At 49.6% G+C, this 115,343-nt stretch carries 96 protein-coding genes (1 of these 96 running past the window's edge); 51 read left to right on the forward strand and 45 right to left on the reverse strand.

Going from position 1 to position 115,343, the window contains the following annotated elements:
* Positions 1 to 269: 269 nt before the first annotated feature.
* Positions 270 to 1,889: a sodium/proton antiporter NhaB gene (nhaB, locus tag FMR86_RS06760; protein WP_163350333.1), complete on the reverse strand. Its 1,620-nt coding sequence runs from the start codon at positions 1,887 to 1,889 to the stop codon at positions 270 to 272.
* Between the two features lie 444 nt (positions 1,890 to 2,333).
* Here nhaB and FMR86_RS06765 point away from each other — a divergent pair, with 444 nt between their 5' ends.
* The 3 genes from FMR86_RS06765 to FMR86_RS06775 all read left to right on the forward strand — a co-directional run bounded on the left by FMR86_RS06765 (position 2,334) and on the right by FMR86_RS06775 (position 6,046).
* Positions 2,334 to 2,531 (forward strand): hypothetical protein, encoded by a 198-nt coding sequence (locus FMR86_RS06765; protein WP_163350334.1) that lies wholly within the window; start codon positions 2,334 to 2,336, stop codon positions 2,529 to 2,531.
* 29 nt (positions 2,532 to 2,560) lie between these two features.
* Positions 2,561 to 3,691, forward strand: a complete 1,131-nt coding sequence (locus FMR86_RS06770; RefSeq protein WP_163350335.1) for a hypothetical protein — start codon at positions 2,561 to 2,563, stop codon at positions 3,689 to 3,691.
* A gap of 189 nt (positions 3,692 to 3,880) precedes the next feature.
* A complete protein-coding gene (locus tag FMR86_RS06775) occupies positions 3,881 to 6,046 on the forward strand; it encodes an EAL domain-containing protein (protein ID WP_163350336.1) in 2,166 nt (721 codons plus the stop codon).
* A gap of 93 nt (positions 6,047 to 6,139) precedes the next feature.
* Here the strand turns inward: FMR86_RS06775 and FMR86_RS06780 are convergent, their stop codons facing one another.
* Complete coding sequence (locus FMR86_RS06780; RefSeq protein ID WP_163350337.1) at positions 6,140 to 6,436, reverse strand: YciI family protein; 297 nt, start codon at positions 6,434 to 6,436, stop codon at positions 6,140 to 6,142.
* Between the two features lie 144 nt (positions 6,437 to 6,580).
* On the opposite strand from FMR86_RS06780, the gene FMR86_RS06785 reads away from it, so the two are divergent.
* Together FMR86_RS06785 and FMR86_RS06790 are read left to right on the forward strand one after the other, a co-directional pair.
* Positions 6,581 to 6,910, forward strand: coding sequence for an STAS domain-containing protein (locus FMR86_RS06785; RefSeq protein ID WP_163350338.1), 330 nt, complete (start codon positions 6,581 to 6,583; stop codon positions 6,908 to 6,910).
* Between the two features lie 93 nt (positions 6,911 to 7,003).
* Positions 7,004 to 7,498, forward strand: coding sequence for a YajQ family cyclic di-GMP-binding protein (locus FMR86_RS06790; RefSeq protein ID WP_163350339.1), 495 nt, complete (start codon positions 7,004 to 7,006; stop codon positions 7,496 to 7,498).
* Between the two features lie 158 nt (positions 7,499 to 7,656).
* Here FMR86_RS06790 and FMR86_RS06795 read toward each other — a convergent pair whose 3' ends face one another.
* The gene (locus FMR86_RS06795; RefSeq protein WP_163350340.1) at positions 7,657 to 8,133 is read right to left on the reverse strand and encodes a hypothetical protein; all 477 of its coding nucleotides are present in this window, start codon (positions 8,131 to 8,133) and stop codon (positions 7,657 to 7,659) included.
* Between the two features lie 453 nt (positions 8,134 to 8,586).
* Between FMR86_RS06795 and FMR86_RS06800 the strand changes: the two genes are divergently transcribed.
* From FMR86_RS06800 to FMR86_RS06835, 8 genes are read left to right on the forward strand one after another with little or no spacing between them, the layout of a single operon-like run.
* Positions 8,587 to 9,528 (forward strand): hypothetical protein, encoded by a 942-nt coding sequence (locus tag FMR86_RS06800; protein ID WP_163350341.1) that lies wholly within the window; start codon positions 8,587 to 8,589, stop codon positions 9,526 to 9,528.
* Positions 9,529 to 9,558: 30 nt separating this feature from the next.
* A complete protein-coding gene (locus tag FMR86_RS06805) occupies positions 9,559 to 10,665 on the forward strand; it encodes a hypothetical protein (RefSeq protein ID WP_163350342.1) in 1,107 nt (368 codons plus the stop codon).
* Between the two features lie 14 nt (positions 10,666 to 10,679).
* The gene (locus tag FMR86_RS06810) at positions 10,680 to 11,885 is read left to right on the forward strand and encodes an S-layer homology domain-containing protein (RefSeq protein ID WP_163350343.1); all 1,206 of its coding nucleotides are present in this window, start codon (positions 10,680 to 10,682) and stop codon (positions 11,883 to 11,885) included.
* 14 nt (positions 11,886 to 11,899) lie between these two features.
* Positions 11,900 to 12,889, forward strand: coding sequence for a hypothetical protein (locus tag FMR86_RS06815; protein ID WP_163350344.1), 990 nt, complete (start codon positions 11,900 to 11,902; stop codon positions 12,887 to 12,889).
* 18 nt (positions 12,890 to 12,907) lie between these two features.
* Complete coding sequence (locus FMR86_RS06820; protein ID WP_163350345.1) at positions 12,908 to 15,091, forward strand: AsmA-like C-terminal region-containing protein; 2,184 nt, start codon at positions 12,908 to 12,910, stop codon at positions 15,089 to 15,091.
* 2 nt (positions 15,092 to 15,093) lie between these two features.
* Entirely contained in the window at positions 15,094 to 17,547 is a 2,454-nt protein-coding gene (locus FMR86_RS06825) for a right-handed parallel beta-helix repeat-containing protein (protein WP_163350346.1), read from the forward strand.
* Positions 17,537 to 19,153, forward strand: coding sequence for a SpoIID/LytB domain-containing protein (locus FMR86_RS06830; protein WP_163350347.1), 1,617 nt, complete (start codon positions 17,537 to 17,539; stop codon positions 19,151 to 19,153). Before FMR86_RS06825 ends, FMR86_RS06830 begins: the two co-directional genes overlap by 11 nt.
* Positions 19,154 to 19,191: 38 nt before the next feature.
* Entirely contained in the window at positions 19,192 to 19,953 is a 762-nt protein-coding gene (locus FMR86_RS06835) for a tetratricopeptide repeat protein (RefSeq protein ID WP_163350348.1), read from the forward strand.
* Between the two features lie 187 nt (positions 19,954 to 20,140).
* Here FMR86_RS06835 and FMR86_RS06840 read toward each other — a convergent pair whose 3' ends face one another.
* The 6 genes from FMR86_RS06840 to FMR86_RS06865 form a co-directional block, all read right to left on the reverse strand.
* A complete protein-coding gene (locus tag FMR86_RS06840) occupies positions 20,141 to 22,087 on the reverse strand; it encodes a PEP/pyruvate-binding domain-containing protein (RefSeq protein ID WP_163350349.1) in 1,947 nt (648 codons plus the stop codon).
* A gap of 39 nt (positions 22,088 to 22,126) precedes the next feature.
* On the reverse strand, positions 22,127 to 24,064 hold the full coding sequence (locus FMR86_RS06845) for an ATP-binding protein (RefSeq protein WP_163350350.1): 1,938 nt from the start codon (positions 24,062 to 24,064) through the stop codon (positions 22,127 to 22,129).
* Positions 24,061 to 25,005, reverse strand: coding sequence for a phosphate/phosphite/phosphonate ABC transporter substrate-binding protein (locus tag FMR86_RS06850; RefSeq protein WP_163350351.1), 945 nt, complete (start codon positions 25,003 to 25,005; stop codon positions 24,061 to 24,063). Before FMR86_RS06850 ends, FMR86_RS06845 begins: the two co-directional genes overlap by 4 nt.
* Before the next feature lie 50 nt (positions 25,006 to 25,055).
* Positions 25,056 to 25,682 (reverse strand): hypothetical protein, encoded by a 627-nt coding sequence (locus FMR86_RS06855; protein WP_163350352.1) that lies wholly within the window; start codon positions 25,680 to 25,682, stop codon positions 25,056 to 25,058.
* Between the two features lie 244 nt (positions 25,683 to 25,926).
* A complete protein-coding gene (locus tag FMR86_RS06860; RefSeq protein ID WP_163350353.1) occupies positions 25,927 to 27,087 on the reverse strand; it encodes a sulfite exporter TauE/SafE family protein in 1,161 nt (386 codons plus the stop codon).
* A gap of 113 nt (positions 27,088 to 27,200) precedes the next feature.
* Positions 27,201 to 27,974: a DUF169 domain-containing protein gene (locus tag FMR86_RS06865; protein WP_163350354.1), complete on the reverse strand. Its 774-nt coding sequence runs from the start codon at positions 27,972 to 27,974 to the stop codon at positions 27,201 to 27,203.
* 428 nt (positions 27,975 to 28,402) lie between these two features.
* On the opposite strand from FMR86_RS06865, the gene FMR86_RS06870 reads away from it, so the two are divergent.
* From FMR86_RS06870 to FMR86_RS06900, 7 genes are all read left to right on the forward strand, one after another.
* Positions 28,403 to 28,819 carry a MarR family winged helix-turn-helix transcriptional regulator gene (locus FMR86_RS06870; protein WP_163350355.1) on the forward strand — a complete coding sequence of 139 codons (417 nt, stop codon included), beginning with the start codon at positions 28,403 to 28,405 and terminating at the stop codon, positions 28,817 to 28,819.
* Between the two features lie 10 nt (positions 28,820 to 28,829).
* Entirely contained in the window at positions 28,830 to 29,165 is a 336-nt protein-coding gene (locus FMR86_RS06875) for a YciI family protein (protein ID WP_163350356.1), read from the forward strand.
* 73 nt (positions 29,166 to 29,238) lie between these two features.
* Positions 29,239 to 29,991, forward strand: coding sequence for an N-acyl homoserine lactonase family protein (locus FMR86_RS06880; RefSeq protein ID WP_163350357.1), 753 nt, complete (start codon positions 29,239 to 29,241; stop codon positions 29,989 to 29,991).
* A 387-nt stretch (positions 29,992 to 30,378) separates the two neighbouring features.
* Positions 30,379 to 32,121 (forward strand): carbon starvation protein A, encoded by a 1,743-nt coding sequence (locus FMR86_RS06885; RefSeq protein ID WP_163350358.1) that lies wholly within the window; start codon positions 30,379 to 30,381, stop codon positions 32,119 to 32,121.
* An 83-nt stretch (positions 32,122 to 32,204) separates the two neighbouring features.
* Entirely contained in the window at positions 32,205 to 32,825 is a 621-nt protein-coding gene (locus tag FMR86_RS06890; protein WP_163350359.1) for a hypothetical protein, read from the forward strand.
* 187 nt (positions 32,826 to 33,012) lie between these two features.
* The gene (gene hpnA, locus FMR86_RS06895; protein ID WP_163350360.1) at positions 33,013 to 34,005 is read left to right on the forward strand and encodes a hopanoid-associated sugar epimerase; all 993 of its coding nucleotides are present in this window, start codon (positions 33,013 to 33,015) and stop codon (positions 34,003 to 34,005) included.
* Between the two features lie 97 nt (positions 34,006 to 34,102).
* Positions 34,103 to 35,068, forward strand: coding sequence for an alcohol dehydrogenase catalytic domain-containing protein (locus tag FMR86_RS06900; RefSeq protein WP_163350361.1), 966 nt, complete (start codon positions 34,103 to 34,105; stop codon positions 35,066 to 35,068).
* A gap of 94 nt (positions 35,069 to 35,162) precedes the next feature.
* On the opposite strand, the gene FMR86_RS06905 is transcribed toward FMR86_RS06900, so the two are convergent.
* From FMR86_RS06905 to FMR86_RS06915, 3 genes are all read right to left on the reverse strand, one after another.
* On the reverse strand, positions 35,163 to 37,208 hold the full coding sequence (locus FMR86_RS06905; protein ID WP_163350362.1) for a methyl-accepting chemotaxis protein: 2,046 nt from the start codon (positions 37,206 to 37,208) through the stop codon (positions 35,163 to 35,165).
* 220 nt (positions 37,209 to 37,428) lie between these two features.
* A complete protein-coding gene (locus FMR86_RS06910; protein ID WP_163350363.1) occupies positions 37,429 to 38,235 on the reverse strand; it encodes an ABC transporter substrate-binding protein in 807 nt (268 codons plus the stop codon).
* A gap of 119 nt (positions 38,236 to 38,354) precedes the next feature.
* The gene (locus FMR86_RS06915) at positions 38,355 to 40,061 is read right to left on the reverse strand and encodes a Na+/H+ antiporter NhaC family protein (RefSeq protein WP_163350364.1); all 1,707 of its coding nucleotides are present in this window, start codon (positions 40,059 to 40,061) and stop codon (positions 38,355 to 38,357) included.
* A 325-nt stretch (positions 40,062 to 40,386) separates the two neighbouring features.
* Between FMR86_RS06915 and thiC the strand changes: the two genes are divergently transcribed.
* Positions 40,387 to 41,655, forward strand: a complete 1,269-nt coding sequence (gene thiC, locus FMR86_RS06920) for a phosphomethylpyrimidine synthase ThiC (RefSeq protein ID WP_163350365.1) — start codon at positions 40,387 to 40,389, stop codon at positions 41,653 to 41,655.
* Between the two features lie 144 nt (positions 41,656 to 41,799).
* Positions 41,800 to 42,459 (forward strand): hemolysin III family protein, encoded by a 660-nt coding sequence (locus FMR86_RS06925; protein WP_163350366.1) that lies wholly within the window; start codon positions 41,800 to 41,802, stop codon positions 42,457 to 42,459.
* 85 nt (positions 42,460 to 42,544) lie between these two features.
* Here the strand turns inward: FMR86_RS06925 and thiL are convergent, their stop codons facing one another.
* The 5 genes from thiL to FMR86_RS06950 form a co-directional block, all read right to left on the reverse strand.
* Positions 42,545 to 43,516, reverse strand: a complete 972-nt coding sequence (gene thiL, locus FMR86_RS06930) for a thiamine-phosphate kinase (protein WP_163350367.1) — start codon at positions 43,514 to 43,516, stop codon at positions 42,545 to 42,547.
* Positions 43,513 to 45,636 (reverse strand): ATP-dependent helicase, encoded by a 2,124-nt coding sequence (locus FMR86_RS06935; RefSeq protein WP_163350368.1) that lies wholly within the window; start codon positions 45,634 to 45,636, stop codon positions 43,513 to 43,515. The genes thiL and FMR86_RS06935 overlap by 4 nt, the downstream gene beginning before the upstream one ends.
* 133 nt (positions 45,637 to 45,769) lie before the next feature.
* Positions 45,770 to 47,065, reverse strand: a complete 1,296-nt coding sequence (locus FMR86_RS06940) for an alkaline phosphatase family protein (protein ID WP_163350369.1) — start codon at positions 47,063 to 47,065, stop codon at positions 45,770 to 45,772.
* Between the two features lie 143 nt (positions 47,066 to 47,208).
* Positions 47,209 to 48,093 carry a DUF2156 domain-containing protein gene (locus tag FMR86_RS06945; RefSeq protein WP_163350370.1) on the reverse strand — a complete coding sequence of 295 codons (885 nt, stop codon included), beginning with the start codon at positions 48,091 to 48,093 and terminating at the stop codon, positions 47,209 to 47,211.
* On the reverse strand, positions 48,086 to 49,477 hold the full coding sequence (locus FMR86_RS06950) for an MATE family efflux transporter (protein ID WP_163350371.1): 1,392 nt from the start codon (positions 49,475 to 49,477) through the stop codon (positions 48,086 to 48,088). Before FMR86_RS06950 ends, FMR86_RS06945 begins: the two co-directional genes overlap by 8 nt.
* Before the next feature lie 286 nt (positions 49,478 to 49,763).
* On the opposite strand from FMR86_RS06950, the gene FMR86_RS06955 reads away from it, so the two are divergent.
* Complete coding sequence (locus FMR86_RS06955; RefSeq protein WP_163350372.1) at positions 49,764 to 50,171, forward strand: winged helix-turn-helix domain-containing protein; 408 nt, start codon at positions 49,764 to 49,766, stop codon at positions 50,169 to 50,171.
* 81 nt (positions 50,172 to 50,252) lie between these two features.
* On the opposite strand, the gene FMR86_RS06960 is transcribed toward FMR86_RS06955, so the two are convergent.
* The 8 genes from FMR86_RS06960 to FMR86_RS06995 all read right to left on the reverse strand — a co-directional run bounded on the left by FMR86_RS06960 (position 50,253) and on the right by FMR86_RS06995 (position 59,622).
* Positions 50,253 to 51,095: a hypothetical protein gene (locus FMR86_RS06960; RefSeq protein ID WP_163350373.1), complete on the reverse strand. Its 843-nt coding sequence runs from the start codon at positions 51,093 to 51,095 to the stop codon at positions 50,253 to 50,255.
* Between the two features lie 273 nt (positions 51,096 to 51,368).
* Positions 51,369 to 53,627, reverse strand: a complete 2,259-nt coding sequence (locus tag FMR86_RS06965; RefSeq protein WP_163350374.1) for a carboxyl transferase domain-containing protein — start codon at positions 53,625 to 53,627, stop codon at positions 51,369 to 51,371.
* A gap of 9 nt (positions 53,628 to 53,636) precedes the next feature.
* Positions 53,637 to 55,055 carry a biotin carboxylase N-terminal domain-containing protein gene (locus tag FMR86_RS06970; RefSeq protein WP_163350375.1) on the reverse strand — a complete coding sequence of 473 codons (1,419 nt, stop codon included), beginning with the start codon at positions 55,053 to 55,055 and terminating at the stop codon, positions 53,637 to 53,639.
* Between the two features lie 398 nt (positions 55,056 to 55,453).
* Complete coding sequence (locus FMR86_RS06975) at positions 55,454 to 56,158, reverse strand: tetratricopeptide repeat protein (RefSeq protein ID WP_163350376.1); 705 nt, start codon at positions 56,156 to 56,158, stop codon at positions 55,454 to 55,456.
* A gap of 184 nt (positions 56,159 to 56,342) precedes the next feature.
* Positions 56,343 to 57,614: a Y-family DNA polymerase gene (locus FMR86_RS06980; RefSeq protein ID WP_163350377.1), complete on the reverse strand. Its 1,272-nt coding sequence runs from the start codon at positions 57,612 to 57,614 to the stop codon at positions 56,343 to 56,345.
* A complete protein-coding gene (locus FMR86_RS06985; protein ID WP_163350378.1) occupies positions 57,614 to 58,048 on the reverse strand; it encodes a LexA family transcriptional regulator in 435 nt (144 codons plus the stop codon). The genes FMR86_RS06980 and FMR86_RS06985 overlap by 1 nt, the downstream gene beginning before the upstream one ends.
* Positions 58,049 to 58,144: 96 nt before the next feature.
* Positions 58,145 to 59,068 (reverse strand): exopolyphosphatase, encoded by a 924-nt coding sequence (locus FMR86_RS06990; RefSeq protein ID WP_163350379.1) that lies wholly within the window; start codon positions 59,066 to 59,068, stop codon positions 58,145 to 58,147.
* 131 nt (positions 59,069 to 59,199) lie between these two features.
* Positions 59,200 to 59,622, reverse strand: a complete 423-nt coding sequence (locus FMR86_RS06995; protein WP_163350380.1) for a universal stress protein — start codon at positions 59,620 to 59,622, stop codon at positions 59,200 to 59,202.
* Positions 59,623 to 60,450: 828 nt separating this feature from the next.
* Here FMR86_RS06995 and FMR86_RS07000 point away from each other — a divergent pair.
* The 4 genes from FMR86_RS07000 to FMR86_RS07015 all read left to right on the forward strand — a co-directional run bounded on the left by FMR86_RS07000 (position 60,451) and on the right by FMR86_RS07015 (position 65,731).
* The gene (locus FMR86_RS07000) at positions 60,451 to 61,023 is read left to right on the forward strand and encodes a TetR/AcrR family transcriptional regulator (RefSeq protein WP_163350381.1); all 573 of its coding nucleotides are present in this window, start codon (positions 60,451 to 60,453) and stop codon (positions 61,021 to 61,023) included.
* A gap of 179 nt (positions 61,024 to 61,202) precedes the next feature.
* Positions 61,203 to 63,287, forward strand: a complete 2,085-nt coding sequence (locus tag FMR86_RS07005; protein ID WP_163350382.1) for a transporter substrate-binding domain-containing protein — start codon at positions 61,203 to 61,205, stop codon at positions 63,285 to 63,287.
* An 18-nt stretch (positions 63,288 to 63,305) separates the two neighbouring features.
* Entirely contained in the window at positions 63,306 to 64,205 is a 900-nt protein-coding gene (locus tag FMR86_RS07010) for a TIGR01777 family oxidoreductase (RefSeq protein ID WP_163350383.1), read from the forward strand.
* A gap of 146 nt (positions 64,206 to 64,351) precedes the next feature.
* Positions 64,352 to 65,731: an esterase-like activity of phytase family protein gene (locus tag FMR86_RS07015; protein WP_163350384.1), complete on the forward strand. Its 1,380-nt coding sequence runs from the start codon at positions 64,352 to 64,354 to the stop codon at positions 65,729 to 65,731.
* A gap of 179 nt (positions 65,732 to 65,910) precedes the next feature.
* On the opposite strand, the gene FMR86_RS07020 is transcribed toward FMR86_RS07015, so the two are convergent.
* A complete protein-coding gene (locus tag FMR86_RS07020; RefSeq protein ID WP_163350385.1) occupies positions 65,911 to 66,561 on the reverse strand; it encodes a succinate dehydrogenase/fumarate reductase cytochrome b subunit in 651 nt (216 codons plus the stop codon).
* A gap of 335 nt (positions 66,562 to 66,896) precedes the next feature.
* On the opposite strand from FMR86_RS07020, the gene FMR86_RS07025 reads away from it, so the two are divergent.
* Entirely contained in the window at positions 66,897 to 69,722 is a 2,826-nt protein-coding gene (locus tag FMR86_RS07025) for a pitrilysin family protein (RefSeq protein ID WP_163350386.1), read from the forward strand.
* A gap of 264 nt (positions 69,723 to 69,986) precedes the next feature.
* Here FMR86_RS07025 and FMR86_RS07030 read toward each other — a convergent pair whose 3' ends face one another.
* Positions 69,987 to 70,616, reverse strand: a complete 630-nt coding sequence (locus tag FMR86_RS07030) for a YigZ family protein (RefSeq protein ID WP_163350387.1) — start codon at positions 70,614 to 70,616, stop codon at positions 69,987 to 69,989.
* Between the two features lie 185 nt (positions 70,617 to 70,801).
* Here FMR86_RS07030 and FMR86_RS07035 point away from each other — a divergent pair, with 185 nt between their 5' ends.
* The 3 genes from FMR86_RS07035 (at position 70,802) to FMR86_RS07045 (ending at position 73,644) form a co-directional block, all read left to right on the forward strand.
* Positions 70,802 to 71,146 carry a DVU0772 family protein gene (locus FMR86_RS07035; RefSeq protein ID WP_163350388.1) on the forward strand — a complete coding sequence of 115 codons (345 nt, stop codon included), beginning with the start codon at positions 70,802 to 70,804 and terminating at the stop codon, positions 71,144 to 71,146.
* A 257-nt stretch (positions 71,147 to 71,403) separates the two neighbouring features.
* Positions 71,404 to 72,594 carry a PLP-dependent aminotransferase family protein gene (locus tag FMR86_RS07040; RefSeq protein WP_163350389.1) on the forward strand — a complete coding sequence of 397 codons (1,191 nt, stop codon included), beginning with the start codon at positions 71,404 to 71,406 and terminating at the stop codon, positions 72,592 to 72,594.
* A 201-nt stretch (positions 72,595 to 72,795) separates the two neighbouring features.
* Positions 72,796 to 73,644 (forward strand): ABC transporter six-transmembrane domain-containing protein, encoded by an 849-nt coding sequence (locus FMR86_RS07045; protein ID WP_163350390.1) that lies wholly within the window; start codon positions 72,796 to 72,798, stop codon positions 73,642 to 73,644.
* A gap of 100 nt (positions 73,645 to 73,744) precedes the next feature.
* Here the strand turns inward: FMR86_RS07045 and FMR86_RS07050 are convergent, their stop codons facing one another.
* Both FMR86_RS07050 and FMR86_RS07055 read right to left on the reverse strand, forming a co-directional pair.
* Positions 73,745 to 75,442, reverse strand: coding sequence for a bacteriohemerythrin (locus FMR86_RS07050; RefSeq protein WP_163350391.1), 1,698 nt, complete (start codon positions 75,440 to 75,442; stop codon positions 73,745 to 73,747).
* Positions 75,443 to 75,600: 158 nt separating this feature from the next.
* A complete protein-coding gene (locus FMR86_RS07055; RefSeq protein WP_163350392.1) occupies positions 75,601 to 76,530 on the reverse strand; it encodes a LysR family transcriptional regulator in 930 nt (309 codons plus the stop codon).
* 114 nt (positions 76,531 to 76,644) lie between these two features.
* Here FMR86_RS07055 and FMR86_RS07060 point away from each other — a divergent pair, with 114 nt between their 5' ends.
* Positions 76,645 to 77,082, forward strand: coding sequence for a hypothetical protein (locus tag FMR86_RS07060; RefSeq protein ID WP_163350393.1), 438 nt, complete (start codon positions 76,645 to 76,647; stop codon positions 77,080 to 77,082).
* A gap of 11 nt (positions 77,083 to 77,093) precedes the next feature.
* Here the strand turns inward: FMR86_RS07060 and FMR86_RS07065 are convergent, their stop codons facing one another.
* The 11 genes from FMR86_RS07065 to FMR86_RS07115 form a co-directional block, all read right to left on the reverse strand.
* Positions 77,094 to 77,852: an ABC transporter substrate-binding protein gene (locus FMR86_RS07065; RefSeq protein ID WP_163350394.1), complete on the reverse strand. Its 759-nt coding sequence runs from the start codon at positions 77,850 to 77,852 to the stop codon at positions 77,094 to 77,096.
* A gap of 79 nt (positions 77,853 to 77,931) precedes the next feature.
* Positions 77,932 to 78,843, reverse strand: a complete 912-nt coding sequence (locus tag FMR86_RS07070) for a phosphate acyltransferase (protein ID WP_163350395.1) — start codon at positions 78,841 to 78,843, stop codon at positions 77,932 to 77,934.
* 56 nt (positions 78,844 to 78,899) lie between these two features.
* Positions 78,900 to 79,379 carry an acetolactate synthase small subunit gene (ilvN, locus tag FMR86_RS07075; RefSeq protein WP_163350396.1) on the reverse strand — a complete coding sequence of 160 codons (480 nt, stop codon included), beginning with the start codon at positions 79,377 to 79,379 and terminating at the stop codon, positions 78,900 to 78,902.
* A 98-nt stretch (positions 79,380 to 79,477) separates the two neighbouring features.
* Positions 79,478 to 82,600 carry an EAL domain-containing protein gene (locus FMR86_RS07080; RefSeq protein WP_163350397.1) on the reverse strand — a complete coding sequence of 1,041 codons (3,123 nt, stop codon included), beginning with the start codon at positions 82,598 to 82,600 and terminating at the stop codon, positions 79,478 to 79,480.
* A gap of 88 nt (positions 82,601 to 82,688) precedes the next feature.
* Entirely contained in the window at positions 82,689 to 84,890 is a 2,202-nt protein-coding gene (locus tag FMR86_RS07085) for a transglutaminase domain-containing protein (RefSeq protein WP_163350398.1), read from the reverse strand.
* A gap of 193 nt (positions 84,891 to 85,083) precedes the next feature.
* Entirely contained in the window at positions 85,084 to 85,395 is a 312-nt protein-coding gene (locus tag FMR86_RS07090) for an iron-sulfur cluster biosynthesis family protein (RefSeq protein WP_163350399.1), read from the reverse strand.
* A 153-nt stretch (positions 85,396 to 85,548) separates the two neighbouring features.
* Positions 85,549 to 86,385: an AraC family transcriptional regulator gene (locus tag FMR86_RS07095; RefSeq protein WP_163350400.1), complete on the reverse strand. Its 837-nt coding sequence runs from the start codon at positions 86,383 to 86,385 to the stop codon at positions 85,549 to 85,551.
* Between the two features lie 10 nt (positions 86,386 to 86,395).
* On the reverse strand, positions 86,396 to 86,788 hold the full coding sequence (locus FMR86_RS07100) for a cupin domain-containing protein (protein ID WP_163350401.1): 393 nt from the start codon (positions 86,786 to 86,788) through the stop codon (positions 86,396 to 86,398).
* Between the two features lie 158 nt (positions 86,789 to 86,946).
* The gene (locus FMR86_RS07105) at positions 86,947 to 87,342 is read right to left on the reverse strand and encodes an OsmC family protein (RefSeq protein WP_163350402.1); all 396 of its coding nucleotides are present in this window, start codon (positions 87,340 to 87,342) and stop codon (positions 86,947 to 86,949) included.
* 147 nt (positions 87,343 to 87,489) lie between these two features.
* Positions 87,490 to 87,945 (reverse strand): YkgJ family cysteine cluster protein, encoded by a 456-nt coding sequence (locus FMR86_RS07110; RefSeq protein ID WP_163350403.1) that lies wholly within the window; start codon positions 87,943 to 87,945, stop codon positions 87,490 to 87,492.
* Between the two features lie 39 nt (positions 87,946 to 87,984).
* Positions 87,985 to 88,422 carry a GtrA family protein gene (locus tag FMR86_RS07115; RefSeq protein ID WP_163350404.1) on the reverse strand — a complete coding sequence of 146 codons (438 nt, stop codon included), beginning with the start codon at positions 88,420 to 88,422 and terminating at the stop codon, positions 87,985 to 87,987.
* Between the two features lie 523 nt (positions 88,423 to 88,945).
* On the opposite strand from FMR86_RS07115, the gene FMR86_RS07120 reads away from it, so the two are divergent.
* From FMR86_RS07120 to FMR86_RS07190, 15 genes are all read left to right on the forward strand, one after another.
* Positions 88,946 to 90,265: a diguanylate cyclase domain-containing protein gene (locus FMR86_RS07120; protein ID WP_163350405.1), complete on the forward strand. Its 1,320-nt coding sequence runs from the start codon at positions 88,946 to 88,948 to the stop codon at positions 90,263 to 90,265.
* 570 nt (positions 90,266 to 90,835) lie between these two features.
* Positions 90,836 to 91,213 carry an NADH-quinone oxidoreductase subunit A gene (locus tag FMR86_RS07125; protein WP_163350406.1) on the forward strand — a complete coding sequence of 126 codons (378 nt, stop codon included), beginning with the start codon at positions 90,836 to 90,838 and terminating at the stop codon, positions 91,211 to 91,213.
* Positions 91,192 to 91,731, forward strand: a complete 540-nt coding sequence (locus tag FMR86_RS07130; RefSeq protein ID WP_163350407.1) for an NADH-quinone oxidoreductase subunit B — start codon at positions 91,192 to 91,194, stop codon at positions 91,729 to 91,731. Before FMR86_RS07125 ends, FMR86_RS07130 begins: the two co-directional genes overlap by 22 nt.
* Positions 91,728 to 92,273, forward strand: a complete 546-nt coding sequence (locus FMR86_RS07135) for an NADH-quinone oxidoreductase subunit C (RefSeq protein WP_239057169.1) — start codon at positions 91,728 to 91,730, stop codon at positions 92,271 to 92,273. Before FMR86_RS07130 ends, FMR86_RS07135 begins: the two co-directional genes overlap by 4 nt.
* 81 nt (positions 92,274 to 92,354) lie before the next feature.
* Positions 92,355 to 93,506 carry an NADH-quinone oxidoreductase subunit D gene (locus FMR86_RS07140; protein WP_163350408.1) on the forward strand — a complete coding sequence of 384 codons (1,152 nt, stop codon included), beginning with the start codon at positions 92,355 to 92,357 and terminating at the stop codon, positions 93,504 to 93,506.
* 14 nt (positions 93,507 to 93,520) lie between these two features.
* Positions 93,521 to 94,480, forward strand: coding sequence for an NADH-quinone oxidoreductase subunit NuoH (gene nuoH, locus FMR86_RS07145; protein WP_163350409.1), 960 nt, complete (start codon positions 93,521 to 93,523; stop codon positions 94,478 to 94,480).
* A gap of 12 nt (positions 94,481 to 94,492) precedes the next feature.
* Positions 94,493 to 95,098 (forward strand): 4Fe-4S binding protein, encoded by a 606-nt coding sequence (locus FMR86_RS07150; RefSeq protein WP_163350410.1) that lies wholly within the window; start codon positions 94,493 to 94,495, stop codon positions 95,096 to 95,098.
* Positions 95,095 to 95,622, forward strand: a complete 528-nt coding sequence (locus FMR86_RS07155) for an NADH-quinone oxidoreductase subunit J (RefSeq protein ID WP_163350411.1) — start codon at positions 95,095 to 95,097, stop codon at positions 95,620 to 95,622. The genes FMR86_RS07150 and FMR86_RS07155 overlap by 4 nt, the downstream gene beginning before the upstream one ends.
* Positions 95,619 to 95,927: an NADH-quinone oxidoreductase subunit NuoK gene (gene nuoK / locus FMR86_RS07160; protein WP_015851376.1), complete on the forward strand. Its 309-nt coding sequence runs from the start codon at positions 95,619 to 95,621 to the stop codon at positions 95,925 to 95,927. Before FMR86_RS07155 ends, nuoK begins: the two co-directional genes overlap by 4 nt.
* A 4-nt stretch (positions 95,928 to 95,931) precedes the next feature.
* Positions 95,932 to 97,425, forward strand: a complete 1,494-nt coding sequence (locus FMR86_RS07165; RefSeq protein WP_163350412.1) for a monovalent cation/H+ antiporter subunit D family protein — start codon at positions 95,932 to 95,934, stop codon at positions 97,423 to 97,425.
* Positions 97,426 to 97,436: 11 nt separating this feature from the next.
* A complete protein-coding gene (locus tag FMR86_RS07170) occupies positions 97,437 to 97,721 on the forward strand; it encodes a hypothetical protein (protein WP_203544806.1) in 285 nt (94 codons plus the stop codon).
* Entirely contained in the window at positions 97,711 to 99,483 is a 1,773-nt protein-coding gene (locus FMR86_RS07175; protein ID WP_163350413.1) for a Na(+)/H(+) antiporter subunit D, read from the forward strand. The genes FMR86_RS07170 and FMR86_RS07175 overlap by 11 nt, the downstream gene beginning before the upstream one ends.
* 307 nt (positions 99,484 to 99,790) lie before the next feature.
* On the forward strand, positions 99,791 to 101,326 hold the full coding sequence (locus tag FMR86_RS07180) for a NuoM family protein (protein WP_163350414.1): 1,536 nt from the start codon (positions 99,791 to 99,793) through the stop codon (positions 101,324 to 101,326).
* A 24-nt stretch (positions 101,327 to 101,350) separates the two neighbouring features.
* Positions 101,351 to 102,766 (forward strand): NADH-quinone oxidoreductase subunit N, encoded by a 1,416-nt coding sequence (locus tag FMR86_RS07185; protein WP_373682463.1) that lies wholly within the window; start codon positions 101,351 to 101,353, stop codon positions 102,764 to 102,766.
* Between the two features lie 158 nt (positions 102,767 to 102,924).
* On the forward strand, positions 102,925 to 103,935 hold the full coding sequence (locus FMR86_RS07190; protein ID WP_163350416.1) for a hypothetical protein: 1,011 nt from the start codon (positions 102,925 to 102,927) through the stop codon (positions 103,933 to 103,935).
* Here the strand turns inward: FMR86_RS07190 and FMR86_RS07195 are convergent.
* The 5 genes from FMR86_RS07195 to FMR86_RS07215 form a co-directional block, all read right to left on the reverse strand.
* Positions 103,932 to 104,543 (reverse strand): hypothetical protein, encoded by a 612-nt coding sequence (locus FMR86_RS07195; RefSeq protein WP_163350417.1) that lies wholly within the window; start codon positions 104,541 to 104,543, stop codon positions 103,932 to 103,934. The two genes, FMR86_RS07190 and FMR86_RS07195, sit on opposite strands and share 4 nt — an antisense overlap.
* A gap of 116 nt (positions 104,544 to 104,659) precedes the next feature.
* Positions 104,660 to 106,192, reverse strand: coding sequence for an ATP-binding protein (locus tag FMR86_RS07200; protein ID WP_163350418.1), 1,533 nt, complete (start codon positions 106,190 to 106,192; stop codon positions 104,660 to 104,662).
* 243 nt (positions 106,193 to 106,435) lie between these two features.
* Positions 106,436 to 108,562 (reverse strand): ferrous iron transport protein B, encoded by a 2,127-nt coding sequence (gene feoB, locus FMR86_RS07205; protein ID WP_163350419.1) that lies wholly within the window; start codon positions 108,560 to 108,562, stop codon positions 106,436 to 106,438.
* Positions 108,563 to 108,564: 2 nt separating this feature from the next.
* Complete coding sequence (locus FMR86_RS07210) at positions 108,565 to 108,801, reverse strand: FeoA family protein (RefSeq protein ID WP_163350420.1); 237 nt, start codon at positions 108,799 to 108,801, stop codon at positions 108,565 to 108,567.
* Between the two features lie 130 nt (positions 108,802 to 108,931).
* Positions 108,932 to 109,465, reverse strand: coding sequence for a hypothetical protein (locus FMR86_RS07215; protein ID WP_163350421.1), 534 nt, complete (start codon positions 109,463 to 109,465; stop codon positions 108,932 to 108,934).
* A gap of 345 nt (positions 109,466 to 109,810) precedes the next feature.
* Between FMR86_RS07215 and FMR86_RS07220 the strand changes: the two genes are divergently transcribed.
* The 4 genes from FMR86_RS07220 to FMR86_RS07235 form a co-directional block, all read left to right on the forward strand.
* On the forward strand, positions 109,811 to 111,322 hold the full coding sequence (locus FMR86_RS07220) for an MFS transporter (RefSeq protein WP_203544807.1): 1,512 nt from the start codon (positions 109,811 to 109,813) through the stop codon (positions 111,320 to 111,322).
* A gap of 227 nt (positions 111,323 to 111,549) precedes the next feature.
* Positions 111,550 to 112,113: a type I restriction enzyme HsdR N-terminal domain-containing protein gene (locus tag FMR86_RS07225; RefSeq protein WP_163350422.1), complete on the forward strand. Its 564-nt coding sequence runs from the start codon at positions 111,550 to 111,552 to the stop codon at positions 112,111 to 112,113.
* A gap of 204 nt (positions 112,114 to 112,317) precedes the next feature.
* Entirely contained in the window at positions 112,318 to 114,618 is a 2,301-nt protein-coding gene (locus FMR86_RS07230; RefSeq protein ID WP_163350423.1) for an Orn/Lys/Arg decarboxylase N-terminal domain-containing protein, read from the forward strand.
* A 36-nt stretch (positions 114,619 to 114,654) separates the two neighbouring features.
* Positions 114,655 to 115,343, forward strand: partial view of an amino acid permease gene (locus tag FMR86_RS07235; protein WP_163350424.1) — the 5' end (the start) only. It continues 724 nt past the right edge of the window; the window shows 689 of its 1,413 coding nt (coding positions 1–689); the start codon lies at positions 114,655 to 114,657; its stop codon lies beyond the right edge, outside the window.

A 115,343-nucleotide genomic window follows, 5' to 3' on the forward strand; every position in this document is an offset into this window, starting at 1 on the left:
TTTTCTCCAAAATAAACACAATTTTCCCTTCTGATCCCAAATCTGACTTTGGTCGCACAAACTTGAGCTTTTCAAATTAAATCGAACGGAAGAAAGCATAATAAAACCCCGCTTTCCGAGAAAAGCGGGGTTAGTCAGCAATCTGAGCGGGTAACCTGAAATCAGGTTACCCGCTTTTTTTATTAATAATTCGGCGAAGCCTATTAAAAGGTTTTGGGATTCTTAAACCCTTTTGCAAAAGGGTTTAAGCCGCCGGAGGCATTTTTTTCTTACAAGAACCAGTCAACTGCCAGCAGACCTGCGATGGACATGGTTATGGTGTAGGGCAGTGCCAGCAGAACCATTCTGCCGTAGGAAAGCCTGATGACCGGAGCAAGGGCACTGGTCAGCAGGAACAGGAACGCAGCCTGTCCGTTGGGGGTTGCAACGGAAGGAATGTTGGTTCCGGTGTTGATGGCTACGGCCAGCTTGTCGAACTGGGTCATGGCAGCCTGAACCTGTGCGGCTGCAGCCTGAGGCAGGGTCGCGATTACGTCGGCACGCACACCGTGGGGATCGGTCAGTTTGGCCATGAGTTCCTGGCCGCTCATGCCGATACCGGGGATGGCATTAAGCAGCTGTACGAAATGCATCTTGGTTTCGGATATGTAGACAGTTGCTACGAATACGTTATCAGAGATTGCGGAGAGCACGCCGTTGGCAACGTAATAGGCCATGAGCTGTGCCTGACCCTGCATGCTGAGTACGTATGAGATGATCGGCTTGAACAGTTCCTGAGAGTGGATAACTGCTACAACGGCGAAGAATACGACCAGCAGCGCGGTAAAGGGCAGGGCCTCTTCAAATGCGGGGCCGATGCGGCTCTCTTCGATGACTCCGGTGAAAGCGGTCAAGAGTACGATGATGGAAAGACCGACAATACCGACAGCGGCGAGGTGGAATGCCAGAGCAAGAATCAGCCAGACGCCGATGGCGGCCTGAATGATAAGTCTTACTTTACCGGCCTGTCCCTGTTTTTCTTCCTGACGCATGGCTTCTTCAAAAAGGAAGGAGCGGATGTTGCCGGGCAGGGTGTGTCCGTATCCGCATATTTTGAACTGTTCCACCAGCAGGCAGGTCAGCATGCCGACTACGAATACGGGCATGGTGACGGGTGCTACGTTGACTGCAAAGGGGATAAAATGCCAGCCCATTTCGTGGCCGATGAGCAGGTTCTGAGGCTCACCGACAAGGGTGCAGACGCCGCCGAGCGCGGTACCTACCGCGCCGTGCATCATCAGGTTGCGCAGGAAGCCGCGGAACTCTTTGAGTTCTTCGCGGTTTTTTTCTTTGAGGTGCAGGTCGGAATCAAGGCTGTGGGAGCCTGCGTCTGCGCCGCTGGAAACATATTTATGGTAAACGCTGTAGAAACCGAGAGCTACAGCGATGATAACCGCGGTAACGGTCAGCGCATCAAGGAATGCTGAAAGGAATGCACCTGCAAAACAGAACAGCAGGGAGATGAGCATTTTGGAACGCACATTAACCAGAATGCGGGTGAAGGTGAACTGCAGGAAGTCCTTCATGAAGTGGATACCTGCGACCATGAAAATCAGCAGCAGGATAACTTCAAAGTTGTGGTGCGCTTCGTGGTAAATTACCTCAGGACTGGTCAGTCCGATGAATACCGCTTCTATTGCCAGCAGTCCGCCAGCCGGAAGAGGGTAGCACTTGAGTGCCATGGTCAGGGTGAAGATAAATTCCGCGATTAGGACCCAGCCCGCTACGAAAGGCCCTACGGTTGCCATGATTATGGGGTTGATGATCAGGAAGGCCAGAATAGCCAGTTTGTACCACATCGGGGCATGGCCCAGAAAGGTATTCACAAAAGTTTTCGCTAATGATTGCATAGCTTCTCTCCATTCGCTTAGATCTGTAAAACAATGAATACTGAAGATGGATCCCGGCAATCCCGTGTTTGTGGTGTGGTTTGTCTGGCTCGCGGGAAATGCGTAAAGCGTGAAGCCGGGTGGGGCACTGTCGAAGGGCCGAATTTTGGCGATGGTCCGGGGGCAGTGTCGCAGGTATCAGTATGTGAGGTGGAGGTAATTCCACTATCCTTCGGCGGGTTTTATATGCCTCTGTTGAACAGATGTCCAGTTATGAAGTGTTAAATTATAGTATTATATGATTTTCAGTTTATAAATGGGAATTATTTCACATTCAGTTGATAATGTTTGGTTTATTAATTTTGATAAGTTGGAAAAGTTGCCCTCTTTTTTTATTTAATACATGACACCTGTTTTTATCAGGTGCTATGCTGGCCGCAGAACCATCAAACAACGGGAGGTTATATGGATTTTGAAAGTTTAATAAGCTTGCTGTTGGTCGCGGTTGTTGTCTGGGTTTTGTTCCGGCTTAAGAAGAAAAAGAATCGCGGCAGCAGTCATAATCAACATAACCGCGATGATGACTATTATGATAACGACAGCCGTGATGACGATTCCGGCAGTGAAGATTCCGGTAGTGATGACTCCGGTGGCGATGATTAATCCAAGAGCTGGAATTAAGGTGGTTTCAGGTGAGAACTTATTTTTGCGTGCTTGTTTTTGTGTTTTGTTTTGCCTCTACTGCCCCGGCGTCCTCTCTTGAGGATGTCTGGGGTGAGGTGCATCCTCTTTTGTCCGATGCTGTATCCGAATTGGATCTGCGGGGGAATGTCCCGGATTCATCATGGAATCCGCTGGAAAAGGATAAAGAGAGCGTTGACGGGAAGATCAACGATCTGCTGGATGAATGTATAGAAGTGCTCGGTATTTCCGGTATGTCGGAAACCAAGGATGCCATCCGCAAGTTGCAGGAGGATTCAAAGCATTGCCGGGAGCGGGTAGCGGAGTTGAAAACCGAACGTCTGGCCGCTCCAAAGAAGGTGGAGAATTGGGAGGTCTGGAAAAAGGATGCCGCTTCTATTGATGAAGAGATTAAAGATCTTGAAATCCGTGAAGAAGAGAATGAGAGGCGGGTGGAATCGTTAATCGACAAGCTTCTTGAAGAGATGCGGGCCATTGGCATGAAAGTGGATCGTGAGCAGGTGGAAACGCTGGTTTACAGCGTTACCGGGGATGATGATGTGCGTCTGGTCTCTGTTTTTAACAATGTGAAACTGATCACCGCCGAGTTGCAGCGTCTGACTTCCGAGGCAAATGAAAATATTGAAATGGCCAAGCGGTATTACGGTATGCATACCTTGCTGCTGCGAATCCTGATTAATCTTTATGATACTTACGAACGCAGAATTAACGATGTTTATCTGGTTAAAATTGCAGATATAATCAGTAAACAGGAGGAACTGATCCAGCGGACAATTGAAAAAATAAACAGTGAACCGGCCAAATACCGGGGAATATACAAAACAAATCTCGCGGCACAGGGGCTGACTGTACGTACAGCCAGAAAGTATGCCCAGTATCTCGGCAAGAACCGGAAACGCATAGCTGATGCAAGGTCCGGAATTTATCATGAATATGAAGTGGCCCTGAATACCTATGAAACAGTGCAGGGAGCGCACAATCTCATAATCATGATGCGTGATGCCAATGCCATGCTGGACCGTATTTCGGAATTGCAGACCCCGGATCTAATCGTATTTCAGAATACTGAGATGAAGACCGAATTTCGTAAATTGACCAATAGACTTAATTCACTCGACTAGAGTTTTATAGCCTTGATCTATCATATTTTATGATGGGGGTGTTATTTTAAAAAGAATTTTGATAAGAACCTAAAATAAGTTGATTTTTGTTTTTTATTGTGTCTTTATTTGCATAAATTGATCGCGTTGAAGGTGTTTTGTGAACGAATATTCTGAAATTGGACGCAGAGGCGAAAAAGAACCGTATTTATGTGGTTGGATTCTATAAATTTGAAAATGGACCGGGTCGCTTCACTGACTTTTTTCAGGGTCTTGAAGCGAAGCCAGTTGCAGATATTCCCCCTGATTGTTGTCGGGGCTGTTTTTCTTTGTATCCTTAATCTGCCCCTTCAGAATTTTTCCGTCATCATCTCCGACCCTCTAAGAACGGTTCTGGAGGATATAGTAAACGGCACATACGGTGTTGCTGCATTGGTTCTTTTGTGCAGTATGAGTTATAATTTCGGGGTCATGCACAATAAAAACGGGTCCGGAGAGTATGCCAGTCCGAACCTTTTTGTGGTTATCGCCTTATCCTGCTTTTTTATTCTGCACGGTGATATCAACTTTGCAACTTTCAGTGAAATAGCCTCCTTGGGTAAAGGGATTGCTCAGGCTTTTTTTGTTGCCTCCCTTTCCAGCTATCTACTTCATAAATTTATTGAGCTACGCTTGCGTGTGCCCGTCTCAGGGGCCGGATACGATCTTTTTTCACGGGAGGTTCTGGCTCTTATCCCGGCCTGTGTGGCCGTGATTCTGATTTTTGCCCTGCTCAAGAAATTGATGCTTATGGCAGGGTTCACCAATTTTCATGAATTAAAACAGCATCTGATTCTTCTGGCAGTTAATTTTACAGATTCGGAGTTTTTGAACGGCCTGTTATATACTGTCAGCTCGCAGTTGTTATGGTTTTTCGGGGCTCATGGTCCAAATACCCTGTCTTTTTTTGATAGTGCTCTTTTTGCTAAAAATATGGATTTCAATATGGCGGCCATCCATGCCGGGAGTGTTCCACCGCACATATTGACCAAAGGGTTTCTCGATTGCTTCACCATGGTCGGGGGATCGGGGCTGACCTTAAGCCTGATCATTGCTATTCTGCTGAAAGGAAGTGATTCTGGTGTCAGAAGAATTTCCATGTTTGCTCTGCTGGTTTGTATTTTTAATGTGAATGAGCCTCTGCTTTTCGGTATCCCGCTGATCCTTAATCCCATTTACGCAATTCCGTTTATCCTTACCCCGGTGCTGACTTACTGCATTGCCTACGCTGTGACCTTGGCCGGGCTTGTCCCTGTGATTACCAATGCGGTGCATTGGACAACTCCTGCGCTTTTAAATGTGTACCAGGCTACAGGATCATGGTCAGGTGTGTTGTTGCAGCTTTTTGTTCTTGCTGTCGGTGTGGGAGCATATATGCCGTTTGTGGTTATTTTCGACCGGGTGGTAAAAAAGCAGTATGAGCAGGGTATGAGCGAGGTCCTTACAGCGGCGCGCAGGACTGGGGAGTACAATGGTTACAAATGCCTTGGGCTTCCCGGTTTCGAAGGTTTTGTTGCCCGTTCTTTAGCCCATGATCTTGTCAATGCTATCAGGCATGAAGAGCAGCTTTACATGGTCTATCAGCCTCAGGTGGATGTTGAGGCCGGGAGAATCATCGGTGCCGAAGCCCTTCTGCGCTGGAAACACCCTTCGTACGGGCATATCTCCCCGGAGGTAGTTGTTGCTCTTGCTGAGGATATGAACTGCATTGACCAGTTGAGTTATTTTGTTCTCAGGGAATCATGTTCGCAGCTAAGCGTCTGGCATGAGCGGTTTGGCAAGGATTTTTTTGTTTCAGTCAACTTTACGCCTTCCCTTTTTGCTGATGAGAAGCTTGACGAAAAAGTTATCAGCTGCCTGCGTGCAGCACAGGTCCCGGCAAATTGCCTTGAAATTGAAATTACGGAATCAATCGCCATGACTTCCAGTGACCGTGAGCTTGAAAATCTGAATAGACTTCGCGAGCGGGGCGTATGTATTTCTATTGATGATTTCGGTATGGGCCATACTTCGCTGCGTTATCTGCGAGAGCTTCCCATTGATAAGGTCAAGATTGACCGCTCCCTGACCTTTGGTTCCCTCAATGATGTGAATAAGCATATTGTCTCCAGTATTCTGGAGTTGTGCCGGAACATTAATATGAAAGTCGTTGTCGAGGGAGTGGAAGAGCCTGAGCAGCTGGAACAGTTGCGGGAAATGGGAGGATCTTGTTTTCAGGGATATTATTTCAGCAGGCCGTTGCCCGGAGAAGAGTGCATGTGCTTTATGGGAAATTGGGGCTGCGGGAAATTCGATCAGCTTCAAACATATTCACCAAAAGAACTGGGATGGATATGATTTTGTGAAAACAAAAAAACGGTCCGGAATGGCATTTCGGACCGTTTTTTTTATTGGTACTAATTACTTGCAATCATTGAGTGTGCAGAATTTCTATTCTGGAGTATCTTTTAAAATTTCATAGCCGTCAGCCATCATTGTGGGCGTAAAATGGATGATTTCATATTCGGCAACTCCTTCGCGCTTGAAAGGGTCTTCATTGATGATTTCATCCAGCTTTTCCAGACTAATGTTATTCGCAAGAATAACTCCTCCTGTGCGTGGAATTTTCCGGCCTGATGTAATGAAAATTCCTTCGCTATAGTATTTTTCCAGATATTCTATGTGTTCATCCAGCAAAGAATCAATGTCTTCCAAGGGCTTGATATAATTTAAATTAAGTATGTACATAGTTGTTGCTCTGTATGTTTTGGGATGATAGAAATTATTTTGTTAATTGTCTTGATACTTTTTGTAAGGATGAACTTATAGTGCGTGTGTCGAGAAGTGGCAAGTGGGGAGCGGGGTAAATTTGCAGCTGTTCAGGAGCGAAAAATGATTTTGTCTCAGGAAAGGGTCGGGGACTTTGTCATTCTGCGGGTTGGTGAAAACAGGGTTGATGCAACGAATTCAACAGCATTGCAGGAACAGGTTTCCGGTCTCGTCAGAGATGGGGAGTGCAAGTTTGTAATAGACCTTTCCTCTGTCCTTTTCATGGATTCCGGCGGGCTTGCCGGATTGATTCCGGCTGTGAACGGACTTCCTGCCGGGGGCTGTTTTTTACTGACCGGGCTGCATCCGCGTGTGGAGCAGATTTTCCGGCTTACCAAGCTCGATACCATTTTCGACATATATCCTTCCGTTGACGAGGCCCTGCTTTCCTGACCGACAGGTATGCGGGGCTTGACTATGTCTTGCCGATTGTTAGATTACAGAGCTGATTCATACCGTAATTAAAATTTTTATGGAGGATATACCATGCCGTCTTTTGATATTGTCAGCCAGATTGACGCACAGGAAGTCGATAACGCTGTGAACAATGTACTTAAAGAAGTTGATACCCGTTACGATTTTCGCGGGGTAAATACCGAGATCAACCTTAACAAAAAGACAAACACCATCAGCCTCGTGACCGGTGATGAGATGAAAATCAAGGCCGTTAAGGACATGATGATCACTCATTTTACCAGACGTAAGGTCGATCCCAGATCTCTTGATTTTGGAAAGTTTGAACCCACTTCAAACGGACAGCTCAAACAGGAAGTCAAACTTAAGGAAGGAATCGACAAGGATACCGCCAAGAAGATCGTAAAAATGATCAAGGGCACCAAAATGAAAGTGCAGGCGGCCATTCAGGATGATCAGGTCCGTGTTACCGGCAAAAAGCTGGATGACCTGCAGGCGGTAATGTCGCTGGTCAGGGAAGCCTCTGAACTCGACATGCCGTTCCAGTTCGTAAACATGAAAAAATAGTCAGACAGCCGATAAAGCACCATCTGCTGCGTTGCTGCAAAAAATGCTGAAACTCACGTATTTATATACGCGTCGTTCCAGCATTTTTTTTGCGCCTTGCATCTGGCACTTTCTCGACTGTCTGACGAGATATAATCCGGGGCATGTTCCGGATTTTTTTATTCATATCCGTTTTTCTTACAGTACTCCTCGTAACTGACCACTGTTTCCATTATTTCCCGGCAGGTATGTTCGCCCTGCCTGCGGACCAGCTCCGGGGCGGCGTTGCTGGCAATCAACCGATCCAGCTCCACTTTTTCCGGGTAATCGTCAAGGCACTCTTCCTCCACTGTCAGCTTGTCCGGCTGCACTTCCGCCTTTTCCTGAATGCGGTGGTCAATGGAGCTGCACAGATGGTTCAGGGCCGCGATTACCAGTTCCCTTTCGCCTTCTTCATCCAGTTTACTGAAAAGCAGGTGCAGTCTGTCCAGCGGATTACGCTGATGGTCTTCATGGCGGGGCGATGAGCAGTAGCGGTTGATCTGGCTCTGTCCCCGTGAAAAAATTTTCTGCATACAGGTTGGACCCAGCACATCGCGGGAGCACTGCATCATTTCCCATGTCAGTGTAGCATTATTTGTTTTTTTAGGTTTCATGTTAAAATACTTTTGTTTTCAGCTCGGTTAGGTCAAGTCTTATAGATGCGGTCATGCGGTTTTAGAAAGCGTGGGTTGCACGGGCCTATTTTTCCCCTCGCTTTTCATTTCCGATGGTTTCAATATAAAAACCGTGGATAAATATTGTTAGCATGTGTTATACATAAAACAGTGTGTTTTTCAATCTTGGCCCGCGCAGGCTGCTGGAGCAACGGAGGTCATGAAATGCGAAAAGATAAATATAACATTCAGGAATGTCTTTATTTTTCTAAACTGGTTTGACTCATGTCTGCGATTGTTTTATTATTTCAAGGTTATTCTTTAAATCAGTCGTCTACTTGAGGTGATTTGCCGGAATAAATTCAAATTATGTTGCATAAGTTGTGTAATATAATATAGTTATAAATGAGTGTTAAGTTAAATTAAGTAACCACCTATTTTAAGGAGAGTGACATGAGGAAAACAGTACTGCTTCTCATCGCCATAGTCTGCTTTTTTGTAGCACCTTCCATGGCGCTTGCTACCGATCTGCCCAGGGTTATGATTGTCGGGGAAGATGCCGATCCTGATACCGTCCCCCGTAATTCAAGGGTTTTTAAACGGGTTCTCAACGCCATTTCCAATGAGATGGTCAATCTCGGTTTTGACGTGAAAGATGAAACCGCACTGACCCACATGACCCATGTTCAGGGCCGCACCAGACGTAACGATGCTGAGCTTATCCAGATCGCCAAGGATGCCGGTATCGACGTGCTCTGCATTTTCAGCATTTATCCCAATGCCAAGACCAACCAGAACAGCGTTAGGGTTACCGCCCGCGTAGAAGGCCGCCTCCTTTCCGTATGGGACGGTTCCAGAATGGGTAATTTTGAATCCGAACCCCAGCAGTACCAGCTTGTTCCCAGACCCTATAGCCGTAACGACGTTCTCGAAGCAGTCGGCAAGCTCTCCAAGATTATCGGTTCCGATGTAGGCGCAGTACTCGCTGACCGCCTTGACCAGTATCATCCTGAAGGCGGCAGCTACTCTGACGGCGGCGGTTCCGGTTCAGGTGGCGGCGGTGGTTCCGGTATCGGTTCCGGCGGACGTTTGCTTGAATGGACCCTTATTTTCGACGGTTTCAGCGATGACGATATGCTCGACGTTGAAGATTACATCACCATCTTTACCGGTTACGACAGCCACCGTCCCAAGTCCAACGCCCTGAACACTTCTTCCCACCACGAATTGTGGTACAAGTCCTCCATTGATTCAGCACACCTGAAGCGCAATATGGTGCGCATGCTCAGAAAGCTGAACATGAAGGGACGTGTCTACATTTCCGGTAACGAAGTGAAGATCGTTAAGCAGCACCGCGTTAAGCAGCGCAGAAAGCAGAGCAACAGTGAGTGGTAAGCGTTACTGCTCTAAAAAAATGAGGTCTCTATGTCCTTGGTAAAACTGTACTCTCAGGTGGTTGCTGTATCGCTTGCAATATTGCTGGCCGCCTCCACGGCATTTGCCGTGGAGGCCACCGGCGAAGGAATTGACCGCCATCAGGCACTCAATTCAGCTTTGCGTACTGCGGTTGAAATGCAGATAGGCACGGCAGTGGCGTCTGATTCCCTTGTGGAGTCCGGGGTGCTGGTCCGTGACGAGATTGCCACCCATTCAAAAGGGTATGTCACTTCCTACAAGGTGTTGCAGGAAGGAGCCACCGCTGACGGCTATCTGATCACCATTGATGCCGTGGTCGACAGTAAACTTCTTTATTCCGACTACACCACCCTTGCCATCCTGCAGAAAATGTCCGGTCTGCCGAGACTGCTCATTTTCGGTTCCGGGGCCGGATTTAATTCTGTTCCGCCGCAATCCATGAAGGAATTGGTACACGCTGTTTCACGTACTTTCGGGAAAAAATTCCAGTTTGAGGTAATCGACTGGCCCATGTCCCGTGCCAAGTTCAGTGAGATTGAAGGTTCCATGAACCTCAGGAAGGCTGCAAAGTTCAATAGTCTGCTTAAGGCTGATTACGTTGTAACTGTGGAGCTTGAACTGCCCAAGGCGGCAAACCCGGTTATGCACCTGACCTGTGTGCGTATTTCCGACGGTCAGAAGATCGGTGAGGTGCGCAGGCCGGTTGAAAAATATGTCAGCCTTTCCGGAAAACCTGCTGAAGTCTACAGCAGGGCTGTGGACGCAGCCGGGCCTGAAGCCTACTGGGCTTCGGTTCGCATTGCCCGTGAGTTGCTGGAAAGCATGGAAGCCGAACTGGATCGCGGCAAGGGATTCCGCTACACGCTGACCTTCCTCGGTTTTCCGGAGTTGCCGCAGGTCTGCGCGGCCCTTGAGGATGTGCCCGGTTTTGTGCGCAAGGAAATCAAGCGTCAGAACGGCATGAACATGGAAGTGAGCTACTGGTCAACTCTGCGTGCTGAGAATCTGCTCAAGCGGGTCCGCACCGCGCTTCATGATGTAGGTGTGGAAAAATTCCAGTCCAAAATGGACGGCAGGAATCTAAAGTTTCGCTGGCAGAATCCAGAAGGATTTTAAAGGAGGATAACCGGATGAAAAAATATTTAATATTTCTAACGGGTCTGCTTTTGATTCTCTCCCTTGCCGGGTGCGGAAAAAAAGTGAAACCCATGTCCATTGAAGACAACCCGGCCCATCATTATCTGATGGGTATGGAGCTCATTGATCAGGGCATGCCTGAAAAGGCCATGGGCCGTTTTGAACGGGCTGTAGCCCTTGATGATGAATTCGCGCCCGCCATCGCAGGCAAGGCCCTTGTTTACGCCATGCGTGCCGAAAGCGAAAGCGATGAAGAGTACAGCGCAGTAGATGCTGAACGGGCCATTGACCAGTTTGACAAGGCCGTGCGTGAAGCAAGGCGTGACCGTTCCCATAAATTCAGTGTCTACGTGACCGGAATTCGGGTTTATTCCCACATAGCCACCCGCGGCTGGCTGCAGAGGGCGGAAGACCTCTACGCTGATGCTAAGCTGATGATCAAATATGTAGTGGAAGAGGACCTTCCTTACTACCGCCAGACCGAGGCCGTTCATTATTTCATGGGCGAAGCCTATTTTAAGGGCGGCGAATTCCGCAAAGCCGAAGATGTTCTCGGCGTGGTGCTTTCCGCCTCTCCGGGCAAGTGGCATGACAAGGCCAACGCCTTGTATAACCGGGCCCAGAAAATCCTGCGGGCCATGAGCAACTATACCCTGACCGATGTCGCCAAGCAGATTGCGGTCAAGGAAGAAGTGGACCGCGCCGATGTTGCCGCACTGCTGGTGGACGAACTCCATCTGGACAGGCTTTTTGCCGGACGTATTCCCGTGCCCGGAAACAACAAAAAGGCCGAGTTTACTCCTGCCGATGTCGTCGGGCATATGTTTGAGCCGGAAATCATGACCGTCCTTAAGTGGAATGTGCGCGGTCTTGAGCCGACCTATGATGAACAGACCCGCGCTTATCTCTTCCATCCCCAAAAGCCCATGACCCGCAAGGAGCTGGCTTTTGTGTTGGAAGATGTGCTCATCAAGCTGACCGGGGATGAATCCATGTCCACCCAGCATATGGGCCAGAAGAAGTCTCTCTACCCTGATGTGGAACCCACCGACGCATGGTACAACGCCATTGTCACCGTGGTTAATCGCAATCTCATGGAAACCGATCTGTCCGGTGCCTTCCGTCCTGACGACAACATGGACGGTGCGGATCTGATCCTTTCCCTGATGCGTCTGCGTAACATTATGAATATTTACTAACAGTGGAGGATAACGTGAAAAAATTATTGCTTGCCCTGACAGCGGTAGTGCTTTTTGCCGGCTCCGCTGTTGCCGGGGAAAAGATTCTCGAGGTTGTGAATCAGGATGAAGTGTTCCAGAAGGGATACATTCAGGTAATCGGTGAGTCCGAAGCCGGGCAGAGCCGTTACCGTGCTAAACGTGCCGCAGAAGTTGTTGCCCAGCGCAGAATGCTTGAAATTTATCAGGGATTGCGTCTCAGCGGTAAGACTACTGTGCGTGATGGAATGCTTGCCAGTGAACGTGTACGTACCACTGTTCAGGGTTCCCTGCGCGGTGCTGTCCCCTGCGGTGAATCTTTCGACCGTACTGAAGGTTATGCAAGGGTCTGCCTGCGTCTGAATCTGCACGGCCATGATTCCGTGTACAGCGCGTTTGATGAAATTATCCTCAAAGAGCCCGAAGCTCTGAAGGTTCGTGAAATTCCGGCATTCAAACCGGAAACCCTACCTGAAATCATTGCTCCTGCCGTAGAAGAGAAAAAAGAAGAGGTTGTCGCCAAGGTCGAGGAACCTGTGAAAGAAGAGGTTGCTAAGGAAGAAGTTGCTGAAAAGGCTGAAAAAGTTGAACCTCCGGTACAGACTACCGAGCCTGCTTCCGAAAAGATTCAGGCTGCAGTGGCTACCCCGGTTGACGGCATCATCGTTGATGTGCGTGAATTCGACTTCAAGCCCGCTTTGGTCAACCGCATCCTGACTGAAAAGAATGAAGTGCTCTTTGATCCTTCCAAGGTCCTCAATCAGGTCCTGATCGAAAGAGGCTGCGGAGGTTACACAACTGACCTGCAGAAGGCCCGTGCCCTGCTCGAATCATGGGGCAGCAAGTCTCCCATGGTGCTTACCGGAAAAACCGTGCAGAACGTCACTGACGCAGTGGTCAGCGTTGAAGACGCGGCTACCGTATTTGCCTATGACCAGAAGTATAACCTGCTGGCACAGGCAAGGGTAGTATTCGTACTTAAGTAATAAAAAGGCGGTGTTGCGGTGTTGCACAAAAAGGGAATTCTCATTGGCGGGACTGTAGCGGCCATTGTTTTGGTCGGTTCTTTGGTGCTGGTCAGTGTTAATTTTGTGGACGCCGTACAAAAGACGCTTTCTGATATGACCCAAATGGGGGTCGTAATGGAAGAAATTACGATTCACTACGACCCCCTTCCTTCTTTGGAGGTGACCAATCTGCGTGTGCAGAGCGGTATGGATACCGTCAGTATCCCGAAGCTGGTCATCTTTCCCGATCTCCCCAGTCTGCTTACCGGGGAAATTAAACTTCGCCATGCTATTTTGCAGGGACCGGATCTGAAAGCCCTTGCCCACCGTGAGTATCGCGGGGGCAGCTCCGGTGCGCTTGAACTCCCGGCCCTGTTTCCCGATAGAATTGATGTGCTTTCCGGCAAGGTGCAGCTGACCAATTCCTATCAGGCTGAGCCGCTTACTGTTTCCGCCAGCATGGAGAAGGAAAGCACAGGGTTCGCCTTCAACGTGCGCAGTGCTTCCATTGCCGAGTTGGGATTTAAATTTTCCGGGCGGCTGGATATGGTTTCCACCTCTCCGCTGAAGCTCAATCTTCAGGCCAGCGAATGTTCCATTGATCCGGCTTCCTTTTTGGGATTTCTGACCGGGTTCGGCTACATGGATAATTCCACCATTCCCGAACTGGCCGAGGCCGGAAAATTTCAGACTACCGACCTTGATTTCAGTGTGGACAGCGCAGCCGGAACTATGGATGTGAAGGCCGGGGGGCTGGTTCTTGATTCCACCAGCGGTAAAGGTCTTTCCCTGCAAATGGGGCAGGGCGGAACTTTTCAGGTTACCCTTGATGAAGCACAGGTGGATGCCGGGGAGCTTTACGCCATGGCCCGGAAGAGCGAACGGGGCCGCAATGCCACCCGTTCCCTGTGCGAATCCGCCAAGCTGAAATCCATCAAACCCACGGGCACTTTGATATTCAAATCTGTTTCATTGTCCTCTCCGCCCAGTTCTGTGGCCAACAAGGGGCTTTCCGGCAAGATGACCGTCAGTGCCAAGGATCTGGTGCTGGTGCTGGAATCTTTGGACGGCAGGAAGCAGGAACTCAGTATTTCCGAAATCGATGCCGACGTTGAATTAAAAGACGGCAAGCCCAAAGTCTCCGTGCGCAGTTTCAATGTTGCTTCAGCCACAGGCGGTAGCTGCAACATGCAGGCATCGCTTGCTTTTCCCTTTGATTTGAAGCAGGCCCGGTTCAAGGCCGAGGCACTGGATTTTGCCCTCTTCGATTACATTATCACCTGCGAGGCTGAAAAAAAAAATCCTTTGCGGACTGTGTTTGATACCCAGCTGAGCCACAAGGAAACACGCATTTCAGCTTCCGGGTATTTCAATACCCCGCGCAACAATCTTTCCGGCTATGAAGCGCAACTGAAATCCCTCAGTATTCGCGTTCCTGAAAAAGATGACTCTGAAGCAGGTTCTTCTGTCGGAGTTGCCGGTGCAAAAGAGAAATTCAATTTTGAATATCTGCTGGGGCAGGAGATCAGCGGCAAGGCTTCCATTCGTCGATTTTATTACAATGATTGGCCTTTCAGCGATGTCGCTGTATTCGTTCATTCAGGAGCAGAGCGCGCCTTGGTAAAGGCCAGCGGGAAACTTTTTCACCTCAATCTCAATGCCGATGTGGTGCTGACACAGGACCAGCTGGCCGCCCAGTGTAATGTGAAAGGACGCGGTACCAGCCTGCCCAGTCTGATTGCCTGTTTTGCCAAGGACCTTTCTGTATCTCTGCGCGGAAAAATTTATCTCAATGCCAATCTGTTCATGCAGGGCGGGGATGCTGATGGGCTTGTAAAGTCCGTGCGCGGTGAGGCTTCCGCTAAAATTGACGACCTGCATGTATTCAATCTTGCCAGTCTTGATCCACGTCTGGGATTTTTCATTGATCTGATGGATGCGGTTTCTGCCAATCCTGAAGGCGGAGGACAGGTTTTGAAGTTCAGCACAGCGAGGTTGCGGGCGGCCTTAAGCGGTAAGGACCTGCTCATAAATTCTTTTAATCTCAGCGGACGGCAATTGCAGGCCTGGGGAGGGGGGACATATTCCCTTGCTGATAAGCACCTGCAACTGGAAGGCGAGGTCCGTTCCGTTCTCGGTACGGTCAATTCTTTTAACGTAGATAGAAAGTTGAAGTCTTAGCCATGATTAACAAGCATAGTTCCATCATATTTTTATTGCTGGCTGGCCTGCTTCTCTCCGGTTGTTTCGGCAAGAGAACAACTCAGGCCGTGCAGTATGCAGAGGAAGAGGCTATTCCGTATAAAATCGCGGTTCTGCCTGCGGAATACATCAAGCATGCTGAGAATTCCACAGAACACAAATCCGTGCTTGTGCTTGATGATGACCGGGTGTTCGTAGCCGATATTTCCCGGGCAGCCATTACCAACCAACTGGCCGGGAAAGGTTTCATGCCCCTGCAAAAGGATGTGGTGGACAACACCCTTGCGGAATTGGGGCGCGATGAAGGCTGGCGTAAGCTCAGTGATGTGGAGTTGTGCAAGCTGCTGGGTGCTGACGGCATCGTCAAGACTGATATTTACAGCGCGGATATGATCAAAGCACTGGCCTTTGACCTTTTTCAGCTGGATGCGGAAGTGATGATGTATAACGCAGCAGGAACATTGGTGGGCAAATGGCGGGACAGTGCTTCCAAACGCCGTATTTCTGTTCCCACCGGGGTGGTCGGCCTTGCCGGAACCATAGTTGAGGAAGTTTTTTCCGATCCTATCAGGCGGCAGATGCGTATGGTGGTTTATGACTGGGCCTGGAATATGGCGCAGGTGCTGCCCGATTGTCCCAAGGGACCGAAGCTGCCCGAAGTTATCGCCGTGGATACCAACGTGGATAACCGGCTCTTCGGGGTAGGACAGAAGATTGCGGTGCGTGTTGATGCTGAACCGGGACTTAAGTGTTCTTTCGACATCGGTGATTTCAGGAAAAATATCCCGCTGCCCCAGACTGCGCAGGGCGTTTACGAAGGATTTTACGTGGTCCGCGAGGGCGATAAATCCGCAAACGAGACTTTGATGGTCCGCATGCGCAAGGCTAACGGCGTGGACAGGCTCTGGCCTGAATCCGGTTCTCTGATCACTCTCGACGGCCAATTGCCTCCGGTTGTTAAGACAGTAGAATTCCAGACCGGACGCGATGGTATTCAGCTGTTCTGGGAAGTTCCTGCTGCAACTGATCTGGATGAATTTGTAATCGAAAAGGGTGCCGAGCCGGTTGGCGAATATGAAGTGGTTTCCCGGACCCGTACTCCGGAATTTGTTGATCCCGACGTAATGCAGGGAAACACTGTGTTTTACCGGGTGCGCATTAAGGATAAGGCAGGAAACATGTCACCCTTGAACGGGGTGACTGAAGTTATCATGCCTCAGTTTGATGAACGTGAGCTTTTCGGCGAGCTTTCCGGTGTGCTGGTCAAAGGAAATTACCGCATTGCATTTCCGGTGACTGTGCCGGAAGGTGTGGAATTTTCCATTCAGTTCGGCACAAAGATCCGTTTTGAAGATAAGGGACGTATTGATGTCTCAGGTTCTTTTCAGGCCCTTGGTGAAATAAGTTCTCCGGTTCGGCTGGAATCAAATTCCACTGAGGGAATAAAGATCCTGCCCGGCGGCAAGGCAGTACTTTCCCAGTGCGAATTCAGCGGGTTCAGCAAGGCTGTTACCGCAGCCGGGGGATATGCGGAACTGCGCTCTTCTTCGTTCAGCGGCGGTGAGTATGCTGTGGCGGTTACAAAAACGGGTAACTATGATTTTCAGGGTTTGCGTATAAATGATGTCCGGCAGGGCTTGCTGCTCAGTGCCGGAAACGGAACTGTGCTGCGCTCCAGCATCAATAATTGCACGCGGGGGATTGTCTTTAGCGGTGGCAATGCCGAAATCAAGGACAACAACCTTTTTGATAATAAAATCAATTTGCTGTCTTCTACAAAACTGGTGGTCAGCGATAATTTTTTCGGGACAGCCTCAAGGGATCATTTGAATATCAAAGGTGATATTCTGGTCAAATCCATTCTGGATGCCCCCTACCCGCACGGGCGCAGGATAATTCTGGTGGACGATCAGGACATCACGCCGGAAGAGCTGGAAAAGAAATTTGCGAAGCTTAAGGAACAGGGCGTCAGTGCTTTTCACAGCCAGCATTACGGGGATGCCTATCAGGCTTTGAATCAGGCCCTTAAGATGAAAGATGACCGGGATGTTTATCTCTATCTTTCTTACACCCTGCTTGCTTTGGGGGATGACCTTGCTTTGTCCGAAACCATGAGCGAGGGCATTTCAAAATTCCCTTATGATGTGCGTCTGCACCAGCTTTATGTACGCTACCTGCTGAACAAGGGTGACCTCAGGCAGGCCCGGCAGGTTCTTGATAAAGCTCTTTTGCTCAGTCCGGCGGACAGCAATCTGCTTTACATGAAGGACTATCTTGATCATCTCGCAGCTCCCGCTGACTCTTCCGTAGAGCCGGAAACGGCACCGGAGCAGAAAGATGACGAAAAGCAGGTTGAAGCCATGCCTGTAAAAGAAAAGCCGGAAGCGGAAAATTCTGGTGCAGTAAAACCGGAGGACAATAAAGATGAACAATAAATTTAGCCATATATACAAATTTTTTCTTGCCATTCTGGTTGCTATGCTGCTGGTCCCGTCCGGAGCACAGGCCCGCAAGTATTCGCCCATCGAACTGGAAGATCAGGCTCAGGCCCAGTGGCATATTAATTACGCCAGCTATCTCATTGATATAGGTAAATATTTCGAGGCCCTTGAACAATATGATACAGCTGTGGATTATTCCCCGGTGGCTAAGACTCGGGTCAACGCCATGTTCGGCAAGGCCATGGTTCTGTCCACTTTTCTGGATGCCCCGGAAAAGGCTGCCGATGTCTACCGCATGGTAGGCCGTAATTACCCGGATTATGCGGATACCGCCCTTTATCGGCTGGGATTTCTCTATTACCAGATGAACCGTTATGACCGGGCCAAAAATGTTTTCCGTCAATACCTGCGCTATTTTCCTAAAGGTAAGTTCAAGTTTCAGGCCGAAGCAGTGGTTTCTGCCATGCGGGCCAAACAGGAACAGAAGCCTGAACAGAAACCGGACCAGAAGCCCGAAGAAAAACCATCCCAAAAGATTCCTGAAAAGATCGGCAAAGAGCCTTCGCTGCGGGTTTGTCTGAGTCGCAAGGTTAAGTCTCTTACCGTAACCACCGGAACCGGCAAGGATAAGATTTGCACTGACGAGCTTGGTTGCGGGCGTAAGTACAAGGTAGGCATGTCCGGCAAGCGTCTGACTTTGGACGGCAAGGTGGTTTCCGCCACGCGTATCAAGTTCAAGTCCAATGGAGCACTTAAGGTCAGCTATGGTTCCGAGACCAAGAAGGTGCGCGGGATCATCGATGTAAGCATCCGTAAAGGCAAGCTGCTGATCCTCAATCTGGTGGATATCGAAGATTACCTGCGTTCTGTGGTTCCGGCGGAATCATACGCTTCATGGCCCGCCGAAACCCTGAAGGCTCAGGCCGTGGCCGCGCGGACCTATGCCTATTACCAGAAGTTGCACCGCACCCATCTTTTCTACGATGTCTACGCCGATACCTACGACCAGATGTACGCGGGCGTGGATCGCGAGGACAAACGCACTGACAAGGCGGTGAAGCAGACCAGCGGACATGTGCTGTTATATAAGGATAAACCCATACTTTCGCAGTATACGGCCAACAGCGGCGGATTCACTGCCGACGCCAAGGCTATTTTCGGTGCCGGAAAGGCGTATCTTGTTGCCCATAAGGACCCGGCCAGCCTGAAGGGCAAGATGGCTTCTTGGACCAAGAAGTACAGCCGCAAGGATATTGAAGCCAAGTTGAAAAAGATCGGTATTTCCGTGCCCGGTATCCGTTCCATAACTGCACTGGAAAAAGGGCCCTCCGGCAGGATCGTCAAGGTGCGTATCAAGTACAAGTCCGGTTATCGCGATCTGCGTACCCGGACCACTTTGGGCAGTTCACGTGTCTTGAAATTACCTGATATTCTCCTGCGAATTGACAAAAAGGGAGATTATTATACATTTAAAGGCCGTGGCTGGGGTCACGGTGTTGGCTATTCGCAATGGGGAGCTGCGGAGCTTGGCAAGACCAGGAAGTATGACCATATTTTGAAATTCTACTATCCCGGCAGCAGTATCAAGCGGCTATGGTAGAGCTGCAAATAAGCTGCAATTGATAGATAAGGCCCTTAATGAATAGAACAGAAAGAATTATCTGGCTGATTTGTGTGGTACTGACCCTGACCGTCATGTGCGGTATTATTGAATGCCGGGCAGATACGGCTTCGCAGGGAGTGCCGGTTGTCCCGACTGTGCTGGAATCCGAAGTTTCCTGCGGAAGAATGGGGCAGGAGTTGATTGACCGCGGGGATTACGAACTTGCGGTTTCCAGCCTTGAACAAAGCTTGAAGAGTCATCCCCGCTCGGACTGGCTGTACAGCCTGCTCGGGCGGGCTTATTTTAAAATGGGTGATCTGGAACTGGCCGAGGCTCAGTTTCGTATGGCTTTGGATATCAACAAGAATAATCCGGCAGCCAAGCGCATGGTTCTTGAAATGCGCAAAACGCAGGATCTGCTCAGGGACCGCGATGTAAGTGAGTGGATCAATATCGCCAAGGAAAGGGCGGCCGATCTGGTGACGCTGGTAATCGGTGTCTGGCTTGGTACCTTGCTTTCCGGCATTTCAGGCCGTTTTTATTCCCATTTCGTGCGTACCAGCTTCCGTAAAGCCCTTGCCAAGAAAGATTTCGACTATGTAACCGATATATTGGAAGATCTGCAGATAAAACGCGAGAAAGCCCAGTTGCGTATGCGTTTACGTGAGCTTTTGAAAGAATATGATCTTGAGGAAGCCAAGGAAATGATCATCGAATACGTGGATGACCGCGAAATCGAAGACAAGCTGGTTCATTTTCTGGTCCAGATTCACAAGAAATCTCAGGTGAAAAGTTAATTTTGTAACGTCCTAGATCATATGCAGCGAAGCTTAATAAAAGGTTTTGGGATTCTTGCACTAGCCCTTAGGTGAGCGGCTTCCGCGAGTCTTAGGGATAGCGACAGTGGAACAAACCCTTTTGCAAAAGGGTTTAAGCCGCCGGAGGCGAAATCCTTTAATCCAAAAGCGCGATAGCGCATCAAAATTACCCCAGCCCTGAAATAAAGCGTGCTGCAATCTGATCCGCGTCTTCGTTATCCGCCACTACCGGATGGTGGGTGGCGATGTGGGCGATTAGATGTCCTGTTGTTGCCAGCAGTTTTTGAACTTCCGGTTCCCTTCCTTGTCTGAAAATACCTTCAATCATATCACCCTGATGGGTGGTGGCGAATCCTTGTGATTCCAGTGTGGTTCTTATGAATCTGATTCGGGCAATGCGCTGGGCCGGGCTTCCGTCGCCGCCTTTGAAGCGGAAATGGATATGGTTGTAGCGGGCATCTGGATCGCAGACCGCGTCCACTTCGGTGAGGTCTTTTTCCGATTTCAGGGTGATGTTCATGTAGGTCCGGGAAAGAATGGCGTATCCGTCAATCCTGTTTTCCCCTTCCCAGCCGGTCCGGTCCGCGCCAAGGCCGAACCAGAGAGCCCACATGGGGGCGGATTTGATGTCGTCCGGCGAAATATCCATTTTGCCTGCAGCGGTTGAGAATAACCCGTCAGCAAGGTTGAGCAGGGTGATGTCAATGGGCTGGCGGGCCTTCAAGTGTTTGGCTCCGTCAATTCCAAGTCCTTTTTTGCTGACCAGCGAGAACATTTCCTCAATTCCCTTTTCATTGGCAAAGCGCACCAGATCGTACATGGAGCGGCTTTTTTCCGGCAGGAACATCTCCGTGTTGCGCGGGGAAATATTCAGGCTGGCAATGTAGGAGAGTGCCTGCTTGATGCGTACGGTCTCCTTTTCTCCCTTGAAAGGGTAGGAACGGGCCGATGTGATCATGACCCGGTTGCGCCGGTCGGTTACCCAGTAACATTTCTGGGGCAACCCGAACAATTCTTCAGCTTTTCTGCCCATGGCGGAGATTGTTTTTGCCGAATGGGTGGAAAGCGGAGATTGCTCCGGCTTGGAGAGAATGCGTTGCTTTTCCCGTCTGGAAACCAGATAAGGGGTGGTCGAGTTTTTGCTGAATATGGCGGAGCATCCGTGCTCCCTGTCCTTGGGCGGAAGGTCCGATGACTCGTGCAGGGTTTCAAGCACACCTGAATCGTGGATGTCCTTATAGGGCTGGATAATGATCGAAGCCGGGCTTTCGCGGTCCGCGTATCCGGATTCGATGCGGGCTTTGATGGATTCCGCTGAAAATTTACAGGTGGCTGCTTTTTTCCATGCTTCAACAATATCCTGAGCAGCTACCGGGGAAATAGTACACCAGCTTTCGGGCAGTCCGTAGAGACTTCCTTCGGGGGTTGAGGATGCGGTCAGGGTCAGGTTACCGCTGCCTCGTGAGGTCTCAAGGGCCGCGATTTCAATTTCATTGGCGATTGCTTCGGGCATTTTGCCCTGCATGAAGCGGTCGGTGATGGTGCGCGAAATCTGGCTAAGATCTGAGATATTCGTGGTAACCGCCGATTCAAGAATCTCATCTATGGCGATGCGCAGGTTGTTGGCCTCGATATAGTAGTTATACACATCGGAACCGATGACCATGCCGTCCAGAACCGGAACTCCCGCTTTTTTCAGTCTCGCGAGGTCGGCGGCACAGGCTCCGGCCTTGAATTCATAGTCGATGGCATCATCAAGGGTGAAGGTAAAAGGCTTTGAGATTTCCGGGTCCGGTACAGTGACCGCCATGCGCACGTAGAAATTGATCTTGTTGTAGTAGTCCATGATGTCCATGAACCGTACCGGGTTCATGTCCTGCAGATGTTCGAGCATGGTCCGGATATTAATACCCAGATCGGCGGCCTGTTTTTCCACATAGGCCCAGTCGGTTACGGTCAGGCCGAAGCCGATATCTTCAATGTGTGAAATGGATTTGAGGCATTCCTCTTCCAGTTCCATGAGTTTCCTGAAAGAATTATATCTTCGCCGGAGCAGCCGTCCCGGCGGAAATGTCTCGTACGTCCAGTGGCTGAATACGTGTCGAAATCTCATAATAGTTCATCATATCAAACAGTAGCGTATAAAGAAACCCTACAGTTGCTCTTCTTCCGAAAGCTCATCAAGGGGCAGGGTTACTTTGAATAATGTTCCCGGGCCTGATTTTGCCGGGAGCTCAAGCGTGTTGCGCAGGCTGCGCGGCAGCGGGCTGACTGCCTCAATAGTCCCGCCGTGGTCCTTGATGATACCGAAGGATACCGACAGTCCCAGTCCTGTCCCCTTGCCAACCGGCTTGGTGGAGTAGAAGGGATCGAAGATGGCATTGATGTTTTTAGCCTCAACGCCGTGCCCGGTATCGGCAAAGATGGCGGTAATGGTCATGGATGCGGTATCCAGCTGGGTTGAAATATGGATGTTTCCCTTTTCGTCGATTGCTTCCAGTGCGTTGGAAAGCAGGTTCAGCCAGACCTGTTTCAGCTTTTCCGGGTCCCCGTGAATGATGGGGAAACGGTCGTCCAGCTCCGTTGAAATGCGGACCTGTTCCAGCTTGAAAGTATGGCTGACCAGCTGCACCACTTCCAGAATGGAGTTGTTGAAACACATGGTGATCTTCTCGCTCTCATTCTGGCGGGAAAATCCGAGCAGGTCGGCTACGATCTTGCGGCAGACCCGGGTTTGCTTTTCGATGATGGACATGTCTTTGGCTATCTGGTCTTCGGGATCAAGGTCTTCCTGTAACAGCTGTGCGTAACCGAGTATTATTCCCAGGGGGGTGTTGATTTCGTGTGCCACGCCTCCGGCAAGTTTGCCGATGGATTCCATTTTCTGGGATTGGATCAGCTGGGCCTGATAACTTTTAAGCTCGGTAATTTCGCGCGAGGTGGAGAGTACCCCGATGATATTGTTGCTTTGGCCGTGTACCGGAACACGGATGGTATGGAACCAGCGGGGCGGAGAGTCGTCCGTTTCCGGTTCGCGGGTTTCCTTGTTTACCGGACGTCCGGTTTCCAGAACCACCCGAGCCTCTTCCATGCGTGCGGCGGCAGTCTCTTCCGGATATATCTCAGCATCAGTCAGGCCGATGATTTCTTCTTCGCTGCGGCCCAGATGTTCGGCATAGGTTTTGTTCACCGCAAGGTAGGTCAGCTGCGGCCCCAGCAGGGATACAAAGTCCGGGGAAACATTGATGATGGTCTTGAGCAATTCTTTCTGCCGGGTCAGGTCGGCCTCTGTGATCTGCAGGTCTTCAATGTGGCAGGCAAGGCTCATGCCCATGGCATCAAAGGTTTCGGTCAGTTCCTGAATCTCATCGCCTTTGGGCGGGTTGCTGACGATTCTTTTGAATTTGTCAGTAATGTTTTCGTCTTTATTTTCATCCTTGCGCAGGCCGGGGCCCAGATGGGTGGTGACAATATCCTCGGCATGTTTCTGCAGCGATCCCAGCCGCAGGGTCAGCTGCCGGGCAAACTGGGTGGAGATGAGCACCGCCAGCAGCAGCACCGCTCCGGTCAGGACCATGATGGCAAAGATGAGGTTCTGGACCACGGCATGTATCCCGGACCTTGAAAGGCCGATGCGGACCATGCCCAGCTTCTTGTCACTTAGAAATATAGGTGCGGCAAAGTCAAAAAGTCTGCTTTTTCCGGTATCAACGGTCACCACGCTGATTTTATTGCCCACGCTTTCATTGGCTTCTTTCAATTGTACCGGGAAGCCGTCACTGAAAGTGTTGGCAAGAACCCGGTTCTGTTCGTCCATGATGAAGGCGTATTCAATTTCACTGTCTGCTTTTTTCAACTCATTGACCATTGATCCGAGGTTGAGCAGGTCTACAGAAAGGAGAGGGTTTTCCGCGCGCAGGGCCAGATTTCCAGCCAGCACTTCGCCCCGTTTTCTCGATTGTTCAATAAGTGCGTCCGAGGACATGCGGATGACGAATATGGCAATAAGCAGCGAGGTAAAAGCCACAATCAGGGTCAGACCGAGATTGATTTTGGTCCTGAATTTCAAGCGGGAGAATAAATCCGTCATTTTACCCCTCCTTCATCCAGTCCCAACATTTTCGTAAGTCTGCGTACAGAATCATAATCGCTGTCTTCTGCCGGGATAATGCCGCGCATTCCGGCCTGATAAAGAATGGAAGCCTGATCCGGGTTGTCCATGGACATGGAGAACATACTGTATTTGATTTTATTAACCACCTTTTCGGAAAGCCCTTTACGTGCGGCATAGACCCAGCCCGGAAAAGATTCTGTTTCCGCAATGATTCTTATTTTATCAATGTTGATTTTGTCCCGGACCACGTTCAGGGTGCCTTCGCGGATGGAGGCGAAATCATATTTTCCGGCATAGACGGCCAGTACGGCTTTTTCCTGCTTGCCGCCCGGACCGGGGGCAAATGAAATTTCCTTGAATTCAGATTCCTTGATTCCATGTTTGAGAAACAGGCCCAGCGGAAAGAGGTAGCCTCCGGCGGAAAGCGGGTCCACGGCAATCCATGTTTTGCCGATGCAGTCTTTGAGCCTTGTAATAGCCCGGTTGTCTTTGCGGGTGATGATCTGGCCCCGGAAAGTGGGGCTGCCGGAAGGTTCGATGATTCTTGCAAAAGCACGGGCACCGCTTCTGGCGATTTCCACGTAGGTCATGGGGTTGGAAAAGGAAATGTCGATTTCACCGTTTTCCACCATGCGGCGGTGCTCTTCAAAGGTGTCGGGGAAAACCTGCCGGATGGTGAATCCTGATTCGCGGGACAGGTAATCAATCAGTTTACTGTGACGCAGGTAGGATACTTTATGTGAATATTGAGGCAGGTAGGCGTAAGTTATGGCCGGTCTCGGTTCGGGGACGCGGACTTCTTCGCGGATGGACATGTCCACGTGAACAATTGTTTCTTCCGGCTGCGATCCGAAGAAGTACAAGGCGGCCCCGGCCAGAAGAAGTATCGCAGGAAGAGTATATCTGAGCTTGAACATGAATTCTCCGCTGAAAGGGGAAGCTGTGCTGCGGAGAAGTTCTTGCGGAATTAAGCTTTGCTTTCAAGCCCGGCAGGGGCGTCAGGAGCATCCTTTAATTCAGGCTCCTGCGTCAGCTCATCCCAAGAAGTCATCTCTCCGGCTTTTATAGCGTCTTCCGCTCTCATGTCGTCTATTTTTTTCAGAACCGGTATGTATGATCTTACCTTAGAAAAGCCGTAGCGTACAATAATATATGATAAAATAAAAACAAAGGAGTAGCCGAGCCCGAATTCAATATAAGGCACTGTGTGGATATCGATTCCGGCAAAGCGGGATTGCAGCCAGCCCATGGCAAAAGGCACAGGCCAGAGCGAAACTGCAAAAAGCGCGGCATGGGAAAAGAAGACTTTCCCGAAATATTCATTGGCCCATTTGTTGGCGGATTTGAAGGTTTCTTTTTTCTTGTGGCGGATCGCTTCAATGGAAATATTATTCATGCGGGTCATCTTGCGGTTCAAATCAGTGTAATATTCCCGGTTCCAGATATAAATCAGGCTCATGGAAATTTCCCCGGCAAGGGTACACCACAAAGCCATAATCGCAGTACCCAACCAGAAAGCCGCAAGGCTGGGCAGGCCGATACGATAAGGTGCAATAAGCAGATTGTCGATTACGGGATATATTGATTCAAACATAAATGCCTCCGGCGGCCCTGCCGGGAGCCTTAAACCCTTTTCCAAAAGGGTTTAAGAATCCCAAAACGTTTTAGTAAGCTTCGCATCCAATCACGATTAGACGCGGGTTGATTTGTTGTTAGCTTTAGCTCCAGCTTTGGTCCCCAGCGGCGAAGCCTTTTTAAAAGGTTCTGAAGGGGATGGGGTCTGGGGAAGGGGAAACTCTTGCAAGAGTTTCCCTTCCCCAGCCGCCGGAGGCATCAAATTAGAACGGAGGCAGCAGGCTGTAGCCGAGGAATCCTTTGGATGAGTAACGGATACCTACGTACAGAGCCAGTACGACAAAGAGTCGCTTGAGCCATACGTCCGGAATGTATTTGGAAGTGCGGGGCCCGATGAAGGAACCCACGAGGATACCGAGCAGTTCCACGCCGATGAGGGGCCAGAACACGGGGGTATCTTTAACAACCATATAGGTGAAAACGGAGGTGGTCATACCTACGAGTACTGCCAGCGCGGAAGTACCTGCAACCAGATACATGGGCAGACCCGCAACACTGGTCAGGAAGGGCACGAGCAGGAATCCGCCGCCAACGCCGAGGAAGGAAGCGAGTGCCGCGATGATGAAACCGCCGACTACGGGGATGAGCGGGTTGAAGGAGAATTCAACACCGTAGAAGGTGAATACGCACTTGGTCAGGGAGAAGTCCACAACCTTAACACCCATGGCTGCGGTGTCGACTTTACCGCCTTCTTTTTCTTCCTTGATGGAAGCTTCGAAAGCCTTTGCAGCTTCTTTAGCCTGCTTTTTGCCTGCCTGTCCTTTGGGAGTGGTTTCATAGAACAGGTAGCAGCCCAGAGCGAGAACAAAGAGACCGAAGAATCCGATGTATGCTTTCAGTGAAACTTTACCGGCAGTGAGCCAGGGTACGAGATAGGAACCGGCAATGGAACCTGCGGCAAGGGAGAGGCCCAGCGGCAGAACCAGACGGCCCATCTTGTAGTAGTTGAAAGAGGACATGGCTGCGGAAGTACCGACCAGCCACTGGTTGGATACGCGGATGGAGTCGGTGACCAGCTTGTTCATAACCGGGGAGGTCTTTTTGAAGGTGGAAGCGTAGTTACCGAAACCGTAAATGGTGATGTGACCGACACCGGCCATGATGCCGCCGAATGCGCCGACTGTGGAGAATATCCAACCGACCCAGATGGCCCAGACAAAGCCGATTATAAGGTTAACGCTGGGGCCGCCGGGAATTCCGAGGAATCCGGGGGCGAGTTCGGTGTTGATCTGGCCTGCTTCAGCACCCTTGGGGGTTGCGCTGATGGCATCTGCGAGGCGGTCAGCAAAGGCGGGCTGGATATAGGCCACCACTGCCAGTGCCGCTACAGCCATGATCAAAAGGCTTTTGCGTGATTTAAACATAGTGTATCTCCTTAAGCGAAAGTTGGTTTTGCTGTCTCTATTGAACAGGAACAGCGCCTTCATTCCTATTGGTGCGATTCCCGGACATTGCAGTGTCCGGGAATCGCTATTTTTTATTTTTCTTTCTTAAAGATAACCAGCGGACAGTTCTTGCAGACATCCTGACCGGGGAATCCGTCGCCGGGCTTGGTGATGGCGGAACTGGCAAGCTCAATGCGGTCGCAGAGTCTCTGGACCATTTTTTTGAACTTGGTGCCGGGAATCATGATGTTGATTTCGCCGCGCTCGGTTTTACCTGCGTTGTAGCTTCCGGAACAGGCCGGAACCATGTTGAATTCCTGCTCGTTGTAGGTGTAAACGCAGCCGCCGCATGCGGAGGAGTTCATGGTCACATTGGGGCGCAGGGGATGGGTATCGGTGGCTGCGGCGTAGTCCACGGCAAAGTGGTAAGCCTGCATGTTGTCGCAGTAGAAATGGACGACATCCGGTTCGAAAATGCCGTCGATGGAACCCAGCGGCGCAACTGCGACACCGATCATGCCTTCTTTCATGCGCGGCTTGCTGAGTACGAATTTTTCAGCCTGCTCCATGTCTACAACATACTTGGAGTGGCCTTTGATTTCGCCCTCGTCGAGCTCTTTCCATGCGAAAGCGTATTTTGCGTTGCCGCAGCCGAGGCCGGATACATCAGAATATACGGTCTGGCCTTTCATGCGGGCGGCAATTTCCCACTGACAGAAGGTCATGGGTTTGAGCGGCACATGGACTTCTGCTTTTTCTTTGAATGCGTCCACCTCAGCCTGATCGAAGAAATATTTAACGGCTACAGGGTAATGATAAAGACGCATTTCCTTCATCAGCAGTTCCTGAATCTCTTTGTAAGTCATGGTGACCTCCTCACTTCCTTTTATAATTTATGAACCCGCCTGCAGCGGCGGTGACTTTTTTAACTGATCTATTGTTTACGGACGTGTGAAAAAAGAAACAAACTTTTTTGAGATAAAGAAAAAAGGAACATTTTTTCACATTAGGAGGTTTTGAGTTTCATTGTTTCAGCATTAAATTGTGTGAAAAAAAGAACAATGTTTTATATAAGTCCTTTGAATTAAGTAGGTTGATATCTTTTTACGAATCTGTTGGTGGTGGGCGTTGAATTTGTTTTTGATGCGGTGAGAGCTCTTGTTCTGATCTTTGCATATATTTTCACATTGCTCGAATGGTCAGGATGGTAGAACTGCTAAAGAAATTTAGTTGACAAGGAAACTATTTTTAGAGATTTTGTGTTTAGTTGACTGGGAAACTAAATGGAGAAGTGATGTCCAACGCAAATAAAATGGTGATTGAGTTGCTCCGGCTGGGGGCTTATCTGCAGCGGGAGGGGGCGCGTCTTACTCGTGAGTTTGGTTTGGCCCAGCAGCAGTTTGTTGTGCTGGTGGCTATTAAAGAGCAGGGGCCTGTTTCGCAGAAAGCGATTCTTTCAGATCTTCTCTATGAGAAATCCAATGTATCCAAATCCATTTCCCGCCTTTCCTCTCTTGGTTTGATTAAAACTTTCAAGTCTGATGAGGATTCCCGTTTTGTTCTGTGTGAAGTGACGAATGAGGGGCGGGAGGTAGTGGAGCAGTGCATGGTGAAAATGAAGGCTTTGAATGAAAAGTGGCTGCAACATATCCCTGAACATGAACTGGAGCAGATGGTGAAGGTTTTAGGCACCATCCGGCCCATGGCCTAAAGGAGGACCTATGAAGTGGTTTTTTCTGGTGTGTCTGGTGATGTTTTCAGTAACCCCGGCGTTTGGAGGCGATATGGAAAATGATTCAAAGGTGATTTTTGTATACTATTACTTAATGGAAGGCAGCCCGGAGGCAATCGGCAAGACTGTTCCTGCCCATGTGGAATATTGGAAGTCACGTAATCTGGGAGGATTCAAAGGTGGCCCGTTTGCAGATGGCTCTGGTGGCATGATCATGTTTGAGGCGAAAAATGAGGTGCCAGCTGAAGAAATTATCGCCGCAGATCCTTTTGTGATTGAGGGATTCATATCTGAGTCACGATTAAAGGAATGGATACCGAAGTAAAACAGTGCTATGTTGCAGCCATCATTAATATAAACAGCATCAGGCGGATAGCTGTCCGGGTAAGGAGCTGATAATGGCCAAGTACAAAATCCATCCCATAGTCATGGGAACCAAGCGATTCGACAAAGGCATGATGACTTACCAGCATGATTACGGGAAACCGTACATTATTCCCATTTACTGCTGGTACATCGAGGGTGGAGACAAGAAAATACTGGTTGATACCGGGGAGATGCAGCCCATTATTTCCGATGATCGTGAAGCTGATCTGGGCGGTAAGATTTATACTTTTGAAGACGGGCTGGCAAAATACGGCCTCAAGCCCGAAGATATCGACATTGTCATCCATACCCATCTGCACAATGACCATTGCGAGAATGATTACAAATGCACTAATGCTAAATTTTACGTGCACCGCAAGGAACTGGATCATGTACACGAACCGCATCCGCTGGATTTCCGCTATCTGGAAGATTATATAGAGGATGTGGAGGATAACGGACAGGTGGTCGCTGTGGACGGAGATTACGAAGTTGTTCCCGGTATCCGCATGATGCATACCCCGGCCCACACCCCGGGCGGCATGACTATTCTGATTGATACCAAGGGCGGACTAGCGGCCATTACCGGATTCTGCGTGATCATGGAGAATTTCAATCCTCCGCCGGAAGTACGCGGTATGGAGATGGAAGTGATTCCGCCCGGCACTTCGGTGAATACCTATGAAGCTTACGACATCATGGTCAAGGTCAAGGATATGGCCGATATTCTCATTCCGCTCCACGAACCTGCATTTGCCAAAGTGGATGTGGTGGAAGGGACTTAGCAGCCTTTTGAAATGATTTTGCAATTAAATTGTGAGCGCATTATTTGCGGATATATTATTTTCGGTAACGTTGTTGCAGGTTAATCGCGAATAATGTTCGTGTTATTTTGAATCGTGAAATTGCAAACGGTTGATGTTGCGATATTTTTAAACGGGAACTGGTAATTTACGCTGAAATAATTTAGTTAGGAGAATCCTAAAAATTACTATGAGTACCCACTGTCATCCCGAGGGGGCCGGATTCAGTGTTTATATGTTGCCTGAAGGCAACGGGCGGGCTGATTTCGGAACGGGTTTTAAGGGCAGGGTGCTTATAAAAAAGTGTGTGGTTGCGGGAAGTTTTAGGTCTTTCCGCCTGTATTGTTTCTATTCTTTGGAGGTGTTGAGGTGAACTCACTCGTTGTCGCCGGTCTTTGCTTTGTGGGGTACATCATTGCGTACCATACCTACGGCAAATTTCTGGCAAAGAAGATTTTTCAGGTTGATGAGAACAAAGTTTGTCCCAGTTGCGAACTGGAAGATGGTAAGGATTTTGTTCCCACTAAAAAAGAAGTGCTTTTCGGGCACCATTTTACTTCCATTGCCGGCCTCGGTCCCATTGTAGGTCCTGCAATTGCTATTATCTGGGGCTGGGTTCCCGCAGTACTCTGGGTTTTCTTCGGTGCAATTTTCATGGGTGCCGTGCATGACTTCGGTTCTCTCGTAGTCAGCCTGCGCAATCAGGGCCGCTCTGTGGGGGATCTTGCCGCCGGACTGCTTAACCACCGCGTGCGTTCCCTGTTCCTGATCATCATTTTCTTTGAACTGCTGATCGTTATCGCCGTGTTCGCACTGGTTATCGCTATCCTTTTTAATATGTACCCCGCAGCTGTCATTCCGGTATGGAGTGAGGTGCCCATCGCCATCGGCCTTGGCTGGCTCATGTACAAGAAGGGTGCGAACCACACTGTCTGGTCCATCCTTGCTCTGCTGGCAATGTACGCATTTGTTGTGGTCGGTGTTTACCTGCCCTTCAAAATGCCCGGCATCGCAGGCATGAACCCCATCGTGGTCTGGACTCTGGTTATGCTGGTCTATGCGTTTATCGCATCCATCCTTCCGGTTACCACCCTGCTGCAGCCCCGTGACTACATTAACGGTCACCAGCTCTTCGTAGCGTTGATCCTGCTGGTTGTGGGTGCTGTTGTGGCTCATCCCACATTTGTTGCTCCCGCGCTTGACCTTGCTCCGCAGGGTGCTCCGCCGATGCTGCCCTTCCTGTTTGTAATCATCGCCTGCGGTGCTATTTCCGGCTTCCATTCTCTGGTAAGCTCCGGTACCTCCGCCAAGCAGTGCGAAACCGAGCGCGACTCCCGCATGATCGGTTATGGTTCCATGCTTATGGAAGCTGCTCTGTCCATTCTCGTTATCGTTGCTGTCGGTGCCGGACTTGGCCTCGGCAAGCACACTGCTGACGGTCAGCTGCTGACCGGAACCGCAGCCTTCACCACCCACTACGCATCATGGGCTTCCGCTGCCGGTCTCGGCGCAAAGCTCGGTGCATTTGTCGAAGGTTCCGCTAACCTCATGGCCAGCTACGGCATCCCTGCAAATATCGCTCTTGCAATTATGGGCGTATTTCTGGTCAGCTTCGCAGCTACCACCCTTGATAGTGCTACCCGTATTCAGCGTTATGTTGTCGGCGAGCTGGCACAGGCATACAAAATGCCTGCACTGTCCGGCGCAATCCCCGCAACTTTTATCGCAGTCGGTACTGCTGCGGTACTTTGCTTTAACGGCGGTTTCTCCATCGGCGCACTGAAGCAGGGCGCACTGGCTCTCTGGCCCCTGTTCGGTACCGTAAACCAGCTGCTGGCCGCACTGGCTCTGCTGATTATCACCGTCTACCTTGCCCGCAAGAAGGTTAAAGCCGTCTACACCGGTATCCCCATGGTCTTCATGATTGCCATGACCGGCTGGGCAATGGTTTACAACCTTCAGAAATTCTACACCGGCGGCAAATGGCTGCTCTTCGTAGTCGGGCTGATCGTATTCCTGCTCGAAATCTGGATGATCGCTGAAACCTATCTCATCATGAAGAAGGTTTACGGCGGGGAAGAAGATGCTGCAGGAGCAACTGAAAACGCTTAGCGTTTAGCTCTAAAGCATAAAGAATGAAGAAGCCCCCGGCAGCCTTTGGTTGCCGGGGGTGTTTTTTATGTTATACTGACCCCATGAAACTCCAAGACCGAGCCACAGACATAACCATCAATGACTCAGGAATTATCTGGAACTGGAATGCCAGGCACATTCTAGCGGATAAATTCAGGCTCATGGAGTTTGTGAAGATGCTGCTGGCAGTCTTGGTGATGTTTACTGTTTTGATGGTCATTATTGTGGTTGCTGTTGACGGCGGAGTAAGGGAAATCCGGACAGCGTTTTATATTTCCGGTGCTGCGGTAGGTGGATTTGCGATGTTGACTTTTGTCGCTCTTGCTCTGGTGGGGCATGTTTTCAGCTATCAGTTCGGAGTGTCGGATAAATCAGTTTATTCGCGGATGTTTACGGGGAAGATGAAGGATGCAGCTTCAGCGATAGTCGTTCTGGCTGCCATAATGGAAAGTCCCCAAGCCATGGGACAGGGCATGCTGGCCAAGGCAGATGAATATGTTGAGATCAGCTATGTGGATATGAAGAAAGTGAACTGGTATCCCGATGATTACACCATAAAATTCAAGGGCGCATGGTACAGCAAGCCTTTTTATATGAATTGCCCGCCGCAGCATTATGATGAAATTGCGGCAAAGGTCCGGGCCGGACTTAAGGCTGCGCAGGGTAATGATTTTTCCAGCTAATACAAATACGTAACATTTATTTACAATTCCAAACTTGACACAATCCTTTCCATCATTCATTGCTGCAAACGCAGGCACGGCTTCTTTTCATGTGTTTCCTGCTCGTATCATTCCCTCTCCCCGAAGCCGAACAGGTCCAGTAGAATATTTTATATCAATACCTTACCAATAAACAAACACATATATTATGAACGTAATGATCACCGGGGCAACCGGATTGATTGGTTCCCGTCTTGTCAGGATTCTTGCCGGGCAGGGATTTCATATTAAAGCTCTTGTGCGCGATAAAAAACGTGCGGCAAAGCTTGTTTCAGAGCCTGTTGAGTTCATCACCGGCGACCTTAATAACGAAGTCGCGCTGGAAGAAGCTTTGCGTGATTGCAAATATCTTTTTCATCTGGCAGCGGATTACCGCCTCTGGGTCCCGGACCCGGAATCCATGACCCGTACCAATGTTGAGGGTACTCGTCTGCTCATGCAGAAAGCCCTCGAAGCCGGGGTGGAGCGTATTGTCTACACTTCCAGTGTTTGTGTGCTGGGAACGAATGCAGACGGAAGTCCGGCGAACGAGGATGCCTCTTCTTCGGTGACTGACATGATCAGCCCGTACAAGAAATCCAAGTTTCTGGCTGAGAAGGTGGTTATGGACATGGTCCGTGATGAGGGGCTTCCGGCAGTGATTGTTAATCCTTCAACCCCGGTGGGGCCGGGGGATTCCCGCCCTACTCCCACAGGAACCATGGTCCTCAATGCCGCCCGTGATGGTGGCATGTTCTATGCCGATACCGGGTTGAATGTCGCCCATGTGGATGACATCGCCCACGGGCATCTGCTGGCTTTGCAGAAAGGCAAGATCGGACGCAGGTATATTCTTGGCGGGGATAATCTCAGCCTCAAGGATCTGTTTGCCATGACCGCCCGCATTACCCATAAGCCCGGACCGAAATTCAAGGTCCCGCAGCCGGTAATGTATTCAGCCGGTTTTACCGGGGAAATGCTGGCAAGGCTGGGGCTGATTAAGAATCCCGTGGCAACCATGGACAGCGTGCGCATGGCATCCAAGAAGATGTATTACAGCTCGGATCGTGCGGAAAAAGAACTGGGTTACACTCACCGCCCGGCAACAGAGGCCGTGCAGGACGCGGTTTGTTGGTTTAAGGAACAGCGGATGTTGAATTAGTATTGATTTTGATTGTATTCAAATCCCCGGCAGCCTTTGGTTGCCGGGGATTTTTTTATGGAATAGGGTGCTGGTGTTATAAGTAAAAGGAGAAAACATGCGCGCAATATATTTTGAAGACGGGAAGATTGATTTTGTCCAGCGGGATAAACCGCAGCTTGGGCCGGGGGAGGCTCTGCTTAAAGTGCTGCTGGCCGGGATATGCAATACTGATATTGAACTGTATAAGGGCTACTATGGTTTCGCAGGTGTTCCGGGGCACGAATTTGTAGCCGTAGTGGAAGAGTGCCCGGATCGACAGGAACTGGTAGGCAAGCGGGTTGTGGCGGATATTAATTGTCCAGTGGGGGCTTATGTGGGTGACCGCAGGCATGTTGCGAATAGAACTGTCGTGGGAATCGTGAACCATGACGGTGCCTTTGCTGAGTACCTGAAAGTACCGGCGGAAAATCTTTACGTGGTTGCGGATAAAGTTGAGGACCGGGCGGCTGTCTTTGCCGAACCTTTGGCTGCCGGGCTGGAAGTGAGTCAGCAGATTCACGTTACCGGGGATATGCGGGTTATGGTGCTAGGTGACGGTAAGCTGGGACTTCTGACCGCACTGGCTTTGAAGCTTTACAATCCGCATGTGCTGCTGGTGGGTAAACATGAGGACAAGCTTGCTATTGCGGCCAAGCAGGGTGTTAATACCTATTGCATAGGCGATCCTGAAGAACTCACCGCGCTGGCGGCAGAATGGGATAAATTCGATCTGGTGGTGGAGGCTACCGGCAGCGAGAAGGGCATAAACTACGCCCTTGATTTTGTACGCCCGGAAGGGACCATCGTAGCCAAGACCACCTCACACCTGCCAAGTTCCATCAATCTGGCCAAGCTGGTGGTGGATGAGATTTCCATAGTCGGCTCCCGCTGCGGGGATATCGGTCTGGCCCTGAATGTGCTGGAGCAGGGTATGATTGATGTCAGCGGGCTGATTGAAGCTGAATATGACTTCGATGATTTTACTGAGGCTTTTGAGCGGGCTATGACTAAAGGAGCCAAAAAAGTTCTGGTTCGGATGTAAATAGTTAAAAAATGATTGTAAAAGAGAAATCCCTCCCCCCGAATCAAATCGGGAGGAGGGATTTTTTAATTGTATTGGTTTGGGCTGATGCAGCTTATTCTTTCATCTCTTCAATAATGGTCCGCAGACGCTCAGAAAGCTCGGCCAGTTCGGATATGGCTATGGCGGATTGTTCCATGGCGTCAGCAGTTTCGGAGGCGATGGCGTTGATCTCGTCCGCTCCGCGGCTGATCTGTTCGGTGGCTGCGGATTGTTCTTCCGAAGCTGTGGCAATGGCCCGGACCTGATCGGCGGTGGAGACGATGTTTTCAAGAATTGCTGTCAGTGAGTCTTGTGCCTCTCCGGTCAGCTCTGTGCTTTCATCAACCATTTTGGTGGTCTTTTCCATGGAATCAACACTCTTGGAGGTGCTGTCCTGAATCGCGTTGATAGCACTGCCTACTTCCTGTGTGGCGGTCATGGTCTTTTCAGCCAGCTTGCGGACTTCATCAGCAACAACTGCGAAGCCTCGTCCGGCTTCCCCGGCACGGGCCGCTTCAATTGCCGCGTTTAGTGCCAGCAGGTTGGTTTGGTCGGCAATATCGCTGATGACCCCCATGATGTTACCGATGGATTGTGATTGTCCATCCAGCTCTTTCATTTCGTTCTGAAGGTTTTCAGCTTCTTTGCTGAGTTCACTGATTGAATCAGTTACCTTGTTAACAACCTGTTGGCCGCCTTCAGCCTGACTTTGTGCTTCGTCGGCGTTTTCTGCTGCGTTGCCAGCGTTGCCGGCAACTTCCAGAACCGTGGCGTTGAGTTGTTCCATGGCGGTGGCGGTCTCCTGAACGCGCTCGCGCTGAACATCCGCACCTCGGCGGGATTCCTGAATCTGGGTATTCAGTTCATCAGATGCGGAAGCTACCTGATCCACGATCTGTTCAAGGCTCATGGCTGCCTGCAGGATACCTTCTTTCTGGGCTCGTGCGGCCTGTTCCTGCGCTTCCTTGGCCTGTGCGGTGGCCTTCATGGCTTCGTCCGCTTTGGTTTCGGCTTCTGCGCTTTTTTCAGTAATTTCTTCTATTTGGGCTCCAAGATTGTGTGCCATGGTCCGGAAGGAACGGCCCAGTTCACCCAGTTCGTCCTGTTTGTCGGCCATGGAATCGGGAATAGTGATATCCACAGAACCGTCTGCAATAATATTTGCGTTATCAACCACGATTCTGATGGATTTGGTCAGCTTGCGGACGATGAAAAGCACTACTAAGCCCACAGCAAGAATGGTGATAAACGCGCCGAGAAAAGTGAGGTTGCGTATGGTTTTCATTGCACTCAGCAGTTCGCCGATGGGGGCAATGACGCCGATACGCCAGTTGGTGAGTTTGGTGGTGCCGAAGACAACAATTTCATCCTGCTGGAATGCCCGGCTGAAATATTTGTACTGGCCGAACTCGTTGCCGATCATGGTTGGGCCGAAGGACCAGCCTTTGATGTTGTCCTTCATGATTTTTTCAGCTTCGCGGTGCCCCACAACCAGACCGTTTTTATCGGTGGCAAAAGCGTAGCCTGTTTTACCGATTTTAACTGTGGCAAGCACTTCTTGGTACAGGGACTGGAATTCAGTTACAATGTACATCACGCCTTTAATGCTTCCGGCTTTGTCTTTTACCGGGGTGGCAATGACTATGATCGGCTTTCCGGAACTCTTGGAGATCAAAGGTTCTGAAATATAAGTTTTGCCCTGCATCGCTCCTTTGAAATATGCGCGGCTGGAAACGTTTATTTTTTTTGTCGATTTTGCAGATGTTTGGACAATATCGCCATTTGGATTTGCAAGCCTTAGGCTTTTGATATCCGGGAAAGTCTGGGTTACGTTTTTGATCAGTTTACCGAAATTCCCGATTGCGTCGGCGTCACCTTCAAGGGCTTTAGCCATGTTTGCGTTCTTGCTCCAGACTGTGATGTTGGCTGCTTTGTTTTTAAACCATTCATCAACTCTGGCGATAGTATTATCTCTTTCGCTTTTTACTGTCTCGATGAGTTCTTTTTCAAATTCTCTAGATGATTCCCAGTAGCTAAAGTACTGAAGTGACAGGATGCCCAGAATCATTACGCATAGAATGGGCAGCAGCAGTTGGCCTTGCAATTGTAGTTTCGGCATTTTCATGGAGGCTCCTGATATTATTACGTGGCGGTGGCAAAAAAAGTACTTAATGTGATTACGTGTATATATCTAATTAGTGTATATTTTGGAAGCATTTTATATGGGGGGCATTGAAATTTAACATTAATTATAATTTAATTGTTCGAAAAATAAATTCCTCCCCCCGAATTTCGGAAGGAGGAATTACGATAAAACAGTTCCGCGGAGTTGGAAAAGATTAATACTTATGGATAATTTCCTGTATGCTTCCATTTTTTTTCATATCGGCAAGTGTGTTTGAAATGGTTCCTATGCTGGAGGCGTAAGGGCTTTTTTTGCTGATTAATAAATGAAAAGGCATTGATTCCAAAACAATGTCGGTTTGAATTATTTTTTTCCGTAAACCTTGCCTGTCTATATCCGGCCATGCTCCGGCTGGCCATTCAATAATCAGATCTCCCCGTCCACGGGAGAGCATGGGCCATACCCCTTCACGCAGATGCGACTCCTGCACCTTGATTCCCCGTGATCTGATGTGTTTATCGTTCCATCCGTTTCCGGCATAGGTGATGACAGTCAAGCCGCTGGCCTTCAGGTCATCAATGTTTTTGATTTTATTAATTATGCCCATTTTGGGATGCCCGGCGTATGTAAATATGTTCATTGTCTTATTATAGAAAGGAGTGGGGTGTGTAACACTGTATTCAAGCCGCTCTTTGGTTGGGACTGTGATCATGGCATCGGCTCGACCCTGCTGCACATAACGCTGGCACCTTTTCCACGGATATTCGTTCCATTGCAGCCTGATTTTGGAATTTAGAGCAGCTTTTGAGATTATCTCATAAAACATGCCGTCCATGGTTCCATTTTCGGAACGTGAGAAAAAAGGCCAGTAGTCAGGATAGGCTATAGTTAATGATCTTTGCGCATGGGCAGGGAGGGCGCAGCAGATGCTCACACTCAATATAAATATTTTTAATACTGATGCTATGTATTTATTATATTTCAGGATCGGATAGAGGAAAGGCATGCCCAAATCTAGCATATGGGCTTTCTGCGTCAATTAGTTTATTTATATAGGGCCTGTTGCGGCATAAGAAAAATTCCCTCCCTCCGAAAACACGGAGAGAGGGAATTTCTAAATTGTATATATCGCCGTTTGAACTAGTTCGAAACAGGCTTACCCAGGAATCGTACTGTTGCAAGCACTGCCAAAACACCTACTGGCAGAACCATCAGTACGGGCATTCCCAGACCTGCGGGGATGTAGCCGAACAGGATGGAGATGATTGCTACCGGGATGGCGTAGAACAGCTGTGTTCTGGTGTGGTCGATGTGGTCACATGCGGAACCCATGGAGGACAGGATTGTGGTGTCCGAGATGGGTGAGCAGTGGTCGCCGAAGATGGCTCCGGTGAGGACCGCACCGATGTTCAGGATTACGTAACCCTGTTCCGGTACCAGTGCGTAGGCCAGCGGGATGCACAGCGGCATGAGGATACCCATGGTTCCGTAAGATGTTCCTGTTGCAAAGGAGATGATGGACCCCATGATGAAGATGATGGAGGGCAGCAGGAAGGTCGGGATGGTATCGGAAAGCACGCTTACGAGGTAAGCGGCGGTTCCCAGTTCTTTAATGATGCCGGAAAGGGACCATGCCAGCAGCAGGATTACTGCGGTGATGTTCAGGGATTTAACACCCTGTACCCAGGTGGAGATCGCTTCGTCCACAGTCAGGATGCGTCTGCCGATGGCGATGGCCAGAGCAACAACGCCTGCGATAAGTGCGGCCTGAAAGAGAACCACTGAAGCATCGGATGCACCGAAAGCCTCACGGATAGCAATAAAGCTCATGGGAGCATCTTCGAAAATCTGCTTCAGTGCGGCATCGTCACCGCCCATGATACCGTTGTAGCCGTTGAAGTAGAAGCCGAGGAATGCGGCAACAATCAGGGTTCCGATGGGAATGATTGCATACCAGATGCTGGGCTTGATATCTTCGGAAGGCTGCAGTTCAGTTGCTTCATCCGCGACCATGGGTTTGGCGTCGTCGGCAAGTACTTTGCCGGTGGTGCGGGCGCGCTGTTCGGCCTTGTACATGGGACCGAATTCACGCATAAACCAGATGGTGGCGAGAATGAAGACCAGAATAAGGATGTTGTAAAAACGGTACGGGATGGTTTCCACGAATACGCCGTAGGCGTTCATGGTGTATCCGATTCCCTGCAACCCGTCGCGGATCAGGCCCACTTCGTAGGCAACCCATGTGGAGATCAGCGCGATACCGGCGATGGGTGCTGCGGTGGCGTCGATAACGAAAGCAAGCTTTTCACGGGAAACTTTCATTTTATCGGTCACCGGGCGCATGATCGGTCCGACAGTGAGGGAGTTTGCATAGTCATCAAAAAAGATGAACAGACCGAGTACCCAGGTTACAAACTGGGAGCTTCTGGGGCTTTTTGCCTTTTTAGCCAGAGCGTCCGCAATTGCTTTGGCACCGCCCATTTTGGATACCAGCGCGATGAGTCCGCCGATGGCGAGGCACTGGAGTACAATACCCGCGTTCCATGAATCAGCCAGAGAGCTGAGGATTTCATTGGAAAGGCGCAGGAAGCCGCCTACAAATCCGTTGTAGATGTCAAACCCCTTGGCTTCCAGCATGAAAGCACCGGAAAAAACACCGATGAAAAGTGAAAGAACAACGTTCTTGGTAATGAAAGCAAGAACGATAGCCACCAGCGGCGGAATCAGTGTAAAGAATCCGAATACCTTGGCGTTTGCCGGGCCGAGGCTGGAGTCAGCAGCGAATGCAGGCTGACATAGCAGTGCAAAGAGCACTGTGAGTATAAACAGTCCACTCCATTTGCGCATTTTAAATTTCCCCCTTGAAATATTAGTGTCGCAAAAAATATGATCTGCTGATCTACTAGAAATTATACATAAATGCAAATTTGATTTTGTATCTGTTTAATTTTCCATGATAAAATTCTGAAATGACAGGCTTTAAACGCATAGAATTAATGAAAGAGTAATGAGTGCCGCGCTTTCAGATAAACTTGAAGCTGTGCTCTTATTTGGTTTCGGGGTAAAAAGTTCCATTGTACCCTGCAACGATTTGGGGTATGGACTTGCCTGTACAGACACCATTGATAATACGATAAATGCACAATCCTAAATAAAGTTATAAGGAAATCAGATGTTTTCAAAAAATAAAGCTCTCAAAAGCATATTTGATTCCAGCATTGATGAACTTTGCAAGAGCGAAGGTCTCTCCAAAGAGACCATTATTCAGGGCATTGAAGACGGGACTATGGTTCTGCTCGGGAACCCCAATCACAAGAATGTTACTCCCACCCTCATCGGACAGCCCGCAAAGGTAAAAGTAAACGCCAACATCGGTACTTCTCCTTTCAAAAATGATCGTGAAAAGGAAATGAAGAAGCTGGATGCAGCATGGAAAGCAGGCGCACACGCCGTTATGGACCTTTCTACTGCCGGTGATCTGGACGGAATCAGAACCGATATGCTGAACAGCTGCCCCCTGCCGCTGGGTACTGTACCCATCTATGCCATGGCGCAGCAGTATGTTGCCCGTGACGAAGACCCCGCAGGTTTTTCCATTGATGAACTTCTCGCTGAAGTGGAAAAAGAAGCCGAACAGGGCGTTGATTTCATGACTCTGCATTGCGGCCTGACCCGCCGCGGAGCTGACTGGGCAACTGCTGAGGATGAACGTCTGCTGGGTATTGTTTCCCGCGGCGGTTCCATTCTTGCCCGCTGGATGCGTGATCATGATGAAGAAAATCCGCTGCTCACCAACTACGACAGAATTCTTGAAATCTGCCTGAAGCACAACGTGACCCTGAGTCTTGGCGACGGTCTGCGCCCCGGTGCAGGTGCCGATGCCGGTGATGCTGCGCAGTGGGAAGAAGTTCTGGTGCTCGGCAAGCTTGCCAAGCGCGCTCACGAGTACGGTGTACAGGCTATGATCGAAGGTCCCGGCCACGTGCCCATGAATCTCGTTGAAACCCAGATTCGCGGTATTAAGGCTGCTACCTACAACGCGCCTCTCTACGTCCTCGGCCCTCTGGTGACTGACTCCGCACCCGGTTACGACCATATTGCCGGAGCAATCGGCGGTGCCATCGCGGTTATGAACGGCGTGGACTTCCTCTGCTACCTGACTCCCGCTGAACACCTGACCCTGCCTGAGATCGACGATGTCTGGAACGGTGTTAAAGCCTCCCTCGTAGCCGCACAGTGCGGTGAAGTGGGCATGGGCCGTAAGGATGCTGTCCAGCGCGATAGAGATATTTCTATTGCACGTAAGGAACTCGACTGGGACAAGATCGCCGAACTGGCAATTGACCCCGCTCTGGCCTGTGCGCGTAGAAAAGACCACAAAGATGAAAAAGAATGCGCTATGTGCGGAAAATTCTGCGCAGTACGCATGCTTTCTGAATAATCCCGATTCAAAATAGAGCCGCTCTGTACATCCCATAGATGATAATGGCCCGTGACACCGCTGGTGTTACGGGCTTTTTTTGTGTACTCTGAAGCAGTTTAGTTTAAACAATCGTTTGAAAAAAGTATGCTGGGAGGAACGGCAATGTTTCAATATGTACGGGACCCCATGAGCGGGTTGACCCATTTCATAGGCTTTTGCCTAGCCATTGCCGGGCTGGTCATGCTGCTGGTCGCTTCTGTAAATCCCACCAGCGTGATGCATGTGGTCACCTTTTCCGTGTTCGGCGGGGGAATGATCCTGCTTTACCTTGCCAGCACGCTCTACCACTGGTTGCCGCTTTCCAAGCGGGGCATCATGTGGCTGCGCAAGCTCGACCATTCCATGATTTATGTCTATATCGCCGCTACGTATACGCCCGTTTGCCTTGTGGGGCTTAAGGGGACGTGGGGCTGGTCCCTGTTCGCTGCTATCTGGAGTATGGCTGTAGCCGGAATTATCACGAAGATGCTTTGGCTGAACGCGCCGCGCTGGCTGTCCACGGGGTTCTACCTCGCCATGGGCTGGCTGGTAATCGTTGGGGCTTATCCCCTGATTCAGGCTTTGCAGACCGGGGCCTTGCTCTGGCTTTTGGCCGGGGGGATCATGTATTCAATCGGCGCGGTTATTTATGCCATGAAGCGTCCTAATCCGTGGCCGGAGTTTTTCGGCTTTCATGAAATTTTCCACGTCTTCGTCATGGCCGGAAGTTTCTGCCATTTCTGGGTTATGTATAAGTATATTACGGAATTAGGGTGGGGATAGCCTTCGGCGACCCTGCCGGGGGCCTCAAACCCTTTTGGGAAAAGGGTTTAAGGATCCCAAAACTTTTTATTAAGCTTCGCTGGTTTTATTTGGAAAAGTGGTCGAAGCCTTTGGAAGTATATTCCCTGCCGTTGAGTGAAATTTTATTGTCCTCGGTGATGGTACCTATCTGGTGCAGGCCGGGGATTTTTGCTTTTAGTTCTTCGAATTCTTCAGCTGAAGCTGCCCCGAAGAGGGCGTAATCTTCGCCGCCGAGAAAGGCGTGTTCCGTAGCGGAAATTGATTTGGTTTCGGCGTAACGGATGATTTCCTCATGCAGCTTTGATTCATCAAGTGAAATTTTAGCTCCAAGTTCACCCTCACAGCAGCTCAGAAAGCGGGGCAGGTCACGGGCAAGGCCGTCTGAAAGGTCCATTAGGCCTTTCACGTGTTTTGATTGGGCCAGTTTAATCCCCGCAGCAACGCGCATGGGAGGGCGCAGGTGTGCCTGCACGCATTCAGGGTAAATTTCAGCCGCCTTTGGTCCCATCTCTTCAAGGCTGAGCAGCCCGGTACGGGCCATGCCTGCAGGGCCGTGCAGGAAAAGCACATCCCCCGGCAGGGCATTACCACGTGAAAGGAATTGTCCGCCCGCAGCTTCGCCCCAGACGGTCACCGAAATTCCCAGATATTGCCCGCTGGAAAGATCGCCCCCGGCCAGAATCAATCCGTGCTGCTTTGCAAGTGCGGACATGGACTGGAAAAAAGGTTCCCAGAATTCGCTTTCCAGATTCGGCGGCACAATCAGGCCCAGCGCGAACCCCACAGGTTGCCCCCCCATAGCCGCAATATCGCTGATATTCACAGCCAGCGATTTATAACCGATGTCTGCCGGGAAAAAATATGATCTTCTGAAATGCACATCTTCCAGAAACAGGTCTTTGCTGATGCACAGGTCTGTTTTGGAGCGCAGAATAGAGCAGTCGTCCCCACGTCCAAGGGTCACATGACCGTTCTCGGATGGAAAATATTTGTCGATCAGGGTCAGGAAGTCTTGTTCAGAATTTAATTGAGTCATAACATCTCCACAAAATCTTCGACAATGACTTTGGGGCCGAAACCGGGGAAATTGATGCGCAGCTTATTTGGTTCGATGCGTTCAATGATCTTGCCGCGCCCGAAAATCTTGTGCTTGCAATGGCCCAGTTTCATAGGCGAGGGCTTCTTGCTCTCTGAGATAGAAGGTGCAGGGGCATCATATCCGGCAGCTCGTACCGGACTGTTTCTTTTCTTGGCCATGCCCCCGGAATAGGATTCCTGCAACTCATCAAAAAGATCGGTATCCAGTTCACGCAGAAACGGGCTGGGCACCGCAGGTTCGGAGAAATCCGTATTCTTGCGGTTGATGGAAGCCGGGGCGCACATGATCAGTTCCTGCCGTGCACGGGTGCAGGCCACGTAGAGCAGGCGGCGTTCTTCCTCGTACTCGTTGGGCTTCTGCATGGATTTGCGGGACGGAAAACGGTCCTCCACAAGATCAATGATGATGACCGCGTTCCACTCTAGTCCCTTGGCGGAATGGATAGTGGAAAGGGTGACCACGTCTTCCTTTTTTTCTTCCTCGCCGTGCTGATCGGGGTCAAGGCAGAGGTCGGTGAGGAAGAATTCCAGATCATCATAGTTGGAGGCAATCTGGCCGAGCTGTTCGATCCCGGCCTCTCGGCGAGGATAATCGTCCGGGTATTGGGCCACCAGCAGCGGGCGGTAGAGCGGCACGATGACTTCAAGACAGGTCGCCGGAGTGGACTTATGCTCCCGCAATCCGTCCAGATCATGCAGGATGTCTTTGAGCAGCTCGTACTTCTTGGTAAATTTTGCCAGCGCCTTCTGGTCTGCGGAAATTACCGCCTGTGCTATTTTTGTGGCGGTCTTGGGGCCGACTCCTTTGATGTGTCCGAGGGTGCGCTGCCAGGCAATGATATCCGCCGGGTTGGCAACCAGACGCATGAAGGCCAGCACGTCCTTGATGTGTGCGGCTTCGTTGAATTTCAATCCGCCGTATTTTTTGAAGCCAACGCCCAGACGTTTCAGGGCCACTTCCAGCCCGTAACTCTGGTATCCGGCGCGGAATAGCACAGCCACTTCTTCGGGGCCGTGCTTTTTTTGCAATTCAATGATCCGGTCCAACACGCGGTTGGACTGGCTGAAATCACTGAGTGGAACCATGAGCTGCGGTTTGCTGCCCCAGTTCTGTTCGGTGAAAAGTTTTTTGTCGAACTTGATTTCAGCACCGTCCAGAATGGCGTTGGTCAGGTCCAGAATGGGCTGGGTGGAGCGGTAGTTCTGCTCCAGACGCACGATTTTTACGTCTTCAAAAATATCAGGAAATTTTAGGATGTTGGTTACGTCCGCGCCACGGAACGAATAGATGGACTGGGCATCATCACCTACCGCCATAACATTGCCGTTCTTTCCGGCCAGCAAACCAACAATGCGCGCCTGCACGAGGTTGGTATCCTGATATTCGTCCACCATGATGTACTGGTAGCGCGAACGCAGGGAATTGCGCAGGAATTTATCATTCTGCAGCAACTCTTCCAGATAGAAGAGCATGTCGTCGTAATCCATCAGCCCATGCTGTTTTTTATAAACAACGTAAGCCTTGGCGATTTCTTCCATTTCGGATGCATAGGTCGCCAGATGGAAGGCTTCGGAATTGACCAGCGTATCAATGGAGACTTCTTTGTTGCGCGATTTGGAAATCATATCCAGCAGGGTGGATTTCTTGGGATATGAGCGGTCGCCCTTGCCGAGTTTCAGCTGGTCTTTAACTTCTTTGACCGCTGCCTCGGAATCACTGCGGTCCATCAAGGTTATGCCGTTGGGAAAACCGATTTCAGCGGCGTTCTGACGCAGTACCGAATAAGCAAAGGCGTGAAATGTTCCGCCCTGAGTGCCGTGCAGGGTTCTGCCCAGAATCAGTTCGGTACGTTGCAGCATTTCCTGCGCCGCCTTGCGGGTGAAGGTCATCAGCAGGATGGATTCGGGCGGGATGCCCTGTTCCACCAGCCATGCCAGACGGTAAACAATTGTGCGTGTCTTACCACTGCCCGCACCTGCAATAACCAGTACCGGCCCCTGAGGATGAGTAGCAGCTTCGTACTGCGCAGGATTTAATTCTTTTTTAAAATCTATCATGAAAGATGCCTCCGGCGGCCCTTTCGGGAAACCCTGCCGGGGGCCTCAAACCCTTTTGGGAAAAGGGTTTAAGAATCCCAAAACTTTTTGTTAGGGCTTCGCCGAATAGTATCTGAAATTGAATATGAATTGGTTAATCTGGCAGACTAATATTAAACCAGTCAAGGACCATTTTTCCTGTCTGGTACATGGATTCAATCTGGTCATTATCTGAACTGTAGAAGAATGCGTCCTGCACTGTGTGTGTTCCGGTTCTGCCGTGGAATCCGAAGATTTCAGTTCGGTCAAATTTGGCCTTGAGATCGAAGCCGGGCTTGGCTGTGCAGATCAGGTCCGGCGGATTGCCGATTGGGCTGTCTCCGTATGCTTCGCGGGTTGTCTGCACTGATTCCATGACCTGCTGGTCGTTGAATTGGAGCTGCATGAGCTTTTCGGCAATCTCTGTGGCGATCTTTTCAGCCTCAGCCGGATCTACCTGACCCCGCGCGAAATCAGAGGTATGGATATATATTCTTCCGGGATCAAGGGCAAATGCTTTGCTGGCCGGGGAGATGATTGCGGCATCCCATTGGTCTTTGGCGGGGTGGGTGTATGAAAGATAGCCGTGCTGCGCTAGGAAAGTGTTCAGGTCCACCTCGGTTTCAAGGGCCGCGAAACCGTGGTCTGCAAAGCTGATCAGCTTTTTTTTCCCCGGCAGGGCTTCGAATTTATCGAGTACAATGCCGATGGCGCGATCCCATTTGTGCATGAATTCAGCGGCCTTGGGATAAAGGGGGTGAGCTTCGTCCTCGAAAGCTGGATAGAAAAAATGGAAGAGGCGGTCCGTTTCGGTAAAGACAATGGTGAATAAATCCCATGCAAGGTCGTTCCAGAGCATTTCCAGTGCCTTCAAGCGGCACTCAAGAGTCTGCTTGACCTGATCGAAAAGGTAATCCGGGTCCATTATGCCTCGGCTGGTGTCTGCTTCAAGCTGGTATTCCGCATCGCGGAGCGGTCCGAGTAGGAAGGGCGGCTGTACAGCCTTCTCAAGTGAATCCGCTACAAAACCTGAGATCAGCATGCCCCGCAACGGCTTGGCCGGGTAGGTGTTGGGCAGATTGATAATTTTGCTGACCAGATTGTTCTCGCCCAGCAGATCAAATATGGTCGGGCAAAGGACCTGTTCGAAATTATTGATGGACAGGGTGTAGTTCTGCGGATCGATGGATGTGAATCCGTACAGGCCGTGCTTTTCGGGTTTCTGCGCAGTAAAAAACGAAGTCCAGTTCACAGGCGAAAGTTCCGGAAGTTCGGCCTTGATCGGTTCGCACTTCCCGGCAATACGCGCAAGATTGGGCAGTTTGTCAGTCCACTTAATAGCAAGAGAGGCCGGAAGTCCATCTAAGCCCAATACTACGAATCTTTTGCGTTCTGTGTTTGTGAATAGCATGCTCTAAATAATCTGGGACAAAGCCAAACAACTAAAACGTTTTGGGATTCTTAAACCCTTTTGGAAAAGGGTTTAAGGCCCCCGGCAGGGTCGCCGGAGGCAAAATCAATTCAATCAAAAGCGCGATAGCGCATCAAATCAAACTATAATACTACCAATTCATACTTCTTCATAAAATGCACGGGATTGTATGATTCTTTTGCTTTGCGCAGACCGGGTTCACCTAAGTCCTGTTCACGGTTGACGAATTTTTTGTCGCTGGCGTTGTTTTCGAGGAACATCTGGTTGATGGCCTGATAGACGCCTTTGAAATAGGTGTTTCCTTTTTCAAAATGGATAACGATGGTGTCGTCCCCCAGCGGCTCGGCGATGGTGTAGGCGATGATGCGGTTGCCGATACGCAGGGTTCCCCCGGTCAGGTTGCGGATGGTATCCATTTCCTTGAGGACTTTGGCGATGGCCTCGTTCTCGGCTACAAGTGCATCGGAATGGTTGTTCTCTTCCTGCCAGCGATACCATTCGAGCTGCATTTCAAGTACTTCTTCTACGCAATCGGGGGTGATTTCGCGGTACTCGTAGTCGTATTTTTTTATGAACTGGCGGTAGAGGTTCTTCTTTTTGTGAAAACGGTTTCCGCGCAGCTCAATGAGTTCCTGTACAGAATAGACGTAGTCAAAGTGGTCGCGGACTTCGGTTATTTCGATTTTGTCACCGAAGATTTCTTTGAGATGCAGGGCCAGTTGCTCCGGTACGCGGGTGAATTTGGTGCCCGGAGTATTCAGAAGTTCGCATTTTTTCCAATCGGCACTGAACCAGTCACCTATGGGTGCCCAGTTGATGACTTCGGGGTTGGTCCGGCGCACATGGATCAGGCCGGATTCGCTGCAACGGATTTCAAGGCCGTAATGTTCGGTCCAGCCCCAGATGTTGGCAAACGTGTAGTCGGAAGTGCGTTGCGGACAGGCCGCAAGGGCCTCCTCAAATCTATCCTGACAATCAAGGGTGATGGGTTTAAACTCATTATTCATTGCTGGTCCTTTTATTCTTTTTCTTGATCATGCTGAACTTCTGCCAGTTTCTGCACGAGAATGTGTAAAAAATTATAGAGGCTTGTACGCCTTGGGAAATAAGCATTGCCATCCAGATGCCGGTGGCGGAATGGAGTACTTCGTGGCCGAGGAAATAGGCCAGCGGCAGCCTGCATCCCCAGACGGTGATGGCGAAAATGAACAGGTTGTAGATGGTCGCGCCCGCACCGTTCAAGGCCCCGGCCATGATCATGGAGGTCAGGGTGAAGGGGATGGCGAGCATATTGTAGTAAAGATAGTTTACAGCTTCATCAAGAACCACCTGTTCCGGGGCGATGATGGAGGTTACCGGATAAATTACCTGCCAAAGCAGCAGCGCGGTGATGCTTAGGAATCCGATAGCCAGAAACAATATTCTATACCCGAATTTCTTGGCCTCGTCAGCTTTGCCGTCGCCTAGATAGTGACCGATGATGATGGAGGCGGTCATGTTGAAGGCGAATGCGGGCAGGAAGAGGATGGATTCGATGCGGATGCCCGCGGTCATGCCTGCCAGCGCGATGACGTTGTTTTCCGGCAGGCTGGCGGTGATGGAGTAGAGTACCATGTATCCGGAATGCCAGACAATCTGCATGAGCCCGCTGGGCCAGGCCACTTTAAAGAGATACGGCAGTGCGGCTTTCATCCAGCGTATGGGAGCCATGGTTTTGCGGCGCAGATGTCCAAGACGAAGCAGGGCGGCCATGTTGAACATGGCCCCGGCGGTGATGGAACCGAAGGTGGCCCATGCCAGACCTTTGTAGCCGAGATCGGGCATTCCCCACATGCCGAGGCCGAGGCCGAGATCTCCGATGGTGTTCAGGGTAGTGATGATGATCATGCTGTAAAGGGGCAGCATGACCCGTTTCTGGGCCCGGAAAATGGCATTGGTGATGATCTGCATGTAGTAGATGGGCACGAGATAGAGGAATACCTCGATGAAATACTCCATCACATAACGCATCTCCTGCGGCACCTGCAGCACGGTCAGAATTCCGTTGCGAAAGGGAAAGCCGAGCACAAAGATGGTTCCGCCGAGCACGGCTCCAAGTATGACGCATAATCCTACATACCGAATAGAGCGTTGCAGCAGCCCGGCACCGATGGACTGGCTGATGGCCGCAACTGCACCGTTTGCCGTAGCCATGGCGATAACCAGAAAAAAGAACAGGGACTGGCTGATCATGCCCATGGAAGCCTGAATCTCACGGCCCAGCTTGGATGCCACCCAGACATCCACAAGGCCTATCATCAGGTGGAAGATCATCATCAGTATCTGCGGCCATGACAGGTTCCATATGGTTCTGTATGGAGCGTTGGTCATGTCTGCTGTGGTCATATTCATAAGCTGGAAAAACTCCGTAAAAATTCAAATAGTCCCCAGCCGTATATTGCAAAATAATTGTTATTGAATCAGAGGAAAGGTGGATTTGGCTGCGGAGCTAGGAGTTTAGTTACAGTTTCAGGAAAAGCAAGGACTCAGTTGGTAGAATGTCATTTTTGTCCGGGCTTGTTTTTACGGGATATAGATTCATTCTCATGACCTGAGTCAGTGTACTTTGTGTTCTACTTTGTTTATGCTAGGAAAAACATGAATTCAGAAATGACTGGTAAATACAGGAGAGTGCTTGATGTCGAGTGATGAAAAATTCTGTCCCAGGGTGCGGTTGAATCTGTGGCTGGAAACAGAAGAAGGTATGCTTTTCGGTCTTGGCAGGGCGCAGTTGCTGGAACAGATAGAAAAACAGGGGTCGCTGAATAAAGCTGCCAAGGCACTCGGCATGTCCTATCGCGCGGCATGGGGCAGGCTCAAGAATACCGAAGAAGTGCTCGGCGATTCGCTGGTGCTTAAGACCCGTGGCCGCAAGGGCTGCAGTCTTACCCCTCTTGGGGAGCGGGTGCTGGAAGATTACCGCCAGTGGGTGCAGGAAGTTGAGAATTTCGCAGTCATGACTGCCCGCAAATCCTTCCCTTGGAATATCGCTTCTTATGAAGAAGATATGGAGCGTATTGCTCAGGAGAAGAAGGGCAAGAAGTAACGTTCTAATTCAGCTGAAATGTAATTGAAGCCCCCTTGCAATTGATATTGCAGGGGGCTTTTCTGTTTTGAGATACCGTTTTTATTCCAGCATATAGTCAAGATACTTATTGTCCGAGGGGCGGTTGTTGTTTTGATTGTTACCGTCGTTGTTCTGGGTGTCTGGATTGTTATTGTTGTCAGGCTTAGGGTCCGGACGGTTTTGATATGTGTTGCCCGAGTCGTTGATTGTGTTCGTGTAGGTGGAGCTTTGGCTGGTCTGCCGGGTGCAGCCCGGTCTGTTCACGTTGATTGTCGGGTTGATGTTCACGTTGGCATTGGGGTTGGTGTTCTGGCTTATGACCGGGTTGGGGCCCGGCAGGTTCTGCTGGTTATTGTTGTTGGTATTGGTATTTGAATAGCCTGAATTGGTCGGTCCTGATACTCCGGGAAAATACCATGCGTTCATGGCATTTCTCATCTGGATTCTGACCCGTTCATGTCCCTTCATGGCGTAGCCTATGAAGGTGTAGTTTATCCCCTTGTAGCGTGAAACCACGAGGTAGGAGTCATACCATTTCCCATCATGGTCATAGCCTGAAAAAAATCTGAGTATTGCCGGGTAACCGGAAACGTGTCCCGGCAGCTCATTTAACATTTTTTGATACGGTAAGCCCTTGCTTCGCAATCTTTGAGTCCACTGTTCAATCTCTGTCAGCAGTGAGTTTGAGGTCCTTTTGGAGTATAATTGAATGACAGCGTCATTTGTCTGCGGAGTGCATTGTTTGAGAAGGTGGCTGACGTTCCATAGCGGAGGCACTCTTTTGGTTCTTGTCCAGTCGGAAGGACATTGCAGACCGTCGGCCATGTTTTGTGCGATGGAGGCATGAGGCAGTAGAATGGTTGCCAAGCATGCCAGAATTAATGATTTTATTGCCTGTTTCATTTTGCTGCCTCCTGTTTAAAGAAAATTCTTATTCTTTTATTTGTAACTCATTCTCAGAAACAAAGACAGTATCTTAAGTGAATAATTTAGAACGGCGAAGCCCGATTAAAAGTTTTTGGGGTTCTTAGCCCTTTTTTCAAAAAGGGCTAAGCCGCCGGAGGCAAAGATCTTTGATTAAAAGCGCGAAGCGCATCAAATCTGTCTTTAGAAACTAGAAGGCCCCCGGTTCCATAGAAACCGGGGGCCTTCTGTATATGAGGGGTGTGTGGTGTCTTATCTGTAGTACAGATTGCGGCCACCTACGGTCAGGAAAGCCTGATGCAGGTTGCGGCGGATGTCGCGGCGATCCCAGATGTCCTGAATGTGACCTCTGGAGAGCGCGTTGTATGCGGAATGGTAATCCGGCGGAATTTCCATGCCGGTGGTTTCCTTGATAACGCCCGGACCCGCAAAGCCGATGCGTGAGGAACGCACAGCGTACTGGTAGGGGGAGCAGCCGAGGAAACTTGCCACCGGACCGGCGTAGGAGTTGGTATCGTAAAGAACGATATACAGCCCGCCGGACTCGATGTAGCGGCGTACAGCCATGGTTACGCGCGGCATCTGGATCAGGCCGTTGGTGCCTTCCTGAATACGGATCCCGGCAGTGCCGTGTACGTAAGCGAGGAAGGGGTAACGTTTCTTGCCTGCCAGCTCAAGGGCGCGGATGAATTTTTCACCTTCTGCCGCACCCACGGAGCCGCCGCGGAAGGGGGCTACGAGGGTGGCGCAGGTCACCTTGGTGTGCTTGATGGCTCCTTCAAAGGTGATGCAACCGGACTGCAGGCCGGTTTTGGCCTTGGCAGCGTCGAGGCGTTCCTGAAAGTTCGGGAATCCGGTGGGGTTTGCGGAGCAGATGGATTTGTTGAACTCGCGCACTGTGCCCCAGTCAAAGAGGTTGGCCATGTACCAGCGGTATTCCATGGGAAAATGGTGACCGCAGGTGGGGCAGACCCCGGCGAACTCGTCGAACAGGTCGCGGGACCAGATTTCGAGACAGCCGTTCTTTTCAGCGTTAGGGCAGGTGATTTCCTTGTCCTCGCTTGCGCGGGGGCTGATGTAGTGACGGTAATCAGACGGCGGAAGATCCGGCTCTGCATCATCGGAGAGCTTGGTCAGGGCCGCTTCAACTTCGGACACGCTCTTGGAGCCTGCACCCATCTTTCCGATGAGCATGTGCTTGAGCTTGTCGAACTTGTTGGTCACAACGTGCATTTCGTCCTTGGCTTCATCTGCAAGGGCCTGAATCTTGGACTGGTACTTGCGGATCATGTCGTAGCGGACTGTGGAGTACGCTGCGGCCATGGCGTCAACTTTTGCGGAGTTGAGCTTTTCAAGGAAGGAACGTTTGTCCTCAAAGGAATCCTGAGCCATGCGGCGGTATTTTTTGTAACGCTTCCAGAGCAGGCGGTCCTTGGCATTGGGGCTGATCTGCCAGCGTACGAATACGGATTCGTCAGTGATATCTTTTTTATTGCGGTTCTTGATGGCCGCTTTACTGAACAGGCGGAGGCCCTTGACGCTCAGTACAACTTCATCGGTTGCGCGGATGACTTCCGCACGGACCATCTTGTAGAAATCAAAATGTTCGGGACGCGCACCCAGAGCGGGTTCGCGGATAATGCCGTCGATGTAACCGAAACGCAGGTTGTCGTCCGCAGTGATGCACTGGGACTTGGCGCAGGTTTCGATCAGTTCGGCAGGAGCGCGCTCACCGCCGCGGATGCGGCCTTCAATGGCGGCCGCGCCTTCGGGGGAGATAACGGAATAGTAGCCGTGGGAAAGCATGAGACGCTTATCAGCCATGGCGATGGCTTCAGCACCGCCGGAGCCTCCCTCGGAAATAACGGAAATGACGGGCACATCAAGGCCGCACATTTCGTAGATGTTTTCCGCGATCTGCTGCGCCGCACCGGGGTAGTCTTCCACCGGATAGGAACCGGGGGTGAATACGTAGGTGTGGATGGGGATATTCTCGCGGGCGGCAACTTTCATGTAGCGCAGGGCGTTGGCATTACCCCACGGCTTGATGCAGCCGCCGTTGCGGAATTCCTGACCGTGGCCTTTTTCCTGACCTACGACCATGACCGGCTGGTTGTGGACTTTCTTGCCCACGCGGCGGGTGATGTAGGCCCGTGCGATGACCATGCCGGGGTCGATGCTCATGTCATCCTTACCGCCGACAACAGTGTAGTTGTCGTAGACGTTTTCAAGGATGTCTTCGAGGCATATTCTTTCGGAATGACGGACGATGCGGACCTTGTCCATGGCGGAGAGGGTCTTGTCGATGTCCTTTTCCAGTACTGCGAGGCTCTCATCGTAAGAGTTGAGTTTATCCCACAGTTCTTCCTGAGTCTTATTTATGCTGGTTTCAAGGAATGCATCAAGTTTGCCTGCGAACGCAGTAAGGCGTCTGTCCTCGGCATCACCCAGAACATCACGCGCATACTGGACCCTCTTGACCAGTCCTTCCAGTTTTTTTTCTATATCCATAATGTATTATTAGAATTCCAGTATGTTTGTTGTTTTCTTGGCCAGAAACTTAAGGTTGGACTTCAGGGATACTTCCTTTCTGTCCTTGCCTTCCAGAACGAATTCGTCAAGGAATTCGAGCCCGCGTTTCTTGGATTCCTCAAGATCCTTGCCCCAGATGATGGCCAGTGCCAGGTTGGGGTCAAATTCTGTGGGAATCTGGTAGGGCAGTTCTTTGGGAATGTGTGTGTGCATTTTGAGCCATTCGTGCTCGTCCCAATGGAGGTTTTCAATCTTGCCTGCCCACGGAGCGAATTTTTCGTCTGTGTCTTCCGCAATGATTCTGTATTCGATTCCCACACCTTCGAAGGTGATGTCGTCCTGAGAGTAGCCCATATCATCACCCAGTGCGAGTCTGATCTGTTCTTTGATCAGGTTTACGTCCGGGTTGCCCTTGATGCGTGAAATGGCGGCGGAGACACCGTTTTCAACCTGAATACGGGTGTTTACTTCCATGAGGAAGGGCGCGCCTTTGGGGGTTACAATCCATTCCCATGTTCCCACGTTGTCGTAGTTGATTTCGCGGGCCATGCTCAGGGAGTGTTCCACAACGTCGTCGAGAACTTTTTTGGCATCAAAAGAATAGGCGATGCTTTCAGGGCAGAATCCGGGGGCTACTTCAATTCTTTTTTGGCGTCCGGGGCTCTGTACAGAGCAGTTACGGGTGCCGAAGTGAACGTGTTTTTTACCGGAACGTTCGGAAACTATCTGGACTTCAATATGGTTGAAGTCGAAGATGCGCTGCTCAATGAGTACGCCTTCATCGTTGAAGGTACGCAGGGAGTAGTTTCTGATGCGGCGGTATACCTGACGGAATTCCTCAATGGAGTAAACTTCGTCAATACCCATGCCGCCGCCGCCGGCAGATGCTTTTACGAGGACAACGGGATTGCGTACGCCCTGTTCTTTCTGGAATTCGAACAGGTTGGATGCGATTTCTTCCGCTTCCAGTTCGTCGTAGATGGCTCTGTCGGAACCGGGGATGGTGGGAACACCGAGCTTTCGGGCAAGGCGTTTGGTGTTGATCTTGTCACCAAGATCACGGATTACCCACCATGAGGGTCCGATGAAGGTCATGGGACGGTCGCGCTCGGTTACCCGGCGTGCGAAACGGAAGTTCTCGGAGAAGAAACCATAGCCCGGATGCACAGCGGTGCAGTAAGTCTCATCGGCAACGGAGAGGATATCCCCGGCATCGTTGTAAGACCTGATTTTGTAAACCGCAGCTTCACCGCCAAGCTGTTTGGCAATGGTTATGTGTCCGGAATCCTTGTCCTCTTCTGTGTATACGCTGACAAAACTGAGTCCGAGATCTTTACACGCCTGCATGATGCGCACGGCAATCTCGCCTCGGTTGGCAATAAGTACTTTATCTGTTTTGGGATTCAAAATGACTCTCCTGAGTCTTTCTGGTTAATTTCAATATATAATGTTTGCTGAACTGTTTTTTTCAAAAAATACGCAACCGTTTTAAGCCAAATAAGGCTTCTGTCAAGTTAAATATAACTAACACTTACGTAGGTATAATAGGGCCTGTTCCGGTGTGGAAAGGAAAATTATAACCAGTAAGATAGGTTAGGTTGGTGGTTTTGTTGAAAGTTGACTTTACAGGACTGTTTTATTTTTGTGAATGAACTCCGCCAGAACTCATTTCAGCTTGCCCTGATAAAACAAACATACCTTCTTAGTCAAATTTTCCGGCTGTTGTTAATGGGCTGTCTGCGGCAAAAGAAAATCCCGCATTTTATTGCTAAAATGCGGGATTAAAGTCGCTTGCGCAAATAATCTTAAATGAGTCCGAAGCTGATCGTATCAAGGAAGTCAGATTCTTCTTCCTCTTCCTGAGGTTTAGCCGCAACAGGCTCATCGGTGCTCTCGGCGGATGCTCCTATGAGTCCGAAACTGATTGTATTCAGGAAGTCGGTATCTTCTTCCTGTGCTCCTGCTGCAGGTCCTGCCTTGGCTTTTGTGGATTCTTCCACGATTTTATCCACCGCAAGATTCTTTTTGTCATCCGGAAGGTCCAATTGGGCTACAAAAGTTTCTGTTTCGGAAATCTTCTGCGGAGTGAATTTGTCCTGCCAGACGGACATGCGGGTATAGATGGTTATGTGCTCAAGGGCTTTGTCTGCATTTCCGAGCTCTTTGTAAGCCCGGGCGAGCTTTTTATGGGCCAGCCTGATGTGACCCTGGTCCAGTTCAAGCCGGAGCCCTTTGTTGATGGATTCAACAGCTTCAGTGAACTTGCCTTCCCGGAGGTAACAGTCGCCGAGCATGATGTAGCTGGGGCCGTATTCCGGGTTGGAGTCGATTGCCTTTTCAAAATAGACCGAGGCCGCCTTGTCTTTGTTGAGCATGAAGGCGACTGTTCCGGTCTGGTGAAGCCCGGCGGCTTCGTTTTTGGTGCCGCAGCCGGTAAGCAGGGCGGCGATGATCAGGGGCAGCCCGATAAGGGTCGCCTTGGTCCTGATGCTGGTAAATGTATTATTCATAGTTTTTTAGACAGTAATCCTATTTTTCCCCGACTAGGGCTTTTGAGTTTTACTTTCACTTCGTTTAATGCCCTAAAGTTTTCGAATGGGCAAGCAGGATCGGACTGAGATTTTGTTTTTAACAATTCTAAAGGGAGGGGAGGAAATTGACCGGAATTATTGCTGTGTCTGTGATTTCAAAGGATTACCCGATCTTGGGGAGTTCGTCCCAGCAGGTGGTGTAGGCCGGAGATTTAAAATTCCTGTTCATCTTCCAAGGCTGCTCAATTCCTTCAGATGCATAGCTCAGGGTCTGCCTTCCGAAGCGACCGTTGGCTGAGTCCAGCAGGGTCATGAGTTTGTCTTTTTTGTCTTCATCTTCTTTGCTGTCCATTTCCAGCAGGTTGCATTGGCGGTTGTATTTTCCGCAGAGATCAAGCAATACCACCCCGGTCTTTTTGTAGCTGTATCCTTCTTTGTATATGGAGCGGATACATTGGCGGGCCGTACGGATCAGCTCCGGGGTGTAATCTGTGGCGACAGTGAACATGCGGGTGGCGCGGTTGGAGTACTGGGGCAGGTTGTTGAAGCGGTTGGTGGTCAGGTAGACCATTACACCACGGGTCATTGATTGCTGTTCGCGCAGTTTTTCTCCGGCACGGGAAACATAGGCGGCAACGGACTCTTCAAGGTCGGATAGTTTTTTGACCGGACGTCCGAAGGAGCGGGATGAAGATATGGTTTTCTTGGGTTGCGGGGTGTTGTCCAGCTCAAAGCAGGGCGTGCCGCGCAGCTCAAGAGCGGTATGCAGTCCGGTTACGGACATATTTTTTTTGAGCCAGAGGTTGGGCAGATCCCGGAAAGCGCGGGCAGTGGATATTCCTCGGGCGATGAGCCTTTTCCCATGCCGTCTGCCGATCCCCCAGATATCGGTGACCGGGACTTTTTCCAGTAAGCGGTCCATGTCATTTCGTGCGCAGAGGCTGAAGGTTCTTCCGGTTTTTTTATATTTTTTGGCAAAGTTGCTGGACAGCTTTGCCTGTGTTTTGGTTTCCCCGAACCCTACGGAAACCGGAATTCCGGTCCATTTGAGGATTCTGTCCCTGATTTCCTGTCCGATGGAGGGGAGTTCGCGGAGCATGCAGGGCGGGAATTCAAGAAAGGATTCATCGATAGAATAGACCTCAAGGTCCGGGGTGATGGAAGCAAGGGTGGAGGTTACCCGCTGGGAGAGGTCTCCATAGAGGGCGTAGTTGGAGGAAAAGACTTCCACATCATTATGCAGGAAAAAATTTTTGTATTTATACGCCGGAACACCCATGGGCACCCCGATGGCTTTAGCTTCCTGTGATCGGGCTATGACGCAGCCGTCATTGTTGGAAAGGACAACTACCGGACGATTTTTGAGTTCCGGGCGGAAAAGTCTTTCGCAGGATGCGTAGAAATTATTGCAGTCCACCAGCGCGAAGATTCTCATCAGACCGCCTTGTGGATGATGTAGGTCACCACCCCCCAGATTTCAAAGGAAGTTTCAGCGGTGATTTCCAGTGGCGAATAGTCCGGATTTTCCGGGATCAGGTAGAGTCTTCCGTCCTGTTGCCTGATTCGTTTTACGGTCAGTTCTCCGTTAACCACCGCGATGATGATGGAGTTGTTGCGGCTGTCCATGGAGCGGTCCACCACCAGTATGTCCCCTTCCCTGATGTTGGCGTCGTGCATGGAATCCCCGTAGGCCCGCATAAGGAAAGTTGCAGCTTTATTGCTGATCAACTGCTCATTGAGGTCCATTTTTTTATCGATGTAGTCGTCTGCAGGGGAGGGGAAGCCTGCCGCGACCTCGGACAGGAGCAAAGGCAGTTTGGTCCTGCCGGCGGCTTCAGGAAAGAGTATTTCCGGGAAAAAATGTTTCATGTTTATTTTGTATTGACTTTTGCTGTGTTTTGTCAATCTTAGATAAACAATATGCGGAAAAAAGAACCTGAACACAGACGCGCTCAGGTCCTTTTGCTATTCGTAACTTTTTTCCATGAACATGGCTACCATCTGGCCGAGGGCAGCGTCCGCTTCATCGTGGGGGACCTGGCAGGTTCCGACCTGTTTGTGTCCGCCGCCGCCGAACTTGAGCATCACGCTTCCCACGTCCACTTTGCTGGTGCGGTTGAGGATGCTGTGGCCCACGGAAAACACGGTGTTCTGTTTCATCTTGCCCCAGATAATCTGGATGCTGATGTTGCATTCAGGGAACATGGAGTAGAGGGTGAATCTGTTGCCGGGATAGATCTCTTCCTGTTCGCGCAGGTCGAGAATGGCTACATTGCCGAACATCTCAGTGCGGCTTTGCAGCATGTCGCGGAATTGCTTGTCTCTTTCAAGGTAGAGGTCCACACGTTCCTTGACGTCGGGCAGGGCGAGGATTTCAGTGATGGGCAACTCGCGGCAATAGTCAATGAGATGCTCCATGAGCTGATAGTTGCTGACTTTGAAATGTCTGTACCTGCCCAGTCCGGTACGCGGGTCCATGATGAAGCCGAGCAGAATCCAGCCTTTGGGGTTGGCGACTTCCTCGGCAGTGAGGTCTCCGCTGTCCACCTTGTCCACGTAGTGGAGCATTTCGTCGAACTTATCAGCGAATTTTTCGTGGCCGCCGAAATACTCCCAGATAACACGGGCAGCACTTTTAGCTGATTTGGACATGCCTTTGTAGTCAAGGTTCATGCTGAGGCGTTCTTCTTCACTTGAGTGGTGGTCGAACCAGTAGCCGCAACCTTCTATATAAGGAACGTTGGCAACAATGTCGTTGGGGTCACCGGGGTAGCGTCCGTCCTGTACGTCTTTGGGATGGACAAACATCCAGTTGTCCATGATCCCGATTTCCTTAAGCAGGACCGCACAGGCCAGGCCGTCAAAGTCTGATCGTGTCAAAAGCCGCATTCAATTCTCCGTAGGCTGGGAATGATAATTAAAATTCCACGAATAATTTTTTGAAATACTTAATTGAAAACAAGCTTAATTACAATCTCATTTTAATTATAGATTGTGATTACGCAAAACTTTTACACAGCCTATTTGATAACCAGTACCGGGCATTCGGCGATATGCAGGACTTTGTGGGTTACACTGCCCACAACAAGCCCTTCAAGGTCGGATTTGCCCTTGGAGCCCATGATGATCAGGTCGCATCCTTCTGTTTCCGCAACAGTCTTGATTGATTTTGCAATGGAGCCGCCGATAATCTTTTCTTCATAATTAATGTCTTTTCCTTCTAAAAGGGCGGTCTTTTTTTTGAGGACTGCGTATGATTCGCGGGTGGCGTCATCAATTGCTTTCTGGAAGTTGGGCTCGCCCAGTCCTGTGGGTACAGGGCGGTGGCAGTGCAGGATAATGATGTCGGTGCCTGAGATTTCAGCAAGGGAGATACCGTATTTGACTGCACTGTCGGAGTGTTTGGAATCGTCAACCGGGATAAGTATTTTTGAAAAGATCATGTCTGTTCTCCTTGGGGTGTTTACGGGATATTACTTTAAGCTGCGTTTTGCTGCAACAGTGGGGAGCTGATCAGTTGCCTAAGTTGTTTGTTTTGTTGTGACTGAATGGTTGATCAGCGGTGATTTAAGAAAAATAAACCTCTTTTGTGTACGTTTATTTATGTCTTTCAGGTAGTCTTTGTTGTCTTTTTGTTTAGTTAAATCAACATATTAATAGAAAAGTTGATTGAAAAATCAAAAAAGTTACAAAACTTGTTGACAGGACTCGATACTGAACGTAGATATTGTTTCCAGTTGATGTCGCTCTGAAAAAGAGTTCAGGGTAGATGTCTGCAAGAGGTTGATGTAGCCTTCAGGTCTAGTATGTTTCCTGCCTCCGGCGACTGTAGGGGTTTCCGGAAGAGAGTTTGAAAGCTTCGCCTGATAAAGTTGGATGACGATTCAACCACAACAGCAGCTTGCAAGAGTTACTTTGACACAACACAGGGAGAAGCCCGCATCTCTCCCTGAGTATGATGGACATCACTTTTGATCACATAAAAATTTCAAATGTGCGGAGACGTTCCGGACGCTTGGTTTTTAACGATCAGCTTAGTAAAACACCTTCCGTTTCCATTCCTTAAAGCATAGGCCCCTCCCCCACCGGAGGGGCTTTTGTTCTTTACGGCAAAGGTGAGTGGGTATGAGTTCTTTGGAGAAGGGATTCAATATTTATAAGGGCTGCAGTTAGATGTGTGATCACTTTCAGATTGACCTTTGCTTGATTTTACGTGTAAAGATTTTTTTGTGTCGATAAATTTCAACAAATTGAAATAACGAGACTTTATAATGACCAAAAAGGATACAGTTTTAAAGGCGGCCAAGGAGCTTTTCGGTGAGCTGGGATACAGCGGCACCACCTTTAAGAAGATCGCAGACCGTGCCGGAGTGGCTGTGGGGCTGCTTTCCCATCATTACGGGAACAAGGAAAAGCTTTTTCGTGCTGCAGGTTTTGATGTTGCTGAACGTTTGACTCAGGCATTGCAGGATGAGGTCGTGCAGGCTGAAAACGGTTTTGATGCTGTTTGCAGGTTTGCGCGCCGCTATCTTGAGTTTTCCGTTGACCCTGATGAGGACTTTCTGGTGCTGATCAGGTGTTCGCCGTACAGTGATCTGAAAACCGGGGAAGACAGGGACGCCATGGTCCATAAATTCGTCCAGATTCCCGTATTGCTTGAAAACTGTGTCGCCCGGGGAGTGCGCGACGGTTCAATTCCCAATCTGCCTGTTTCTGAAACTGCATCTGTTGTGCTTTGCAACCTTGTCGGCGCGGTCAGAACCAACCTGCTTACCCCTTACAGCCCGCCCAGCCTGTATAAGGAAATTTTGAATTTTATCAGCAGGGCGTTGAAAGCGTCATAATTTCCGGTCATATAATTTTGGTTTTATTACCCCGGACGGCTTCTGGCTGTCCGGGGTATATTTTTGGTATTTGCCGGAAATTCTGGACAAAAGTGTGTTGTAGTGGTCTATTATAAACTGTGGATTATTATAGAATGGGGTAGGGTTTAAACATTCTGTTGAATAAGGGAGTTGCTGGCGTGGTTGCAGAGAAGGGTTCCGGGCTGAAAATTTTTCTTTTGCTGCTGTGGATCAGTTGTTTTCTTGCAGTGAAGCCTGTGTTTGCTGAGAGTATTCTGGCTGAGGGGGACAGTAATTATCCTCCTTATGAATATCTGGAAGACGGCGTTCCCAAAGGATTCAATATTGATGTGCTTCGCGCGGTTGCCAAAGCTTCCGATCTTGACCTCAGCATTAATCTCCGGCCTTGGGGAGAGGTTATGGAGAACCTTGAAAAAGGGGCCAATGACGTAGTCACCGGTATGTTTTTAACTCCTGCCCGGACTGAATTATTCGGTTTTTCAATCCCTCATAACATTGTTTCCCACACAATTTTTGTCCGTGAAGGTTCCGATATTAAGCGTCTTGAAGATCTGCATGGCAAGGAAATTCTGGTCCAGCGCAGTGACATAATGCATGAATACGCGCTGGAGCATTATCCCGATTCCATAATTGTTCCTGTGCCGGATCAGGGGCTTGCTTTGAAGATATTGTCATCCGGCAAGCATGATGCCGCTTTGCTGGGTAAAATGCAGAACCTGTTCCGGGCAGCCGAGTCAGGCATTGGAAATCTAAAGACGACAGGGGCTGATTTTGCTTTCGGGAAATATTGTTTTGCCGTTCGCAAAGAGGATGAGGAACTGCTCGGCAGGTTGAATGAAGGATTGAACCTGATCAAAAAATCAGGTGAATATGATAAGATTTACGAAAAGTGGTTCGGGGTTTTTGAGCGCAAAACCCTTTATGACCGGATAATTCATTATGCGGTCATTGTGTTGGGGCCATTGCTGGGCTTTCTGGTTGCTTTTATGCTTTGGGTATGGTTGTTGCGCCACAAGGTAAGGCAGAAGACTGAGTTGCTGCGTGCGGAACTTCACGAACGCCAAAAGGCGGAACAGAATCTGCAGAAAGTTCAACTATATCTTTCAAGTATAATTAATTCCATGCCTTCAGCCATAATCGGGGTGGATAATGAATGCCGTATCAATCAATGGAATATTGAAACGGAAAAGGTGTACGGTTTGCGGCGTGACGAGGTGCTCGGCAAATTGTTGGAACAGGTCCTGCCGGAGTTGTCCGGCGAAGTGAAGCGGGTTCATAATGCTTTGAAAACAGGACGGCAGGAGGTTGATCCGCTGGTTCGCCGTTACGTTGACAAGCGGGTAAAGTATGAGAGCGTAACAATTTACCCACTGGCCGAGTCCGGAGTGGAAGGGGCGGTTATCAGGATTGATGATATTACTGACCGTATGAATTTCGAACAGATGGTTATGCAGAACGAAAAGATGCTCTCGGTTGGCGGACTTGCGGCCGGAATGGCCCACGAAATCAACAATCCACTGGCAATTATTGTCGGTAATGCCCAGAATATCGCCAGACATGCATCGCATGATTTGAAGCGTAATGAACTTTTGGCTCAGGAATGCGGGACGAATATGGATGTCATCCATGAATATATGGAAAAACGCGGCATTCTTTATAGGATTGACGGCATTCTTGAAGCCGGGGGCCGGGCAGCGAAGATCGTATCCAATATGCTTAGTTTCAGCCGGAAAAGTGATAAAGTAAAAGGGTGTCACAGCCTGCCGGAGCTGCTTGATACGACAGTTGATCTGGTTTCCAGCAGCTACAGTTTGAAAGAAAAATACGATTTCAAGCAGATTGAGATTATCCGTGAGTTTGAAAAGGGAGTTCCTGATGTCTGGTGCGAGAATAATGAAATTCAGCAGGTCTTTTTGAACTTGATCCGTAATGGGGCGGAAGCTGCACAGACTAAACAGTACGGGGATGTGCGTCCGCACATGATTTTACGCGTTAAGCAGGCGGGAGAGATGGTCCGGGTGGAAATTGAAGATAACGGTCCCGGTATGGAAGAGGATGTAAGTAAACGTATTTTTGAGCCTTTTTATACCACAAAAGAAGTGGGTAAAGGTACCGGTCTGGGACTTTCTGTGTCGTATTTTATTGTTGCCGAGCATCATGGCGGAACCATGGAAGTTGATTCCATGCCCGGCGAATGGACCCGTTTTATAATTCAATTGCCCATAGAAGAGACAAAATGCTGATTTCGGCAAGGGGGGACCATGCGAGTTGTGATTACCGGAGGTACCGGATTTATAGGAAAAAGTTTGAGCCGGAAGCTGGCTTCAAAGGGATATCAGGTTGTCTGTCTGACCCGTTCCAGCCGTCCTTCTGATATTTCCGGGGTCCGTAATGTTGTCTGGGATGGAGAGAGTTCGGCTGGTTGGCTTGAACATGCAGATGGAGCAACAGCCATCGTCAATCTCGCCGGGGACAATATCGCTTCCGGACGCTGGACTGCTGCCAAAAAGAAAAGGATTCTTGACAGCCGGGTCAATGCCGGACGGGCGGTCAGTGAAGCCGTTGCCAAGGCAAAAGTTAAGCCGCAGGTGGTGATTCAAGGGTCGGCCATCGGCTACTACGGTGACTGCGGCCCTGAACCGGTTAATGAAAAATCAGCCAGAGGCGATCTGTTTCTTTCTGATGTGGTGGAAAAATGGGAAGCCAGCACAGATCCGGTGGAGGAGCACGGTGTGCGGCGGGCAATTGTCCGTACCGCAATGGTGCTGGGCAGCGGCGGCGCGCTGGCAAAGATGCTCGGTCCATTTAAGAGCGGGCTGGGCAGCTATCTGGGGCAGGGACACCATGGTGTTTCGTGGATTCATCTTGAAGATGAAGTCCGGGCTATAATTTTCCTGATTGAAAATGAGAAATGCAGCGGGATATTCAATCTCAGCTCAATCCATCCGGTAACATTTAATAAATTTGCCGACACACTCGGTAGCGTGCTTGATAAAAAAGTATGGCTGCGAACCCCGGCTTTTGTGCTCAAGCTGGCACTGGGGCAGATGGCCGAAGAGGTGCTTCTCAGTGGGCAGTTTGTTATGCCCGTGAATCTCATTGCTGCCGGGTTTAAATTTAATTTTACCGATATAGGTGATGCCTTGTGTGATATTGTGTAGTGGGAATTGGTAGAGTATTGTCATTTTGGGTATTTCATTAAAATGATTTCAAATCTTTGCACGAGTGACCTGATTGTAACTTGTGTGTGATCATCTTTGCGGGCAAAAAGTGTAGCTGCTGTGTGATAAAAAATATGGAGGCTACCATGCTTAAAAAATTGATTATAGCTGGTGCGGCAGTTGCTCTGAGTGCCGGGCTTGCGTTTGCGTCTGAGTTTGAAATTGAAAAGTACGAGATAGCAACTCCCCTGAAATCCAATGTTCCTTACAGCGGAAAGTTTGCTGCTGAATTTCCTGCTGGTTTTCCCATCGGAATCGGTTCCGGCATGACTTATATCGGTCTGGGTAAGGACGGAACCCGCTTTTTTTACGCCATCGGTGACCGTGGTCCTAACGCGGGCAGTCCCAAGGTAATGGTTGACGGTAAAAAAGTTCCTTCCAAAGTTTTTCCCGCTCCCGCATACACTCCTTCTTACGGTGCCATCGGCCTGAAAGACGGCAAAGTGACCCTCATGAGCACCATTGAGATCAAGGATATCAAGGGCAGGAAAATTTCCGGCCGTCCCATCCCTCCCGGAACCGTCGGTTCTACCGGTGAAATTCCCCTGAGTGATTCATACAAGGTCCTTTCATATGACCGTGAAGGTCTTGATACCGAAGGCATTGCCATTGACCGCAAGGACGGCAACCTCTGGATTTGTGACGAGTACGGCCCGTTCATCGCCAAGATGGAAGCCAACACCGGGCGTCTGATCAAGAAATACGGTCCCGGAGCAGGACTGCCTGAAATCGTAGGCAAGCGTCAGCCTAACCGGGGCATGGAAGGTATTGCGGTTACTCCCTCCAACAAAGTTCTCGGTGCTGTGCAGTCTATCTGCGACATCGACGGCAATGTAAAAGCCAGCAAGGCTCCTTTCACCCGTCTTGTGCTGCTTGATCCTGAAACCGGCGAGACCAAAATGTTCGCCTATCCGGTTGATGTAGAGGCTTACAAACGCTGCAAGGACGTTAAAATCGGCGATCTGCACGCTGTGAGCGATACTGAGTTCCTGATTGTGGAGCAGGGTAAAGGCAAGGACGGGTTGCGCAACCTCATTTATTTAATCGACATCAGCGATGCCACTGACCTGAGCGGAAAGAAGACCGCAGAAGGTAAAGAGCTGGAAGCTGTTTCCGGTGCTAAGGAGCTTGAGTCCCTCGGTATCAAAATGGCGAGTAAGAAAAAAATCATCAGCCTGCGTGAATACGGCTGGAAACCCAGCAAGGCCGAAGGGCTGGCACTGCTGCCCGATATGCGCACTCTCGCAGTCTGCTCTGATAACGATTTCGGTTTCGGTTCCAAAACTGTTGACCCCGCCACCGATAAGGACGGCAAGCCGGTTAAGAAAGCAACAAAATACGTGATTGACGGCACCAAGATGACCTACGACGGTCAGGAAGTTCCCACTTCCTTCAAGCTGGTACCTACTGGCGAAAAGGCCGGGTTCTGGATGATCAAGCTGCCTAAGAAAATCAGCCAGTATTAAATTAAATAAACAAACCAAATATAAAAACCGGGATGATCTCACAAGATCGTCCCGGTTTTTATATTTGTAACGGCGAAGCCCTACTAAAAAAGTTTGGGATTCTTAAACCCTTTTCAAAGGGTTTAAGCCGCCGGAGGCAAAATCAAATAATCAAAAGCGCGAAGCGCATCAACTCTCTCTTATGCACTCAAAGTCATGAATTTAGCCAGAGTAGCCAGCCCGATGCAGATGAAGAACACGGCCAGCCCGGTGGCGAATTTGTTCAGTCTACCGCGCTGGTAATCCTTGATGAATCCCCATTTGACGGCGATCCGGTACAGCCCGGCCACAACATGCATAACCACCAGCGGAGCCAGAACCAGATAGAAGAAGATCCACGGTCCGGACTGGATGCGTTCGGCAGAACGGGCTGCAGTGATGGGCAGGTCACTGAGTACAGCCCACATGTGGATAGCACCCATAACCAGAATCAGCATGGCGGACACCACCTGTACAACCCAGAGCCATGTGTCGCGGTGTTTGAGCATTTTTGCATGCTTCCAGATGGTTTTCTGGCCTTCCAGACGGAAGGGGATCTTGCGTGCAGCGAGATAGAAGTGAAAGAGGAAAAGCAGGAACAGGATCGGACCACCGATCTGGGCCATGTAATTTTCCTCGTAAGTGTGAGCGATAGTGTCCATGATTGCCGGACTGAATATCACACTTGAAACAAGGCTCATATGCATAAATACAAAAATGATAAGAGCCACCCCTGAAAACATCTGGAGCCAGTCCAGAATTGCGTCACTCTTGCCCCGCTTGACAGGAGCGACAGTAGAATTGAAAGACATCAGCACCTCCGTATAATAATTGAAATAAAATACCTCGCAACCGGTATTTTCCGCGCCGCAGATAATGTCCCCCGTAAGTTGTTTTGTCAATCAACATATACATTCTCTTTTGCAGATAAACTCCCGTAATAACGGGGTTGAAGGATAATTTAACGTTTTGGGAAATTGCTTGCGGTATAGTTTTGTTTTTTCCGACTTTTATTTCTCATCCGTTGACCTTAACGAAACCTGTGCTTAACTTCTTTTTTCAGTGTTTATGGGATATTGTTATTCGCCCTCTATTTTTACGATAATTTGTACTTCAAACCTGATTGACATACCGGAGTTTAAAAGACATGGTCCCTCAACAAAATGTGAAGGCTGCTCAAGCCGTTAAAGGATTTGATTTTGAAAAATTATGTATTTTTATGCTGCTTTGCGGGGTGCTGCTGATGAGTAGCGGATGCAAAGTGGAAAAGATAGATGCCAGCAGAAAAGAGGATGTTGCCGCCGGATTGATTGAAAATGAATCCGCTGCCGCCCCTGCTGTCACGGCAGTTGAGCCTGTTGCAGAAAAGACCGCACAGGAAGAACTGAGCAATGAAATCAAGAAGGCCCTTGCTTCCGGCGAAGGCCCGCACGTGATCAAGCTCAAGAACGGTATGTCCGTGCTGATCAAGGAAGATGACCGTTTTCCGCTGGTCAATGTTCGTCTGTTCGTCCATGCCGGGTCCGCTTATGAAGAGCCGGAGCAGGCCGGGATCAGCCATCTGCTGGAACATATGGTTTTCAAAGGTACGGAAACCCGCGCCCCCGGTCAGACAGCCCGTGAAATTGAGTCCGTGGGCGGTGATATGAATGCTGCCACCAGCTTTGACTACACTGTTTATTACGTGGAAGTCCCTGAGAACGAATGGAAGCTGGGCATGGATATTGTCACCGACATGACCTTTAACGCCAAGATTGATCCCGAAGAACTCAAGTCCGAGCGTGAGGTTGTGCTTTCCGAGCTGGAACGCGGTGAAGACAATCCCGGCAGCAGGATTTTCAAAACCCTGCAGTCCATTGTCTGGAAAGATACCAGTTACCAGTGGCCCATCATCGGTTACCGTGACACCGTAAAAGGTATTTCATCCGAAGATATCCACGCCTACATCGACCGTCTTTATCAGCCGCAATCCATGCTGCTCAGCGTGGTCGGCAAGATTGATCCTGAAGCGGTTGCAAGGGAAGCGGAAAGGCTTTGCGGCAGCCGCAAGTCCGTGAATCCGGTTGTTCCGCCCACTGTTTTTCCTGTTCCCGCAACAGGCAAGACCACCGTTAAGATAGTTCCGGGTAAATGGAACAAGGCATACATCGGTGCGGCATTCCCCATTCCCGGTCTCAGTTCCGCCAAGATTGCCGGACTGGAAACCATGTGTGAGCTGCTCGGCGGCGGGGAAACTTCCCGTTTGTACCGTAAGTTCAAATATGAAAAGCGCATGGTGGACAGCATTTCCGTGTCTTCCCTGACTCTTGAGCGGGCCGGGATGCTTTATGTTTTCGCCACCCTTGATGCTGATAAGGTCGACGAGTTCTGGAAAGAACTTATGGTTGAACTTTCTTCGGTTGACTTTAATGATTTCACTGACCGCGAGATGGACAGGGTGGTTATCAACCTTGAGGACTCCCTGTTCCTGACCAAGGAAACCCTTTCCGGGCTTGCCTCCAAGCTGGGCTATTTCCAGTTTTTTGAAGGCGGTCAGGAGGCTGAGGAAAATTACCTCTACGATCTGCGTAACATCACCCGTGAGCAGCTGCAGCTGCTTTACGATGAATATTTTGATCCTGAAAAGCTGGCTGCCTGCATGCTCATGCCGGAAGGCGTAGAGGCGGACGCGCAGGTTTTTGAAAAGGCCGTAGCCGAAAACTGGCCTGCAAAGATCAAGGCCGCAGCGCAGGCTGAAGACGCAGGGCCGGGCGAAGCTGATACCATTGAACTGGCCAACGGCAGCAAGCTGGTTTTCATACCTGATGAAACCCTGCCGTACACAGCCATGTCCATGTACTGGGTGGGCGGTGATGCTGACCTTACTCCTGAAGAGCAGGGGCTTGCGGCTATGGTTTCCCAGAGTTTGACCCGTGGCACCGAAACCATGAATGCCACCGAGCTTGAAGATTTTGTTTCGGACCGCGCCGCATCTCTCGGTGCTACTGCCGGACGTGAGGTGTTTGCCATCAATGCCAAGTTTCCGTCCCGCTTCACTGATGATATGCTGCCGCTGATCAGCGAAATAATCAGCAGCCCTCGTTTTGCTGCGGAAGAACTGGACCGCGCACGGCAGGATCAGGTCTCAGCCATCAAGCGCAAAGAAGACCGCCCCTTAAGCCTCGCTTTCAGGAATATTTTCCCTTTCCTTTATAAGGACGGCAGCTACTCCTATTTCCATCTGGGCATGCCTGAGGTCGTGGAGAAATTTACCCGTGAAGAGGTCGCCGGCTACTGGCAGAAGCAAAGTTCACGTCCTTTCGTGATTTCCATCTGCGGTGATTATGACCGTGAAGCTCTGACCGCATTTGCAAAAGGGCTGGATGGCAATCTGGTTGCAAAGGATACAGCTGTTGCCGTCCCCGCTCCCAATTGGGGAGGGGAAAAGGATCTGACCATGACCCTGCCGGATCGCAATCAGGCTCACCTGATGGTGATTTTCTCGGTACCGGGTATGGAAGATGAAGAAGCAACAGCCGGACTTTCGTTGCTCCGTGCCTCCCTTGCAGGGCAGAGCGGTCTGCTTTTTCGCGATCTGCGCGACAAGCAGGGACTCGGTTATACTGTGACCGCTTTCCTTTGGCAGGCACCCAAGACCGGGTTCATGGCCTTTTACATCGGCACCAAGCCGGAACAGCTGGAACAAGCCATGGCCGGATTCGACAAGACCGTGAAGATGCTTAAGGAAAGTGATCTGCCTGAAGATGAAATCCTGCGCGCCCGCAACATCCTGCGCGGCGAATACTATCAGGATCATCAGAGTTTGCTTTCCCGCAGCCGGGAAGCGGCCAGCCTGATCGTCAAAGGATTTCAGCCCGACCTTGATCAAAAAATAATCGAGCGGGCTGCAAAGATTGACGCCGCTCAGGTCAGGGAGCTTATTAACAAGTATATTGACTGGAATAATAAATATACGCTTACTGTAAAGCCTTAAGAATCCCTCCGGGGGCCAAAGGGAAAACTTTTGCAAAAGTTTTCCCTTTGGATTCCCTTTCAAAACCTTTTATTAAGCTTCGCTACGTTAGCGGAAGATAGTAACTAAAAAACTCGTCATAGCATCCACGCTATGACGAGTTTTCTATTTGTAAGGCTATTTTTAAAGTTATATGCGAAGCCTATTGAAAAGTTTTGAGGGGTTGGGGTCTGGGGAAGGGGAACTTTTCCCAAAAGTTCCCCTTCCCCAGCCGCCGGAGGCATCTTATCTCCAGATATCTTCCTCTTCTACCAATAACTCAGCCGTGCCGTTGGTGTCTTCTATGATCCGTGCACAAAAGGCTTCCACCTGATCCGAAGGCATGATCAGCGTAAACATGAGGCTGGCCCCGAAGGATTGCTCCTCGATTTCAGCCCGGTACTCATCGAGCATGCGCCGCAGCATGCCTTCCTGCGCGTAGGAAATTTCAAGGGTCAGCATGCGCATGGGTACCTTCATGACCACTTCCAGTTCTTCCAATCCTTGCTGTACCGCTCCAGAGTAAGCCCGCACCAGCCCGCCTGTTCCTAGCTTTATCCCACCGAAATATCTGGTGACCACAGCGGCTATCTCTCCGATACCGCTTCCCTGCAATACCTGAAGCATGGGCTTGCCCGCCGTGCCCTGCGGTTCTCCGTCATCGCTCATGCCCATATCTCCGGTCTGGGGCGGTCCGCCAATGAAAGCGGAGCAGTGGTGCCGCGCGTCCGGGAATTCGCTTTTGATGGCAGCAATGAACTTTTTGGCCTGCTCACGGTCCTGAACTTGACATAGGTCACAGATGAAACGGCTTTTCTTGATTATTTCTTCAGTACGGACTGCTTTTCCAGGAACAGGGTAGGCTTTGTTTTTCATGATGTTTAGTCTTTGATATGATTGAATTTGTTTGTTGGCTGCGATGTGTTGTTCATTAATACAGCAGCAAAATTTAAATTAAAAGGTATTTTAAGTGTTGACTTAGTAATAGGAATTGTTATTATTTAGTCAAGGTTGATGGGAAAACAACTAATTCGGATATTTTAGAAAGTAAGGAGATAATTATGGGAAGCCTCAGAGATTACAAGAATTGGGACATTGATTGGGAAATGACTCCTGAAGATGCAGTAACCCTGTACCTTGAGTGGGGTAACCATCCTTGGGATTCCAAGTTTGCACCGGTAACTTCCAAGAATGACTACACAAACTATTTTACCGTCTACCTGTGGGATGACAAGCCGAGGGTGCTTTTCGTGCGCAGGAATTCGGAAGAGGCTCGTGAACTGATGAGCATTGAACTGCCCAGGGATATTGCTGAAAGGTTCAGGAAGTCTGTCGGTAACCTTAAGGGTAATTACCCGGTTAATACCGAAGTGAGAGAATGGATTGAATCGCAGATGAATAATTAGTTCCCATCTCCTTATCATCTAGCCCGCAGGGGGACAGGCTCGCAGCCTGTTCCCCTCACTTTTTTCTGTGCTGCAGCAAAAAATGCATTCTGCCTCTTGTGTTCTAAATGAAAATCAGTATGCTTCCACTTATTCCAGCGTTCGCATTTCTTTATTCCCTAAAAAATACGCAACGAACTGCCGAAATACTACTGTCCTGATACAGTGGCGCAATACTGTACGCTTTTTCGGCCCCATATATTCTCAAGGAGGCTAGTATGCCCGTTAAATTTGCCGACCGCATGTCCACCGTGCACAGGTCCTTTATCCGTGAAATTCTGAAAGTGACTCAGGATCCTTCAATTATTTCTTTTGCAGGCGGTCTGCCCAACCCGGAACTATTTCCCGTGTCCGACCTTGAACAGGCTGCGGTCAAAGTCATGCGTGAAAGTGGACCGCAATCAATGCAGTATTCCACCACTGAAGGGTTTGAGCCGCTGCGCCAGTACATTGCAGATCGTTACCTTGATAAAAAAGGTATCAAAGTCAGTGCTGATGAAATCCTGATCACTTCCGGTTCACAGCAGTGTCTTGATCTGCTGGGTAAAGTATTTCTCAATGCCGGGGATAACGTTGTTATCGAACGTCCCGGTTATCTTGGAGCTATCCAGTCCTTTTCAATTTTTCAGTCCAATTTCCTTACCGTAGGTCTTGAGTCTGACGGCCCTGATCTCGCAGAGTTGGAAAAGGTTCTTGATGAAAATGAAGCCCGCATGTTTTACGCGGTAACCAACTTCCAGAATCCGTCCGGCCTGACCTACAGTGCTGATAAACGTCAAGGCGTAGCCGATATTCTCAAAGATCGTGATATCCTTTTTGTGGAAGACGATCCTTACGGTGAACTTCGTTTTATGGGCGATTTTGAAAAGCCCGTGGTGCGTGGGTATCTTGAGGAAAACGGTATCCTGCTCGGTTCTTTTTCCAAGGTTGCTGCTCCGGGATTCCGTCTCGGCTGGATGGTCTGTCCCACTGATGTGCGTGACAAGCTGATTATTGCCAAGCAGGCTTCAGACCTGCATACCAGCACCTTTGCCCAGCGGGTCATGCATCAGTATGTTACTGATAATCCGTTGGATGATCACATTGAGAAGATTCGTGAGTGCTACGGAAACCAGCGTGCGGCCATGGTCCGGGCTATTGATGAGTATTTCCCCGCCGAAGCGGAAGTTACCCGCCCTGAGGGTGGTATGTTCCTTTGGGTTACCCTGCCTGAAGGCATGTCTTCCATGGATCTTTTTGACGAGGCTATCAAGAACAAGGTGGCTTTTGTTCCGGGCCGTCCTTTTTATGTTGACGGCAGCGGCGAAAATACTTTCCGCCTCAACTTTTCCAACTCCAATGAAGAGCAGATTGCCGAAGGCATCAAGCGTCTTGGAGCGGGAATCAAGGAGTTCCTGAGCAAGGCGTAATCTTTGATTCAATTAAAATATGAAAGGCCCGGAAGCTGCTGCTTCCGGGCCTTTTCTTATGCGCCAAGCCCGACGTAATCATGACCTAACCGTTTTTGATTTCCTTGTGAAAAGGTTTGGCAAAGAAAGTCAAGTCGTGACCGCTTTGCAAAGCTATTGTTGAAAAGTAGCTGTAAATCTTAAAGCAAAGTGAGGCCTGAAATGACTTCTAAATCTATTTCCCTGAAAAATTTAATCCGCCGTTTCTGGCGTAAGACCCTGTTGACCTGGATATTTGTTCTGGTGGAGGGGGTGGCGATTGTTCTAATGCCTATGGTTATCGGCTGGGCCGTAGACGGGTTGATGGTCGATGATTTGTCCGGGATTTATCAATTGGCCGGATTATGCCTGATCCTGTTGTTGGCCGGTGCAGGTCGAAGGTTCTATGACACGCGGGCTTACGCAAAGATTTTTAACACTGTTGCCAACGAGCTTGTGCAGAATGAACGCGGGAAGAAATCAGGAGTTTCGAAGATCACAGCACGGACCAATCTTTTTATAGAATTTATCCATTTTCTTGAGGAGTCTATACCGGAGATCATTCAGCAGATCATAACTCTGTTTGGAGTTTTGTTGATAATAGTTTTTATCGATTGGAAAGTATTTGCGGCCTGTCTCGCAAGCGTTGCGGTGACGGGCTTGATCTATGCTTTCAGCGAAAAAAAAATATTTCAGTTGAACAAGGGCAGTAACGATGAATTTGAGCAGCAGGTCGATATTCTCACCCGGGCCAGCAGCCCTGAGATACGGGCTCATTTTAAAAAATTGACCATCTGGGATATCCGGATGTCAGATCTTGAAACGCTTAATTTTTCGGGTATATGGATTGCGCTTTCCGCTGTGATGCTATTTTCTGTTACCAGCTCTGTCTCAGCAGGATTATCCTTCGGTCAGGTTCTGGCTACGGTAATGTATGTTTTTGAATTCATAGAATGCATCATGTCTTTTCCGTTTTTTTATCAGGAGGTCGTGCGGCTCCGCGAGATCGGTGTGCGTTTGGCTGAGCCTTAATTTTTATTCTATAAACGTCGTGCCGGCATCAAGTTGCACAATGTTGTGAGAGGGGGAAACCGTGAGGAATCCCCCTTTATTTGTTCTCTGGTATTTCGTCCTAGTGGTAACCGTGTTCATGCATGAAGTCGGTGTATTTAGCATCCACCACCATGATATGCTTGATAAGCCAGTCTTTGAGGAAGCGGATAATATCGGTGGAGGCGGTAACCTTACCGGCATTAACATCGTCTTTGAAATCAGCGATTTTATCGATGAAAGTCTTATGCAGCTTTTTGTGCGGTTCGGTTTCCGGGTAGCCGTGCTTGTCGAATATTTTTTCTTCGTAACCGAAGTGGTAGGTGGTGTATTCAAGCAGTCTTTCAGCCACTTCGCCGATAACAGTGTCAGCCTTGCGCTGGCGCATGGCTCCGTAAAGTTCGTTGATGAGGTCAAGCAGGGTCATGTGGTGTTCGTCAATGGTGCGGACATGCACTGAGAGGTCATCGGACCATTCAACGATTTTGCCGGAACTGGTATCAACAACTCTGCCGGATGAAATCCCCTGCACAATGGAATCAAGTTCTTCCACCACACTGGCGATTTCAGTGAGGGCATGGGCGGATGAAGACATGCCTTCAGATGTTTCCGAGGCGACTCTTGCCACATCGCTGATGGCCATGTTGATTTCTTCGGATGCTGCGGACTGTTCTTCCGATGCCGCTGCGATGGATTCAACCTGAGTATTGGTCTCGTCAACAATACCCACAATTGCCTCCATGAGTTCGCCGGATCTGGCTGCGGACTCGGTGGAGTTGACAATGTCTTCGGCTGCGGATTCAACAGCGGCGATGTTTTCGCGGGCATTGTTCTGAATTGTGGATACTGCCTCGCCTACGCCCTTGGTTGCATCCATTGTTTTTTCCGCCAGCTTGCGTACTTCGTCGGCAACAACCGCGAATCCGCGTCCTGCTTCACCTGCCCGGGCTGCCTCGATGGCTGCGTTCAGGGCCAGCAGGTTGGTCTGGTCGGCGATGTCGGTAATCACGGTCATGATCTGGCCGATGTTGTCAGCCTGTTCGCCGAGGGTGCCCATGGTTTCCTTGAGGTTCAGGATGGTGTCCTTGATTTGTTCAAAAGATTGGATAGCTTCGGAAACGCCCTGAGCTCCGTGAACAGCGTTATCTTTGGATTGGGCGGAACTGTTGGCCGCAAGCCCGGCATTCTGGGCAACTTCCAGAACTGTGCTGTTCATCTCTTCCATGGCGGTGGCTGTTTCAGTCACACGGTCTCTCTGCAGATCCATACCGGCACTGACCTGATTGACCTGAGCACTGAGCTCTTCAATCCCGGCAAAAAGTTTTCCGGAAATGCCGCCTGCGTTGGCTGCGGATTTGGTAATAGCTTCAAGGGCTTCTTTCTGCTCAGCGAGTTCTTTGCGCACGTTTTCTGTCTCTGCTTCGGCTGAATCTACCCGGTCGCGCAGAGAGTCTGATTCTTCCTGTGCCTTAATGCATTCTTCGGCAAGGGCATAAACTGCTTCGCCTGATTTTTTTGCTGCGGCGAGGATGTCATCGTCCATTCCAGCGGGGATGGACGCTTTTTTGCCTGCCTTGGTAAGCTCGACCAGATAATTGGACAATACTTCCAACTGTCCGCTGAATCCTGAATTGAGGGATACAAAACCCAGAACTGTGGCCGCGAGGGCTATACACAGAAATGTTATCTGCAAGGTGGAAAAACCAGCCATGAAAACCGACGCTGCGGTCATCACAAAAATTACGGCAATGGATAACATGAGTCTCAATTTAACTGGCATGGTCTCTCCTTTTGGGGACAACTTTAAAATTTGGTTATAACCTTCTACTCTTTTAGGTAAAAAAAGGTCACAGCGCAAGCATGTGGTTGCAAAATAAGACTTTACCTTAAAGAATATAACAGATTTTCAGCAGAGATGTTAGTTTTCAGTGTTTTTTATTAAGCATCCAATGACGGCAATGTGGCTGCTGCTTCGCTGATGATTCTGCGCAACCATTTTTGCGCCGGGTCATTATCATTGAGTGTGTGCCAGTGTTGAAATACTTCAAAAACAGTATTTTCCAGCGGCATCCTTACAATTCGCAATCTTCCCTCTCTGGCGTACATCTCAGCAAGACGCTGGGCCACGCTGCCTACAAGGTCGGAATTCTCCACAATTGCAGGGATGACTGTTTCCTGTTGCAGCACAACTTTGATCCGCCTTTGCACGCCTTTCCTGTAGAGATAATCTTCCAGAAATCCCAGTCCGGTCTCGGAAAGGGACAGGGCGGCAAATTCATTATCGGCCATTTCTTTTTCGTCCATTACCCTACCCTGAATGGAATGACCGTCGCGGACTACGCACACTTCCCTGTCTTCAAACAGTTTTTCTTTAAGAACCCCGGCCCCGTAGTCTCGAGTACAGCCCAGAAAAACATCAAGCTTGCCGTTTTGCAGCATCTCCGCCCGTTGTTCATAGGTTGTCTGTATGATCCGCAAAGATATGCCCGGCGCAGTGTCATCAATTTTTTGCAGTATGTTCGGCAGCAGGAGTTTGCATAGGTAATCACTCAGCCCAAGGCAGAAAGTCCGTTTTGAAGAGGCCGGTTCAAATTCACCCCGGTCGGCTAGGGATTGGATGATCGTCTTAAGGCTGGGGGAGATGTTTTTTTGAACTGTCTTGCATAGCGGGGTGGGTTCCATGATGTTGCCCCGGCGGATAAAGAGGCGGTCATCAAAATGCTGCCGCAGCTTGGAAAGGGCATGACTGACCGCAGACTGGGTCATGAACAGCTTCTTCCCGGCCATGGTCAGGCTGCGTTCAGAAAAGATGGTGTCCAGTATGACCAGCAGGTTCAGGTCCAGTTTGGTAACATTATTTTTGCTCATACAGTAAATGAATAAGTTTCAGTGGTAAAAGTTAATAAGCGGGGCTAGTTATCTCAACAAACAATCAATTTGCATGATTTTAGAAAAGATTACTTTATTTAAGGGGAAAATGAAATGTTTGCTCTCTACAGTTCAATCGCGGTCGTTGTGGCTTCTTCCGTGATTTATCACCTTGCCCAGAAAAGTATTGCCGGTACCGGATCGATCTTCGGATCACTGGCTTTTGCCTATGCCATTGCCATGATTTTCAGTCTTGCGGGAATGTTTTTCCAGACCGGGCGTATTGATGTCCTGGAGGTGGTCAGCGTTAAAAACTGGCCTGTTCTGCTGCTGGGGTTGGCGGTTTTCGGAATTGAAATAGGTGTGCTGCTTACATACAAGGCCGGAGCCAATGTAAACACTTTGCCTATACTGGTGAACGGAGTGGTTATGGCCTGCCTGATTCCTCTGGGGGCGGTAATTTACCGGGAGCATATTACAATGAGTTCCGTATTCGGCATTGCTCTGATCGGTTCTGGGGTCTGGGTTCTCTGCTCATCAGCCCATGCCTGATTTATACGTTTTTATTGGCATGGCGAAATCAATTCCTGCGGAATATCGAGTCTTTGCATGAGTTCTTTGCATTCATCCGACTTTTTAAATTCATTGAGAATCCGGGAAAATTCCCGACTGATTTTCCCATTTCCCGGTTCTTTTGAGAATCCGATATAAAGCGGACTGACATGGATTTTGCCGGGGCAGGGTATAATCTGGCCCTGCAGTCCCATCTGGTTCAAGACATGGATTCCCACGGCCCGGTAAGCCGCTACCATATCAATCCGTCCGGCCAGCATTTTCAGGAAATTATGACGCAGGTCAGCGACCTCTTCTTTTTTGAAGAGAGTGCTCTCGTCGAATTCTTTACCGTAGGTATATCCTTTAATTATACCGATTTTCTTTCCTTTCAGTGCTGAAATACCTGTGTATTCAAATGGACTGTCCACCCGTTTGAAAATTACCGTATTTACTTCCATGAGCGGTTCATCAGGATAAATCATCCAGCGCAGCCTTTCCTTTGTCTTGCGCAGGCCGAAAACCCCATCAACTTTTCCGGATTCAGCCATCAGCAAGGCCCGTTTCCAAGGGACAAATACAATTTTGAAACGGGTTTGCATTTTGCTGAATACTATCTTGGCCAGTTCGTATTGTATGCCTTTCGGGGTTCCGTCCTCTTCATAGTAAAATGGCGGAAAAGGGTCGGTGGCGAAGGTGAGTGTTCTGGCAAAGGCGCAAGCCGGGATCAGCAGCAGGGCGATCATAAATCCGGTGATAAGTCTTTTCATCTTCTTACGCCTTGTTTTTGGGCAGTCGGCTCCTGTGTTTTGTTACAGGAGCCGGTTGTTAAGCAAAAAGTACTCAAGTTCACATTCCGGAAAGGTAGCAGGCCAGTGCAATGGAATGGAACTTGGAACTGTCTGAGTCGCCTCGTGAGGAGACCACAATGGGGACATCGCTGCCCACTACCACGCTGGCCATTGTTTTGTCCGCAATGGTGGTCAGGGCCTTGTAGAGGATGTTGCCGCTTTCGATTTCCGGGGTCAGCAGGATGTCTGCGCAGCCTGCCACCGGATTGTCGATGCCCTTACAGGTGGCTGCTGTCCGGGAAATAGCGAGATCAAGGGCCAGCGGGCCGGCAACTTCCGCGTCACCGAAGGCATCTTCAGCCGCCATCTTGGCAAGAATGTCCGCGTCCAGAGTGGCAGGCATGGCCGGGTAGTTTACCTTTTCCGTTGCAGCGAGGGCAGCAGCCTTGGGCTTTTTTATTCCCAGTTTGCGGGCGACATCCAGTGCATTGCGCAGGATATCCGCCTTGCGTTGCAGGTTCGGTTTGATGTTCACTCCGGCATCGGTAAGCAGAATCAGTCTTTGTGTTGACGAAGCTTCAAACACACTTACATGGCTGATGATGCCTTTGGTCGGCACGCCGGTCTGTTTGTTGAGGATGGCCTTGAGCACTGTGCTGGTGCTGACCAGTCCTTTCATGATCAGATCGGCTTTACCTTCTTTGAACAATGCAACAGCCTTGGTTACAGCTTCCGCATCGTCGTTCTCTTCGTGGAATTCAAAACCGTCGATGTTTAAGCTGTGTTCTTTTGCCACCGCCAGTGATTTTTCGCGGTTGCCGATGAAAATGGGTTCGGCAATGCCTTCTTTGTGTGCGGTAAGGGCGGAGCGGATAACAAACTCTTCAGCACACGGGGCTATTGCCACCCGTGCCGGCTGATTATGGTTTCGGACTGCTGCAACAATTTCATCTAGTGATGTGATGGTCATATGCGCACCTTTTTCGGATGTTCAGTTTTAGTTCGATTCAACTCTGTAACTGGGTGCTATTCATCCCCGCGCTTAAGCGCGATCATGCCGGTGCGGCATAAACTTTTAATTCCGAACGGCTGCAGGATTTTTACCAGTCCTTCAACCCGTTCCTGATCCCCGCTCAGTTCGACGGTGATGGTCTTCTGGCCCATGCCGACAACATCAGCCCGGAAAACTTCGAAAATCTGCATGATCTGGGACATGGTGTCTTTGTTTACTTCCACCTTGATCAGTACCAGTTCGCGGTCCACAAATTCTTTGCGGGCAAGGTCGTCAAGTTGAATGACGAAATCCATGGCTTTGAGTTCTTCGGTGACTTTGGTGATTTCTTCTTTGCTGCCTTCGGCGCAAATGACCATGCGCGAAACATCCATATTTTCGGTTTCGCCGCAGGAAATGGAAGTGATGTTGATTCCGTTGTCTTGAAAAGCAGCTGAGGACTCAGCCAGAACCCCGGTTTTGTTTCTTACCAGTGCGGATATTGTGTGTTTCATATTTACTCCTGAAAATGACAGTTCTTTTTTCAGGATATACACGCAAAATGACCAGCTAACAAGCAGGGATAGTGAAATATCGCAGTAGAGTAGGGTGATTATATTGAAGTCAATCCGGGAGGGCAGAACCCTTCGGAACGCATTTTGACCAGTTTTTCGGCATCGTCCATGGTCTGCGGTTTGTCGAAGTAAAATCCCTGTACATAATCGCAGCCGATATCATTGAGCAGTATAAGCTGCTGACGGGTCTCCACTCCCTCGGCAATGACATCCATGCTAAGGCTGTGGCCAAGCGCGTTGACCGCGCGCACGATCTCGAGTGATTCGTGGTCTCCGGCCATGTGGCTGACAAAGGAACGGTCGATTTTTACGGTGGAGGCCGGGAAACGTTGCAGCTGGGCCAGCGAAGAGTAGCCCGTGCCGAAATCATCCACCGCCAGCCTGATGCCCATTTCCCCGATTTTCCTCAGGTTAAGGGAGGAAGCTGCATTGCGTTCCATGATAGCTGATTCAGTTATCTCCAATTTCAGGCAGTCCGTGGGAATGGCGGTTTCATTGATGATCGTCTGGATCGCTTCAGCCAGGTCCGGTTTGGAGAGCTGGCTGGGGGAGAGATTTACAGTCAGGAAAAGGTCTTCGGTATTGGGGAAATTTTTAATCCATGCGGCCATGGCCCGGCAGGCATCGAAAAGGATGACCCGGTCCAGTTCGACTATCAGTCCGGTTTCTTCTGCCACGGGGATGATCTGGTCCGGGGTCAGGAAGCCGCGTTCCGGATGGTTCCAGCGAACCAGTGCTTCAAATCCGGCCAGATTGCGGTTCTGCATACTGTAGACCGGCTGGAAGTATGGGAAAAATTCCCGCTCCGGGATGCCCTGCCGGATTTCGGTTTCAATGAGCAGGCTTTGCAGGGCTTTCTCGTGCATGGTTTTATTGAAGACCTTGAATTTGTTTACGCCCTGTTCTTTGGCTTTGTACATGCTGATGTCGGCATCGCGCACAATGTGTTCAGGGTGTTCGTAGGTCGAGGTCTTGAAAACAATGCCGATACTGGAGCTGATTACAACTTCGCGGGCTGAAATATTTACCGGCTTACGGATTTCATTGCGGATGTTGCGGATAATCTGGATTACCTGCTGCGGGGTGGTAAAATCATCAATCAGCACCGCGAATTCATCGCCGCCCATTCTGGCGACAGTGTCAGCCGGACGCAGGCAGTCTTTGATCCTCTTGCCCACTTTGATGAGCAGTTCATCCCCGGCCTGATGTCCGAGACTGTCGTTGATGCGCTTGAACATGTCGATATCCAGCATGAGCACGGCAAATGTCCGTTCCGGTATATTGCGGGATATGTCCAATGCTTCTTCCAGCCGTTCAAGGAAAAATGTGCGGTTCGGCAGTCCGGTGAGGGAATCATGCAGGGACTGGTAGGAAAGTCTGCGTTCATATTCTTTGCGCTGTGAAATATCGTCATAAATTATGAATGTTCCCGAAATTTCATCATTATACATGAACGGATAGCCGAGGATTGAAACCGGAATCAGTCTGCCGTTTTTGTGTCTGCGCATGTCCTCGGTTCGGTAGGTTTCGCCGTCGAGGATTTTTTTTACGTTGGCTTTTATTTTTCCGCTGTTGCTTGGGGAAAGGTTTTCACAGCAGGGCCCCACTTCGTCTGTGGAATAACCGAATAGGTTGGTGAATGCCCGGTTGGTATCCACCACATTGCCTTTGGAGTCGGTCAGGGCGATGGCTTGCGGGGAGCTTTCAAAGAGTTGCATGAACCGGGATTTGTGTCTGAAAATTTTGCGTTCAGCCACGATTTCAAGAGTGGAATCGAATGCTGTGCCGGTATAGAGGATGGGTTTTCCGTGTTTATCGTAAGATGTTCGGGCGTTGATGGTAACCCATTTTTCTTCACCGTTACGGTGGTTAACGCGTAGCAGCATGCCGTTTACCGAACCGTCCAGAAGTAACCGCTTCAGAAATTTCTGACGCCCTCCCCGGTCATAGATAAATCTTGAGGCCCGGTCATTCTCGGTCAGCATCTCATCTACATTGTCATAGCCCATGATTCTGGCCAGTGCCGGATTGGCTACGGTCAGTTTGCCTGATGCAGAACTCTGGAAAATTGCAACTGTCGCGTTTTCGAAAATTGAACGGAATTTTTTCTCGCTTTCCAGCAGGGCTGTTTCCGCCTGTCTGCGCAGCAGTGCCGCGGCAAGCTGTTCGGAGATTGCAACCATCAGGTCTATGTCTTGAGATGTATATACCCCGGCCTGTTCGTATGACTGAATAGCCATGACGCCCATGATTTTATCACCGAATTTCAGGGGGACACCCAGCCATGATTTTGCCGGAGAACCGATGTGGTTGATTTTATTTGTTCTTTGGTCTTCAAAGTCGTGTTCGTCCAGAAGGAGAGGATGTCCTGCCTTGATGACTTCCACGCTCAGGCTTTTTCCCTCAACCACCGGCATGGTTTCGGTGGGGGATATAAAATCTTTTTCATCTGCATAATAGGGAAAATTAAGGACCATTTCTTCTTCATCAAAAAGGGCAAGGAAAAAGTTTTCCGCATCAATGAAAGGTTTAAGGCTTTCGTGAACTTCTTTGATGAAAATGGGGGTGTCTGCAGCTGAATTCAGGGCAGATGAAATTTTATACAGGATTTCGTTGATATTTTCTGTCTGTTTTCTTGCCGAAATATCGCGAAGAGATTCAATAGCTCCGATGGAATTACCCTGTTCATCAAGGATCGGGGCGGACTGGACCCACAGGTTGGTGCTTTTGCGTTTGCCTAGATTCTGGATGCATATTTCTGCTGCAAGGGCCCGGCCCCGGCGGCTGATGGCTTCGTATTCGATTTCCCCGATTTCCTCACACCCGTTGACAAGATCAATAAGGCCGGGGGTTCTTTTGCCGTGGATTATTTTGATGTGTTCGAAGTCCCCTTTGCCGATCACTTCTTCTGCCGGGACTCCGGTCAGGGTTTCAAGTGCCGGGTTCCACGCAACAACGACCCCGTCTTTATTGATTATAAAAGCCGGGTCCGGAATAAATTGCAAGATAGATACTGCGGGGGAATCTGGTACAAGGGTAGATGCATCAAGGCCGGAGTACGTTTTCTCAACCAGCTCGATGAAATCGTTTAATTCATCGGCCAGTTCAGCCGACTGGTTTCCGATGGTGTCTTTTAGTTGTTTTTCCAGCAGTTCGTGCATCTTAGAAAGTGGATACTTTATTAATCGGTTACTTGCAAGTTGGACTTTTGTATTTATGAAATATCATGAATTTGTTCATATGATAGCCTTATTTCTTTATTTTGTGGATATAAATGTTCGGCTCGTTCTTTTCGTTTCTATCTACGCTGATCAAAAAGTAGTTCCCCTGCGGGACAGATATTTCCCATGTTTTGTTTTGGGGGTTCATTTTACCGTTTACACTCTTTTCAATTAGTTGAAAGCGGCTTTTATTTATAAGTCTGGAGATTGAGAAATCTTTAAAGTACTGCGGTGCCTTTGGCTTGTTGTCGAAGGATGGAATTTTGAATTTTACTGTTGTCCATGGGGAGTAGAAGTGCCTGCTTTCTGTTGTCGCATTTTTGTTTCCGGTCTGTTTAGGGTTTTGCGGATAAAACGGCTGCCATTCTTTTCCGTCGTAAAATTCAATCCACTGTTGTTCGTCAAGATACCTTGCAGGTACACCTGCACTGCGTAGTACTGCAGTATTGAAAATACATATTTCTGAAGCCGTCGAGGTCTTGAGGGTATCCAGTACTTCTTCAGGGTTTAATGAATTGCCTAAGGGGCCACGCTGTATTGACGAAATTTCAGCAGTAAAACGTCCAAGTTTGCGGAGCAGTTTTTTTAGATTTCCGGTTTTGGACAGGGAGAATCTTCCATGCAGTTCTTTACGCCAGTTGCTTCTTTGTTCATACATTATGCGCGGATTCAGCACGTACTGATTGAAAATTGCGTCGTCATACTTAAGTCCGCTGTCTGCTGCCTCTGTTCTGGCTGTGTCTGCTATCCGGGCATTGAGGATAAGTTCATCGGCTGTGATTGTAAGCAGGTCTGCCGGGGCCATGCTGGAAAGGGATTGTAAAAGGGAGGGCAGATGTTTTGAAGGACAGGTGGAGATAGCCTTTTGCAGCTGCGGCGTATTCAAGCCTGCTTTTGCAATGGACGGGGCGTGTTTTGCTGAGAATGACCCGGCAGCTTTGCGCATGCCGTTAAGCTTTTGCAGACGTTTGTTTTTTATGGAATCAAATTCCGCTTTTCTGGACCCTTCGGAGTTTTTAGGAGGAGTCGGGATGTTCAGTTCATCCTTATAATCAAAGCGGAAGGATGCTTCTCCGATGGGAAGGTTGCCGGGTATAAGTTTCAGCAGGATATTATCCCGCGCAGCTTGTTCACCGGGAATCCAGATTGAGCCTACGTAGGCGGAACTGTTTCCGTTTGCTGCTGATATGAGCATTGAACCGGGGCCGAGGGTTATTTCAGCCTTGCCGTCGCGGTCTGAGATTTTTGCGGCAACCGGGCGAAAAGATGCGTAGTTTAAAACCGAGATAAATATTTTTGTTTCGGGGAGAGCTTTTCCGGTTGCATCCAGCACTTGAATTGTTGCTTTGCTGGCTGGAGCGTAGCGTCCGGTACTGTTGATCAGGGTGCAGCCGAAAGAGCGGCCAAGGATCGGATAATCTGCTGAAACAATATTTCCGTATGCATAGGATACCACCAGCGGGGCTTTGCGTACCGATCCGCTGAACCATGCATGGTCCAGCCCGTAATCCGGGTTTGCAGATTCAATGTAATGCCATTTTCCGTCCACCTGTACTTCGGTCCAGGTGTGGTTGTCGTTGGAATGCTGCCATGCCGGGACCATGGCCTGCCGTGCGGGAATTCCGACGCTTCGCAAAGCGCAAACGGTGAGGATTACGGCTTCTTCGCAGCGGCCCCAGCCGCGGTTGATGGTCATCAGCGGGTTCTGGTCCCAGCGTTGGGTGGATTTGAATCCGGTTTTGGAAAAGCACCAGCGGTTTACTGCCAGAACCGCTTCTTCCATGCTTTGGCACTGGGAAACCAGCGGCAGTAGGTCAGTGTAAAATTTTTTGCGCCAATTAACCGCTTTTTCCTGACTGACCCGGTGGGGTAGCACATAATGCAGGAAGTCTGTCCATGAAACTTCTTTACCCCATGGTGTGGATTCGCGGGCGAGGAAGGCAAAGTCGAGGTTTTCTGCCAGATCATCAGCAGAGAGTCCGGCCCGGTCCGCAGGCGGCAGGTTGGACACAATAAACTCAGCGGCCTGCCGTTTTTCCGGTTGTCCGTCATAGCGGGAAAGGAAGTTTTCCAACTCAACACGGTTGCTGCCGGAAGTCTCAAGTATGGTTCTTATGGAGTCTGAATAGGGAGATAATTTTTGCGGATGGTTGTGGGCTGAACATCCGTACAGCAAAAAAGAGAGCAGAACAGCGGTCAGTATATGCGAGATGTTTTTATTAAGCAGCATTGCGCTGATCTATCATATGGCAGTTGATAAGTAAAAAAAGACCGGAACCATACGGTCCCGGTTTTTTTTACTTGATAGCGGTCTAGAAAGTGCCAGATGCGCGGAGCAAGAAAAAGGCAGGAACGAAGCGTATACACATACGTGAGTTTCTGGCTTTTTCGCAGCGACAAAGCAGATGGTGCTTTATAGATCGCTAGGAGCAACCGCCGCAGCAGCTGCCGCATGATCCCTGGGCTTCTTCGAATACGAGGGAAGAGGAGATCTCGATTCCCATGGGGGTCAGGTCAATAACCATAGGCTTGGCCTGTTCGAAGAGTTCTTTGTCTACGACAAAGTCGTATCCTTCAAGATTGATGGTTTCATCACCGTCTTTGGCGGAATCGATTCCAAGGGCAAGACGGGTTCCGCTGCATGCGGAAGCTACATATATGCGTACAGGTTCTTTTTCTTTTTCTTCAAAGTGCTGATCAAGAACTTCTTTTGCTTTTTCGGTTATTTTAAGCATTAATTCGCTCCTTTTGAGGTTTTATTTCTAAAAAGAATAGCTCTCATGCAATGTAAGTCAACCGACTTTGCAGAAAAAATATTCACTATTTATTCTGCTTTGCGCTGTGCTTTCTTTGTATCGGGGAATTCTATCAATACCGCTTCGGGGATGCTACCCGTTCTCTTTTAAAAATTGCCCCGGTGAAATTCCTATTACCTTTTTGAAGTGGCGGGAAAAATGACTTTGGTCAGAAAAACCGGATTTAAGTGCAGCTTCAATTAGCGGTGTGTTGTTTTCGATTAGGGCGCGCGCTTCCAGTACCCGTTTGAAGATGATGTATTCCTGCGGTGAGCGGCCGTATTTATTTACAAAAAGTTTTTGCAGATGAAACGGGCTGAGACAGGCTGTCTGTGCAAGTTCTTGCAGGGTGAGTTTTTGCTGGAAATTTTGATCTATGAAATTTTTAACCCTGTGCAGGGCACCATGTTGCGGGCCTGTTTTTTGAGCAATGATTTTGCCGCAGCTGTGTGTCTCGATAATCTGATAAAGGAATGAATCCAGCGCGGCCTGTTTTTCTGGCTCTGTTCCCGGAGTATTGATCAGGGCAAACAGTTCATCAAACGATGTATGGTCATAATCAGTATAAACCCGGATGGGATCAAAATCCGGTTCTCCGCAGAAGCGGTCACATATTTCAGCACTGAGTTTTGCCATATACTGCGCTTTAACGCACAGGGCCCGATAGGAATGTTGTTTTGAGGTCCGGCTGATGACTGTTTCGCAGCTGTGGGCAGTGCCGGGGGGCAGTATGCACAGCTCCCCGGCTTTAAACGTAATTGTGTCGGAATTGAAATTGATCCTGCATTTACCCTGATCGATCAAGGTGAAGATGTAGCTGAAGTGGACATGGCGCGGAAAGCGGTTGCTGATGCCGGAAGCTTCAACAAGAGCCACGTGGGGCAGTCCCTCCGGTTCATGGAAGATCAGTTTGGGGTTTTTGTTTTTCATGTGTATCCGCTTATATCAAAGCCGGGAAAAACTTGGCAAGCAGGGTCAGCCCCTCTGTTCCGGCCTTTACGCTGTGCTCTTCCCCTTTCGGAATTATGGCTGATTTGCCGGGATGGTAGGTGGTTTTTGCTTCTGCAAGCGCGGCCTCGCCGTTTCCGGCAATGATTTCGTGCATTTCCCACTGGTTTTCGTGGATGTGGCGTTCAAGGGTGCAGCCGGGGTCAATGCGTACTATGTGGCAACTCAGCTGTCCTTCTGTTGTTTCTCCGGTAACAAGGTGCTTCAGATGCACACCTTTAAAGGCCGGGTGCGGGTTCCAGTCAAGGTCGGTACAATTGATGGTTCCGTCAATGGTTTCAATTGCGCCGTTTGCAGCGAGAGTAGAAAATTCAGTAGGTGTCATTAGTTCCTCCGTATGGTTTAAGGTGATTTAATTGCCCTGTTTATAGCCGGGCAGCGGAGGAACGGTATTGTACGATCTTGGGAATGTTTTCAAAATAAAAGCGGACAAGTTTTCACTTATCCGCTTTTAGCTGAATTATGAAATTCAGCAGAAATCATTTAAACTATTTCCAGTTGGAAAGAAGGCGGGCTTAAGAGCAGCTTTTTAATGGGACAGAGGTCCAGCGCACGGAGCAGGGCGGCTTTGTATTTTTCAGGAAAGCCTTCCGGGATGGTCAGTTCGTATGTGAATTTGCTGATCCTGTTTCCTTCCTCATTATATTTGTAGCGTACTTTTAGTCCCAGTCCATCCATGGGCAGGGATTTTGATTCACAGAATTTACGGGCATAGTGTGCCGCGCAGGTTCCCAGTGAAGCCACAAAAAGATGCATGGGCTCCGGGGCGGATCCTTCTCCGCCTTCAGATACCGGCATATCAATATCTATGCAGTAGTTATCGCTTACAGCTGAAAGCTTTTTCCCGTCACCGAATTCTATATTTATTTCATTGTTCATGATGACTCCAATCCACCATAAATGTTGATAAAGATCACACTGCATCAGCAGCGGATTCAAAATAGCGTTTAAATGCAGGAAAAATCAATGGTCCGGGGCAAGAAAAACTCGGAAATAATGGAAATAATGCCGGTTTGCCCGGCGTAATCAATCCGGAATGTGTCCGGCACTGATATGTTCTTTGTTGTTGATGGCGTCATCCAGTACTTTTTCGAAATCAATTTCCGTGGACATGCGGAACCCGCATCCTTTGGGGAGCTGTCCGAATTCCATAAAGATGGACGGGGAAGGAAAGCTGCGGCAAAGTTTGGGGCGGTTCTCGTAATCGCTGCAGGTGCCGTTATCGTTCAGGCGGGTGCAGGTGAATTTCAGGTAGCCTTCTTCTGTTTTACCGCTGATTTCAAAGCAGGCCAGAGAAGTGTCTTTTTTGATTTCCTTGTAAAACTTCCTTTTGCTTTTCAGCCACCTGCCTCCAACTGACAAGCATACGGACCGGCAACAGCTTCCGCATAAATTGCAGGACCCGCGAACAACAACGGCTTGCCTATTTTTTTTCAGCTTCCATTTACGGTATTGCACGCGCAGGTAATCAAAAAAATTCATCAGCGAGAAATAATCCGCTATGAAAAGGAAAGCAAGGGGCTACAGGAGCGGTTTTCCGGCGACTTTGAAATTAACATAAAGATTGAGCAGGTAATTCCACATCCCGGTTACGAAAGATACGAGAATTCTTGAGATGATGTACTGCCACTTGAAGATATCAACCATGATGTACATGCCCCCGGTAACGATGGCCAGTCCGGTTCCGGCAATGAGCAGAAAGCCTAGATAACCCTGCTTGAATTCACGGGTTGTGCCTTTGAAAACAAGCCTGCGGCTGATGTAATAGTTGAGTGAGACCGCAATGAAGAAGGCCAGCCCCGCGGCGAAAACCGGGGACCACCCGAATCCATCTGTGAAAAGGTAAAGCATGGCCAGATCGAAAAGGAAGGTTCCGCCGCCTACGCAGGTGTAGCGCAGGAAACGCAGCATGGCTTTGCGGTCCCATGAGGTGTGTTTTTTGTCAGCAGGTGCGGTCATTTGAAGCAGAAAGCCCATCTATGTGGGAAAAGTCAACCCTGATTCGCAATGGTTGCTTAATTGTAATCTTATGACCACCAAAAGAAAGACCCCGCTGGATGAGGGGGTGAAATCCTCGTCAGCGGGGCTTGCGGCGTTCGGGTCAGGTTGCGCCAAACCTCCCTTTTGCCGTCTGGAAGAAAGGATGTTTGTTCTGGTGATGAACAAAGGTTGAAAATGAAATATTTATCTTGGTAAGGAGGTCTTTTGCTGTTTGCGACTTCCTTTTTGTGTTCCGTTGATCTGTTTATATGGAACGCTGTTCTATATGTCTAATATATAATTTGTGCCTATTTGATATGTTAAAAGTATTGATGGTAGTGTTGTCTTCGATGGAGATGATCGTTTTGCGAAGGAGGGTCTTTTGAGAACAGTGTTTGTTATTTTGTGGGGTTTAATATGTGAAAATTCTTCGGCGTTTTAGTTTTGTGATTATGTTTTTATGGGTTTTATAAAATTTGATTTTATATTAACTGAGAAAAACATGGAAAATAGCCTGAAAATATTGCTGGTGGACGATAATGCCGTCAACCTGACCCTTCTGGAGAGATTACTGAGAGACGAAGGGGCGGAGTTGTACAAGGCTGTGGATGGGGAGGAGGCAATAGGGCTTTGCCGGAAAAATGATTTTGCCCTTATTCTGCTGGATGTGCAGATGCCCGGGATGGATGGTTATGAAACTGCACGTTTTATTAAAGGCATGGATTCATGCCGTCTGGTTCCGATCATTTTTCTGACCGCTATTTATAAAGATCCGGTTTATGCCCGTATGGGATACGAAGCCGGGGCTGTGGATTTTCTTACTCAGCCTATTGATCCTGCTACCTTGCGGGGAAAGGTCGGGGTTTTTCTGGAATTGAAAAGACAGAAAGACCGTTTGGAGCAGGAGATTGCCCAGCGCATCAAAACCGAAAAAGCCTTGCGTGCTGCCGAGGAGAAGTACCGCAACATCTTTGAGAGGGCTGTGGAGGGGATCTTCCGGTCAACCCTTGACGGCGGCTTTGAAGAGATCAATCCGGCATTGGCCCGGATTTTAGGGTATGAAACCCCTGAAGAAGCTGTAGAGATGGTCCATACTGACACGCTCTACAAAAATCCCGGTGACCGCAAAGCCTTCCTCAAAAAACTGATGAAGGAAAAGTCGCTCACGGATTATGAACTGCGTTTCAGACGCAAAGACGGTTCACTGATCTGGATATCTGAAAGCTGCCGCATTTTTGAAGAAGGCGGAGAGTTTTATATTGAGGGCGTGGTGGAAGACATTACCCACCGCAAACTCTGTGAACTTGATTTGCAGGAGAAGGCTACCCTTGATGCCCTGACCGGAGTTCCCAATCGTTATCTCTTTTTTGACCGCCTTGGTAAATCCATTTCCAATGCCGGACGTTACGGGGAAACGCTGGCCCTGCTTTTTATTGATCTCAATGATTTCAAGCAGGTCAACGACCAGTATGGGCACCATACCGGAGACATGCTGCTTGGCAAGGTGGCCGAACGGTTCAAAGCCCGTTTGCGGTCTTCTGATACTTTTGCCCGTTTGGGCGGTGATGAGTTCTGTGTGCTGCTGGAGCGGCCTGCCAACAAGGAGAGTATTGCCCGGGTCGCAGAAGAGTTTATTGACTGCCTGAACGATCCATTTATATTTGACGATATCTGTTGTTCCGTAGGGGCTTCTATCGGTATCAGTCTTTATCCTGAAAATGGATGCTGCGCTGAAGAGCTGGTGAAAAAAGCCGACACTGCAATGTATCTGGTCAAGGAGGAACCGGACCGGAAGTTCTGTTTTTATTCCGGAAAGGATTGATTTAGCACTTTTTCTTACTGTATCTTTTTTTGCTCAGGTTGAGATTGTTCAAAGGGTGTTTCTGCTGCTTGTCGGTGGAAACACCCTTTTTTATCAGCTGATTACCATTATTTTGTCGGGGCTGGGTATTGTTGTGTCAATTTGATACTATATTCGTTTTGTTTGGATTTTGTGAAATATATTTCTTTCTCCCAGCCCTTATTTTATGTGCTTTCACGTGGCTAAATCCTTGGTGTGTCGAAATAATTTGTATATGAACTATTGTGAATGCTGTGAATTGTGCTATTAGTAAGCGGAAAATTTATTTTACTTGCCTGCTGTGAGTTCAACTTGCTGTATTTATAGTTGATTGAATTGTGATTTATTTAACTATCGGTGCTTTAACAGTTCGATTACCGTGTAAATATTTTAAGTCTCCTTGACACAGCAAAGGGGCGGTGAGATATATTTACTAAAAACTTTTTCAGATTTTTTTTAGACTTTTTCTTACGGCAAGTTTGCAATTTTATAAAAAACCAATTAGTGCTCTTTTTGTGTTACTAATTCTAAAAACGTAAGAGAGGTGGAAGGATGGTTTTTTCCTGGCTTCAGTTCGCCATCTTCATGTTCTTGATAGGTGGGCTTCTTTTTGCGGGCGGACCTCTCATCCTGTCTGCCCTCGTTCATCCCCGTGCAAAAGGCGGGGACATGGGCATGTCCTATGAGTGCGGAATGAAACCGCACGGCAGGGCATGGAATCAGTTCGGTATCAGTTATTATGTCTACGCCCTGCTGTTCCTCGCCTTTGATGTGGACGTTCTCTATCTTTTCCCGGTTTCAGTCTGGTATCCCCATACAGAAGGGATGTTCTATTTCATTGAGGTTGCCGGATTCCTGTCTGTTCTTGCAATCGCGATTATTTATTTCTGGAAAAAAGGAGTTTTCACATGGCCGAGAAAGATCTCCTGACCCCCGGCGGGCATGTGGTGGAGGACGGCTTGGTCCGTCTCGAACTTGCCGAAGACGCCATGAATATCTGCCGTTCCATGTCGCTTTGGCCCATGACTTTCGGTCTGGCCTGCTGCGCCATTGAGATGATGGCGGTGGGTATGGCCCGCTATGACATGGCTCGTTTCGGTGCTGAGGTCTTCAGGCCGTCCGCCCGTCAGGCCGACTTGATGATCGTGGCCGGGACGGTGACCAAAAAGATGGCCCCGGCAGTTGTTCGCCTCTATGAACAGATGCCTGCTCCCAAATGGGTTCTTGCTCTCGGCAACTGCGCCATTTCCGGAGGTCCGTTCAAGTTCAAGGGCCAGTACGGCATTGTTGAAGGGGTGGATAATCTCATCCCGGTAGACGTGTATGTGCCGGGATGCCCGCCAAGGCCCGAAGCCCTGCTCGAAGGGTTGTTCCAGATTCAGGAAAAGGTGACCGGTAAACGCTGGTGGCCTGTGCCTGAAGATTTACAGAAGGAGCGTGCCTTATGATGGATGCTAAAGCCATGGGAGGGCAATTAAGCCTTCCCGTAACCCCGCTCATGGTCGGCAAGGGAAGTGTCGAGACTTCCGGCATCACCATGAATGTTTTCCTCATGTCCGATGACATTATGCAGGCGGCAGAGGCCATGCTCAAACAAGCCTACCACCTTGAAAACATCGATGCTCTCGATGTGGCTGAAGGTTTCCTGATCACCTATCATTACGCACATTTCACCAAGCCGGGCCGCATTGCCCACCGGGTGCTGGTCTGCCGGGATGAAGCGGAACTGCCGTCCATCTCCTCCATCTTTCAGGGAGCGGACTGGCATGAGCGGGAGTGTCATGATTTTCACGGCGTTAAATTTGCCGGACATCCCAATCTCCTGCCATTGCTCCTTGATCCGGAAACTCCCAACGGGGTTCTGCTTAAAGATGACAAAGGCCGCAAGCCGCTGCGTGAGATTCTCAATCCCGGAAAGATCGTTTTTAAAGGAGAAGGCTTTACGCTTTTTGATGAAGAGCAACCGGATGAGGCAGCACCAGAAGAGTAAATGCCAAATTTAATTTAAACGCTGGCGAAGCCAAACTAAAAGTTTCTTTGGTCTCCCCGAAGGGGCCGCCGGAGGCATCTTATGAATACATTTCCTGAAGGTGATTACTACACCAACCACTTTGAAAAGGGTGCGGACGAGCATACCATGATTTTGAACATGGGACCGCAGCACCCGTCCACCCACGGTGTTCTGCGGGTCATCCTTGAGTTGGACGGTGAATACATCGTCCGCGCCGAACCTGTGCTGGGTTACCTGCATCGTATGCATGAAAAAATGGCCGAGGTGAAAAGCTGGGTCCAGTTTATCCCCAATATGGGCCGTGTGGACTACCTGCATCCGCTGGCGTGGAACCATGCCTACGTGGGCGCAGTGGAAAAGCTGGCCGGGATCGAGGTTCCTGAACGGGCTGAATATATCCGGGTCATCCTTACCGAGTTGAATCGTATTTCATCGCACCTGCTCTGGTGGGGCGCGTACCTGCTGGACCTCGGTGCATTTACCCCGATTATGTACGGTTTTGATGACCGTGAGATTATGATGGACATGATGCAGAAGGTGACCGGGGCACGGCTGACCTACAGCAATTTCCGTTTCGGCGGGGTGGTTCATGATTTGAATGACGGTTTTGCCGAAGAATGTACCGCATTCATCAAACGGCTGCGCGAGCGCATGCCCATGTACAAGGATCTGGTCACCGACAACATCATCCTGCGTAAACGTATCGAAGAGATCGGTTATATGGATATCGATATGTGCAACCGCTACGGCGCAACCGGGCCGCTTATCCGTGGAGCGGGGGTGGAACACGACACCCGCAAAGCCGAGCCGTACTCCATTTATGACCGTTTTGATTGGAAAGTTCCGGTCTATTATGAAGCTGATGCCATGGCCCGCTACATGGTGCGCATGGAAGAAATCGAGCAGAGCCTGAACATTGTGGAGCAGGCCCTTGAGCAGCTTCCGGAAGGCGAACACATCATCAAGAAGGCTCCCAAGCCTACATGGAAGGCTCCGGCAGGCGAAGCGTATTTCAGTACTGAAGGCGCACGCGGCAAGGTCGGAATCCATATCGTAAGTGACGGCAGCAAGGTTCCTTACCGGATTAAGCTGCGCGCGCCGGGATTCTCCAACCTGTCGCTTTTCGCCGAATGTGCGCAGGGGACGATGCTGGCAGATGCGGTAGCGATTCTGGGTAGTCTGGACATGGTCATCCCTGAGATTGATCGGTAGTCAGGAGAAAATTTATGCCAGTAGAACTTATCAAATTACTCATAGCCTTAGTGGCGATTGCTGCCTTTGTGGGGCTTAACGGGCTGGTGCTGGTCTACCTTGAGCGTAAGGTTGCCGGATTTGTGCAGCGCAGACCCGGACCTTATGAAGTGGGGCCGCAGGGGCTGCTGCAACCGCTGGCTGATGCGGTTAAGTTGATCGGGAAACAATTGTTCACTCCCAAGGGCGCGGATAAGCTGCTTTTCTGGATGGCCCCGGTATTATCTTTCTTCCCGGTGCTGTTGCTTTTTCTGCCTATTCCTTTCGGTCCTGTAGCTACCGGAATGGAGATGAATTTAGGGCTGCTGCTTATTCTGGCATTCGCCGGATTGAATGTGCTGGCAATTTGTCTGGCCGGCTGGGGATCAAACAACAAATGGGGCATCCTCGGTGCGGCGCGAGGCGTGGCACAGTCCGTAGCTTATGAAATTCCGTTGCTGCTCTCCGTGCTGGCTATTGCCTTCATGACCGGAAGCCTGAATCTGACCACTATTGTGGAAGGGCAGGGCGGCTGGCCGTGGCAGTGGAATGTGTTTGTGCAGCCGCTGGCCTTCATTATCTATTTTGTGAGCGCGCTGGGCGAAACCAACCGCGCTCCCTTTGACCTGCCGGAAGCGGAAAGTGAGCTTACCGCCGGATTCCATACCGAATATTCAGGTATGGGTTTCGGTATGTTTTTCCTTGCAGAATACGCCAATATGATCGTGGTCTGCTCCGTTGCTGCGGCCCTATTCCTCGGCGGCTGGCATGGCCCGTTCTTTGACGGCGCATGGTGGTTCCTCGCCAAGGTCTACACCCTGCTGCTGATCATGATCTGGCTGCGCTGGACTTATCCCCGCGTACGCTTCGATCAGCTTTTGAATATCAACTGGAAATGGCTCATGCCCTTAGCTCTGTTGAACCTGTTTATCACCGCTTTTGTGATGAAGCTGTAGGAGGGCGTCTTAATGAGTGTATTTAAAAAATTCTGGGACGATGTCTCTTCGCTCTGGTCCCTTATCGTGGGGCTTAAAGTCACGGGCAAAAACTTTGCCGATAAAAACGTGACCCTGCATTACCCGCGTGAGACTGTTACCTCCGGGCAGCTTGAGGGGTTCCGGGGACCGCTGGAACTGATAGGGAAGCCGAAAGATCCGGCAAAACCAAAGTGCATCGCCTGCATGATGTGCGTTACCGCCTGCCCGAGCAAATGTATCACCGTGGTCAAGGCCAAGGCTCCCAAGCCTACTGAGGCTGAGCTTCAGGCCATGAAAGAAGCGGAAGAACGCGGCGAAAAGGTCAAGAAGCCCAAAGCTCCCAAAGAACCTGCGAAATTCCTGTATGACTTTTCGCTCTGTTCGCTTTGCGGCTCATGCGTGGAAAACTGCCCGGCCAAGGCATTGCGTTACTCCTCCAATGTCTACCTGACCGTCACTGACCGCAAGGAACTTAAGATGGACCTGCTGGCCCGGCTCGGCGCACAGGCTGAAGCTGCAGCCGTAGAGACAGTTGTGGAAAATCCCAAGAATGTTGAAGCTGAACCTGTTGAAAAAGAAGCGGGGACTGAATCATGATGGAAACACTCGCTAAAGTCGCTTTTGCTGTCTACACGCTGCTGATTTTGGGCGGCGGGTGCATAGCCGTGGGCGCACACAGTCTGGTCCGGGCCATGGTAGGGTTGATCGCGTCCCTGCTGGGTGTGGCCGGAATGTACATGCTCATGGCTGCTCCGTTCATGGCTTTTATGCAGATCCTTATCTACGTGGGGGCGGTCTGTGTGCTTATCTTTTTCGCCATCATGCTCACTCAGGCTGATGACCACGGCGTGGAAGCCGGAAGCCGCAGGCCGGGTAAGTCCGCACTGGCGGCCCTGACTTTTATCACTCCGGTATTCCTGATCGGATTCATCCTGATCAAGTTTCAGCCTGCTTCCATCAATATTCCGGTTGAGGTCCCGCTGACCCAGATCGGTAAGGGGCTGCTGGAAGATTATCCGGTGGCCTTTGAGCTTATTTCGGTGGTCCTGCTGGCTGCCATGGCCGGGGCGGTGCTGCTGGCCTTTGAGCAGAAAGGAAAGAAAAGGGGGAATGTATCATGAGTCCTCTTTTAATGTATCAACTGGTGGCACTCCTGCTGCTGGCTATCGGGCTGTACGGCATTGTCTGGCGCAAGTCGCTGGTGGGCATGCTTATTTCAGTGGAGCTGATGCTCAACGGGGCGGGGCTGTCCATTGTTTCCGCTTCCCAGCTTACCGAAGCCGGAAGCGCGGTGGGGCAGATCGCCGCACTCTTTGTCATGGGGTTGGCCGCTGCTGAAGCGACCCTTGTGCTGGCAATAATCATTGTGGTGGCAAAACGGTTCAAGTCCGTTGAAACCGACGCAATAACAAGGCTGAAAGGGTAAACGTATGACAGTTAGCACTGAATTCATCACCAGCGCGCGAATCCTGATCCCCCTCGGCATCACTCTCGTGGCTCCGTTCTTCATCTGGTTCTTCCGGGAGAACATCAATCGCCGTGAGGCCGTATCCATCTGGGCCGGAATCCTGACCTTTCTTTCGGTTGCCTCAATGGTCCCCGATGTGCTGGAAGGCAGGATTGTAGAATACACCCTGTTCACACTCTTTCCGGGAGTGAATGTTTCATTTGCTGCGGACGGGCTGGCTTTTATCTTCGCCCTCATCGCATCGTTTCTCTGGGTATTCGCCACCAGCTACAATATCGGCTACATGCGCACACTTAATGAGCATGCCCAGACCAGATATTACTTCTGTTTTGCGGTGGCCATTTTCGGTGCGGTGGGTGTGGCCTTTTCAGCGAATATTTTCACCCTTTATCTTTTTTATGAAATCATTTCCGTGTTCACCTACCCGCTGGTTGCCCACCATCAGGATGATGTGTCTTTCAACGGAGCGCGGAAATACATGGTTTACCTGATGGGTACCTCCAAGCTGTTCCTGCTCCCGGCCATGGTCATGACCTATGTGCTTTGCGGAACCCTGGATTTCCATCTCGGCGATGTGGCGCAGGGAATCTTCCCGGCAGACGCCGACCCGGTTCTGGTAACCATCACCTATATTCTTTATATCGCAGGTCTGGCAAAAGCCGCACTCATGCCCTTTCACAATTGGCTGCCTTCGGCAATGGTCGCGCCTACTCCGGTATCCGCATTGCTGCATGCGGTGGCGGTTGTTAAGGCCGGGGTTTTCTCGGTATCCCGCGTGATCCTCTCCGGTTTCGGGGTGGATCTCATGGACAAATTGGGGCTGGGGCTGCCCACGGCTTACCTTGCAGCATTTACCATCGTTACCGCCTCGCTTATCGCCCTGACCAAGGACGATATCAAGGCCCGTCTTGCTTATTCCACGGTCAGCCAGCTTTCCTACATCATCATCGGTGTGGCCATGCTGACCCCGGAAGCAGTGCAGGGCGGCTTGATGCACATCGCCCACCACGCTTTCTCCAAGATCACTTTGTTCTTCGGTGCCGGTGCCATTTATGTGGCAACCCACCTTAAGAAGATCAGCCTCATGGATGGGCTGGGCAGGCGCATGCCCTGGACCTTCGGGGCCTTTGCCATTGCTTCGCTGTCCATGATCGGGGTGCCTCCGGTCTGCGGATTCGCCACCAAGTGGTATCTGGTCAAAGGCGCGGTTACCATCGGGCAGTGGGGATTGCTGGTGGCTCTGCTGGCAAGTACTTTGCTCAATGCCGGATACTTCGGTCCCATTGTCTACCGGGCATTCTTTAAAGCCCCGGCAGAGGGTGCCAATATCGAGCAATACAACGAGGCTCCGCTGTGCATGGTCATTCCACTGTTTACCACGGCTCTCATTTCGGTCTGGCTGGGACTTTATCCCCAGACCTTCCTGAACTTCATTAACGTGTTCGGTAAATTCTAAGGAGAACCACCATGATAGATAAACTTGGAAACTGGTTCGAAACCCAGCGCACGCAGAATATGAAGTTCTGGAAGATTCTGTTCGCAGGCTTCCTTGTGCTGCTGGTGGTCTTGAATTTCTTCATCCATCCGCACCATGTGGAATATCACTATGATGGTTACCCCGGATTCTGGGAAATCTTTGCCCTTGTTGCTTCAGTGGGCATGGTTTTCCTGATGAAGGTGCTCATCCAGCCTTTTCTGGTAGGACCTGAAGAAGGAGAGGATTACACAGAAGGAGGAAACAATGACCATTAATGGTTTTCTCCATCCGGCACTGGCTTTTATCGCTCTGGCAATGGCTTTGCCGTTCTTCCGGGGCAGGAATTGGAAATGGCTGCTGCTTATACCGCCCGTGATCGCCATCGCGGTGGTCTTTACCGCCACATTGGGTAATTTCGGGGTTATTCCTTATCTCGGCAATGTGCTGGTACTGGGCAGGGTGGACAAGCTTTCGCTGGTTTTTGCCAACGTCTTTGCCATTCAATCGCTGATCGGCATGATCTATGCTCTGCATATGGATGATAAAGCCCACCATGCCTCGGCAGCCCTGTACGTTGCCGGATCATTCGGTTGTGTCTTTGCAGGTGATTATCTTTCCCTGTTCATTTTCTGGGAACTCATGGCTGTGGCTTCCACCTTTCTGGTCTGGCTGCACCGCACCAAGACTTCCAGCGCGGCTGGCTTCAGGTACTTCCTGTTCCATGTGCTGGGCGGGCTGTTCCTGCTCGGCGGATTGCTGCTCCGTTATTCTGAAATAGGTACCTTCGCCTTTCTGCCTGTGGACCCGCAGGGCATGGAATATTACGATTGGCTGATCCTGATCGGCTTCTGCGTCAACGCCGCTGTTGTGCCCCTGCACGCATGGCTGCCTGATGCCTATCCCGAAGCAACCATCCCCGGCGCGGTTTTTATGTGTGCCTTCACCACCAAGACTGCGGTTTACGTGTTGGCCCGCGGATTCTCCGGAGTCTATGCGCTGGCGGTAGCCGGAACATTCATGGCGGTCTACGGCGTGCTGTACGCGTCCATGGAGAACAACGCGCGCAGGATTCTTTCCTACCACATTGTTTCACAGGTAGGTTATATGGTCGCGGGCATCGGAATCGGCACGGCCATGTGCATCAACGGTGCGGTGGCCCATGCCTATGCCCACATCCTTTATAAAGGTTTGCTCTTCATGAGTGTGGGCACAATCCTTTTCGCGGTGGGCACTGCCGATCTGGACCGCCTCGGCGGATTGGTCGGGAAGATGCCTGTGGTCATGCTGCTTTATATGGTCGGGGCGGTTTCCATTTCCGGTATGCCGCTTTTCAACGGATTTGTATCCAAGACCATGACCATTACCGGGGCAGCGGAATCACACCATACCCTCTTGGCGGTGGGGCTTGAAATTGCCGCAGTGGGTACGTTCCTCTCGGTTGGCATCAAGCTTCCGTACTTTGCCTTTTGGAATAAACCCGCAAAGACGGATATCAAGCTTAATCCAATTCCCACTAACATGTACGTGGCCATGGGCATCGCGGCCTTCCTCTGCTTTGCGCAGGGTGTTTATCCGCAGATGCTTTACAAGCTGCTGCCCTTCCCGGTGGAATATCATCCCTACACCCCGTGGCACCTCTTGCAGGCTTCCATGCTGCTGGCCTTCACTGGGGCGGGATTCTGGATCATGCGCAAGGTTATCGTTCCGCATCACGGACGCAACCTCGATTTTGACAAGCTCTACCGCTTCATCGGCAACATGGGGCTGCTGCTGGTCTGCCGTCCCATTGCTTACGTGGATTCAGTCTGGACCACGGTTTACCGGATAATCGGCCTGAAGTGGCTCATGGATTCCGCTGCCGGGTCATCATGGTTTGACCGCAAAGGCATTGATACCGTGGTCGACGGCACTGCCTACACCGTGCGTAATGTCGGTAAGACGGGCGCGAAAATGCAGACCGGACGTTTGCAGGATTATTTAGGCTTGGCAGTGTTTATCGCTTTATGTGTCTACGGCCTTGTCTGGTATTTTGGATAGAAGAGTGCCTCCGGCGGCCAAAGAACCCTTTTGGAAAAGGGTTCTCTGGACTCTCCACAAATCCGCAGGAAAGCGGATTTGGACGTTGCCCAAAAGGCAACGCCTCGCAGGGGGGAGCCTCAGGACGAGGCGAATCCAAAACTTTCAATAAGCTTCGCAGTTAGCTTGTGAAGACGACATAGTGAATTGACAAATTGCCTTAACACGAGGCGCAGCCCTACTAAAACGTTTTGGGATTCTTAAACCCTTTTGGAAAAGGGTTTAAGGCCCCCGGCAGGGTCGCCGAAGGCATACTGGAGATCGTAAGATGCAAGAAGTAGCTTATCCGGTTTTAACGGTCCTTGTTTTCTTTCCGCTTGTGGCGGCTGTCGGGCTTTTCTTCCTGAAAGGCGATGACAAAATCCGGGCTTATACGTTGGGCGTGTCCATTGTTGAACTGGCACTGTCGTATCCGCTCTTTACCGGATTCAAGCTTGAATCCGCAGCTTTCCAGTTTGTGGAGCGCATGGACTGGGTCAAACAGTGGGGCGTGGAATATTATCTCGGCACTGACGGCATCAGCTTTCTCATGGTGGTGCTGACTATTGCCGTGCTGCCGCTCTGTGTACTCTGTTCGTGGACTTACATTCAAACAAGGGTCAAGGAATTCCACTTCTGTCTGCTGTTCATGACCGCAGCCTGTGTGGGAGTCTTCACCGCCCTTGATCTGGTTCTCTTTTATGTGTTCTGGGAAGCCATGCTGGTGCCCATGTACCTGCTTATCGCAGTCTGGGGCGGGCCGGAAAAGCGTTATGCCTCGCTGAAGTTCTTCCTTTATACCTTGGCCGGATCGGCACTGCTGCTGGTGGCAATTGTCGCCTTCAGGATTGCGGGCGGAACCTTTGCCATCCCGGAACTTATGGAACAGAATTTTGCCTTCAGCTTCCAGTTCTGGGCATTTCTCGCGCTGGCTTTGGCCTTTGCCATCAAGGTGCCTATGTTTCCATTCCACACCTGGCTTCCAGCCGCTCATGTGCAGGCTCCCACAGCCGGGTCGGTCATTCTGGCCTCTGTGCTTTTGAAGATGGGAACTTATGGCTTCCTGCGCTTTAACCTGCCGCTGACCCCTGCGGCCAGTGAATACTTTGCCCCGTTCATGATTGCCATTTCCATAGCCGGAATTCTTTACGGCGGCATTGTGGCCCTCGGGCAGAATGATATTAAAAAAGTTATCGCCTACTCATCCGTAGGGCATATGGGATTTGTCACGCTGGGCATATTCCTTTTCAATCAGCGCGGGCTGGAAGGCGCGCTCTTTCAGATGCTTAACCACGGCATCACCACCGGCGGCCTGTTTATGATGATCGGTGCCGTCTACGAGCGCAGCCACAGCCGCGAGCTTGATGACAACCTCGGACTCGGCAAATACATGCCCGCTTACATGTTCTTCTGGGGACTTTTCGCGCTGTCTTCTTTCGGCTTCCCCGGGACGAACAGTTTTGTGGGCGAGATTCTCGTTTTTGTGGGTGCCTTTGAACAGAATCCGTGGATCGGCGCACTCATGGTGCCCGGAGCCATGGTCGCAGCGGCTTACATGCTCCGTATTTCCCTCAAGCTGGCCTGGGGCCGCCCGACTTCTTGGAAGGAATGGCCTGACCTCAATCTGCGTGAATGGTCCTATCTGGTTGTTCCGGCGGTTTTCGTACTTTACATCGGCCTTGCGCCGGGACTTTGTTTCAAGGTCATGGACGCTTCGCTGCTCAAGCTGGAAAAGGACGTGAAGGAAGGGGCGAAGATTGTGGCTATGGAAAAGGATAATCCCGCGGAAGTGGCATTTAATTCCCTCAAGGGAATCATCAAGTAAGCAACAGGAGATATTGAAATGAATGTGAATCCATATCCTTTCATGCCGGAACTTTCCATGTTCCTGATCATTGCCCTGTTGTTCGTGCAGGCTGTGGGCAGCGAGAAGATGCGTCATAAGGTCGGAGTCTGGCTGCCCGTTGCGTCCCTGCTGCCTATTGCGGTTTCGCTGTTTTCGCTGGGGCAGGAAGGGCTGTTCTTTCACGGGGCCTATCAGGTCGATCCGCTTTCGCAGTTTTTCAAGGTCGCCATTGCTATCGGTTTCAGCGTGACCGTGTTCAACGCCACCCGCCAGCCTACGCTGGTGAACGAGAAGAGGTCGGATTATTTCCTCTTCCTTGCCATCAGCGGCTGGGGACTCATGATGCTCGCTTCATCTGTTGAACTGATCACCATGTACCTCGCGCTGGAGCTTTCCTCCTACGCACTTTACGCCATTATTGCCCTGCGGGCCAAGGATCGCGGAGCGGCGGAAGCGGCTATCAAGTATATCATGTTCGGCGCGGTTTCCACGGCTGTGGCCCTGTACGGCTTTTCCTACATCCTCGCCGGAATGCACACCACCTACCTCGCGGACCTGGTCCAGAAAACATGGACTTTCAGTGCCGCGCCCATGGCGGTAACCGGAATGGCCTTGTTCCTGCTGGGGATGTTCTACAAGCTGGCCCTGTTTCCGTTCCACTTCTGGTGCCCGGATGTTTACGAGGGCGCGAGCAATGAAACCGCCGCATTCGTGGCGACCCTGCCCAAGCTCGGCGCGGTGGTCATTCTGATCCGTCTGGCTGCCATGTTCAAGCCCGGCTACGACATCACCACCGTGATTGCCGTGCTTGGTGCTTTGTCCATGACTTTCGGTAACCTTGCCGCTCTGGTTCAGCGGGACGTGAAGCGTATTCTCGGCTATTCCTCCGTTGCCCATGCCGGGTACATCATGATCGGTCTGATCTCGGGAACAGTGCAGGGCTTGGCGGCCGCTGCATTTTACGCACTGGCCTACGTGGCCATGAACCTGACCTGTTTCTGGGTGGTCAGCCGCGTCTCTGTGGATGGTCGTAATCTGCAGCTGGATGACCTTAACGGTCTGCACAAGCGCGCCCCGGCCCTTGCTTTCGCGTTGGCTGTGGGATCATTCGCGCTGGTGGGCTTGCCGCCCATGGCCGGGTTTATGGGTAAGCTCTTCCTTTTTTCATCCGGCTGGAACCACGGCTACAACTGGCTGATCATCATCGCCGGGATCAATACCGCTATTTCCATCTACTACTATCTGGGAATGGTCCGCCATGCCTACACCAAGGACGCAGTTGAAGGGGTTCCGCTGCCGGATACTTCCGCATTCAGCTTTACCGGAGCCGTGCTGCTCTCCATGCTGGTTCTGGGCCTGGGCATGATGCCTGCGGGCGTGTTTGATTTCGCTTTGAAGGTGGGGAGTGTTGTGCCGTAGGGGAGAATTGGAATAAACTGAGTTTTAGGCTCTCTCTATCGGAAGATAGGGGGAGCTTTTTTTGGGTGTGATATTGTATTTGATTTTATTTTATTTTTAGTTGAATGTGTTTTCTTATTAATTTTGCATATACAATATTTTAGTAATGGGTTTGGAATATGTTTTCATGGATTAATGATAATAAAAAATGGTTGTTTTCAGGGATTGGTGCATCTTTAATTTGGTTTGTCGTTTCGTTTTTTTCGAAGGGATGTAGCCATGAGGTCGTTGTAGAGAATGCTGGGGCTAAGCCTGTAATGCCCATTGTGAAAGTAGTGCATAAGAATGCTACTGAAGATAAAAAAAAAGCGATTTATGTAAAAAAACTTGAGGAAGAATATGTTAAATTATTTGATGCGTATACCAAGTTTTTTCTAGGAAGTTTAAAACCAAGTGCTCCTGAGGAAGTTATTAGCGATAAGCTAGTTGAGGAAGTTGCGTGGGATATCTTTTGGCCCAGTATAGATCATGTCTATCTAGCTATTATGCCATATAATTATGCTTCGTTATTTCGAGAACAGTTAGGGTTTTATTACTACCGTGAGGTACTTAAATCTCCTAAGGACAATTTTTATGTCGGCTGGGAGTCTTATAGAGACGAGAGAAATCCGATTGATAATATATATTATCAAATTGGAGATGAAATAGAACAAAGTCTTAGAGAATATTTTTCTGATCCAAAATTGCTTGAATCTTTTTATCATAGGAAAAAAGTATTTATTATTAAGGCAATTGAGGAAAGAGTATCTGTTCGTAATAAATCTGCAATGCATGTATTGCTGGGAGATATTGTGAACGCGTTAGATGCTTTTCTAAAAAAAGAAAATCTAGATCAATTTAAAGAGTTTTTGAAGAAGGAAGCTGAATGGAGGGTCTTGTATGATAGCATCCAAGAGAAGAAGGACCGGAGTGGTGGCTCGCAAATTGAAAAGGACGAAATTCTTGAGGCTGAAAATAGACTAGAAAAGGTGCGAGAAGAAATGAACCAAATGCAAGTGTTTTTAGACAAGCAATCTAAAAATTATAAAGCCTATGCCTTCGCATACCGCAGGCACATGGAAGGTGGTGACGGATTAGTAAAAAAATACATCGAACTAGTTACCGATGTGCGTAATTCTTTATTTAATTAATCCTCCCGCAGTTCCAGCAGCATGTCGATTGGAAATCCCATAAAACGATATTCGCCCCGGATCATGCCCAGTTCAGATGCGAAGGTGAAAACCTTTGTTGTTGGGGAATAGCTGCCTTCCATCACTTCGACACGCAGAGTTCGTCTTTTTTTGCCTAGGATGACCTCTTCGCTTTCGTCTATTATTCTGCTTGTGTATTTCTTTTTTTTCGGTTTGTGTTCTTTTTTATAATCCGGGTCATTCATTGCAAGGTCTATGGTCACTCCTTCTTCTGTATTTGGGGAAATTTCTTTGTAGATTATCTTTGTCTCTACCGCCTGCTGGGTATAGCGGGTGATCAGTTCATTGTTTTTGATAGGAAGAGAAGTGAATCCTTCCGGTAATTCAGTGGGAGCTTTCTTTGCCTTGGGATCTACCGGAAATGGCGGGGGAGGAAAAATAAGTCTTTCTTCCATGGTATATACGCCGTCTGCAGAAATTCCGAGACAGGTGCGTTTTGTGACCGCGCCTCCGGGATTGTCCAGAGTAATCGTTTCGCCCGGTGCCGGCCCGATGAACATTTCCGGCGTAAGGTCATCACTGATGCGTACATAATTGTATTTGCTCAATATGAATATTAATATCAGTAACGCACAGGATATGGCTGTTTGTTTCTTGGTAAGTTTTTGAGGAAGTAGTTGTTTCATAATTGTGTATTTTGTTCAGCAATGGAAGAGGACAGATATTATGCCCCTTCTTGCCCAGCCGCCGGAATCCTGACTTCAATAACCGACCCGTCCCGCGAGCTTTCTTTAACAACGATAGTGCCGCCATGCTGCTGGATAATGCCGTAAGCAACGGAAAGCCCCAGCCCGGAATGGGTTTCTTTACTTTTGGTGCTGAAAAAAGGGTCGAAGACAAACGGCAGGTCTTCATGGCTGATTCCGGAGCCGTTATCCCGGAAACAGATTTCGATGTTGTTTGCTGCATGGTTGAAGTCGGTGCTGACTTCAATGATCCCTTCCGAAAGGTCGTATCTTGCGCAGATCGCATCACGGGCGTTGCTTATGATGTTTAAAAATACCTGCTCAAGCTCATTCTCATTGCCTTTTATTGCGGGCAACTGCTCGTGATAGTCGGTTTGCAGTTTTATTTTATGGGAATCCAGCTGTTGTTTTAGCAGCGTAAAGGATGACCCGACCACTTGATTCACCTTCAGCTGGCGTTTGGCTGAATCCGTTTGCAGGGAAAATTGTTTGAGGTGGTTTACAACATGGGTGATCTGTTGTGCTTTATTTTCTATTACTTCTGTAGATTCTTTCAGTCCGTAACTTTCGTCCAGAATGGAAATTTCCCTGCGCATGGTTTGAACATATGTGTTGATTTCTGAGAGAGGGCGGTTGATTTCGTGAGCAAGCCCGGCGGACAGCTGCCCTATGGATGCCAGCTTGGATGATTGAATCAGTTGCGATTGAGTGTCTGTCAGATCTCGGGTCATTCTTTTCAGGCTTCGTGTCAGCTGTCCTATTTCCCCGTCGCCTTCTTCAAATTTTACTGAGTAATCTCCACGACCGATATTATCCATCGCGTTCAGCAGGCCGGTTATGGGCCGGTAGATGGAGCGGTATGCAAGACCGGTAGCAAATAGGATGTTTGCCAGTAACAGGCCCAGTGTTGTTATGCCCTGTATCTGGAACATGGTGAAAGTTTCGGTTAATGATGCGTATACATCGTCGATCTCTTCCTGTTCATCATCAATCTGTTTGTCGATTGATTCACGTAATTGGTCATCGTAAATAGGTTCTACTTTTTCTTCGATCAGCCTGATTGATTCTTTTACGTCACCGTTGTGGGCATGGGAAAGAGCCAGTTCTGCTATTTGTATAAGTTCAGTGAGCTGGTTCTTGATTTTATTGAAAACCCGATTCTCTTGTGCTTCTTCTTCGTATTCGTCACTGCCTATCCTTTCTATGTAACTGATCTCTTCATTAATTGTCTTTTGAAGTGTGTGTAATGATTTTTCAAGTGATTTACGGGCTTCATGGAATTCGTTAAATTCACTTATGTGTTGCAACAAAATGTAATCGGATACTTCTTTAAGCATCCGGTTGGTGGTTGCTTTGACCCTTTTTAACAAGCGCAGTTGTTGTTGGGCATAGATTACGCGTTTGTTCTCCATTTGCAGTGAAGTCGCGGTGTAGATGGTTATTCCGCCCATAAAAATGCTGACTGCGAGAATGGATCCAAAAGCAATAATTAAATATTTTTTTATACTCATCGCTATCTGGTAGTTTGCTGAGTTGTGGTAAAAATACGGTTTATAAGTTTAAGTGCGTTAATTGAAGTATCATATAATTAAAAAGTGAGCACTTCTTTCGGGTGTAAATGAATTTTGTCGAAATGGATAATTATATCAGTATGTTGATTAGAATGCAAAAAAGCGGAGACCTTTTTGGGAGGCCTCCGCTTTAAAGAATGCTACGGAAATGTCTGGCGGGTACTTTCCGTTAGCTTCCGGCAGTTACAAATTTAAAGGTTTTAATTGCGGCTCGTGCTCTACTTCACGTGTTCCCAGATATTTGAGGGTCGCATAGATGCCACCGAGAATAGCGAGTGCAACTCCCATGTAAACAACGTTTCTACCTTCAGCAATCTGGTAGAACAGGGTAGCCACTGACCAGCCCAATGCGGTGCAGTACATAGCCATCACTGCAGAGTAGAATCCGCCCATTTCCTGTCTGGTGGCCCCGATTACAGCGAGGCAGGGGAAGTACATAAGTACGAAGAGCAGGTAGGCGAAAGCGGAGTAGACAGTGAAGTTGGCTGCAAGGTGTTTGTAGACAGATACGTCGGCACCGATTTCTTCGGACACAGTGGCACTGTCTTCGCTGATCAGTCCGATTCCGAGCAGGTCCACGGAAGTGATCGCGCCCACAAGGCCGTCAATCACGGTCCCGAATGCCTCATTCACAGTTCCGCTTATGTCGAGTCCTGCTTCTTCTGCGGTTGCTGCTTCGGCTTCAGGGGCAGAAGCGGTTGCGTCCATGGAGGAGTAGAGGGAGTTTACTGTGCCCACAATTGCTTCCTTGGCGAAAAGTCCGGTGAACAGGGCAACGGATGCTGGCCAGTTCTCTTCCTTGATGCCCATGGGTTCGAAAATCGGGGAGATGGATTTTCCGGCAATAGAGAGTACGGAGTTCTGGGAATCTTCATTGCCAAAGGTCAGTCTGCCGTTATCAATACCCACGGAGTTGAGCATGGAGAGCACGAATACAGCTGTTACAACAATCACCCCGGCGCGTTTAACAAAACCCTTCATGCGCAGCCATGCACTTTTGAATACCGCACCGGCTCTGGGAATGTGATAAAGGGGCAGGTCCATCACAAAGTGTGAAGCGGAGCCTTTGAAGAGGGTGTTTTTAAGCAGGAATCCGGTGAAAATAGCCATGGCAAGGCCGGACAGGTAGATAAGGAATACCGCCAGACCGGAATATGCTCCGAACAGGGCCACGCAGAACAGGGCGTACACAGGCAGACGTGCACCGCAGGACATGAACGGGGCCATGAAAATGGTCATGAAACGGTCGCGTTTGGAGGTCAGGGTTCTGGCAGCCATTACTGCGGGTACTGTGCAGCCGAAGCCCACAACCATGGGGATGAATGCAGAGCCGGGCAAGCCTATTTTGCGCATGAAGCGGTCGGCAACAACAGCAACGCGGGCCATGTAACCGAAGTCTTCAAGGATAGCCAGCGCAAGGAACATGAAGAATACCACCGGGATGAAGGTGGCTACGGTCTGGATACCGGCACCGATGCCGCCGAGGGGTACGCTGATCCATTCCGGAGCACCGATTCCTGCCAGCAGTTCTGCAGGGATATCAATGAAAAAAAGTCCGGCCATGATATCGAAAAAGTCGATGAATACAGAACCGAGTCCAATGGCGAACCAGAAGGTCAGGAACATGGAAACAAGGAATACGGGGATTGCCGCAAACTTGTTCATGACAATGTTATCCACCCGGTTGGTGAAGTTCTGGCTGCGGTCTTTCTTCTCTTTGAGTACTTTGCTGTAAATGGTGTCGATATAGTTGTATTTTTCAACTGTATCCATCACTTCCTGACGGGTGGGGTGGGAGTCGTGGTCCGGAAGATTCTGCGTAGCGTCAGAGAGAGCCTGCGCAGCTTTTGTGACAGAATTCTTATCAACCGCAATGACCGGTATTACCGGAATGTCCAGTTCCTTACTTAGTTTATCCACGTCGATATCCAGACCTTCGTTTTCCGCAACATCAAGCATGTTGAGCAGGATAACGATCTGGTCTGTGCGTTCTTTGAGGTCCATGGTCAGGAAGAGGTTGCGGGAAAGGTTGGTGGCGTCGACCACATTGACGATCAGGTCGTATTCGCCGCTGCGGATAACGCGTTCTGCAACCTTCTGATCCTCTGTGTCCGGGCTGAGATTGTAGGTGCCGGGCAAGTCTACAAGTTCGACTTTGGTGCCGGACATGGAGAATGTTCCTTCGATCTTTTCTACTGTAACACCGGGCCAGTTGCCGACTTTCTGTCGTGCCCCGGTGAGTGCATTGAAGAGGGTGGTTTTACCGCAGTTGGGTACGCCTGCGATGGCGATTCTATCTATTTTATGCATGGTTAAACTTCCTCTACTTTGATCTGGTCAGCTTCATTTTTGCGCAGGGCCACACGGCTGCCGCGGATTTCAAAGATCATGGGGTCAGAAATTTTGATGGGAGCGAGTGCGATGCGGGTGCCTTCGATGAATCCCATTTTGCGAAGTTTATGTGCATAGTCTGAAGTTTCGCTTTCAAACCCGAGCACAGCGTAGGTGCGTCCTTCAAGTATCTTGGAAAGATTTATATTTTTAGTCATTTGTGTCTCCGTATTGTAATGACTGTTTAGTTTTTGCGATTGAGTTAGAAGTTGATAATCAACGTCAATTGAATTTCTGACTAAACAAGTGTGAAATATGAGTCAAGAAGAAAATGAAATTAATTTTCAATTAAAAAATTGAGGGCGGGGAAAGGTCAGAAGAGCTTAAGATGATCCATTTTATATGGTATGATGATGAAAGGTCGGAGTTTTTAAGGTATTGGACAGCTGACTCAAAACCGGGGCCATGGGCAGGATTGCAGGCGATAGCATTTGTAATAGAATCAGCGCAGGTCTCCATATGTTCCCGGATTTCGTCCGCAGGGATAAGGTTATCCAGAAAATGAAAGTGTAAATTGCCTGTGTCGCAATGCCATTCGTAGTGTTCCACAACGGTATTGCAGGATTCAATCGGCCCCTCATGATGGTGGTGATGTTGAAGCGGGTGCTGTTCGTCGCTGTGCGCAGAATTATCAGAGTCATGTCCCCGCTGCTCGCAATGGCTTGTGCAGTGAAAGGAGATCGGAACCCCGAGATGACTGTGGGTGAAATATTCTTCTACTGATCCTACTGAACCATGGCAATGGGCGTGGCTGTCCGCATAGGGTGTCAGCAGGATAGCCGTTATGAGTGCCAGAATTGCACTGCGTATGAAGATATTCATTTTTGCCATGACTAGTTGAAAAAAAGATTGATAATCAAAATCGATTGATGTTTAGCTTTTCAAATATAAGTGAGTCAAGGAGAAAATGAAAATTGTTCTCAGTTAAGAGGGCACGCCTTGCGAAAGAATTTTAAAACAACTATTATGTATAGCGAATGCATGACTCATAGGGAGTTGTGCTTCAAGGATAGAGAAGGGTGGGCGACCTGATTGGCAGGTCGTCCTCCCTTCTTTTTTTATACTGTTTATTTCGTCACTTTCCCGCCATGCAGCGACATAATTCATTATGTAATCCTTAGCGTTAAGGACAAACAAGCGTTCATTATGTTATTGGAAGGCGAACATATGAATTTTTATCGGGGAGAAGGCCGTATGGCTGTTGTTGATGAATCCGGCGAAGTTGCTGCCAGATCTGTGCAGGATTACATAGATGAGACTCCTTATTGGGCAGACGGCACTGTTGCGCCCTCTTCGCCCATGACTGTTATGCAGTGGAGAATCTGGTTTCTTGCTTCAGCTGGTAAATTTTTTGAGGGCATGGTTGTGTTCATGACCGGGGTGGCCCTGCCGCTCATCGTGAGTGAATTCAATCTCGGAGCCATGGAAAAGGGTACGGTCAGTGCCGCAACCCTGTTCGGAATTCTTATTGGTGCTACAGTGCTCGGCGGTCTGGCCGACCATTACGGTCGTAAGAAGATGTTTATTGTGGAGATGGTTCTTTTTGTGGCCTGTCTGGTGGCATTGGTATTCAGCCCCAACTATATTTTTCTGGTAATTTTTCTTTTCGGCATGGGACTGGCTCTGGGGTGTGACTACCCTACAGCGCATATGGTTATTTCCGAGTCCATCCCCAGTACGGATCGCGGGCGGTTGGTGCTGAGTGCTTTTGCATTTCAGGCAGTCGGTGCCCTTGTGGGGACTGCCATCGGGTATCTTATCCTGTATAAAGCCCCGGAACTGAGTGCATGGAGATACATGTACGGGGCGGCCATTATTCCGGCTATTCTTGTGGTCGTGGGCAGGTTTTATATTCCTGACAGCAGTCACTGGCTGGTTGCCAAGGGCCGGATCAAGGAAGCGGAAGAGGCCCTCCATTCGCTGCTGTACCGTGAACCTCATTATCCCAAGGTCATCAAGATCGCCCCACCTGTTGAAAACGGAAACGGTGGAGACAAAGAGGAAAGCAAAGGCACTTATGCCGATCTTTTCAAAGGTAAGAGCTTCCGGGCTACCGTCCTCGCGTCTGTTCCGTGGTTCCTGCAGGATCTGGGAACATACGGGATCGGGATTTTTACCCCCACTATTCTGGCTTCTGTTCTCGGTGCCAAGGCTGTGCATGCCCGAAATGTGGCGGACCTGATTCATAATGATATGCTGGCAGCCAAGGGTGCGGCTTTCATTGATGTTCTCCTGCTTGTGGGAATCCTCGCCGCAGTATTGATGGCTGATAAAGTAGGGCGTATCAAGTTGCAGGTTGTGGGATTCATCGGTTGTGCCATCGGGCTGCTTCTGGCTTCTATGTCCATGACAATGGACCCCGATTCCTCCATGTCCATAACCCTGCTTTTCAGTGGATTCATGCTCTTCAGTTTTATGACCAACATGGGTCCCAATGCCATCACCTATCTGCTGGCCGGGGAAGTCTTTCCCACTAAAATCAGGGGGAAGGGTGCAGGATTCGCGGCTTCGTTTGCCAAGGTCGGTGCGGTTGCAACGGCATTTTTCTTCCCGGTTCTGCTCAAGGATTTCGGAACCGGACCGATTCTGGGGTTTCTGGTGGTTTGTTCAATCATCGGGGCAATTGTGACCTGGATGTTTCGTATTGAAACCAGCGGGGTCAATCTGGAAGATTTGTAAATTTTCCCTCACCTCCTTCCACTAAAGCCTTGTTCCTGATTACAGGAGCAGGGCTTTTTCTTTTTTAATAACCCCTTGCACAACAGTCTTGTATGCTTATATAATTAGCAAATATATTAACAAAACCACGACGGTTCCCTTGTCAAAACGTTTTGGGATTCTTAAACCCTTTTGGAAAAGGGTTTAAGCCCCCGGAGGGACCGCCGGTAGGCCCGCCGGAGGCACATATGCATGAAACAAGTATGGGTGGAACATTGCGTGATTATTTAAGTGGCGAAGAAATTGAAGAGACCACTTACGAGGAATTCCGTCAGGCACTGGCAAAGCTGCTGGTGGAAGAATTGGGCTACCCCAAAGAGTCGCTCAAAGCCAAGATCGACCTCTGTTTTGAAATAGACGGCGAGGAAATGTGCCGCACTATAGACCTTGTTGTTTATGATAAAAACGACCAGCCGATCCTTATGGTCATGTTCTGCGCCGGGGATGTGGGCAGCTATGAACGTGAAGCTGTCTGTGCTGGGAAGCTTTTTCAGGGCGGTCCGGTTCCTTACGTGGTCATTTCAGACTCCATGGACGCTTTCCTGCTTGATGCCGTTTCCGGCAAGACTCTGGCCCACGGCATGAAGTCTGTACCGAACTGGGACGAGCTGCTCAAGATGACCGCCGATTACAAGCGCGAACCGCTCCCGGCAGAAAAGCGGACCAAGATTGAACGCATTTTTTATACCTACACCGGATTCCTGCAGGGCACCTGCTGCAGTGATTCCTGTTCCCTGCCGCCTAAGAAGTAGGGGGATAATCTGAAGAGCTAAAAACATAGCCTAACAGCATCATAAAACCCGTTCCAGTTCATATAAAACTGGAGCGGGTTTTTTGTTTGAAAAAAGATATCTGTCTTAATTTAATCTGTGTAGCAATTTACAGATAAATCTTGTACCAGAAATAAAGATGTAACTACCTTTAAAAATAATCACGCTAATTAAGGAGTACGCAGTATGAAGATAACCAAACATATGTGGCCTGTTTTGATTGTTTCTGCTCAATTTGAATCCAATACGGGCGAAGGCCGCAGACTGCGGAATCTGGAGAATGAGTTGCTTACGGAACAGGAGTGCTCGGTATGCCCTTCCCACAGTTATGAGGATGCCATGGAAATTTTCATCTCCCGTGCAGATATCGGTGCAGTGGTAATTGACTGGGATATCCGTTTTGAAAAGGATGATGAAAAAGAAGCTCCTGAACATCTGGTCAATGCCATCCGTAAAAGAAATAAGAATATTCCCATTTTTCTGCTCACCGAGCGGATACCCATGGAGGATATTTCCACCAAGATTCTAGGGCAGATTAATGAATGCCTCTGGAAAAGTGCTGAAACAGCTGAATTTCTGGCCGGACGTATTGAAACTCATCTGGTTGAATATGTCCGTTCTGTCTTTCCGGTCTTTTTCGGGGAGATGGTCAAATACTCAGAAGCCTACAAATACGCATGGCACACCCCCGGACACATGGGCGGGGAAGGATTCCTCAAAAGCCCGGCCGGGGTGGCAATGCATAAATTCTACGGCGAGAACGTGTTCCGTTCCGACCTTTCCATCTCCGTTCCCGAACTTGGCTCGCTGCTGGATCATAGCGGGGTAGTCGGTGATGCTGAAAACAATTCCGCCCGTGCTTTCGGAGCAGACCATACCTTCTACGTCCTTAACGGAACCTCAAATGTCAACCAGATTATCTGGCGCAGCCAGCTGGTGCGGGACGACATCGCCTTTGTGGACCGCAACTGCCATAAATCCCTCAATTACGCTATGGTCATCACCGATGCCTATCCCATCTATATGGTGCCCAGACGAAATAAGCGCGGCATAATCGGTCCCTGCCGTCTGTCAGAATTTTCCGAGGAAACAATCCAGTCCAAGGTCCGTGAAAACAAGCTCATTCCCGAAGAATTGAAAAAGCAGAGCATACGCATGTCCGCTCTCACCAACTCCACCTATGACGGAGTCTGCTACAACGTCATCAACATCAAAAAGCAGCTCCAGAAGAGCGTGGACAACCTTCATTTTGATGAAGCGTGGTATGCTTATGCCCGTTTTCATCCCATGTATAAGGATCATTTCGGTATGGCTGATGATGACCGCAATGAACATCATCCGCCTATTTTCTGCTCCCATTCCACTCATAAGCTGCTGACCGCTTTTTCACAGGCTTCCATGCTTCATGTGCGTGATGGCAGCGATGTGAAGATTGACCGCGATGAGCTTAATGAATCTTACATGATGCACGGGTCCACTTCCCCGCAATACAGCATGATCGCCTCTCTCGATGTGGCCACCAAAATGATGCAGGACAGCGGTGAAGTGCTCATGCACGATACCATGATCGAGGCAGTGAATCTGCGAAAGAAAGTTTCCATGATCGCCAGTGAAATGAATGAACAGGACAGCTGGTTCTTTGAAATGTGGCAGCCGGAAAAAGTACTCGTGGGCAAGGGGTATAAGAAGTTTGAGGATGTTCCCACTGAATACCTTTGCACCCACCAGCATCCGTGGGTCTTTTCCGCCGAAGACAACTGGCACGGCTTCGAAGACATGGAAGATGAATACGCCATGCTCGATCCCATTAAACTGACTTTTACCACCCCCGGTCTCAACCATGACGGAACCATGGAAGATGAAGGTATTCCGGCTTCCATTGTTACCGACTACCTGATCAACCATGGTATCGTCTGCGAAAAAACCGATTACTATTCCTTCCTGATGCTCAATTCCGTGGGTACCAACAAGGCCAAGCAGGGCTCGCTGCTGGCCGGGCTGCTCAAGTTCAAGGAAGTTTACGACGCCAACCAGCCCCTTGATATGGTACTGCCCGATCTGGTCAAAGCATACCCGGAAACTTATTCAGGAGTAGGCGTAAAGGATCACTGCAACGCCATTCACAATTACTACAAAGAGCACAAGCTGCTTGATAAAATGCAGGCCGCTTTTCAGGTTATCCCGGATCAGGCCATCAAGCCTTCCGAAGCCTACCATGCCGTGGTCCGCAAGAATGTGGAATACGTGGAACTCTCCGAAATGCAGGACCGCATCCCGGCTGTAATGGTTGTTCCCTATCCTCCGGGCATCCCGGTAATTATGGGCGGGGAAATCCTTAACGACAAAGCACGGCCCATCTTTGATTACCTCACAGCCCGTCAGGATTTCGAAAATGTATTCCCCGGATATGAAAGCGATATCCATGGCGTGGAACGTGTTGAACGGGACGGTAAGAAGTTCTTTAAAACCATGTGCCTGAAGAAATAATTTGATTGGGACAGTATCAATAAACCGGAGGGCCGTATGACAGATTCAGGCTCCAAGCAGAAATTATCAGTTTTTACGCTGATGATGATCAACGTGGCGGCGATTCTGTCGTTACGCGCCCTGCCGGGACTGGCGGAATACGGCTGGGGATTGATATTCTATCTGGCACTGGGATCGCTGAGTTTCTTTATTCCGTCGGCACTTGTTTCTGCGGAACTTGCCTCCGGCTGGGATGATGAGGGCGGCGTGTATCTCTGGGTCAAAGAGGCTTTCGGTCCCAAATGGGGCTTTGTGGCTATTTTCATGCAGTGGGTTGAAAACCTGCCGTGGTTTCCGGCGGTGCTTGCTTTTGCGGCATCGGCCATTGCTTACATTTTCGACCCCCAGCTTGCGGAAAACAAATGGTTCATTGTGGGGGTTATTCAGGTGAGCCTGTGGCTGGCGACCTTTTTGAATTTCCGGGACATGAAACTCTCGGCATTCTTCAGTTCGTCAGGAGCCATCATCGGAACAATTGTTCCCGGCATGCTGATCATTGTGCTCGGAATAGACCATGTCCTTTCCGGCGGTACGGTTCAGATTCCCTTTAGCCCCGCAGCGCTCATGCCTGATATCGAGAGCCTGCAGGACCTCATGCTGCTGGCAGCCATGCTGATCTCATTTACGGGCATGGAAATGTCAGCGGTGCATGTGAATGAGGTCCGCAACCCGTCGGTTAACTATCC

Origin of the sequence: Desulfovibrio sp. JC010 (assembly GCF_010470675.1) — a bacterium.
In the GTDB taxonomy this organism is placed as follows: Bacteria; Desulfobacterota; Desulfovibrionia; order Desulfovibrionales; family Desulfovibrionaceae; genus Maridesulfovibrio.

Bases quoted from the DNA above. Each gene is read 5' to 3' on its own strand.
- nhaB (WP_163350333.1), bottom strand. From the start codon at position 1,889: ATGCAATCATTAGCGAAAACTTTTGTGAATACCTTTCTGGGCCATGCC.
- FMR86_RS06765 (WP_163350334.1), top strand. From the start codon at position 2,334: ATGGATTTTGAAAGTTTAATAAGCTTGCTGTTGGTCGCGGTTGTTGTC.
- FMR86_RS06775 (WP_163350336.1), top strand. From the start codon at position 3,881: ATGTGGTTGGATTCTATAAATTTGAAAATGGACCGGGTCGCTTCACTG.
- FMR86_RS06780 (WP_163350337.1), bottom strand. From the start codon at position 6,436: ATGTACATACTTAATTTAAATTATATCAAGCCCTTGGAAGACATTGAT.
- FMR86_RS06785 (WP_163350338.1), top strand. From the start codon at position 6,581: ATGATTTTGTCTCAGGAAAGGGTCGGGGACTTTGTCATTCTGCGGGTT.
- FMR86_RS06790 (WP_163350339.1), top strand. From the start codon at position 7,004: ATGCCGTCTTTTGATATTGTCAGCCAGATTGACGCACAGGAAGTCGAT.
- FMR86_RS06795 (WP_163350340.1), bottom strand. From the start codon at position 8,133: ATGAAACCTAAAAAAACAAATAATGCTACACTGACATGGGAAATGATG.
- FMR86_RS06800 (WP_163350341.1), top strand. From the start codon at position 8,587: ATGAGGAAAACAGTACTGCTTCTCATCGCCATAGTCTGCTTTTTTGTA.
- FMR86_RS06805 (WP_163350342.1), top strand. From the start codon at position 9,559: ATGTCCTTGGTAAAACTGTACTCTCAGGTGGTTGCTGTATCGCTTGCA.
- FMR86_RS06810 (WP_163350343.1), top strand. From the start codon at position 10,680: ATGAAAAAATATTTAATATTTCTAACGGGTCTGCTTTTGATTCTCTCC.
- FMR86_RS06825 (WP_163350346.1), top strand. From the start codon at position 15,094: ATGATTAACAAGCATAGTTCCATCATATTTTTATTGCTGGCTGGCCTG.
- FMR86_RS06830 (WP_163350347.1), top strand. From the start codon at position 17,537: ATGAACAATAAATTTAGCCATATATACAAATTTTTTCTTGCCATTCTG.
- FMR86_RS06835 (WP_163350348.1), top strand. From the start codon at position 19,192: ATGAATAGAACAGAAAGAATTATCTGGCTGATTTGTGTGGTACTGACC.
- FMR86_RS06840 (WP_163350349.1), bottom strand. From the start codon at position 22,087: ATGAGATTTCGACACGTATTCAGCCACTGGACGTACGAGACATTTCCG.
- FMR86_RS06845 (WP_163350350.1), bottom strand. From the start codon at position 24,064: ATGACGGATTTATTCTCCCGCTTGAAATTCAGGACCAAAATCAATCTC.
- FMR86_RS06850 (WP_163350351.1), bottom strand. From the start codon at position 25,005: ATGTTCAAGCTCAGATATACTCTTCCTGCGATACTTCTTCTGGCCGGG.
- FMR86_RS06855 (WP_163350352.1), bottom strand. From the start codon at position 25,682: ATGTTTGAATCAATATATCCCGTAATCGACAATCTGCTTATTGCACCT.
- FMR86_RS06860 (WP_163350353.1), bottom strand. From the start codon at position 27,087: ATGTTTAAATCACGCAAAAGCCTTTTGATCATGGCTGTAGCGGCACTG.
- FMR86_RS06865 (WP_163350354.1), bottom strand. From the start codon at position 27,974: ATGACTTACAAAGAGATTCAGGAACTGCTGATGAAGGAAATGCGTCTT.
- FMR86_RS06870 (WP_163350355.1), top strand. From the start codon at position 28,403: ATGTCCAACGCAAATAAAATGGTGATTGAGTTGCTCCGGCTGGGGGCT.
- FMR86_RS06875 (WP_163350356.1), top strand. From the start codon at position 28,830: ATGAAGTGGTTTTTTCTGGTGTGTCTGGTGATGTTTTCAGTAACCCCG.
- FMR86_RS06880 (WP_163350357.1), top strand. From the start codon at position 29,239: ATGGCCAAGTACAAAATCCATCCCATAGTCATGGGAACCAAGCGATTC.
- FMR86_RS06890 (WP_163350359.1), top strand. From the start codon at position 32,205: ATGAAACTCCAAGACCGAGCCACAGACATAACCATCAATGACTCAGGA.
- hpnA (WP_163350360.1), top strand. From the start codon at position 33,013: ATGAACGTAATGATCACCGGGGCAACCGGATTGATTGGTTCCCGTCTT.
- FMR86_RS06900 (WP_163350361.1), top strand. From the start codon at position 34,103: ATGCGCGCAATATATTTTGAAGACGGGAAGATTGATTTTGTCCAGCGG.
- FMR86_RS06905 (WP_163350362.1), bottom strand. From the start codon at position 37,208: ATGCCGAAACTACAATTGCAAGGCCAACTGCTGCTGCCCATTCTATGC.
- FMR86_RS06910 (WP_163350363.1), bottom strand. From the start codon at position 38,235: ATGCTAGATTTGGGCATGCCTTTCCTCTATCCGATCCTGAAATATAAT.
- FMR86_RS06915 (WP_163350364.1), bottom strand. From the start codon at position 40,061: ATGCGCAAATGGAGTGGACTGTTTATACTCACAGTGCTCTTTGCACTG.
- thiC (WP_163350365.1), top strand. From the start codon at position 40,387: ATGTTTTCAAAAAATAAAGCTCTCAAAAGCATATTTGATTCCAGCATT.
- FMR86_RS06925 (WP_163350366.1), top strand. From the start codon at position 41,800: ATGTTTCAATATGTACGGGACCCCATGAGCGGGTTGACCCATTTCATA.
- thiL (WP_163350367.1), bottom strand. From the start codon at position 43,516: ATGACTCAATTAAATTCTGAACAAGACTTCCTGACCCTGATCGACAAA.
- FMR86_RS06935 (WP_163350368.1), bottom strand. From the start codon at position 45,636: ATGATAGATTTTAAAAAAGAATTAAATCCTGCGCAGTACGAAGCTGCT.
- FMR86_RS06940 (WP_163350369.1), bottom strand. From the start codon at position 47,065: ATGCTATTCACAAACACAGAACGCAAAAGATTCGTAGTATTGGGCTTA.
- FMR86_RS06945 (WP_163350370.1), bottom strand. From the start codon at position 48,093: ATGAATAATGAGTTTAAACCCATCACCCTTGATTGTCAGGATAGATTT.
- FMR86_RS06950 (WP_163350371.1), bottom strand. From the start codon at position 49,477: ATGAATATGACCACAGCAGACATGACCAACGCTCCATACAGAACCATA.
- FMR86_RS06955 (WP_163350372.1), top strand. From the start codon at position 49,764: ATGTCGAGTGATGAAAAATTCTGTCCCAGGGTGCGGTTGAATCTGTGG.
- FMR86_RS06960 (WP_163350373.1), bottom strand. From the start codon at position 51,095: ATGAAACAGGCAATAAAATCATTAATTCTGGCATGCTTGGCAACCATT.
- FMR86_RS06965 (WP_163350374.1), bottom strand. From the start codon at position 53,627: ATGGATATAGAAAAAAAACTGGAAGGACTGGTCAAGAGGGTCCAGTAT.
- FMR86_RS06975 (WP_163350376.1), bottom strand. From the start codon at position 56,158: ATGAATAATACATTTACCAGCATCAGGACCAAGGCGACCCTTATCGGG.
- FMR86_RS06980 (WP_163350377.1), bottom strand. From the start codon at position 57,614: ATGAGAATCTTCGCGCTGGTGGACTGCAATAATTTCTACGCATCCTGC.
- FMR86_RS06985 (WP_163350378.1), bottom strand. From the start codon at position 58,048: ATGAAACATTTTTTCCCGGAAATACTCTTTCCTGAAGCCGCCGGCAGG.
- FMR86_RS06990 (WP_163350379.1), bottom strand. From the start codon at position 59,068: ATGCGGCTTTTGACACGATCAGACTTTGACGGCCTGGCCTGTGCGGTC.
- FMR86_RS06995 (WP_163350380.1), bottom strand. From the start codon at position 59,622: ATGATCTTTTCAAAAATACTTATCCCGGTTGACGATTCCAAACACTCC.
- FMR86_RS07000 (WP_163350381.1), top strand. From the start codon at position 60,451: ATGACCAAAAAGGATACAGTTTTAAAGGCGGCCAAGGAGCTTTTCGGT.
- FMR86_RS07010 (WP_163350383.1), top strand. From the start codon at position 63,306: ATGCGAGTTGTGATTACCGGAGGTACCGGATTTATAGGAAAAAGTTTG.
- FMR86_RS07015 (WP_163350384.1), top strand. From the start codon at position 64,352: ATGCTTAAAAAATTGATTATAGCTGGTGCGGCAGTTGCTCTGAGTGCC.
- FMR86_RS07020 (WP_163350385.1), bottom strand. From the start codon at position 66,561: ATGTCTTTCAATTCTACTGTCGCTCCTGTCAAGCGGGGCAAGAGTGAC.
- FMR86_RS07025 (WP_163350386.1), top strand. From the start codon at position 66,897: ATGGTCCCTCAACAAAATGTGAAGGCTGCTCAAGCCGTTAAAGGATTT.
- FMR86_RS07030 (WP_163350387.1), bottom strand. From the start codon at position 70,616: ATGAAAAACAAAGCCTACCCTGTTCCTGGAAAAGCAGTCCGTACTGAA.
- FMR86_RS07035 (WP_163350388.1), top strand. From the start codon at position 70,802: ATGGGAAGCCTCAGAGATTACAAGAATTGGGACATTGATTGGGAAATG.
- FMR86_RS07040 (WP_163350389.1), top strand. From the start codon at position 71,404: ATGCCCGTTAAATTTGCCGACCGCATGTCCACCGTGCACAGGTCCTTT.
- FMR86_RS07045 (WP_163350390.1), top strand. From the start codon at position 72,796: ATGACTTCTAAATCTATTTCCCTGAAAAATTTAATCCGCCGTTTCTGG.
- FMR86_RS07050 (WP_163350391.1), bottom strand. From the start codon at position 75,442: ATGCCAGTTAAATTGAGACTCATGTTATCCATTGCCGTAATTTTTGTG.
- FMR86_RS07055 (WP_163350392.1), bottom strand. From the start codon at position 76,530: ATGAGCAAAAATAATGTTACCAAACTGGACCTGAACCTGCTGGTCATA.
- FMR86_RS07060 (WP_163350393.1), top strand. From the start codon at position 76,645: ATGTTTGCTCTCTACAGTTCAATCGCGGTCGTTGTGGCTTCTTCCGTG.
- FMR86_RS07065 (WP_163350394.1), bottom strand. From the start codon at position 77,852: ATGAAAAGACTTATCACCGGATTTATGATCGCCCTGCTGCTGATCCCG.
- FMR86_RS07070 (WP_163350395.1), bottom strand. From the start codon at position 78,843: ATGACCATCACATCACTAGATGAAATTGTTGCAGCAGTCCGAAACCAT.
- ilvN (WP_163350396.1), bottom strand. From the start codon at position 79,379: ATGAAACACACAATATCCGCACTGGTAAGAAACAAAACCGGGGTTCTG.
- FMR86_RS07080 (WP_163350397.1), bottom strand. From the start codon at position 82,600: ATGCACGAACTGCTGGAAAAACAACTAAAAGACACCATCGGAAACCAG.
- FMR86_RS07085 (WP_163350398.1), bottom strand. From the start codon at position 84,890: ATGCTGCTTAATAAAAACATCTCGCATATACTGACCGCTGTTCTGCTC.
- FMR86_RS07090 (WP_163350399.1), bottom strand. From the start codon at position 85,395: ATGCTTAAAATAACCGAAAAAGCAAAAGAAGTTCTTGATCAGCACTTT.
- FMR86_RS07095 (WP_163350400.1), bottom strand. From the start codon at position 86,385: ATGAAAAACAAAAACCCCAAACTGATCTTCCATGAACCGGAGGGACTG.
- FMR86_RS07100 (WP_163350401.1), bottom strand. From the start codon at position 86,788: ATGACACCTACTGAATTTTCTACTCTCGCTGCAAACGGCGCAATTGAA.
- FMR86_RS07105 (WP_163350402.1), bottom strand. From the start codon at position 87,342: ATGAACAATGAAATAAATATAGAATTCGGTGACGGGAAAAAGCTTTCA.
- FMR86_RS07110 (WP_163350403.1), bottom strand. From the start codon at position 87,945: ATGAATTTTTTTGATTACCTGCGCGTGCAATACCGTAAATGGAAGCTG.
- FMR86_RS07115 (WP_163350404.1), bottom strand. From the start codon at position 88,422: ATGACCGCACCTGCTGACAAAAAACACACCTCATGGGACCGCAAAGCC.
- FMR86_RS07120 (WP_163350405.1), top strand. From the start codon at position 88,946: ATGGAAAATAGCCTGAAAATATTGCTGGTGGACGATAATGCCGTCAAC.
- FMR86_RS07125 (WP_163350406.1), top strand. From the start codon at position 90,836: ATGGTTTTTTCCTGGCTTCAGTTCGCCATCTTCATGTTCTTGATAGGT.
- FMR86_RS07130 (WP_163350407.1), top strand. From the start codon at position 91,192: ATGGCCGAGAAAGATCTCCTGACCCCCGGCGGGCATGTGGTGGAGGAC.
- FMR86_RS07135 (WP_239057169.1), top strand. From the start codon at position 91,728: ATGATGGATGCTAAAGCCATGGGAGGGCAATTAAGCCTTCCCGTAACC.
- FMR86_RS07140 (WP_163350408.1), top strand. From the start codon at position 92,355: ATGAATACATTTCCTGAAGGTGATTACTACACCAACCACTTTGAAAAG.
- nuoH (WP_163350409.1), top strand. From the start codon at position 93,521: ATGCCAGTAGAACTTATCAAATTACTCATAGCCTTAGTGGCGATTGCT.
- FMR86_RS07150 (WP_163350410.1), top strand. From the start codon at position 94,493: ATGAGTGTATTTAAAAAATTCTGGGACGATGTCTCTTCGCTCTGGTCC.
- FMR86_RS07155 (WP_163350411.1), top strand. From the start codon at position 95,095: ATGATGGAAACACTCGCTAAAGTCGCTTTTGCTGTCTACACGCTGCTG.
- nuoK (WP_015851376.1), top strand. From the start codon at position 95,619: ATGAGTCCTCTTTTAATGTATCAACTGGTGGCACTCCTGCTGCTGGCT.
- FMR86_RS07165 (WP_163350412.1), top strand. From the start codon at position 95,932: ATGACAGTTAGCACTGAATTCATCACCAGCGCGCGAATCCTGATCCCC.
- FMR86_RS07170 (WP_203544806.1), top strand. From the start codon at position 97,437: ATGATAGATAAACTTGGAAACTGGTTCGAAACCCAGCGCACGCAGAAT.
- FMR86_RS07175 (WP_163350413.1), top strand. From the start codon at position 97,711: ATGACCATTAATGGTTTTCTCCATCCGGCACTGGCTTTTATCGCTCTG.
- FMR86_RS07180 (WP_163350414.1), top strand. From the start codon at position 99,791: ATGCAAGAAGTAGCTTATCCGGTTTTAACGGTCCTTGTTTTCTTTCCG.
- FMR86_RS07190 (WP_163350416.1), top strand. From the start codon at position 102,925: ATGTTTTCATGGATTAATGATAATAAAAAATGGTTGTTTTCAGGGATT.
- FMR86_RS07200 (WP_163350418.1), bottom strand. From the start codon at position 106,192: ATGAGTATAAAAAAATATTTAATTATTGCTTTTGGATCCATTCTCGCA.
- feoB (WP_163350419.1), bottom strand. From the start codon at position 108,562: ATGCATAAAATAGATAGAATCGCCATCGCAGGCGTACCCAACTGCGGT.
- FMR86_RS07210 (WP_163350420.1), bottom strand. From the start codon at position 108,801: ATGACTAAAAATATAAATCTTTCCAAGATACTTGAAGGACGCACCTAC.
- FMR86_RS07215 (WP_163350421.1), bottom strand. From the start codon at position 109,465: ATGAATATCTTCATACGCAGTGCAATTCTGGCACTCATAACGGCTATC.
- FMR86_RS07220 (WP_203544807.1), top strand. From the start codon at position 109,811: ATGAATTTTTATCGGGGAGAAGGCCGTATGGCTGTTGTTGATGAATCC.
- FMR86_RS07225 (WP_163350422.1), top strand. From the start codon at position 111,550: ATGCATGAAACAAGTATGGGTGGAACATTGCGTGATTATTTAAGTGGC.
- FMR86_RS07230 (WP_163350423.1), top strand. From the start codon at position 112,318: ATGAAGATAACCAAACATATGTGGCCTGTTTTGATTGTTTCTGCTCAA.